The sequence below is a fragment of the Brevundimonas sp. genome (genome assembly GCF_041648115.1).
GTDB lineage: Bacteria > Pseudomonadota > Alphaproteobacteria > Caulobacterales > Caulobacteraceae > Brevundimonas.
In genome coordinates this window covers 1-113,757 of record NZ_JBAZPR010000001.1, presented here as the reverse complement: position 1 = coordinate 113,757, position 113,757 = coordinate 1, and the positions used below count along the sequence as shown (strand labels likewise).

The following is a 113,757-nucleotide window of genomic DNA, read 5'->3' as shown; positions in this document are numbered from 1 at the left end:
TATTTCCGAGGAGGGCGGTCACCAAACGGACGAATGTCGGGCCGCGCAACTAAGCGGTTCGCAAACAGTCGACCGCCTGACAGCCGACGTCCGCGCGGGCGGCGAAGGGTGGGAAGCTGACATATGTTTGCGTTGTCACGCCGACTGGGCGACACGGATGGAACACTAACCAGCAATGTCGCTCCTGTTTGGTCACTACCGTGAATGTTAGCGGATCAGACGTCCCGCTACGGTGTCCAAAGAAATGCTTGAAGCGTCGACCATCCGGTCCCGTCCAGCCGCTCAATACGTCCGTATGTCGACAGACAGGCAGGACTTCTCGATTGAGATGCAGTCGCTTGCCATAGCGGAGTATGCCGAAAAGCACGGCTACGAAGTTGTGCAGACGTACTCCGACGCTGGCATCAGCGGCTTGGACATTTCGAACAGACCAGCACTCCGGTCCCTTCTGGCTGACGTCGTCGGGGGAACCGCTCGGTACGCCACCGTGCTCGTATACGACATCAGCCGCTGGGGGCGCTTCCAGAACCCAGACCAAGCCGCACACTACGAGTTCATCTGCGTCGAGGCTGGTGTACCTGTTCACTACTGCGCAGAGCCATTTGCCAACGACGGAAGCCCGGCCTCTGGATTGCTGAAATCTATGAAGCGCCTGATGGCGGCGGAGTTCAGTCGCGAACTGGCCCACAAAACGAAAGCTGCGAAGGAGGGCCTTCGAGACTTGGGGTATTGGACCAATGGTGCTCCGGGGTATGGCCTGCGCAGACAGGCGGTGACGCGCTCCGGTCGAACACTCCGCGTCTGCCAATATGGCGAGCGAAATCCTCACCGGAAGTCGCGGTGCGTATTGGTGCATGGGCCAGCTGATGAGGTGGCCACCGTGCGGCGCATCTATCGCTTGTATATCCAAGACCAGCTCAGCTTCGCTGAGATCGCAACGCACCTAAACCGCGATGGGCTCAAGGCAGAGAACGGAAGAGATTGGCGCTGGTATACTGTCCGCCAGATCATCACGAACGAGAAGTACGCGGGCACATATGTCGGCGCCCGGTTTCCGCAGCATCTCGGCAAGCCGCTGCCTACCACGCCGGAAGACTGGGTGCGCCTTCCGGGGTTTGTGAAGCCAATCGTAACGAAGGCGACATTTGAGAGTGCGCAACGGGAGTACCTTCGTCGCCGCCGCGTGCCCACTAACGAAGACCTCATGGCCGAGATACACGCGCTTTATCAAAAGCATGGTTTCGTGAGCCAAGCACTGATCAGTGCCTACAGCGGAAGAACCAGCGCATATTACAGGCGGCGGTTGGGCGATCTGCAAACGCATTTCGCCCAGGCGGGCTTCAAGATGACCAAACGCCAGCAGACCTCATTGGTCAACATGCAGGCGATCACCGAGAGGCGTCGCGAAAAAGGGTGTGTGCTGTCCGACGAGCATATAATCAGGAAGCTACGCGGTCTTCTTGCGGTGGAGGGACGGCTCACGATCCCACTCATCCTATCGACCCCGGGTGTGCCGACGCCGGCCACGATCCGCCGGAGATTTGGAAACCTGAAAGCAGCTTATGCAATGGCTGGCTACGTCCCCTCAGCCCGACAGGCGGCTCTCATGCACAACGGGCCCTCGGCAGCTATGGCTGATGTCGGCTAAGGGTCGGAACCGGCGCGTTCACGCAGGCGACGAAGCAGACCTTCGCAGCGCCCCCCGAATGTCGCGTTTTCGGCGGGCTGCCAATGTCTGGTCTGCCGCATCATCAGCAAATGCCTGTGCCTAACTCCTAGCGGAGGTTCGCGAAGTCCGCCTTCTGCCTTTTCTGTCCAGGCACGGCGGTTGGGCGATGGCACCAAAAACACCTTGTAGGCACGCGTCCGCCGCTCGACCAGCGTCTGATCCGCTGGGCCGGTGGCGACTTCTGCCTCGTCGTTGCCTGTCCGAAAAGCATACCTGCCGCGGAGCGCGAGGGGAGGCGCGCCACCAAGGACTGACTGTGGTAATGTCGGATCAGCAGGAGGTTGCGGTGGGCCGGATATCTCAACGGGTGCAACGGCTGTGATTTCGGCGCTCGCGTGTCGGGCCTCGCCAGGCGTGGTGGCAGTTGTGCGCGGTTATCGCGAGCGAACGGGCTTCAGCGCAGGGCCAGGCGTGGTCGTGCCGCTGCCAGGTCGCCCGGCTCAGTTTCTCGAAATCTATCTGGATACGCCCTATCGCGTCAGCATCGATGGCGGTGCATTCGACGCTGCTCCCGAGGCTGTGGTTGTCGGCCCGTCATCGCGACACAGCGCGCGGTTATTGCTCGCCGGCCCTGTCGCCGCCTTCCATGTCGCCTTTCAGCCGACTGGATTTCACCGACTGTTCGGCATTGGCATGGGGCAGTTGAGCGACATTGCGGTGGGAATTTGCGACTTAGGTCTGAAGCCGCTCGACGAGTTTGTCGGTAGCATCCGACAGGCGCCTGATTTTCCTTCGCGCGTGAGGGTCGCCGACAACTGGCTGGCCCATCGGTTGGCGTGGTCGCGCGCCGCTGATCCCTTGGACCACGTCGCGCGGCTCATCCGACATGCCAACGGCGCGCCGCCAGTCGCCAAGATGGCGGCCCGGTTGGACCTTTCACCTCGCCAGCTTCAGCGGCGCTTTACCGATCAAGTGGGTCTGACGCCAAAACTCTACGCGCGGACAGTACGGTTCGACGCCGTGCTAGAGGCGCGCGAGCGAAACCCTGATCTCACCTGGACGACGCTGGCCCACCGCTTTGGTTATTTTGATCAGGCGCATCTACTTCGCGACGCCCACGCTTTCACGGGTATGCCGCCCAGCGCCCTGGTTTCGGAAGCGATGGCCATGTCCGATTCTTCCTAGCGAGCCGGTAGCCGCAGGCGGCATCCTTGGCGTGAACGAGGAGAAGCCGATGAACCGCCGCACCCTTATGACCGTTCTTGGAGGAGCCAGTCTGATGACCGCCATTCCGGCCCTGGGCCAAACACAAGTCGCAGACGCCGACCGGACCGCCGTCCAGGCCTGGCTGGATGAATGCGCCGCCGCCTGGGCGACCAGCGATGCGGAACGAATGTTCCGGTCGTCTGCCGACGATGTTGAATGGGTCAATATTGTCGGCATGCACTGGCGCGGAAAGGCTCAGGTCGTCGGCGTCCACGCTCTGTATCTGAACACCATGTTCAAGGGCGTGCCAATGTCGCTCAAGTCCATCGAGAGCGTGAGGTCTGCCGGTCCCGACGTGGTGATTGCGGTCGTGCGCTGGTCGGTCGGCCAGTTCAGTCCACCTGATGGATCGATCGTTCCTGCCTCAGACGACCGAATGACCTTAGTGTTCCGCCGCTCGCCGGAGGGGCTGCAACTGGTCCACGGCGCGAACGTGCAAATCAACGCCATTGCAGAGCAGTTCGACCCATCGAAAGGACCGCCTCCGACGAGTTGACACGGGCGTTGTGCCTTCATTCGCTTACCTGTTGGGCGGCATCAGAGCAGAAACTCTGAAAACCCGACACGTAGTCAGGCGATAGGCCTTTTCTAACTCAAAGCGGACGCTCGCGAATTCTGTTCGGAGCAATGTTGCGCTAAGGGCTGCCTTGACCCGCTAGTTCCGACCGATGCATTGAAGCGCACTAGGCGGGCGAACCGGGGTGCGTTTCCGCGCCGGATTTCGCTTTCCCCCGAGCCCAGGGCGGCCGGTCTGTTCGCGTCAGCTGGCCCCACCCACCAGCGACGCCAGACTTTCGGCCAGCTCAGAATTACGAAAAGGTTTCGTGAGACGCGCGACACTGGCGTCGACGCCCTCCGCTTCGGCGTAGCCGGATACAATGAGCACCGGCAGCTGGGCGAGTTCCGCCCTCAAGGTCCGCGCCAGCTCGGTACCGCTCATGCCCGGCATCAGGTGGTCGGTGACCACCACAGTCGGGACTAATCCGGTGCGGATGATCGATAGCGCGTCTTCGCCTGAGCTCGCTTCCACGACGTCAAAACCCAGGTCCGCCAGCATATGGGCGGTGCTCAGCCGAACCAACTCCTCGTCCTCGACTAAGAGAGCGACACCGCGGGTCATCATCGCGTGCGTTTCCGATCTTTCCGCTGCGTCTTCGGAGATTGGGCGTGAGCTGACGGGCAGTAAAAGTTCGATCGTCGTGCCACGCCCTGGTGCGCTCTCGATCGCCAGCCCCCCGCCAAGTTGGGCCGCCAGACCGTGGACCATAGACAAACCCAGGCCTGTGCCCTTGCCGACGCCCTTGGTCGAGAAGAACGGCTCGGTCGCCCGTCGGAGGGTCGCGTCGTCCATCCCCACACCCGAGTCACCCACTCTTACCGATACATAGTGCCCGCGCGTCACTCCGGCAGGGTGGAGTGTCTTTACGCTCTTGCGTTGTGCGGAAATGACCAGAGCACCGCCATCTGGCATGGCGTCCCGCGCGTTCACCGCGAGGTTCAGCAGAGCCATCTCAAGCTGGTTTGCGTCGGCCAGGGCCGGCGGCAAGTCGTCCGCAAGATCAACACGGATTTCGATCTTGGGTCCGAGGGTAGAGCCAAGAAGGCCCGTCATGCCTTCAACCACCCGCGTAACATCGACGGCGGTCGGCTGAAGGGGTTGTCGCCGAGCGAAGGCCAGAAGTCTTTGAACCAGGGTCTTGGCCCGCTCAGCCGATTGCAGGGCGCCGTCGATGAGCATCCGCTCGCGGTCATTTCCGACACCCTTGCGCACCAGCATGTCGAGCGAGCCGATGATCGGGGTCAGGAGGTTGTTAAAATCGTGCGCCACCCCGCCCGTCAAATTGCCCATCGCCTCCATCTTCTGGCTCTGCCTCAGAGCCTCCTGGGCCAGCTCCAGCTCAGCCTCACGAGCTTTTGTGGCAGTCAGGTCTCGCCCCACTGCAACAAAGTTCAGGCCGTCTGGCTCAGGCGCGACGGTCCACTCGATCCATTTCCAGCCGCCATTGCTCGTCGCAATCCGGTTCTCGAAGCGGGTCGGAAGGCCGGTTTCGGCCATTTGCCCAATGGCCTCCAGCGTCGGCGGCTCGTCGTCCGGATGCATGAACGAGGCGTAGCCGCGCGAAAGCAACTCCTCCTGGGTCCAACCAAGCACCTGTGTCCACGCGGGGCTGACCGCGGACATCATCCCGCTGTAGTCGGCCCGCGCCATCATATCCTGGGAGAGGGTCCAGAGTCGGTCCCGCTCTGCCGATCGCGCCTCGACCTGGGCCTCCAGCGTTTCGTTGAGGTGGCGAAGGCGCTCTTCGCTGGCCGCCAAGGCCGCCCGTTCTTCCTTAAGCGTTTGCTCCAGCAGGACGCTGACGGTCGTCTCCGGCGTGATGTTGAGCACGGCCGCGACACTTCCGTCGTCGTCTTTCAGCGCCGAAAGAGAATAGTTGAACCAGGCCATTTCGGCCTCGCCGCCTTCGAGGCGAGCCATCAGGAAAGGCGCGTTCTCGAAATAGACTGGCGAGCCGCCCTTTCGCACGCCTTCAAACTGTGGCTGGAGCTCGTTCCAGATTTCCGCCCAAACGACAGAGCCGGGTCGACCGAGCGCTGCAGGATGCTTCGCTGCGAGGATGCGTCGGTATGGATCGTTGTAAACCAGCGCGTATTGGGGACCCGACCACAGACAGATCGGAAAGGGTGAGTCGAAGATCGACCTCGCCATGGTCCGCAGTGCCGCAGACCAATGACGGGTGGAACCCAAGGCAGTCGCGGACCAGTCCAACTCTCGCGCCAAGGCTCGGACCTCGCCTGGACCCGCGAAGAGATTTGCCGCGTCGGCACGACATGCGCGGAGTGGCCGCTGCTCACTGCTGGAACTCACTGCATCAAGCTCTGTCTACCGCATCTACGACGCGAACGATAACGCACGGCGAGCGGATCTTCCACTCGGTGAGACGCATCAGCGGTCTAAGGATGCGAACGCCATGCTCCGCCAAAGCCTTGCGAAGTTCACCGCTCGGCTCACCCCATGTCTCGCCTTCCATATCGACGATTTTGAAGATCGCATCGGCATCGTCGCCCATGGTCTCGAAGTGCTTCACCGCCGCTGCCGAACTCTCGTATTCCTCATAGACAACGGTCTCTTTCTCATCGTCGTTCATGAAGATGTCGTAGCGGACGGCGCCAGGGTCTTTGCGCGCACCAAGTCCATACAGTTGGCCGAGAGTCTCTTATCCTCCTCGGTCTTGCCGGGATGGATTTTGAAACGGGCAATGCTTCGGATGCGGCTCATCGTGTCCTCCATGGCTCAGGGTCTGAATGGGAGCGGGAGGGGTGGAGTTCCGCGCCATCTCACCGTCCGCCTTGTGTCGGAAACTGCCAAAGGCGCCGGATCGAAAAGCGGACTTTCGCAGGCCTAGACGACATGGCTAAACGTCGTGTTTCCGGCGTGCCGCCAATGTCTGATCCTGGCCGTTCCGCTCTCCGCAGGCGGCCACCGAGGGCGCTCCCGTAATCGTCGGGGTCAGCACGAAACGCAAAGACCCCGGCGCAAACCGGGGCCTTTTTCGCTCAAAGCCGGCGAGGCCGGACCCAAGTCAGCGCGTAAGAACGCTGCGCAGGCGGCCAAACGACCATTGCTGGGCGTCGTAGGCGTCGCGGACGACGTCGGCCATCGAGAAGAACTCGTGCACCGAACCGTCCCAGACGCGCCGCTCCGTGGGGACGCCTGCGCGCGTTAGGGCGGATGCGAGGGTCTCGCCGTCTGAGTTCAGCGGGTCGATCTGAGCATTGACGATGGTCACGCCGTGAAGCCCGCGCAGGTTGGCGGCGACGAGGTTGTAGCGGGGGTCCTGCTGATCGGAGGGGCCGCGCAGAGCGTATTGACCAAACCAAGCCAGGGTCGGCGTGCGCAGCGGCAGGCTGGCGGTATTCTCCATCTTTGAAGGCAGGTTCGGATCGGCGTCGGCGATCGGATAGACCGCCAGCACATGCTTGGGCTGTGTCCAGCCGCCGTCCCGCGCAGAGATGGCGACGTTAAGAGCCAGGTTGGCGCCGGCGCTTTCACCCGCAACCGCAATCCTGCTCGGGTCCCCGCCCCAGGCGCGAGCATTGTCCAGCACCCAACGGTAGGCGTTGTTGGCGTCGTCGTGTGCGGCAGGGAACTTGTTCTCAGGACCTTTGCGATATTCGACCGAGATGACGACGGCGTTGAGATTGCGCGCCATCGACCGCGGGGTGGCGTCATACACGTCCAGATCCGCGATGACCCAGCCGCCGCCGTGATAATAGACCACGACCGGGAGGTTGTTCCCGATCGCGCCGGCCGGCTTGTAGATGCGCACCGGCTGTGTTGCGCCGCCGGTCGGATAGGTCAGGTTCATGGCCGTGACGGTTTGATCGGGCGCGGTCGACATGCCGCGCATCGTCTTGACCCGGTTGACGGCGTCGGCGGGGCTCGGCTGGGTGCGGGCCTGTTGAACCGTAAGGGTCTCGATCGGCTTAGCGCCGAGAGCGGCGTGGGCGTCGAGCACGGCCTGCATGTCAGCGTCAGGACGAGCGGTCATGCCCATCGGCGCCATGGGCGAGGCAGGAGCGCTGGTCAGGCCGGGGTCCATCACGGACGGCGTCATGGCACAGGCGGACAGGGCGGCGGCGGAGGCCCCCGCGACGAGGATGGTGGTCAAGCGTTTCATGTCAGATTTCCCGGGGTTCGATCAGCGCATCAGGCGTTGGAGCTCGGCGAGATGGGCCTCGACGATCGGCACCGTGGCGCGGGCGGCGCTGCGAAGTTGCGGGGTCTCGCCGGTTTCGGCGTAGGTCTTCTGCAGGCCCAGGGCTTCCTTGTGCGCCATTTGCTGCTGGACCAGATACAGGCGGTCACGCTCGACGCCGGAATACTGACGTAGGGCCGCGACCATGGCGGCTTTAGGCGCATCCAGCATCGGCGGCGCGGGCGTCAAGCCGGCCGCGCGAGCGGCGGTCACGGCGTCCGCTGTGGTCTTGGTATGATGATCAATCATCATCTGGGCGAACCGGCGGATGGCCGGATTGGCGGTTGTCTCGAGCACCGCTCTGCTCGACTCGATCTCATAAAGGTCACCAGCGCCGGCGAACATCAGAAATTCAGGCGCGGGCGGCGTGGGAGCCAGGGTGCCGGCGGGCGTCCAGGTGTAGGTGAACGATTGCGCCGAGGCGGCGGTGGCGAGCAACGACAGCGTTGCGGTCGCGCACAAGAGGCGTTTCATGGGTCTTCTTCTCGGTTATTTGAGGGGGGCGTCTGTCTGGGCATAGGTCCCGACGAGGCGACCCTCGCCGATGACATGTCCGCGCATGGCGGCGAGCAGGGTGTCGCGGTCAGAACCCGGCAGGATGTCCAGGCGGGTGTCCAGCGCGAAGACCTGCAAGTGGTAGTGGTGCGGCGCATCGCCGACCGGCGGCCGCGGACCGAAATAGCCGACCGAGCCGCGCGAGGTGGCGCCCTGGACGATGCCGTCTGAGAGCTTGATCTCCTCGGACAAGCCCTCCGGCGTCATCGGCTGAGCGATATTCCAGGCGAGCCAGTGCACGAAGGGTTTGGGCGCGGCGGCGTCCGGGTCCTCCATGATGATCACATAGGTTGCGGCGCCATCGACGGGGGTCCAGCTCAGCGCCGGGGCAACCCCGTCATAATATTCGCTCTGTGGCCGGGGAATGGGCGCGCCGTCCGTGAATGCGGTCGAGGTAACGGTGATCGGCGCTGCGCCCTGGAGTCGTTCGATGGCCAGCGGCACGCCGGACCCGCGCCCAGTCTGGGTCCGCATCGCATCAGCGGGCGCGACAGCCATTACGGGGCGACCACGCCCCCGCGGATAGCTGATGCGATAGAGGATGCCGTTTTCGTCGTCGCCCAGCAGAAGTGATCCATCGCCGGCGACAGCCAGCCCTGCGGGGCGCCCTGTGCGGGCTTGGCCGCCGTCAGCGATGAAGCCTGTCAGGAAGGGCTCGATGGAGCGGGCGCGGCCGTTTTCGAAGTCCACGCGTACGACCTCATAGCCGGACGGCGTACTGCGGGCCCAGGAGCCGCGCAAGGCGACGAAAGCGTCGCCTTTGTAGGCGTCCGGGAAAGGCCCGCCAGCATAGAAGGCCATCTGCATGGGCGCCGCGTGGGCGGTGTAGCCCAGAACAGCCGCTTCGCTCATCTCGGCCCAGGTCGCGGCAGTGATGTTCGCCGGCGGCTCATCCTGCGGATTGACGGCTTCCTCGACGCCGTAGACGTAAGGCCAGCCGTAGCGTTTGCCGGCTTGAATGTTGTTCAGCTCTTCCTGCTGCAGGTCATCGCCCAAATTGTCGATGCCGTGGTCCATGCCCCACAGCTGGCCGGTCCGCGGATGCCAGCCGAACCCGATGGTGTTGCGCAGGCCTGAGGCGAAGATGGTGCGGCTCTTACCGTCTAGCGACGCCCGAAGGATCGTAGCGTTCTCCGGATTGCTCTCGGCGCAGGCGTCGCAGGTGGAGCCTACAGAGATGTACAACATCTCGTCTGGACCGACGCTCAGCGTCCGGTTCGGATGCTGGCCCGAGTCCGGAAGATCGCCAATGATCAGGGACAGGGGGGATAGGGTCCCATCAGCCAGGATGTCGCCGACGAAGACCTCCTTGACCGTGGCGAGATAAAGCTTGTCGCTATGGACCGCCACACCGTGCGCTCCGGCCCGACGGGCCACGACGACGGGGTCGCCGTCGGCCTTGCCATCGCCGTCGGCGTCACGCAGCAGGATCACGTCGCCCTCGGCGCGCCGCGTCGCATAGATGTCGCCGTTCGGCGCCACCGCGAGCATGCGCACATTGCCCAGGCGTTCGGCGAACCGGCTGACCGCAAATCCATCAGGGACCTTAAGCGCTGACGTATCCCCCGGCAGCGGAGCCCGCGCTGTGGGCTCGAAGATCGCGGTTGGAATGGCAAGCCGGTCGTTGTCTTCAGGGTGAGCCTGAGCGAAGGCGGATGTGGCGCAGCACAGCGCCGCCGCGGACGCTGCGGCGAGAAGGCGAGGGTTCATTTGAAACTCTGAGGAATGGGTCCGGCAAGGGTCGATTTCGCCATGTTTAAGCCGCAGATGCGTCTCGGGTTCCGTTGTTATTTTTCGGCGACAAGATTGCTTAGCTCGAGCCATTCCCAGCGTTTCCGCTAGGGCGCGGAGCCAACGTCTGAAAGGTTGGAGCCCACCAATGTCTGCCTTGGCGCGTCGTGGATGCGCCGAAGCATAAGGGCAGGGCGCTTTGTGATTCCGCGGCCTTCTGAGGAGGATGGGCCGCAGTTGGGATGTGCCGCCTATCCTGACGTTCACTTGCCCCGGGCTGAAGGAGGGGGTGGAAATCTAACGAAGTGTCCACTGTTTCCGGCGCAACGTCCCGGGAAACGAGGACCGTATGGCCCACCCCAATTCCCGCCGGCTTCTGCGTGTCGCAATGGCGGCGCGCGCCCGCCAGTGGCCGACGCGTCTAGGCCTCGGCGCCGTGATCGCAAGCGCCTTCTTCATGACCACCGGCGGCGCCTTTGCGGCGAGTTGGCTCTTGGTCTACGCCACCCTTCAGCTCTTTGAATGGCGTGTCTTCAGCTTCCGGTCGCGACCTGCGGAGTGGACGCCGACGACGGGATGGTGCCTAGGGGCGCTCGCCCTGGTCGCGGTGAACAATGCGGTCTTCGGCGCCTTCGCCGTGCGCCAAGCGTTCGAGGGCGGCGATCTGAGCCTCGTCTCGGCCGCCCTTCTGATCGCCGGCGCCATCATCAACGGGGTCATCGTCAGCGCAGGTTCCCGTGCCCTGACGTGGGCGTCCATCCTTCCTCTCATGATGTGTTTCGTTGGCATCGCAGGGGCCGCCGTCGCGACCGGTCACACGCCTCTCGCGACACTTCAAATCTCAGGAGCCAGCCTGCTTTTCGTCATCGCCGCCTGCGTGGCTTCGACCCAGCTGGCGCGCAAACTTCGCCTCGCCGAGGAGGCACGATTGGCGGCGGAGCGCGCCAACCGCGCCAAAGGGCAGTTTCTCGCGAATATGAGCCACGAGATCCGCACGCCTCTGAACGGCGTCGTCAGCATGGCTGATCTCCTCGCCAAATCCCCGCTCGCGCAAAGCGATCGCGAGATGGTCGAAATCATCCGCTCCTCGGGGCAGAACCTGACAGGTCTTCTCTCCGATATCCTCGACGTGGCGCGCATCGAAGCTGGAGAAATCGCCCTCGAGTCGGCGCCATTCGAGCTTGGGGACATGCTCAGGTCCGTTTGCGCCCTATTCAGTCTCAAGGCGCGGGAGAAGGGCGTGACGGTCGTTCTGGAGATCGCGCCAGTGGTCGATCGGGCGATACTGGGCGACGGTGCAAGGTTGCGTCAGGTTGTCACCAACCTCGTCGCCAACGCCATTAAATTCACCGATCGAGGCGAGGTGCGTCTGTCGGCTGAACTGGACGATCAAAGCCGTCTTCGGCTTGCTGTCCGTGATACCGGGATCGGTTTTGATCCTGCAGAGACCGGCGATCTGTTTGGACGGTTTCAGCAGGCCGACGGTTCAATCACCCGCCGCTTCGGTGGGTCCGGGCTTGGTTTGGCGATCGCCAAGGACCTAACCCAACTCATGAGGGGCGACATCGGCTACGACAGCCGAGTCGGGACAGGCTCCGTCTTTTGGATTCTACTGCCCTTTACAGCTGCGGAGAGCCCGATTGCGACGCCGCAGCAGACTGACGTCCGGGCGGAAACGCCTGACCGCACGCTCTCGGTGCTCGTGGCCGATGATCACGAGACCAATCTGAAGGTCGTGGTTCTGATTTTGGATCAGGTTGGCGCGCAATGCACCACAGTCGGTGACGGGGCCGCCGCAGTCGCGGTTTTCAGAGCGGGGGCCTTCGACCTCATCCTCATGGACATGCAGATGCCGATCATGGACGGCCTGACGGCGGTTCGTCTCATTCGTGAGATCGAGGCGACAGGCGACCGAGGCCATACCCCCATTGCGATCCTGTCGGCCAATGCTCTCCCCGAGCACATAGCCGTCGCGCTTGCGGCAGGAGCGGATCGCCATGTCGCCAAACCCGTCCGTCCTGACGTGCTGATCGAGCTTGTCCATGAACTCGTCTTTGAGGAGTCACCAGGATAGCGGCGAGCCCGCGAGAGTCTGTTCCACACGAAGGAAGCCTGCGCCCGTTCGACCGCCAGAGCCGAGGTCAGGTTGCGACACCCTCATGCGCCAGGGCGGCCATCAACGCGATCAAACCCAAGCCATCGTCCGCTTCAAGCAGTGTCGCCGTCTCGGGGGCCGCCTTGGCGAGGTCCACGCGCGCCATCGACCAACCCGGCAGCAAGCGCCTCTCAGATGAGCCGCGGAGCAGGATCGTCAGCTGTGTGTGGCGGGCGTCGGCCTCCAGCGTCTTGACCAGTTCGTCGATGGCGCAGGGGGAGCCCTCGAGAAGCTGGATGTAGGTCTGCTCGCAGAAACCCAGCGCTCCAGTGATATTCATACGCGCGTTGTTCGGGACGGAGGACCGGAAAATCCGATCCAGCGCAACTTCAGGCAAGATCGCGACAGCGTGACTGCGGTACACGAGACGGTCGATCACAGTGTGGGGCTCCCTAGGCTAGCGTCGCTGGCGATATTCGCCCGCCGTTCAGTCCACCGCGCGTTGAGATACGTCCAGCGCCAGACCCTCGATAAAGCTCGCGAGTTGGGCCAGCGTGAACGGCTTGGCCAGGCGCGGCAGAGTGGCCACGTCGGGGCCTGGCGACAGGTGAAGGTCGGCATAGCCCGACGCCAAGACCACCGCCGCTGTGGGCCGCAGCGCTTTGACCCGTTCCGCAAGCTGGCTGCCGGAGAGCCCGGGCATGACCTCGTCTGTCAGAACCAGATCGATCTCCGGGTGTCGCTGGAAGATGACCAACGCCTCATCACCGGAGTTTGCGACGAGGACGTTGTGGCCGAGCTCATCCACCATCGCCACCGTGTTGGTCAGCACCAGAGGATCATCATCGACGACCAGCACGACAAGCCGCTCTCCGGCATTGTCGACGGCCTCGGTCACCACCAAGCCTGCCGCAGGAAGGTCGGCGCCTGCGAGGGGCAACCACAAGTCGATGCGGGTGCCGTGGCCTATTTCGCTCTTGATCTCGATCCAGCCCCCGGATTGCCCGGCTAAGCCTTGGACCATCGAAAGCCCGAGGCCGGTGCCCTTGCCTACACCCTTTGTGGTGAAGAACGGCTCGGTCACCTTGGCGGCGATCTCGGGCGGCATCCCTGTGCCATTGTCGCTCACGCTGAGCCTTACATAGTCTCCAGCCCGGCGCTCACCTTGCGTGCGCGCCATCTTCAGCTGTTCGGCGGTGATCGAGATTTCTCCCCCGTTCGGGAGGGCGTCGCGCGCATTGACGACAAGATTGAGCAACGCCGTCTCAAGTTGATAGGGGTCGGTCTGCACTCTCGGCAACACATCGGCGAACCGCATCCGGACGTCGATGTTCGGCCCGATGGAGCGGCGGATGAACTCGCCCATGCCCCTGACCAGCTGGGGTATGTCCACCGCTTCGAGCTTTAGCTCCTGCTTGCGGGCGAAAGCCAACATCCGTTGGGTCAGGATCGCACCACGCTCTGCGCCCTGGATGGCGTTCTCGAGGAGCGGCGTCGTTCTGGGATCGAACGGCAGTCGTTTCCGAAGAAGGTCAAGGCTGCCGGTGATCGCCGCCAGGAGGTTGTTGAAGTCGTGCGCCACGCCCCCGGTCAGTTGCCCGATGGCCTCCAGCTTTTGTGATTGATAGAGCGCCTCGCGCGCGGCCTCGAGCTCGCGCTGAGCCTCGGCACGCTCCGTAACGTCGCGCGTGATTTTCGCAAAGCCGACAATCTCGCCGTCGTCGCCGGTGATCGGATCGATCACCACATGCGCCCAGAAACGCGTTCCGTCCTTGCGAAGACGCCAGCCCTCCTTTTCGAAGCGTCCAGCTTCACGAGCAATGCTGAGGGCGACGGTTGGGGCGCCGGCCTCCACCTCCTCGGGAAGGTAAAACCGCGAGAAGTGGTGGCCGATGATTTCGTCTGGCGTATAGCCTTTGATACGCTCGGCGCCGGCGTTCCAGCTGTTCACCCGGCCGTTGGGGTCGAGCATATAGATGGCGTAGTCTCTCACGCCTCCGACAAGTATCCGAAACTGCTCCTCGCTCTGACGAAGCGCCTGCTCGGCGGCTCTGCGTTCGGTCAGGTCACGCGTGATTTTGGCAAAGCCGATCAGTTCCTCGCCGCGGTGTATGGGATCGATGACCACATGGGCCCAGAATCGGGCCCCATCCTTACGCAGACGCCACCCCTCAGCTTCGAACCGCCCAGACTCGGCGGCTATTTTCAGAGCGTTGCAGGGCAGCCCGGCCTCGCGGTCCTTCGGCGTGTAAAAGCGGGAAAAATGCGCGCCGAGAATCTCATCTGCGGTGTAACCCTTGAAGCGTTCGGCTCCCGGGTTCCAACTTGTCACATGCCCCTCGGCGTCGAGCATATAGATGGCGTAGTCTGTTATGGACTCGACCAAGAGCCGGTATCGGCTGTCGTCCGCCGCATCTTGCAGTGTGGTCAATGCGCTTGCCCTATTCCCCGGAGGCTAACGAGGCGCCACGTGAAACGTTCCTTGTTCTCAATGGTGCGATTTGCGGTGTAGGCGATCACGCTGGCGAGGGCCGCGTTGAGGCTTTCAGCTGCGACGGCGTTGTTGAAATGATCGATCCGAAGTGCAGCGTGCCCGCAGCCACCTGCGTGAGACGTCAGGCGGAACTTCAAACCCGACGGCCTGATCTGCCGGATAAGCTTCAAAACTCCTCGCCTAGCGAGCTTCCGGCTGGCACGGCGGAACCAGACAGAGGATGGGCGACCGTGCCAAATTTCCAAAGGTCCTCGCTCAGGAGCGACCGCCTGCGGGCCACAACCGTGGTTCGGAAACGTTCACCTGAGGCGCCGCGCACGCCCGCCGACTGCCGTCATCCGCGATCGCCCCCGGGCAATCAGGCCACGCCCGCCCCACCGGTGACGCCAAAGACTTCGCCGGTGATGTAGCTGCCCTCCTGTGAGGCAAGAAGGACGTAAACGGGGGCGATCTCGACAGGCTGGCCGGGCCTTCCGAATTCGCTCTGTTCACCGAAGTTTCTGACCTTCTCCTGCGGCTGTCCACCCGACGGCTGCAGCGCGGTCCAGAAGGGACCGGGCGCGACGACATTGGCGCGGATGCCCTTCTTGATGAGCTGTTTCGCGAGGGCTTTGGTGTAGGCCACGATGCCGGCCTTGGTCGTCGCGTAATCCAGCAGTATGGCCGACGGCTCGTAGGCCTGGACCGAGGCTGTGGTGATGACCGCCGCACCAGCGGGAAGGTGCGGGACCGCAGCCTGAACGATCCAGTGCATGGCGTAGAGATTGGTCTTCATCGTTCGGTCGAAATCCTCGGTCGAGACTTCGCCCACGTCTTCGCGGTATTGCTGATGGCCGGCATTGATGACGAGAACATCAAGGCCTCCCAGTTCGGCCACTGTCGTCTCGACCATTTGACGGCACCAGGTCTCGTCCGTGATATCGCCGGGGAGCGCCACGGCCTTGCGACCCTCGGCCTCGATTAAGGCGATGACCTCTCGCGCATCCGCCCCCTCGGAAGGCAGATACGAAATAGCGACATCGGCCCCCTCGCGTGCATAGGCGATGGCGGCGGCGCGGCCGATGCCGGAGTCCCCGCCCGTCACGAGGGCTCTGCGGCCCGCGAGTTTACCGGCGCCGCGATAGCTCGTCTCACCATGGTCAGGCCGGGGCTCCATCCGCGCTGCGAGACCGGGTTCGGGCTGCGGCTGCTCAGGAAAGGGAGGGCGCGGATACTGTTCGCGGGGGTCCTGGCGGACGAGGCGGTCGGTCATGATCGGCAGCTTTCTGGGCGGGAGGTCCTCAGAAAAACACGTGGCCTCGCCTGCTGTTCCGACGCAGGCGTCCATCCGCTTAGTTCCAGACCAACCGGGTCGAACAAAGTCAGCGCCCATGGACACGAAGCGCCTCAACGCTCGGCCGAATGTCAGTTCGATCGAGCCCTCCAGGTCGAAGGGGATCGCGAGAACGCGCTCCGTTGCGTGGCGGGAGCGAACACCCCGTCCAGCTTGACGGGATCACCCTCCGATAATGCCGAGACTGTGAATTGCGGAAGCGACGTCTCGGGAGTTTTTCCCCTCCGGGAGGAAGGCAAATGGACGCCAACACCAACACTGCGTCGCGCTCTGAGTTTGGTCCCGACGACATCGAATTGTTGAACAGACGCCTTGCCGAACGCGGCTTTTATGTTCTCGGATGCTTGTCGCCCGCGAGCAGGACATCGTCGCGCTCAAGCCGCCCGGATTCCGATCGGACGCTGAACAATGGCCGTTAAAGCCGGCTCCGCGACCGGCCTAAGACGTCCGGCGCTGCAGGCGCCCCGGCGTGACCGGAGCGAGTTCAGCCGCCTGGGACTTGGGCGGCGGCGCATCGACCAAGACCGAACCATCATCCTCGATTTGCTCAATGGAGAGGATTGCCTCACCTGGGGCCATACAAGGGCGCGGCGGCGTCCCCGGCCTGCACATCGGTTTCGGACATCACATGGACCTGGCGGGACGGGCCGCCATCCTGTCCGAGCCCGACCTTGTAGAGGCGCCGGCTCATGTGCCGGTCCCAAATCCGTCGGGGCCGCCGGCGCCGGCCGCACCTTCGCCGCCGCTAGCAGAACCTTGGGGCGTGGGGCCCCGCTGATTCGGGTTGACCAGGTCGGGACTTCGAACGCCGGAGCCTTCGTCTTCCTCCGAGCCGTTTGCGTTTGGGCGGGGGATTTCTGTGTCAGTCATGGAGACTCTCCTCTCCTCGGAACAAGCGGGGCGTCCGATGCGAGTTCCAATGTCGGCGAATGGACGAAGAAACTCTCCGGCTGCTTCAGCATTACGGCAACGATCACGGAGAGATCGATGAAACGCTACGCCTACGCCTGGATCACCCTGGGGTTCTTCGCCATCTCGATTCTCGGCCACTGGCTGTTCGGCTGGTTCACCTATGTCGATGAGGCCCGCCAGCACGGACAGGCCGTCGAACTGACGCCTTATCTGATGATCATGGGGCGCGACACCTTCGAGAACTGGCAGTCGGAGTTCCTCCAACTGCTTTGGCAGGTCGTCGGCCTGGCCTACTTCCTCTACGTCGGCTCGCCCGCTTCCAAGGAGAATGACGACCGCACCGAAGCCAAGCTGGACGCCCTTCTGCAGCTGGTCGGCAAGGAGCGCGGCGAGGCCATCATTCGCGAGATCGACGAGACCCACGAGCGTCGGGGCGGCCACGCCAAAATCCATCTGGATCCGCCCGTCAATGCCTAGAACGGCGGAAACCCGGATCACGACGCCCATTAGTCCGCCCGAGGCGCAGGGTCCGCGCAACGGCGACCTGCCGGCCTATGTCGGCAATGGACTGATAGGCCTGCGCGTCCGGGAACAGCCGCTGCAGGCGGGGATGACCATCGTCAGCGGCTTCGCGGGCGAGCATCCCGAACGCCGGGTCGAGGCCGCCGCGCCTGCGCCCTATCCGCTGGCGGGGGATCTCGCGCTGAACAACGTCTGGCTCAGCGACCAGCCGTCCGCAGTGTCCAATCTGGCGCAGGCCTACGACTTCGCGACCGGGGAGTTGACCAGCGGCTTCCGCTATGAGGCCGCCGGCGTGGTCGCCAAGGTGGAGGTCGTCACCTTCGCCAGCCGCTCGGCTCCGTCCATCGTGCTGCAGGAGGTCACGGTTCGGGTCGATCAGCCCTGCGATCTGGCCTTGCGCGCCGTGGTCGAGACCGGGGGTCTGCGCGGGCGCGTCGCCCGGCGCCGGACCGACACCCCCGGCGAGCCGGAACCAGCATGCGACGGCTCATTGCTCTGGGAAGCGGAAGGCGCGCTCAGCACCTGCGGTTTCGCCCTGGCGACGGACCTCATCGGCGGTGATGCGGAGCGGGCGGTGCAGGCCTGGGACGCATCCGGGCCGCTGCGCACCGAATACAGGCTGCGCGCCCGGCCCGACCGGCCCGTCAGGTTGCGCCAGCTGGTCGCCATCCTGCCGTCCGTCCTTCACGACCGGCCCGACGAGGAAGCCCTTCGTCGGGTCGCCCGCGCCCAGGCGAGCGGATTCGACGCCCTGCGCCGGCGCAATCGCGAGGCCTGGGCCGAAATCTGGAAGGGGCGGATCGTCGTGCACGGCGCGAACCGCGAGCATCAGGCCCTGATCGACGCGGCGGTCTTCTACCTGAACTGCTCGACCCATGAAGCCTCGCCGTCGGCGACCTCGATCTTCGGCCTCGCGACCTGGCACGACTACAACTACTATTTCGGCCACGTGATGTGGGATGTGGACGCCTTCTGCGTCCCGCCGTTGCTGTTCTTCCAGCCCGACGCGGCCCGCGCCATCCTCGACTTTCGCACCCGGGGCCTGGACGCCGCCCGATCCAACGCCCGACTGTCGGGACGGGAGGGTCTGCAATTCCCGTGGGAGGCGGCGCCGCTGTCGGGACAGGAGGCTTCGCCCGGGGGCGGCGACGGCGCCGCCCACGAGGATCATGGCTCCCTGCACACGGCGCGGGCTTTCGGCCTCTATGCGGACGTCACGGGCGACGAGATCTTCCTGAAAGAGGACGCCTGGCCGGTCCTGTCGGGGGTGGCGGACTGGATCGTCAGCCGCACGACCAGGACGACGCGCGGGCTGGAGATCCTGCGCGTCACGGGACCGGCCGAGGTGCCTGAGCCGCCGGACAACGACGCCTTCACCATCATGGCCGCGATCCAAGTCCTGCGTCGCGCGATCCGGGCGGCCGAGCAGATCGGACGGACGGCCCCGCCCGAATGGACGACGACAGCCGATGACCTGTACCTGCCGGTTCGGTCCGACGGGGTGATCGCCGCCCATGACGGCTTCCGGGTCTCGGAGCCCAAGGGCGCGACGCCGTCGCCGCTGGCGGGGCTCTTTCCTTACGACCATCCCGCGTCGGATCGGGAGCGACGCAACACCCTCGACTTCTACCTGCAGCATTGGGCCGAATACGTCGGCGCCCCCATGTTCCCGGCGCTGTACACGACCTGGGCGGCCATGACTGGCGACCGCGACTTATCGCTCAAGCTCTTCGAGGAAGGCTACGCGGCCTATGACCAGGGGCGCTTCCACCAGTGCCTCGAATACCGCCCCGACCATCCCGACAGCCAGGTAAAGGCCGGTCCCTTCTTCGCCAATCTCGGCGGAATGCTGCTGGGTCTGATGCTCGGGCTGACCGGGCTCGTCATCGACGACGGCGATCCCCAGACCTGGCCGCGCCGTCCCGTGGTCCTGCCCAAGGGCTGGACCGCGATCGAGATCGGTCGGGTGTGGGTGAGGGGGCGGCCGATGCGACTTCTGGCGCGCCACGGCGCGGACCGGGCCGAACTGACGCCGGAGGTCTGATCGGGAACGGGCTCGACCGGGCAAGGGCTTTCCCCTGCAGGAGACCGAGATGGACCAGAACTCGACATCCCCCGATATCCGTCCCGCCGGCGGGACGTCCTCCGACGTCAACAGACTCCTTTGTCGGATGAGGAGCCGCATCGGCTAAATCTCTGAAGACCGAACGGAAAGCCGGCCGACAGGCCGAGCTCGGCCAGATCGTGCGGGGCGACGGGCCTCAGCCGGGTCTGATCGCCTCCGCCATCGGACATTGGAACACTTTCGCGGCGAACGGTTTTTACGGGTTCACCCTTTAACGTGGAGCGCCCAGATGGCTGAGAAGACCCTCGACAACCTGTTCTACGACACGCTCAAGGACATCTATTACGCCGAGCGCAAGATCGTGAAGTCGCTGCCCAAGATGGCGCGCGGCGCGAACTCGCCCGAGCTCAAGGCGGCCTTCGAGAAACACCGCGAAGAAACCGAAGGCCAGATCGAGCGCTTGCAACAGGTCTTCGAGATTATCGGCAAGCGCGCCATGGGCAAGACCTGCGACGCCATCGAAGGCATCCTCGCCGAAGGCGACGAGATTCTCGAGGAGTATGCGGGAACCGACGCGCTTGACGCCGGCCTGATTGCGGCGGCTCAGGCGGTCGAACACTATGAGATCACCCGCTACGGCACGCTGAAGCGTTGGGCGACCCTGCTCGGCTTCCATGACGCAGCAGCGCTTCTCGACGAGACCCTGCAGCAGGAATCGGCGACGGACGAAAGCCTGACGGCCTTGGCGGACGCCACCGCCAACGCGAAGGCCCAAGGGGCCGCAGCGGCCTGATCCGCCATGACGGACGGGCTGATCCGCGGCGCGATCCCTGAGAACGCCGTCCATCTCTGCATCGACATGCAGCGGATGTTCGCCGAGGACACCCCTTGGCGAACGCCGTGGATGGAGCGGGTGCTTCCAATCGTGCTCGGAATTTGTAAGCGCAAGTCCGAGCGGACGTGGTTCACCCGCTTCATGCCGGCTGCGGAGGTGGGGGAGGGTTGGGGAACCTGGCGCGGCTACTGGGAACGCTGGCCGGAGATGACGATCGAGCGGCTGGGCCCCGAGAGGGTGAGTTTGATCCCAGACCTCGCGGCCTTCACGCCGCCGGCCCGTGTTCTGGACAAGCGGATCTATTCGCCGTGGCCGGGCACCGGGCTCGATGACGCCCTTCGCACCGGCGGCGTGGACACGGTGGTCGTCACCGGTGCAGAGACCGACGTCTGCGTTCTGGCCGCCGTTCTGGGGGCGGTCGATCTCGGGTACCGGGTGATCGTCGTCACGGATGCTTTGTGCAGTTCCTCCGACGAGAGCCATGACGCCCTGCTGGGTCTTTACCGCAATCGCTACGGACAGCAGGTCGAAACGGCGCAGAGCGCGGAGGTCCTCGCCAACTGGGCTTGAGGGAGGTTCCCCCTTAACTCTCCAGCTGCTCCATGCGGCACTGGCCGGGCGTCTTGTCAGGGCGGAAGCGCAACAGCTTCGTGCCGTGGCGGAAACGGTCGTCCGAAACCTGATCGAAGCCGACCTCGACCACGCGCTCGGGCCGCAGCGGTTCCCAGGCCGCCGACCGCTCGGTGGACCATCGGCTCGGCCCCCCGGGGGAACGACCGCTGAAGCCTTCACCGCCACGCAAGTCTTCCAGGTCGCGGGTCAGGGCGATCTTGTCGATGCCCGCGAAACCCGACGTATGGCCGACGTGGTTGAGTTTTCCTGCGTCGTCATAGAGACCAAGGAGAAGCGAGCCGACGACCGGCGCGTTCGACGCATAGCGGAAACCGCCGACGACGCAGTCGGCTGTGCGGGCGCGCTTGACCTTGATCATGGCCCGCTCGCCTTCGAGGTAGGGGCCGGCCTTGGACTTGGCGATCACGCCCTCCAGTTTCCCTTCATCGAGCCAAACCTGGGCCTGATCCCGATCTGTCGCGCCGAGTGTGAGCGTGAGTTCCGCAGACTGATAGCGTCGAAGGAACGTCTCAAGCCGAACATGGCGCTCGGACCAGGGCAGCGACCGCAGGTCCGCGTCATCCACATCAACCAGCATGTCGAAGACGGCGAAGATCGCCGGTGTCTCTTGGGCGAGACGCCGGATTCGGCTCTCGGCGGGGTGCAGACGCGCCTGCAGCACCTCGAAAGAGAAGGCGTCGCCGTCGCGGGCCAGCAGCTCGCCGTCGAGACCGAACCGGGTTTCAGGCAGGGCGGCGAGACGTTCGACGACCTCGGGGAAGAAGCGGTTGAGCGACTTTCCGGACTTGGCGATCAGGTGAACCTGGCCGTCTCGCTTGAAGGCGAGGCAGCGAAACCCGTCCCATTTGGGCTCAAAGATCCATTCCGCCCCCTCGGGCAGATCCGGCCGAGACCGGGCCTCCATGGGGCGGGCGTCCAGATCAGCGCGCATGGGGTCAGGCCTCAGGGCTTCAGCACGACCTTGGTCCACTCATTCTGGTTTTCCTTGAAATTCTTGTAGCCCTCGGCGGCCTGTTCCAGCGGCAGCCGGTGCGAGATCAGATCGGTGGTGTCGATCTTCCCGTCGAGGATCAGTTCGAGAAGCTGCGGCAGATAGTTTTGCACGTGCGTCTGGCCTGTCTTCAGAGTCAGGCCTTTCTCCATAAAAGCGCCGATCGGCCATTTGTCGGCGACGCCGCCATAGACGCCCGGGACCGAAACCGTGCCGCCCTTGCGCACCGCCATGATGGTCTCGCGCAGCACGTGAGGGCGGTCGGTGCCCAAGATCTTGGTCTCCTGCTTGATGGCGTCGACGATGTTGTCAGGCGAGAAGCCGTGCGCCTCCATGCCGACGGCGTCGATACAGCTGTCGGGCCCGATGCCGGCGGTCATCTCCATCAGGGCTTCGCGCACCTTGACCTCATGATAGTTGAGGACCTCGGCGCCGTTTTGCCTGGCCAGTTCAAGACGACGGGGATGGTGGTCGATGGCGATGACCCGGCCGGCGCCCTGAAGCAGCGCGCTCTTGATTGCGAATAGACCGACGGGGCCGCAGCCCCAGATCGCCACCGTGTCGCCGGGCTGAATCTGCGCGTTTTCGGCGGCCATCCATCCGGTGGGGAAGATGTCGGACAGAAACAGGACGCGTTCGTCCTCGATACCGTCCGGGATCTTGATCGGGCCGTAGTCGGAGTAGGGGACCCGGGCGTATTCGGCCTGGCCGCCGGCGTAGCCGCCGGTCAGATGCGAATAGCCGAACAGGCCCGCGACCGAATAGCCGTAGGCGATCTCGGTCGCATCCGCCTTGTCCGCCGGATTGGAGTTGTCGCACGCCGCCGGCATCCGATGATCGCAGAAGAAGCATTTGCCGCAGGCGATGACGAAGGGCACCACGACCCGGTCGCCGACCTTGAGCGTGGTGTTGGCGGGGCCGACTTCCTCGACCACGCCCATGAACTCATGGCCGAGAATGTCGCCGTTGGACATGCCCGGAATCATGCTGTCGTAAAGGTGCAGATCCGAGCCGCAGATGGCGGTGGCGGTGATCTTGATGATGGCGTCACGGGGATTGACGATCTGCGGGTCAGGCACAGTGTCGACCTGAACGTTGTGTTTGCCGTGCCATGTGAGTGCGCGCATGGGACTCTCGCTGTTAAGGGGGTGGGCGGGCGAACCCGGGATCAGAAGTGACGGCTTGCCCGAGGTGCGGCGTCAGGCGCCTTGGAGGTCGAGACCTCGCCGGTTTCCATCAGTTGCTTGAAGCGGCGGAGTTCGCGGCGGGCCTGGATGCGGGGCTCGCGCTGCATCACCTTGGCGACGACCTTGCCGATCGCGCCGGCTGGCGGGTCGTAGCTGATGAAGATGCGCACCTCCGTGCCCCGACCGAAGGCGTTGTCCTTGAACGCAATCCACCCTTCGTGATCGACGTCCGAGCCCTCGCTTGAGCGCCAGGCGATCCGCTCGCCGGGAATGTCCTCGGTGATTTCGGACACTAAATCGATCTCAGCGCCGGCGGGGCCGGCGATCGTCCACTGCGATCGGCCGCCGTCAAGAATCTCGACCGCCTTCACGTTCTCGGCGAAGGACGGCAGGTTCGTGAAGTCGCGCCAAAAGGCATAGAGGTCTTGACGAGGCCGGTTGATCATGGCCGCACGGATGGTTGAAGCCGCGTGATCGCCCTCGACATTGTCATTGTCGATGAAGGCGGGGGAGGCGACATCGGCGTCGGTCGAAATCGGTTCGGATGAGGACATGGGGGTGCTCCGTCTGGTCGGTTATCCAATCCGTCCGACGCGGCTGCGTTCCAGCGTCGCAATACGGAACCGGAGACGCGCGCACTCCCTTGTGCCGACAGAGCCAACCCGGAGACTCGTATGTCCGATGATCAGCTGACGACCGCCGATGCTGTCCGCCCGCTCGCCGTGGTGACCGGCGCATCAACCGGCATCGGTTACGAACTCGCCAAGCTTCTGGCCAGGGACGGGTTCGACCTGGTGGTCGCCGCCGATCGGCCTCTGGCGGAGGCGAAGCCGGCGTTCGAGGCGCACGGCGCCCAGGTCGAAACGCTGCAGGCCGATCTTTCCACGGAAGACGGCGTCCAGTCGCTCTACGATCTTGTCGCGGGCCGCGCGGTCGATGTCCTGGCGGCCAACGCGGGCCATGGCCTGGGCCGAGGGTTTCTGGATCAGGCCTTCGACGACATTCTGCATGTCATCAACACCAACATCACGGGCACGACCCGGCTGCTGCATCTGATCGGCCGCGACATGCGCGCCCGGGGGCGCGGCCAAATCCTGCTGACCGGCTCGATCGCCGGGCTGATGCCGGGTTCCTTCGCCGCCGTCTACAATGCGTCCAAGGCCTATGTGGACAGTTTCTCGTTCGCCCTGCGTAACGAGCTGAAGGATAGCGGGGTCAGCGTCACCGTCCTGATGCCGGGGCCGACGGACACGGAGTTCTTCCACCGCGCCGGACAGGACGATACCGCCGTCGGTCAGTCCAAGTCGAAGATGGATCCTGCCAGGGTCGCCGAGATCGGCTATCAGGCGATGAAGCGCGGAGATGGCGACGTCGTCGCCGGGCTCGGCAACAAGGTCCAGGCCGCGATGGCGGCTGTCACACCCCAGTCCGTTCTCGCTGAAATGCATCGCAAACAGGCAGAGCCGAAGGGCTCGATCAGATAGGCGCGCCCTCTCCAGCAGGGCCTCGGAAGGGATCTCCTCGCCGCATGGACAGGTCTCGATGAGCCCGCTCTCGACGACAAGATCACGGTTTCGAGTCCACGTGACCGCCCTTTCGGCGTGGCCGGGTGAACGGGCCGCGCAGGATCGGATCCGGCTTTCATTCGGAAAACGGGCGACTGAGATAGGGCGAGCCGACTCTGCCAAACCGCCAGGGCGTCTCGACGCCCGGTCGAAGGCCGATCCGTGGGCCGACGAGGACCGGCTCGGGTTGGCCAAGGTCAAGCGCGAACGGGGCGGCGGCGACCGGCAGGGCGTTGAACGCCCCCGTCACCCCGAGCGCCTGACAGAGGCGGCCGGGACCGGCGCAGAGGTCACGGGGGCGAACCGCGCCCCGGCGTTCGGCCATGACGTCCAGGTTCCAGAGAGGCTCGAGGGCGCGAATGAGGACGGCGCTGCCGGGTGTTGAGGCGTCGCAGACGATGTTGAGACACCAGTGCAGGCCGTAGATCCGGTAGACATAAGCCTGGCCGATCGGCCCGAACATCGGTGCGTTGCGCAGCGTCGGTCCCCGGAAACTGTGCGAGGCGGGATCGTGACGATCGTAAGCCTCGGTCTCGACGATGATCCCGCCCACGCCGTCGATTTTCAGACGAGCGCCGATCAGTCTGGCGGCGACCTCCGGCGCCGGACGGGTCAGCAGCGCTCCCAGGCCTGTGGGCGCGATCAGGACGGAGCGCCCGAGGCGGCGCACAGTCGCGCGAGCACCAACGGCAACCGACCCGGAAGGTCTCGCGCCAGGAAGCCCAGCGGTTCGCCGGCGGCGGCGAGGTCCGCCCCGGCTTGGGCATGGAGGACGACGCCCCAGAGGGCGGCGACCATAGGCGGGGCGCCCCTCGCGAGAATCCCCCCGATCGCCCCCGCCAGGACATCGCCAGAACCCGACGTGCCGAGGCCTGCCACGCCCCCGTCATGGCGCCAGGCCGCGCCATCGGGGGATACCACGAAGGTCGTCGCTCCCTTCATGACCACCACGGACCGGAACATGGCCGCCGCTTCACGGGCGGCGCCGAGCGGATCGGCCCGGATGTCGTCCTTGGCCCGATTGAGGATTGCGGCCATCTCGCCGGCGTGAGGCGTCATGACGGTCCGGCCGCCGGCAAGCAGGGCGAAGGCGTCGGCCTCGCTGTAAAGAGGCAAGGCGCCGGCGTCGATCACGGCCGGCACGGCGGGAGCTCCGTCCAGCAACCTCGACGCCAGGCGCCGCCGGGCCTTGCCGGTGTCCATGCCCGGCCCGAGCACGAGAGCCGAGGCCTTGACGGCCTGTTGAATCAAAGGGGAGGCGCTCATCGCTCCCGCAATGACGATCCGGGCCTCCGGCACAGCCACGGCGATCGCGGCGGCCGAGGCGCGGTCGGCCCGGATCTGCAGCTTGCCCGCCCCGACGCTCAGGGCGGCCACGCCGGCGAGGATCGCCGCGCCCGCCATCACGGCTTCGCCGCCGACGACCAAGACCGCGCCGCGGTCTTCCTTGTCGCCGTCCGCAGGAAGCTCGGGGAGGGGATGATGGGACAGGGCCGCGGCGTCGAGGGGCGTCGTCATCGCGCGGCGACCTTGGCGTCCGGCGCCGAGGTCACCGGCGCCCCCTCGTCTTCCAGCGGCGCGACGAAGTTGTAGACCTCGAGCGTCAGACCGCCCTCGCGGTTTCGCGAATAGGTCGTCACCCCGCAGTTGGCGACATCGCCCTCGGCGTCGATGGCGAGGATCTCGGTCTCGGTCAGTCCTTCCAGCAGATAGCGCAGGCACAGGACCACGACCTGGTGGCCGACGATCAGGACGCGTTCGTCGCGATGATGCAGGCTGAGGGTGTCGAGCGCCGCCCGAAGCCGGAGAATCACATCGCACCAGCTCTCCCCGCCCGGTGGTCGATGGTAGAATTTGCCCAGGCGACGGCGGGCATCGGCCTGTTCGGGGTAACGGGATTCGATGCCCTGGCTCGTCAACCGATCCAGCACGCCGAATTCGCGTTCGCGCAGGCGTTCGTCGATACTGAAGGCGAGATCGGCCTTGGCGAGCCCCCCGGCTGCGGCGATCGCGGTCGCGGTCTGCTGCGCTCGCAGATAGGTCGAGGTCAGAACGACAGTGGGGCGGTCGGCCTGGGGAAGGGCCGCGAACCAACGGCCCAGAGCCTCGGACTGCACCTGCCCCAAATCGCTGAGCGGCACATCGACATCTCGGGTATCGAGATCGATCTCCCCGAGGCCGGCGACGTGGGCACGATCGCGGGCGACGTTGCCTGCGCTTTGCCCATGGCGGACGATCCAGAGACGGGTGGGCCACGGAGACGTCACGCCGTCGGCTCTCGGGTCGCCGAAGGGGTCTGGAGGAGTGCGACGACATCCTGGAACAGGTCCGTTGCGGTACGGTCGTCCAGGGCCTCGATGTCCACCTCGCCGATCGCAGCGTCCAGGCGTCGGATCATGTCTCCGCAGTCGGGCGGCGCAGAACCGGTGTCGTCGACCGCCCATCCGGCGATGGCGGCAATTGTCTGGAGCGATTCCTGTTCAGAAATCCGAGCGCCGTCCAGCAGGGCGACGGCGGCGATCTCCCGGATTTCCCTCAGGGCGCGGCGGCAGGCCAAGGCGTCTTTTGCGGTCATGAGAGTGCAACACCTCTGCAAGCCCGCGGTTCACGTCAGGGCCGCACGGCGGAGGACGGTCCGCCCGTTGGAACAGGCGCATACGGTCTTGGCGTCGGGAGCCCTTGATGCCCGGGGGGCGGATAGGCGGGCGCGTGCTTGGCTGCGGCCCGGCCCGCCAGCCTTCGAACCTCGCGGCGCAAGCCTAGCGCCCCCTCCGCCACCTGGTGCTGCCGATCGTCTCGTAGCATTCACAGGTCTGCCGGAGCAGGGCGTCTCGATTGAGGATCCGGAGCCGACCTCGACGACTTTGCACGGCTTCACTTTCCGAAAAAGCGCGAAGGACGCTGTTGATGGTCGTGCGCTGGGCGCCGAGCAAGTCGGCCAGATCTTCCTGCTTCAGGTCGTACTCGTCTCGTCCCGTCCGATCCTGCGTCATGAGCAGCCAGCGCGCCAGGCGGGCGGGCACGGGGTGTAGAGCGTTGCAGACGGCGTTCTGGGCGGCCTCGATCTGGTTGTAGTGGGTGAGGCTGAGAAGAAGCTGTTGAAGGTGAGGGCTTGCATCCGCACGCTCCCGGAAGGCCGCTGTCGGGATCATCAGGGCTAAACCCTCGACCGCGACCAGCAGGTCCCAGCCGATCGGTTCGTCAGCCATGAAGGCCGCCAGTCCGGTCACGCCCTCGCGTCCCACATTGCTCGCCATCGACATCATGCCGTTGGCGAGGTGGATGACGTTGCTGATGTCCGAGTCGATCGGGAGGAAGACACGATCGACCGCATCGCCGCGCTGGAGGAGAACGTCGTCTTTCGGGAGATGGGACAGGACTGCTGTCCGGCCCAGGATGACCTTGTCTTCGTCGTTCATTGCGGCCCACAGGCCGTTGGCTTCCGCCGTTTTCATGCCGCCCCGCTCTCCACGACGTCCACCCCGACCGCTGAGGCGGTATAGGAGTCGCGCCTGGACTTCTGTCGCCTCCACGACATAAGCCTCGCGCGCGGCGAGAGTTGCGAGCGCATGTCGGGTGATAGGCTGCAGAACGACGGACGTCGCGCCAGGAACGCCTTGCGACGTCGGCTTTCACCAACCGTCGCCTGGAATGGACGCCGGAGACAGATAGAACGGATTTGCGGTCAAGGCGGGACGGCAGACGCTTCGCTTGAACACCGATCTAGGACACCATCATTTCTGAAGCGCACGGCGAGCCGAACGGACTGATCGGCATCCAGGCAGTCCAGCCTGTGCCGTTGAGGAGACCGGCGCCCCTGCGCCGGCCCCCCGCTCGGTCAGAGGGCTTTCGCCTGGGCCGCGGCCTCCTGGATGTCTGCCGCCCCCCCGAAATCCTCATCGGTGACTCGCCCCGCGCCGGGGCCGGCCCCCAGATCAACGCCCGTCTCCGCATCCACAGCCGGATCGGACTGGGTTCGCTCTGCGAGTTTATCGACGACCCCTTGCGTCTTCTTGTCGAGGCCAACCGTCGCGCCGCCGTCGCCATCACCGGCCGGCATGACCTGATCCAGGTCGTCGATACGATCCCACTGTTCGCCGCTGTTCCACGGCCCGTCGACGTCGCCTTCGCCCTGGGAGGTGTTGACGTACATGTTGGCGAAACGCTCGATGCCCGGCAGCTTGCCCGGCGGGAAATTGTCCTCGATGGCGTAGAGCGCCTTCTCGAACGATTTCTGGTGCGCGATCTCGCGCGTCATCAAGAAGCCAAGCGCATCCTTGATCCCGGGATCGTCGGTGATGTTGATCAGCCGCTCGTAGACGATCTTCGCGCGGCTTTCCGCAGCGATGTTGGATCGCAGGTCGCAGGTCGGATCGCCGCGGCTGTCCACATAGGCGGCGGTCCAAGGCACCCCGGAAGAGTTGGTCAAGGAAGGGCCCCCGCCGTAGAGCAGCGATTGGGTGTGGCTGTCGCCGCCGGCGTTCAGGGCCATGTAGAGCTCGGCTTCCGCCATCGACGCTTCGGCGAGCTGACCCTTGATGCCGGTGTTCAACATGGCGATGATCGACCCGATCACCTCGAGGTGGCTGAGCTCCTCCGTCGCAATATCGATGAGGAGGTCCTTGCGGCCGGGATCGAGCTCGCCCAGACCTTGGGTGAAGTAGCGCATCGCGGCGGAAAGTTCGCCGTCCGGTCCCCCGAACTGCTCAAGGAGCAGCGATGCCAGCGCCGGATTGGGCTCAGCGACCCGTACCGTATACTGTAGCCTCTTGTTGTGCATGAACATTGAGATCGTCCTTTAGGGATAAGCTATGAATCTCACGCAACAACCCCTTTGGTTCGCCAGTCGTTCCAGTAACCAGGCATGGATTTGTTGGCTTAGCCGCTATTCATGCGAATGTCGGCTCGGCGACATTTGACTGAAGCAGAGGAATGCGGACCGGCGTGGTGATGAATACTCTATGCGAAAGTCGTCCTCACGACTCTGGAACGCCCAACGTCCGAGTTCGTTTGCGCGCACGTTGTGTCGATCCGGCGCGGTCTCGGATCACGCCCCGTGCGCCGCTGTGAGGCCCAGCCGATCCAGCTGACGCGGGGGAGTGTGCCCGAGGCGACGCAGCGTGCTTCACCCCCGGGTTTAGAAAGGCATCACCCTCTGTCCGGTGACATCGATCGGACCGCGTCGGGCGCCATCACAGTGTCGAGGACCGCTTGAGCGGCGTCGCACAGAACGGGTCCTGCAACGGAGGCTGGCGGCGATATCCGCTGCGACGTGTGCCAGGGTCAAGGCCTCGCCCGCGGGTCAAGGCCTCGCCCTCGCCGATAAGGACATCGCGACCGTCGAAGTTTTCGGCTTGAGGCGTTCCTTCCCAGAGTCTGCGCCGAGCAAGATCGGAGCGACGTCCCGCAGGGGAGGGCCGGGTTGAGTGTGTAGGCCTCCCGAACGCTTTTCCGGAGCGCCGGCTACGGGCCCGACCCGCCTCCCTCGCCGAAGCGTCTCGCCATGGCGGAGACTGTCGGGCCCATCCTGTGGGCGGAAGAGAGGGGGATGGATGGCTGTTTCTGTCGCCAAGACGACATTGGAACGCGGCCGATGGGGCCGCATTTGCCCTGTGCCGCAACGACCGCGCTGTCAGGACGTCCCATGCCCCTCATCCCTCTCGTGCGGGCGTTGCTCTCGCTCTTCGGCTTTCTCATTCTCGCCCTTGTCGCCTACCTCCTCTGGACCTGGTGGCGGGGCGACGTCCTGCTGGACCCCTCGGGCGTTCCCCTGCGCGTGCGCGAGGACTGGCGCCTTTGGCTCGCCGTAGGCGTGGTGGGCTGGAGCCTGGGGGGGCGAGCCTTCGCTCTGCTTTTCCTCGCGAAAGCCGATATCGAACCCACGCGGGCGCACCGGGGGGGCGGCGTGATGACGACCAGTCCAACCGGCGCGACGCTCTATGTCGAAAGCGAGGGCGGGGAGGACGGGCCCGTGGTCATCGCCACCCATGGCTGGGGGCTCGACAGCACCATCTGGCAATACCTGAAGCGTCGCCTGGGCGTAGAGCGGAGCCTTGTCCCTCATCGTCTTGTCACCTGGGACCTGCCGGGGCTCGGCCAATCCAAGGCGCCCCCGACGGGCGAGATCGCCGTGGCGAACTTCGCGACCGACCTGGCGCAACTGATCGAGGAGGCGGCGCCTCGGCCCGTCATCCTGATCGGGCACAGCATCGGCGGCATGACGATTCAGACGCTCGCCCGCGATCGCCCTGCTCTGTTCAGTGCGCGCGTGGTCGGTGTCGTGCTCCTCAACACGACCTATACGAATCCTTTGCGGACCATGGTGCTCAGTCCCTTGATGACGGCCCTGCGCCGCCCCCTTCTGGAGCCCATGTTCAAGCTGACGGTGCTGTGTGCGCCTCTGGCCTGGTTGAGCGCCTGGCAATCCTACCTGAACGGAACCGCGCATCTCGCCAACCGTCTGCAGTTTGGCAGGGCCGTGACTCGCAGCCAGCTCGAGCATACGACGCTACTGGGGACGCGCAATTCGCAAGCGGTTCTCGCCAAGGGCAACCTGGCTATGTTCGACTGGGACGCCTCAGGGGCGATCGCGGCCATGGCGTGTCCGGTGTTGATCATCGGCGGGACTCTCGACCTGGTCACGAAGCTGGAGGCCAGCGAAGCGTTGGTCGAAACCGCGTCCGCTGGATCCCTGGACCCGGTCACAGGCGTCAATCACATGGGGTTTCTCGAGCGGGATCATCATTACAACGGACGCATCGCGGCCTTTGTCGCCGAGAGCGCTCAGGATCGGCCGCTTGATCGCGTCGATGCGAGCGCCTCGCTCAATCTCTCCTGATGCCCAGATACACCTTGTCGACCGTTCGGAACGGCCGTTCGGTCTCTGAAGAAAGCCTGCGCGCCATGACGGATGAGCAGGCGCGAGGACAGGCTCAGCTACGACTGGCACGGGTCATCCCCGGGGATGTTCTGGTCCTCACACTCGCCGGAACCGAATGCGGACGGTGGGGGCCGAGACGCGCCGGCTGACGGCGCGGCGACTGAGAACGGCGCGCTTCGAGTCGGGACGCCGACACAGGAACCATCAATCGATCCGTCGCTTAGCCATTGAAGTTGGACGGAGAAAACAATGTCTGTGATCGACAAGCTCATGGCGGCGGTGACGCCCTTGCCGGACGCGGAAAAGCGTGCGGACGCAACGGCGGAGGCGCGCGCTGCTGCGAAGCCCGGCGACTGGCTGACGCTGGTTCTGGACCACCACGATCTCATCCGCGACGCGTTCGCGACGGCGCGGGCCGCGCGGTCGGCGGCGGAGCGCAAGACCGCCTTCAAGGCCCTGGCCCTGGTGTTGAACGGCCATTCGTTGGCGGAAGAAATCGTGCTGTATCCCGCGCTGGGGAAGGCCGACCATAAGGCGCACGCCGCCCAGGCGTACCTCGAGCAGACCGTAGCCAAGACCCAGATGGCGGAGCTGGAGCGCATCCCGGCGTCCAAACCCGAGTGGCTGGACAAGCTTGAACATATCGAGGGGGCGGTCCTGACCCACATGTTCGAAGAGGAGTCCGGCTGGTTTCTCGATCTTCGGAACCAGGCGGGTGATTCCGCTCTGCTGACGGCGCGCTACGCCGAGGAATACGAAAGATACGTCGGATGATGGCGGGAGGATTCAACCGTCATGGCTGCTGACCGGATCCTCGTGACGGGGGGCGCGGGCTATATCGGCTCTCACACGTGCAAGGCCCTGTCACAGGCCGGGTACCAGCCGGTCGTTTACGACGATCTCAGCAACGGACACGAAGGGGCGGTGCTGTGGGGACCGCTGGTCCAGGGCGATGTGCGCGATGCGGAACGCCTCACGAAGGCGATGAGCGACAACAGAATCGTGGGGGTCATCCACTTCGCCGGACTGATCGAGGTGGGCCGATCGATGCATCGTCCGGACCTCTACTGGGATCACAATGTCAACGGCGTGGCCGCCGTGCTGTCCGCCATGCGGCACACGGGCGTGGGACGGCTGATCTTCTCGTCCACGGCCGCCGTCTATGGAACGCCATCGACGTCCGGCCTGCTTCAGGAAACGGACCCGCTCAATCCGATCAACCCTTACGGCGACAGCAAACTGGCGGGAGAGCGGATGATCGCCGCCCACTGCGCCGCCTTCGGACTGGAGTCGGTGGCGCTGCGCTATTTCAACGCGTCAGGCGCGGACGCCGAGGGTCAGATCGGGGAAGCGCACAATCCTGAGACCCATTTGATCCCCCTTGCCATCGAGGCGGCCTTGGCGGGCGGGCGACCGTTGACCGTGTTCGGTGACGACTTCGCCACCTCGGACGGGTTCTGCGTTCGCGATTACATTCATGTGGCGGACCTGGCGCGGGCCCATGTGCTGGCGCTCGGTCTGGACAGGATCGACCGCGGTTTCGAAGCGATGAATCTCGGCCGAGGCGTCGGGGCTTCGGTGGTCGAGGTGATCAAGGCGGTGGGCGCAGCCTGTGGCCGGCCACCTGTCTACGAGGTCGGCCCGCGCCGGGCGGGCGATCCGCCGGTGCTCGTCGCCGATCCGTCGCGGGCGGCGGCGCGGCTGGGTTGGCGACCGGAGTTCGACGATCTCCAGACGATCATCGCCACAGCCGTCGCCTGGCGCAGGAATCGGCGCTTCGGCGCTTCCATCCTGCCGAACGCCGCATGACCGGCTGCGGACCCGTGCTTTGGGGCGGACCCGAATGCACGCTCAACCGGATTGGGGATGTGTGGCGCGATCAGACGCGACTGAGCGGCCATCACGACCGGATCGACGATCTTGACCGGTTCGCCGAACTGGGTCTGGAGGTCCTGCGCTATCCGGTGCTTTGGGAGAGGACCGAAACCGCGCAGGGCGTCTGGGATTGGACGTGGCCAGACCGGCGCCTGTCGCGGCTGAGGTCTCTAGGCGTGCGGCCCATCGTCGGGCTTCTGCATCACGGTTCTGGACCGGCCTGGACCGATCTCCTTGATCCGGGCGTCGCGGAGGGGCTGGCGCGCCATGCGGCCCGCACCGCCGAACGCTATTCATGGGTCCGGGACTGGACGCCGGTGAACGAGCCGCTGACGACCGCGCGGTTCAGCGCCCTCTACGGCCATTGGTATCCGCACCGGACCGACGAACGCGACTTCTGGCTGGCGCTGCTGAACCAGATCGATGCGACGCGACTGTCGATGAAGGCGATCCGGCGCGTCAATCCTGAGGCCAGGCTGGTGCAGACCGAGGACTTCGGCGCGACCTACGGCACAGCGCCCTGCGCGTCCCAGGTCCGGTTCGAGAATGATCGCCGACTGATGACCTGGGACCTTCTGTGCGGCCGGGTGACGGCGGGTCATCCCCTGTTCCCGCGTCTGGTGTCGTTCGGCCTGGGCGACAGGCTCGCCGTCATTTCCGAAGACCCGTGCCCGCCGGACGTGATCGGCATGAACCACTATGTGACGAGCGACCGCTTCCTCGATCACCGGCTTGATCGCTACCCGCCGGCGTCGCACGGCGCGAACGCCGAACTGGCCTATGCCGATGTGGAGGCGGTCAGGGCGATGTCGCCGCGACTTGGCGGCTGGCGCGATCATCTATCGAGGCTTTGGGACCGGTACGGCCTGCCTCTGGCCGTCACGGAATGCCATATCGGGGCGGAGCCCGATGAACAGATCCGCTGGTTCCACCAATGCTGGCGAGCGGCGAGCGACCTGTCGGCCGAGGGCGTGACGATCGAGGCCGTGACGACCTGGTCCCTGCTCGGCGCGATCGACTGGGACAGCCTCCTGACCCGGACGCAGGGTCGATACGAGGCTGGCGCGTTCGACGTCTCCTCCGGCCAACCCGTCGCCGGCGACCTGGCGCGATGGCTCACGGGATTGGCTCGGCGAGAGGCGAGCGATCCTCCCGCAGGCGGGGGGTGGTGGTCGCATGAAGAGCGAAGATGCTTCCATCCCGAGATCGATGACCCGCCGGATGGCGTTCTCGCCGCCTGACCCCCCGACCTTCGGGACCGCCCCGGTCCCGCAAACGCCAACCCGGCCGTAAGGCCACGGCGACCGCCTCGCGGGCGCCAGAACCAAGGATCCCAATGATGATCACCGCCTCCAAAGACCGCGCCCCCGCCGGCGCAGAGGTCATCGACCTCGCCCCCTCGGCCCGCCGCGATCCCATCGTGTGTTTTTCTCATCTGCGCTGGGACTTCGTCTTTCAGCGCCCCCAGCATCTGATGACGCGGTTCGCCCAATCGAGGACGGTCATCTATTTCGAAGAACCGATCCCAGAGGACGGTCCTCAGCCCTGGGTGCAGACGCGCGTCTGTCCGATGAGCGGCGTCGTCATCGCCACGCCCCGGGTGCCGAATGGCCTGTCCGAACCCGCGAGGCAAGAGCGACTCAAGGCCTTGCTCGACGGACTGCTGACCGAGCAAGGCGTCGTCCGGCCGGTGCTCTGGTACTATACGCCGATGATGTTGCCGTTCTCGCGGCATCTGCAGGCTGCGGCGGTCGTTTATGACTGCATGGACGAGCTGGCCAACTTCCGCTTCGCTCCGCCCGGACTGCGTCCGCTGGAGCAGGAGCTGATCGCAACGGCCGATGTGGTCTTTACCGGCGGCTACAGCCTCTACGAAGCCAAGGCCCACCTGCACGCCAATATCCACCCCTTCCCCTCGAGCGTGGATCGGGCCCATTTCGCCCAGGCCCGCGACGTCCCGTCGAACGCGACGCCGACCCTGGGCTTCTACGGCGTCATCGACGAACGGATGGACCTCGACCTGATCGCTGCGGTCGCCGACGCGCGGCCGGACTGGACCTTCGTCATGGTCGGCCCGGTGGTGAAGATCTCGGAGGACGATCTGCCGCGTCGCCCCAACATCGATTATCCTGGCGGACAATCCTACGACGCCTTGCCGGCCGAACTCGGCCGCTGGCACGTCGCCCTGATGCCGTTTGCGGTCAATGACTCGACCCAGTTCATCAGTCCGACGAAAACGCCGGAGTATCTGGCGGGGGGGCGGCCTGTCGTTTCGACCCCGATCCGCGACGTCGTGCGCCACTACGGCGATCTGGACGCCGTCGCCATCGCGGCGACCCCGGAAGCCTTCGTCGCCGCCTGCGAGACCGCCCTGGTCCTGGCCGGCGACAGAACGGGTCAATGGCTGACCGAGGCGGACGCCGCCTTGGCGGATCTGTCATGGGACCAGACCCACATCCGCATGAGCGCCCTTGTCGATCGGGCCGCCACCGCGCGGGGCGCGACGTCGGCGACGCGGGCGACACGCCCCGCGCGTCGCGACCACTACGACGCCCTGGTCGTCGGGGCGGGCTTCGCCGGTTCCGTCCTGGCCGAACGGTTGGCGGCGGACGCAGGCATGAGCGTTCTGATCGTCGATCGACGGCCGCACATCGGCGGCAACGCCTATGACCGCCTCGATGAGGCGGGGGTGCTGATCCACGAATATGGGCCGCATATCTTCCACACCAATTCGGCCGACGTCTTCGCCTATCTGTCGCGTTTCACGCGGTGGCGTCCCTATGAGCATCGGGTGCTTGCGCAGGTCGGCGACAAGCTGGCGCCTATGCCGATCAATCGGACGACGCTGAACATCCTGTATGATCTCGACCTGCAGACGGACGAAGCCGCAGCGCAATTCTTGGCCGCGCGTGCGGAGCCGGTTGAGAAGGTGCGGACCAGCGAGGACGTGGTCGTCTCGGCTGTCGGCCGCGAGCTCTATGAGACCTTCTTCCGAGGCTATACGCGAAAGCAGTGGGGCCTGGACCCCTCGGACCTCGACAAGTCGGTGACGTCACGCGTCCCGACCCGGACCAGCACCGACGACCGCTACTTCACCGACACCTTCCAGGCGATGCCGCTGGAGGGTTACACCCGAATGTTCGAGCGCATGCTCGACCACGAAAACATCCGCGTCGAGACGGGCGTCGACTATCGCGACATCGTCGATGAGGTGACCTTTGATCGCCTGATCTACACCGGACCGATCGACGAGTTCTTCGATCACTGCCATGGACCCTTGCCCTACCGCTCGCTGCGCTTCCAGCATGAGACGCTGGACCGGGAGCAGTTCCAGTCCGTCGCGACCGTCAATGCGCCGGCCGAGGCGACGCCCTACACCCGGGTCACCGAATACAAGCATTTGACGGGCCAGGTGCATCCCAAGACCAGCGTGACCTACGAATATCCGACGGCCGAGGGCGACCCCTATTATCCAATCCCGAGAGCGGAGAACCAGGCTCTTTTCAAGCGATACGAGGCGATGGCCGAAGGGCGCTCTGACGTGGTCTTCGCTGGACGTCTTGCGACCTACCGCTACTACAACATGGACCAGGTCGTGGGTCAGGCGCTGGCGACCTATCGCAAGATGGATAAACGCCGACGGGGCGGCGTTGGCCTTGTGTCCGAGGGGGGCGTTACGGCGCGTGTCTAGATCGCGCCGTAACGCCCAGCTTCGTCCAGCGCGGCTCCCACGCCGTTGCGGCCCGATGTTGGACATCGGGCCGCTCCTCAGCGGTTATAGACGGCGTTGCACGTAGAACCCCGCCTATCGGTATTTGGCGCGTTCGAGTTCGATTTGCTCCGATGTATAGGGCTGGGCCGCGGCATCGAAACCGGACCAGCCGGACTGGCGGTAGGCTTCACCACGCGTCGTGGCGTCGAAGCCGCGACTGCCGTCGAGGATCGTTTGCAAACGTTGGGCGTCGTCGCCGTCAGCCTTGACGCTGACGAGTGTTCCGCCTCGACGCACGCCTTCGGAATAGACATGCGCCTCTTCGTCGCTGTGTCCGGCTTCCTTCAGCGCGCCGAGCAGGCCGCCGGTTGCACCGCCGGCTGCGGCGCCGACTGCGGCGCCGACCGCTGTCGAGGCGAGCCAGCCGGCGGCGACCACGGGCCCGAGTCCGGGAATGGCGAGCATGCCCAATCCTGCCAGGACGCCGGCGCCGGCGCCGAGCACGCCGCCCGTGGCCGCGCCCTTGCCTGCGCCGTCAGCGACATCGTTCTCTCCATCGCCGTTTCGGTCCCCGAGAGGTCCGGCGTTATGATTTCCAGTTCCCGAATGCCATTTGTCGGCATTGTTCGAGACGATGCTGATCTTGTCGTGGGAGACGCCGGCAGCCTCAAGTTTCGAGACGGCGTCCAGGGCTTGGGTGTGGCTGTCGAACAGCCGCGTAACAGTCGCCATGATGTTGGCTCCTTGATGTTGAGAAAACAGTGGAAAGTCAGGGCCGTTACTGGGGCGTTACGACGCCCTTGTAGTCCACCGAGACCGTGGTCGATTCACCGCCTGCGCGAGATGCCTGGCCTTTCCAGATGCCTTGATCGTCCTGCGTCAGGGGGCCGGAAACAACGTAGCCCTGCTTTTCGATGGCGGACTTGGCCTGGCCCTCGGTGAAGGAATTGGCGCCGGGGGTGAGCGCAGCCTGTTCAGACGTGTCCTGGGTGTCGACGGCCGGGTTCATGGGGGCTTCGGCTGACGAGACGGCCGGACCTTCGACGGGCGCATCGGCAGGCTCATTATTCCCACACGCGGTGAGGAGGACAGCGGTCGCCGAGACGGCGAGAGCAGCTTTCAACATTGGGCATTCCTTTCAGGGTTGCCCACTGAAAAAGGCCGCCGAGCATCATTGTTCCAAAGGCTCAGGTTGATGATTTGGATCGACGCGGTCTGGACGGGTGCAGGTCCTGGGCCGATTACGAACTGGGCGCGGGCATCGGCGCAAGGCGTTTCGATGGATAAGGCGACCAGTGGCGCGAAGGCCGAGCCCCGCCTCCGGTTACCGCTCCGTCGTCGCCGCAAGAGGGCGCAGGCTGACGTCGTCCTCCACCCCAAACCTCCCAGAGGGCGTGTCGGCCGAACCGCTTCGAAACGCCGATCTTGATGTTTCCGCGCGGATACGGCCTTAAGCGCCAATGGGGAAGTACGATTCACTCGCTAGATTTCTGAAGCGCCAAAAAGGGGCCGCGGTCGAACTCAGCTTCACGGAGATCGAGCGGCGTCTTGGCGCTCTGCTGCCCAAGGCCGCCAATACGGCCGAATGGTGGCGGGCTGAGGGGGCGCAGACGCGATCATGGGAACCCCTCGGTTTCGTGGCCACCCTGGAGCCCGGTTCCGAGCAGGTGCGGTTCGACAGGGCCTTCCTCTCTGCGCCGAAAACCTAAGGGGGAGGAAGGGCGGGGGAGAGCGCTCCGATTCGAGAGCGTTCTGGCCAGGAGGCCCTCGTGTCCCATCCCGCTGTCGTCCCTGTCGTCCCTGTCGTTCAGGCCGCGCTCAGTGCTCGACCTCGCCGTCAGCCGTCGCCTTATGAGGAGGCGCCCCCGCCCCGGCGGCAGGCTTCAGCCCCGACGCCGGCGTTCCATGACGACGCTGCGCTCCTTCGCGACCTCCTGGCCCGGAGCTTGCGTCCAAAGCGTTGCGCCTCGGCCGTCGTGACGCTGATCGAACGGTTCGGATCGACGGCCGCGGTCCTTGGCGCCGATCCAAGCGAGATCCAGCGCTCAAGCCGCCTGCCGCGCGAAGCGCTTGCCGACCTGATGTTGCTTCGCCGGCTCGCGGTCACCCTCTCGAGGATCCAGGCCTCGCGTGAACCCGTGCTGTCGTCCTGGTCGGCGCTGTTCGCCTATCTGCGGGCGGACCTGGCGTACCGGCCCCGCGAGCAGTTCCGAACCCTGTTCCTGGACAAGAAGAACCGTCTGCTCCGCGACGAGATTTGCAACGACGGCACGGTGGACCATGCGCCGGTGTATCCTCGGGAGATCGTCAGGCGGGCGCTGGAGTTGAACGCCTCCGCCCTGGTGCTCGTCCACAATCATCCCTCTGGCGACCCGGCGCCGTCGCAGGCCGATATCGCCATGACGCGCAAGATCGTAGACGCCTGCCGGGCTCTCGGCCTCGAGGTTCACGATCATGTGGTGGTGGCGCGTGAGGCCGTCGCCAGCTTTCGCGCCCTGGGGTTGATGTGAGGCCCGGGACGCTTGGCGGCGTCGTCCGCGTGGTCGGGGGCGATCTGTACGCGGGCGGCCGCCGGGCGAACATCCCCGCTCCCGGCCACAGCCCCTCCGACCGATCGGTGTCCCTGCTGTTGAGCCAGGGGCGTGTCGTCGCTCATGGCTTCGGCGCCGCCGACTGGCGCGTCGTGCTCGAAGATCTTCGCCGACGCGGCCTCGTCGATGACCGGGGGCGTCTTTGTAATGACGGGGGTATCGACGGCGGACGGGATCCTGCGCCGCGTCCCGACCGCCGCGCGCGGATTCTGGCGGCGACCCGCCTTTGGGATGAGGCCGGTCCGATCTGTATGGGCGGCCCCGCTGCGCGCCATCTCCGCCTTCGCGGTGTAGCGTTCGGCGCGATGCAACCGGATCTGCGCCAGCACGGCGCGGTCCCGATCTCCGTTTATCGACCGGGGAGCCGGCGCCTTCCGGCCCTGATGGCGGGCATACGCGAACCGGCGGGGGCGATCACCGCCGTCGAACTCGTCTATCTGTCTCCCAACGGCCATCGGTCGCCGAATGCGACGCCGGCGCGCAAGACCGTCGGGGTCGTTCCGCCCGGCAGCGCTGTCCGGTTGAGCGTCCCGGAATCGCGTCTTCTGGTGGCGGAGGGGGTGATGACCACGTTGAGCGCCATGGCGCGGTTCGGCCTGCCTGGGTGGGCTTTGCTGTCTGCGGGGAATCTGGCGGCCTGGGCGCCGCCGACCGGCGTCGCTTCGGTCCTGATCGCCGCAGACCGAGACACTGCGGGTCAGGCCGCGGCTGCGAGCCTCGCCGGCCGCCTGAGGCGGGCGGGACTCGTGTGTCGCATCGCCACCCCGCCGCCTCCGTGGGGGGATTGGAACGAGGCGTTCACGTCAGACGGGAAGCGGGAAAGGGAGGGCGGGGAGGGGCGCCGGTAGGGCGGGGGTGGTCCTCGCCGCCGGTCGGAATCCCGCCATGACCCGTTCCCGCTCCAAAGGCCGCGCCGTCACCCCGACGCCGGCAGACGTCGCCGCCGCCCGCGAGCGGCGCCAGTTCGCGCTCGCCGATCTCGACATCGCGCCGGAAAACCTCCGCTATGGCGAGCCCGCCGACGACGACATTCAAGTCCTGGCGGAGACCCTGCTCGCCGCCGGCCAGCTGCAGCCTCTGACCGTGAGGCCGGGTTGCGGGCCCGCCGAACGCCCGGCCATGGCCCTGGACGGCCGCCGACGTCTCCTCGCCCTGCGCCACCTGGCGGCGGAGGGGCGGATCGCGGACAATCATCCGGTGGAGGTCTTCGTCGAGACCGATCCGGCGCGTCAGGCGGCGGCCGCCGTTCTGACCAATACGGCTGCGCCGATCCATGTCGCCGACGTCATCGCCGCGATCGGCCGGATGGTGACGTCGGGGTTGAAGCCGGCTGAGATTTCGCGGGCCCTCGGCTATGCCGAGATCGACATCAAACGTCTGGCGGCGCTTTCCGCCCTGCCGCCTGTCGCGCTCGAAGCCCTTCGTGCCGGACGGATGAACCTGCGTCAGGCGCGCCTGCTGGCGCGGCTCGTCGATCCTTCGGAACAGGCCGCCCTGGCCCAGGACGCCCTCGAGGGTCGCGGGTTTGCGGACTGGCGCGTCACGGAGCGGCTCGATGAGAACCGGGTGACGACCCAAGACCCGCGGTTCGCCCTCGTCGGGGCCGATGGCTATGCCGCATCCGGCGGCCGGGTCGAAGCGGATCTGTTCGGCGAACGGGCGTCGGTCCTGCTCGATCCGGATCGGCTAACCGCCGCCTGGACGGCGCGGGCGCGCAGACTCGCCCTCGTCTTCGAGGCGGAGGGCCTGGCGGTGCACGTCGCCGCAGGTCCTGAGACCGGGCCGATGACGGACATGCCCGACGATCTTGAACGGCTCCACTATGTCTACGGCGGCGATCTCACCGAGCGCCAACTCGACGACTACCGTTCGGCCCGGGATCGCTACGAGGCGGCGGCGGAGGATGCTGCGGCGTGTCTGGAGGAGACGACGGATGCGGAGCGCGTCGAGCCCGCGCTCACCGTCTTGGCGAAGGCCAGCCTGGCCATGGACCAAGCCGCGAGCGGCGGCCGCCTCGCCACGGTCCTCGTCTTTCGTCCGGATCGGCGCACCGGAATCGAGGTGCGTTGTTACGCGCCTCAGAAGCCCGAAATCGAGGCCGACGCCGACCCGGGAGCGGACACGTCTCGCCCGGGGGGGGCGCCAGACGCGACGGGCGCCGCCTATGCTGCGCCCGAGGCGGAAGGGGCCGTCCCCGATACCGAAGGCGTGAGCCACGCCCTGCACGGGGTCAGGACCGAGACGGCGACGCGCGGGTTGATCCGCGCCCTGGCCGACGCACCGGCCGTGGCCCTGACGGCGCTGATCGCGCGCCTGTTCAGCCAGTTGGCGATACCGGTGCGCGGCGCCCGGCCGTCAAGCGCGCTGGCGATCGCGGCCAAGGCCTTCGCACCGACGGGCGGGCGCGTGATCGACGCCTTGGATGGCGTCGTGCGCCGGCGGCTGGATGATCGGCGTGCGGCCTGGGAGGCGTCGGGCGAGACGGTCATCGCCTGGGTGCACGCCCTCTCCGACGACGACCGACAGGGTCTGCTGGCGGATCTGACGGCGCTCACCCTCGACCTCCATGAGGAGCGGACGTCGGCGATCAAAGCCTCGGCCCGCGCCGAGGCGGCGGAGCTGGCCCGGCTCTGCGAGGCCGATATCGCCTGTCACTGGACGCCGGATCTCGTCTTTCTCAAGCCCCATCCCAAGCCCCTCCTGCTGGCGATGCTGGAGGCGATGGACGCGCCGACGCGCGATGCGATCGGCCTGAAGAAGCCGGCGCTGATGGCGCGCGTGGTCGAGACGGCGGTCAGCAAGACCTGGGCGCCGGCATCCCTTTCCTGGATCGCAGCGCCACGAGGCGCCCACGGAGCCGACGTTGCGGAGGGCGGCGAGGCGATCGCCGGTCCCGGCGGCCCCAACGGCTACGACGACCAAGACGATCGCGACGGCCGGATCGAAGCGCAGGCCGATGCCGAAGCGGAGGACGGGCTGGGAACCGCCGAAAAAGGCGAGCCCGAACAGGAACCGACGCCGCCTGAAGCGGACGCAGGGATTCCCGAAAGCGATGGCGAAGGCGTTTTTGTCGTCACGCTGGAAGGCGCCGCCGCGCTGAGGCGGTCGGCGGCTTGAGCGTCCGCTGACGGTCGCCGGCTCCGCCCGCTTTCGGCATCGCCCGGAAGCGGGCGCGCCAAAGGAGAGGGGAAGGGCAGGGAAGGATGAGACGGGATGGGGGAGATCGGCTCCCCGACGCCTCAGAATCCACAGGAGATTGTCATGCAGACCATGGTGTTCACCGGCCGGCTCGCCGCCGACCCCCAGATCAGCCCGGACTACGCCAAGGCGGTGTTCCGGCTGATCGAGAAACGCGGCGTTGACGCCGGCGGCAAGGACCGGCTCGTCGGCGTCAACTGCGTCAGCTGGTCGAAGGGCCTCAATGAGAAGGTCATCTCGCGCGGCCTGGCCCAGGGCTGCGAGGCGGTCGTCGTCGGCGCCTTCATCGACACCGCCTACACCGCCGCAGACGGTACGGAGCGCGCGGCCAAGGAGCTGGTGGTGAACCGGCTGACCGTCCTCGACTGGGCTGAGGCCCGCGAACCCGCCGCCGAACGCGCGGCGGCCTGACCGCCCGCCTCATTCACAGGAGACTGACCATGCAGACCCTCACCCTCGAAGGCTATCTGGCCGCCGATCCCTCCATCCTGTCCGCCCAGGGCTCTGGCCGGAAGCGCGCGAGCTTCCGCGTGCTGGAGACCACCCGGTTCCGCAAGGCGGATGGGACGCCCGGCGAACGGACGACCGGCTTCAACTGCCTCTGCTTCAACGAGACCACGGCCGAGAAATACATCCAGGCCTTCGCCAGGAAAGGCAGCCGGGTCGTGATCCAGGGCCATGTCGAGAACGACAGCTGGACCGGCAAGTCCGGCGTTGAACACTACGATCTGCGCGTGATCGTGTCCGATATCCGGCTGAAGAACCGGCGGAACGCGTTCGGCAAGCCGGCCGACGAAACCCAGGACGGCGGTCAGGTGGGGGAACCCGCCGGCGGCTACGATCTCAACGACGACATCCCCTTCTGAAGACAGGTCGTCCGCAGCACGGTGACCCGGCGCGAACAGCGCCGGGTCATTGTCATGAGGGCGGGGGGAAGGGCGGGGGGAAGGGCGGGGCCGGTCGGGCCGTTTGGGCCTGAACGGAGTTCCGTCATGAGCTATTGGACGAAGGAGAAAACGCACCGGCTGATCGCCCTGTGGGTTGAGGGGCTGCCGGCCGGGCAGATTGCGACCCAGCTTGGAGACGGCGTGTCCCGCTCCGCTGTTTTGGGCAAGGCGCGCCGCTTGGGGTTGAAGCGCGCGCTGGCGGGGCCTCCGGCCCGATCCGCGCGGCCGAAGGCTTGTGAGGGGCCATCGGCGGCGTCGCTCACCGAGCCGACCTGTTCGACTGCGCCGGTTGTCGTTCCGGCTTCGCCTGCAGGACAGACGGCGGTCCGCCGGTCGATCCTGACGATCCGGGCCGGAGAGTGCCGCTGGCCGCTCGGGAGACCCCGGGACGCGACCTTCGGTCTATGCGGAGCGCAGGTCCAGCGCGGCGCCTTCTGCCTGGCGCACGCCGCCCTCGGCTACCAGCGCCGTCCGTTCGTGGCGGAAAGCCTGTTGGACGCCGGTCCGCTGGACTAGGCGCCGATCTGCGGATCGATAGGGGGCGGCGGCGATAGCCGCCGCCCTTCGACATGTTGTCCGGATCATCGACGGCATCGGCGCGCGGCGCCGAACGGGGTCGGCCTCGCGAAGGGCGAGGCCGACATGCCCCCACACAACGCCTTCTGATCTTGTCACGTCACCCCGGAAGTCAACGGCTGCGCCGTTCCCCTTCACGCCGCGAAGAGCGCGTCGCTCCGGTGACTGCCGGGGACCCCGCCGTGCCCAAATCCTCAGTCGTTGCGCATGGGGCGCTCGACCTCATTCAGAGGATGACTAGAATGCAAACCTTCAACACGCCCGCCTTCTTCCAGAAATCCGACTCGGCCTTCGACGATCTCACCGGCGCCCTCGGCGATCCGCGTCCGCACCCCAGCGAGACGGCGCTCGAGCAACTCGGCCGCGCGCTGATGACGGAGCTGCTCGACGTCATCGCCGACACCGCGCTGGAGGACTATCAGACAATTCTTGGAGAGGCGCTGATCGGCGCCTTCCACTCGGCGGCGGGACGGATCGAGCGTGACGCCGACAGGGCGCGCGATGCGATGCGCGCCCTGGATCGAAACTTCGACGGCTCGGAGGCGGCGGATACGGAGCTGCAGGAGGCGACGGCAAAGGCCCGCGCCGGCGATGCGGCGACCCGGGCCTGCGAACTGATCCGCGACGCCGCCTCCCAGACCTGGACGGTCTCGACCGGAGAGGTCTGGACGGCCTGGCGCGGCAGTCGGCGCGGCACCCACCTGACCGCGGCGCAGCTGGAGGCCAAACAGGCGATCCGGGCGATCCGCAGCCGACGGGCCGGAGAGGCGACTCCTGACGGTCCGGTCGTCGCCTTCCGCGGCGCGCCCTCGGCCGATACGGCGGTGGATGCGGGGCGAATCTTCGACGCCCTCAACTGGGCGAAACAGGAATGGCCCGGCATGGCCCTGGCGACGACTGGAGCCAAGGGCGCGGAGAAGCTGGCCATCAAATGGGCTCAGCAGAAGGGGGTGACGTTGATCCTCGCCCGAGCGGACTTCGACGCCCATGGCAAGGCCGCCCCCTTCAGGGCGAACGACGACCTCATCGCCCTCGAGCCGAGCTGTTGCCTCACCCTGGTCCAGTCGGTGGATCGGGAGAGAGCGAGCGATCCGCGTCCGTTCGGTCCCGCCCTCAATCTGGGGCAGAAGGCGTTGGCCCAGGGGCTGCGGCATGTGCCGATCCGCGCCCGATCGACCTGAAACGTCGGCCGTCCCACGACCCGCTCGGCTTCGGCCGGGCGGGTTTTTGTTTGTCGTGTGAAGCCCCCGCAGATCCTCGGCCCGGCGGCGCACCCGGCTGGCGACGCTCATGATCGGTGTTGATGGCGTTTGATCGGTGTTGATGAGGCTGCCCGAGAATCTGCTGATAGGGGCTTAGGGCAAGATAAAAGGCGGCGGCGGGCGCTGCGCTTTTCGGCTATCTTCTCCGTGAGTTGAGCGACCTGTCGCTCGGTCCGGACGACTTGTGGCAAGTCACGGGCGCCGAGGCGGTCGAGGTCGTCCTGGAGGCTCCGCCTATGCTCGTGCGTGACCGGTTCGCCGACCTCGAAGATCGAACCGGCCGCCCTGCGGATGCGGCCGTGCCTGTCCAGCTTCCGACGCGTCTCAAGTGTGACAAGACCGATGTGAGAACCGCCCTGTTCGTTCGGTTGGCGGCGTCGCGCGTCTTCGCTCTGGGTGATCGCGCGGGCGTGTTGCGGGCGGCCCAGAGACGGTCGGGGCGGGCGTTCCGGATCGATGTCCGACAGCGGGTGATCGTCAAGGCGCTGGTGTCTCGCCATGTCGGCAAGGCCGCCGCACGGGCCTCCGCCCTCGCGGCCCACGTCGCCTATCTGGGCCGGGCGGGCGCCGGCGCTGAAGGGGCGCGGCCTGACTTCTTCAACCGTGAACTCGACGGGGTGGACGGGCGGATGGCGACGGAAGGCTGGGGCGCAGACCGGCATCATTTCCGGTTCATCGTCTCTCCGGAGAACGGCGACCGGATCGCCGATCTGCCCGGCTATGTGCGGGATGTGATGGGACGTGTCGCGGCGGACCTGGGCGAGCCGTCGCTGCGCTGGGTCGCGACCTGTCACTACGACACGGACCAGCCGCACGCCCACGTCCTGGTGCGGGGGCGGCGGGCGGACGGCCGGGATCTGGTCATTCCGCGTGACTATGTCGGCTACGGATTCCGGGCCCGGGCGCAGGAGATCGCGCAAGAGCGGCTCGGTGATCTGTCGCGCATCGATGCGGAGCGACGCGTCTGGAAAGAAACCCAGGCGGAGCGGTTCACCGGGCTCGATCGTCGCTTGATCGCTGCGGCCGATGAGGCCGGCGTGGTGGACGACGGCGTCGGCGCGACCGATGTCTGGTCCGCTCTGACGCGAGGGCGGCTCAGGACTCTCGAAGGTCTGGGGTTGGCGGTCCGGACAGGACGGAGATATCGGCTGGACGCCGACCTGGAACCACGATTGCGAGCGCTCCAGACGCGGCGCGACATTATCCGGACGCTCAATCAGCGGCGGCTTGAGGGGGCGAGGGAGGTGCGCGCGCTAGAGGGCGGCCGCGTACAGGGCGTCGTCGTGAAGACGGGGTTCCATGATGAGATGGGCCTGCAGCCCTATGTCGTCGTCAGAGATGCCGGAGGGGTGGAGCACTACGCACGCCTAAGGTCGGAGTCACAGGTTCGAGCGGGTCAGAGCCTGATCCTGACCGCTGGAGGGAATGGGATGGCCCAGGTGGTCAGAGGGCGATCGAGCGGGCTTGAGCGGTGAGGCGATGACCGGGTTGGGACGCGGGGTGACGGGCGCGGAGGTTTGTCGCGCGGCAGGACGTGTGTGACCCATCTGATACGTTCGGATCGTCCGCTATCGGCGTTAGGCGATGAGCTTACGCAGCGGAGGTCCTCAACGTCTGAGCGGGTGGGAACGAAAGTTCGTCTGCGAAGGGGCAGTGTCCGGCAACGTCCTACTCCGCGTGGCTGTCCCGCTTGCACGAACCGATCAAGGTTGGACCACGATAGACCTCAGCATGCGTATAGACGGCGGTTACGAGAAGAACGACCTGCGCCAAGTCGAGCGCATCGGCGTCATGAGAAACGTCGAGCGTCTCGGTAATCGGCGGTGTCGCCGGTCCATCATGCAGATGCAGCAGGTAGCGCGCCATCCCATCCTCCCAGCTCAGTAGGAAAGGGCGCCGAGCGAAATGTCTGTCTAAAACTCTACATTGCGGTTGAGAGGGCGCCTCTCAGCGCGCAACTATGTGCCCTCTGGCGTCAGGTAGCACTCACAAGAGGCGCGCTCCAAGGCGGCCCGGTCCTTGATGGTGACCCTGCCACGGGAGTACGAGATCGCGCCCGCAGCCGCGAGCGATTGGGCGGCATCGTTGACGGTCGTTCTCTGCACACCGAGCATTTTGGCTAGGAACTCCTGCGTCATGAAGAGCGTGTCTCCGTTCGCGCGGTCGTGCGCGCGCAGCAACCATTTCGCAAACCGTTGTGTTGCGGAATGGATCGCATTACACGGCGCGGCCTGTTCAAGTTCCACTTGAAGAGCGGCGCCATAACTCGCGAGAGTGGTCCGCAGACTCTCACTCTGCGAAGCAAGCCCTCGGAGCTTCGCGGCTTTGACGCGAAACGCGTTCCCGGCAAGGTGACAGAAGAAGCGCACTGAAGTTTCGGCGGGAACCTGCCAGGCCGTGACGCCGGTGAACCCCTCGCAGCCGACCATATAGGCTTCGGCAGATTGACCATCCTCCATCGTCGCGACGGCTGAGATGATGCCGTGGTTCACGAAATATATGTGGGAGATATCATCTCCGACTTCGCCGAACTCGTGCCCCGCCTCAAAATCGAAATCGGACATGATGGAAATCAGGTCAGCTTTGTCTTGCGGCTCAAGTTGACTGAGCAAGGCGTTCCGCTGGCTGATGTTGGTCATCGACGCCCCCGACTGTAGATATCAGGGCTATCCGAGTTTGGGCGCTCGCTCAATAGAGCCGGTAAATGACCGGGTGGCGTTGGTTCGTATCAGTGTTCACTATGCGTCGGCTTGCGCCATGGGCGTCAGCGCTGAAACCGGACTTTTCAGGATATGGCCCTGCGGCGGAGTCTCCTGAGTTTCCCAATGGGGGGCTCACCCGCGACGTCGCGCGTGCTCAGCCGCTAGGGTCGCGATGGTCCGCAGGTCCACGGGATTCACGTCGAGGGGTTCGTGAAGCTGCGAGAGGGCGTGAGCGATGTCTTCATCGTTGATCGAAAGGCGCGGTGTAGAAACAGACGTGATGACCCGCGGGTACAGGCGCCCCGAAAAGCGGTGAAACAGCATGGCGACTGCGACGAGCAGGATGGCGTTGAGCGCGACCGGCAGTAAGGGAAAAAGCCACGCGGCTGCTGGCGAGCCGGCGCCTGCAAGCACCGGTATGAGAGCGGTTCCGCCGCCCGGCGGGTGAAGACAGCGAAGAAGAGACATCATCGCGATGGCCGTTCCTACGGCGACGCCACCTCCGAACATCGGATCATCGAAGAGTGTCGCGACCGCCACACCGATAGTCGCCGACACCACATTGCCTCCAACCACGGGCCAGGGTTGCGCTAGCGGACTAGCCGGAACCGCGAAAACCAGAACTGCCGAGGCGCCCATGGAAGCGATCATCAACATGGGTGCTGCAGTGTTCGACCCCAGCGTGAATTGCGCGCCCAGCCCTGTCGCTACGATCCCGACAAACGCTCCCACGCATGCCAAAATCCGATCTCTGGCCGTCGTGCCGGGCACGATCGGACGAAATAACTTCATGGTGAGTTCCCGCGTAATGCCGGGCATTTCACACAGCCGTCCCAGGTCCGCAACGGCCGTCTCGGTCTTGGCGTCTGGCGCGGGTGGCCAGACCTGCCGCTTGATGGCTTGTTAGGGCTGCTTGTCCTTGCGTCGGCTGAACAGCCCTAAGCCGCCGAACACGATGCCGAGGATGATCCAAACCACCCAGTTCTCACCTTGAATGAGCTTGAAAACGCCCAGGGCAAGGAAGAGGACGCCGACAAGCGGAAAACCCTTCTCTAGAAGATGCCGCATTTATTTCCGCCCCTCCAACTGTTTCGTTGACGGTATGGCGCAGCTTTGGCACTGCCAAGGTCAAATCGACCGGCAATGCGCCGAAAGGTGTGTCAAGTGAGGTTGGGGCGAATGTCTACAACGGGTCGGATGATACGCTTGTCTGATCAGGTATCGGCTGTGCGGCTGTCGTCAGCGGTTGCGGATCCGCGCCTGCCGGGTCTGCAAGCCAATCGAAGCTTTGCGATGGAAGCGCCCATCATCTGAAGCAATCATGCGCGCGCCTATCGCGCATTCAGATAGGCGCGCCAGCCGCCCAACCCGACCTGACAAAGTTGGCCCGCCCCGGAGCCACTGAAGGTTCGGAACGGACCTGTCCGGATATTCCCTCCCGGATACCTTTCAGATAACGCGAGTCGATCAATTGCCAAGTATGTTTTTACGTATGACAGGGTCTACGCGAACGTCTGGCTGATCAACTGATCGGTCAGGTCGAGGTGAACCTCCAGGGCGGCAAGGGCTTCGGTGCGCGCTCGCTCGGCCGCTGCTCGGTCGCCTGCCGTCAAGTGCGCCCCGAACTCGGTGATCTTGGCGGCGACCAGCTGCTCCGCCCCCATAGCGCGCCGCTCCAGCGTCCCGTCATCCATCGCAACCCCCATCTCAGCAATGCGGCCCGGCCGAATGTGTCCTCGCCCAGCCGGGCCGCGCGACGCAGTTCGGGCATGAGCCGCGACAGCTCTGCCGTATCGCCTCACTGCACGGCTTGGCAAATTTGGAAGACTGGCCGGGGCATCTGCGGAACCTCCGGCCCTTAGCTCCCCGCTAGAGCGAGCCGAAAGGCTCAGTCTGGACGGTATCGCGCGCACCCATCGCGCGCAACCACCACAATCTGGAGAATGACAATGAACCCCAAGGCCATTCGACGCCGTGCGCTTCGTCATCGGGCGTGGCTTGCAGATAACCACGCCAGCGCGCCGCCCGCCCGATCTGTGAAGTTGCTGCTCAGCTGCCGCTCTTGAAACGCGACCCAGGGCGTTATTCCGGGGCGGCTAAGGCCTGGTTGAAGAGCGACTTGAGCTGTCGCCGCATCGCCTGCCGGACGTCGTAGTCCGCCGAAATGGTGAGCAACTCCGCGCATGAGCCTATGTCGCCGTAACGGCCGACGTTTCGATCGCAACGCTTGATCCATGGCGCGGCGCTCGCCTGCCCCCGCCGGAGGAGGGCGCGGCCTTCATTGCAAACCGTCTCGGCCTCGTCGGTGCACCCCTGTGCGAACGACAGGAAAGCAAGGTAATCGACGTTCGTCTCGCTGCGGACGGATGGGGCCCGCGTCTCGAAAATCACCTGGCCGAGGAAATGGCAGCCTTCCCCGTCGATGAGGATGGCGTCGTTGTGCAGGAAGCAGGCCTTCGATAGCGCGACGAAGGCCTGGGTTAGATCACGCTCGACGCCGGTTCCCGTGAGGTACATCCAGCCGAGGTATTTGCAGGCGTAGGGTCCTTGACCTGAATCGTCGCCGTCGCAGGTGCGCACGAGACTTTGCCTGGCGCGCACGTAGTCGCGCAGCTGGCGGTTCTGGAGATACAGCTTGCCGGCCTCGTAGCAGCCTGCAGTCATGATGCGGGCCGCGCAGGACATGTCGTAGTGTTCTAACGCGGCCTTCAGATCGCCGCCCCGTGCCGCGCTGACGCCGCGGCTCCAGCAGGTGTCAACGTTGTTCTCGACCTCGCAAGGCGCAGATGCCGATGCGGCCGCGAGGTCATGAATAGTATAGTTTGGAAAGCCAACGCCGTCCGACGCCCGCTCCTGCCCGATGTCGCGCATGCGCGCCAGCAGCCGGTCGTGTGCGCGCTCAATCGTGTCGGGACGGCAAGGCAGACGAGCAAGTTCGCTGCCGCTGCGACTGATGGTGAGGTGTCCGAACGGCAGAAGGGCGGAGGGATCGGGCTGCGCGCCGTTGCGAAGGCCTGTCTCAAACTGGTAGGTCGTGTCTCCATTCGCGAAGGTCATGATCTCGTCGACCGTTCCCGCCGGGCCGTTGTGGCGGACATAGTCGAGGTCAGCCAAGGGGCTCGACAGGGTCAGCTCCGGCTTTGACGACGAAGGTCCGTAACGATAGGTTGCGCCGCTATCACTGAGAGATACCGATGCCTGCCGATCGCGCCCTTCGATTCGACAGGTGACGAAGATTTCCTCGCCCGAACGTTCGGTCGCAGCGACGGCGTTCGACGTCCAGACGCCCGCAACGAGCAGCGCGCAAGCCAGAGCGTGCGACACAATCGAGCCGACGGACTTCTGTTTAAACTGTTGCGTCGTTCGCACCATCACATCAACCCTTGCCGCAGTTAGGTCCCGATGCTGCACGCGCTGGCCCAAAATACCAACCGCCGTATAGGCAAACGTCGAAGGGTGTGGTCACCGCCGACCTATGGTTTGATGATCGCGCGCGCATCTGCCCAAGCCGGAAGTGCATGCTCAATGAAAATTCGCCTCCTCAAGATGTCGAGCAGACTGAACGCAGGCGTTTTTCTCAGCTGTGCGGTCTTGTCGGGATGCGTCACGTCTCCGACCCCCGTGGCGTTGGACGGCTCTCGGACGGCTCTCGCGTCTTCCGAGCCCTACGCCGCGCCCTCGCCCTCGGAAGCGGGCGCGGCCTCCGACGACTTCGAGGTTTTAAGGACAGTTTCGGTTGCTGCGTTGAGCCCTAAGCAGGGGGTTGAGGAGCGACACCGTGGCAAGCGCATCCGTTGGGCAGGCGCCGTAGAGCGGATCACCGCAACCGATCAGGGCGTGTGCTTGACCATACTTTATGCCCGCAGCGGTGAGGATGGCGAGCCTCTCTGGACCAACACGCCAACCTATCAACACTTCGAAGCTTGCGCCGCGAGCGCGTACGACCCGAGGCTGGTTCATGAGCTGACCAATGTCACGATCATCGGTCGCATCTCGGGCACGACCGACATAGGTTCCGGCGGCGGAGACAGGAACGGTCCCGTCGTCCAGATCGAAAACCTATTCCGTTGGTCGGACTGTCTTTCGGGCGACGACAGCCCCGAGTGCAAATACGGTTTTCTAAGTCCGCAAACCGGTATGATCGACTGACGGATGGCCGGAGCTGAGGCGTTAAGGGGACGTCCAAAGCCCGCGCAGCCCTTCCAACCCCAATGCGCGGAGCTCACTTCAACTTCCGACGACGAGAGGTGCGTTTGTGTTCAGCCTTGTGATGATTGCCCTTGGAGCTCTCGGGGGAGTCGCGATCGGCCGCGCTCGCACCGTCCCCTTTCGCAGGCGTGCCTTGATAGGCTGGTGCTGCCTGCCCGTGGCTTTTGCATCGGTCGTCGTGGCCTACCTTGGACTGAAATCTGGAGAGGCTTTCGCGACATGGCCGCTGCTTTGGGTGGGCATGCTGATCGGCGTCCCTAGCGGAATATTTGCGCTGGGGGCCGGGCTGGGGTTTTGGGGGGGGCGGCGAGCGCAGTCAGGCCGGGGCGACCAAGGCGGGTGGCTTGCCGGCTAAAGAACGGCCGACGCCCACCGAAAGTTTGCTTTCGAGTCGAAAGCAAATGTCCGTTTTTGGCGGATACCGTTGAAAAAGTCGGCAATTGCCACGGGCTTCAGGGGCTGATTCACTCTGGTCATTGAGGCTGGAGGCAGCGTGATGATGGGTGAGCGGCGGGTCGATCAGGCGGCTCTTTTCTATACATTCTCGCTGGAGGATCACGTCCCGGCGAACCACCTGCTGAGGTCGATCGACTGGTTCGTGGAGTTGGAGGGTCTGCGAGCGCATCTGGCCCCGTTCTACAGCGCCATGGGTCGGCCCTCGATCGATCCGGAACTGCTGATCCGGATGCTGCTGGTCGGCTATTGCTTCGGCATTCGTTCGGAGCGTCGGCTGTGCGAAGAGGTCCATCTGAACCTGGCCTATCGGTGGTTCTGCCGGTTGGGTCTGGACGGCGCCGTGCCGGATCACTCGACCTTCTCCAAGAACCGCCACGGCCGATTCAGGGAGAGCGACCTGCTGCGTCAGTTGTTCGACACGGTCCTGCGTCGGTGCATGTCGGAAGGCCTGGTCGGCGGCGAGGGCTTCGCCGTGGACGCCAGCCTGATCAAGGCCGAGGCGAACCGCGAGCGCAGCGTGCCTGGCGATCCCGGTCTGCCGCCCGAGGCGTCGAGCCGGGCCATCGACGAGTATCTGGCGGTGCTGGACGACGCGGCGTTCGGCGCGGCCACGCCGGTTACGCCCAAGTTCATCTCGCCGGTGGATCCGGCCGCGCGCTGGACCGCCGCCAACAAGGGGCCGGCCTTCTTCGCCTATGCCACCAACTACCTGATCGACCTGAAGCACGCCGTCATCGTCGATGTCGAGGCGTCCACCGCCGTGCGGCCGGCCGAGTTGACTGCGGCCCGCACCATGATCGAGCGGGTTCAGGATAAGCATGATCTCCACCCCGATCGCCTTGCCGCCGACACTGCCTATGGCTCGGCCGAGATGCTGGAATGGCTGGTCAACGACCGAGGGATCGCACCCCACATCCCGATCATCGACAAGTCCGGCCGGACGGACGGGACCTTCTCCCGAGCCGACTTCTCCTACGACCGCGCCGCCGACCTCTATCGCTGCCCAGGAGACAAGGAACTGAAGCAATATCGGCGAGCCTTCCGCGCCGATCACCCCGATACACCGCCGGATGACACCTATCGGTATCGCGCCTCCAAGATCGATTGCGATGCCGGTGCGCTGAAGCCCAACTGCTGCCCCAACGGGCCGGCTCGGAAGGTGACCCGTTCCATCCACGAAGACGCCAGGGACGTCGCCCGAGACATCGCCAGGACCGACGCCTACGTCACCTCCCGGCGCGAGCGAAAGAAGGTCGAGATGTTGTTCGCCCACCTCAAGCGCATCCTCAGGCTGGACCGGCTGCGCCTTCGCGGTCCCTGCGGCGCCCGCGACGAGTTCCTTCTCGCCGCCACCGCCCAGAACCTGCGCAAAATGGCCCGTCTGATCCCGCTACAGCCCGCCCCAGCACCCGCCTGAAGGCCTGAAACGTCACGAACCCCGCCACAGCCTGACCATGCCGCTCTTCAAGCCGATCAGTCAGGCGACTTTTTCAACGGGATCGACTCAAAGCGGCGGTTAAGAAGGTCTGCTTTCCGGTTCTGGCCATCCTAGATCAACTGCAGCGGTCTCAGTGAGGACTCGGGCTTAGAGCCTTCAGTAAACGGCCACGTCCGCGCGGGTTAGATAGAAATCTCCGGAACACCAGCCTGCCCCAGCAGCGCATACAGTTCCGCGACCTTTGTTCGCTGCCCACGTTGTTGGCAGAATGCGAAGATGGCTCGCTGCTTGGCGCGGGAGAGAGCGACGAAGAACGCCGCGAGGCCCTCCTTGTCTCCAGGCTTGTGCGCCCACCACGCTTGATCATCGAGGCCGATAAAGATGATCGTGTCGTACTCAAGACCTTTGCTCTTGTGCACGGTCATCAGCGGTATCTGATCAATGCCCTCGAAGGCATCCAGACACTCGGTCCAAGTGGTTACGCCGGTCGCCGAAGCCATGAGATGCTGCAGGAGACCTTCCACGATGATCTCGAGAAGGTTGCCTGTTCCGTACTCAACATAGGTTCTTTGAACAGCGGCGGGGTCGAGGAACGTCAACACGGCCTCCGCCACGTTGACGGCCGCTACGGCCGACGGCGGAGTTTCAGTCATCTCTTTCCTGAGGCCGACCAAGAAACGGGACAAGGCGGCTTCGGCCCGCGCGTCCGCAGCACTGTCGCCGGGTGGAATGGCTCTCAAGGCCGAGACTGCCGCAGACAGATACTGCCAAGCCGCAGGCGACCGCTGGACGGACCCGAGTCTGAGCGCAGCGACGACGAGCCGGCAAAGGCTGTCGGACAGCAGATCCTGAAGCGCGACTTTGCCGACAAGTGCGCTCTCGTTGCGGATACGTAGCCCGCTCGCGGCCATCGGCGCGCGCAGCTCGGTGTCAAAAACCTCTGCCTTCTGTTTGACGAGGATCGCATAGTCGCGTGGGCGACGTCCTCGACGCGTCATGTCGTCAGCCATCCATGTCGCCAGATGGCCGGTCTCCTGTCCGCGCGTCGGACTGTTCCAAATCTGGGCCACGTCGCCGTCGATAAGTTTGCCTGCCTTGGCCTCAACCTGTGGCGACGCCGGGTCGAGGGCGCGTGCGACGACATGCTGGATGGCGACGAGATCCGGTGAAGAACGAAAATTGAATTGGAGCGGCACCCGTAGAGCGTGGAAGTCCGCTTCCAGTCGGGCGAAGGCGTCGGGCCTCGCGCCGGCCCAGCCCATGATCCTTTGCTTGTCGTCTCCGACGCCGGTGATCACCGAACTGCTGCCTCCGAAAACCGAATGCAGGAAATCATACTGGGCGAAAGTGGTGTCCTGAAACTCGTCGACGAAGATGAAGGGATAGGTGGCGCGGAGCGCGTTCGCGATCTGAGGATTCGATCTCAAAAGCAGTTCGGCCATGCGGTTCAACGTGACGAAAGTCAGGTTGGATGGATCTCCCGCACCCCGTTGCTCTGACCACCACCGTGCGGTCGCAAAGTCTGCCCCGGATTGCGGTTCCGGGTGAGGAACGAGCATTCGTCTGGCCCCGACTGTGCGGCCCTCGAAACTCGACGGGCCGATCTCCTCGATCTCGGCCTTCCATGGATCTGGCGCGGCCAGCCGTGCTCGAGTGAGCCAGTAGTTGGTCGATTTGTAATCCCAGAAGGCAATCTCATAGGGCTTCGTCGGGCGCCATTCTGCAGGAATGGCGGTGTGAAATCTGTCGACCAGGTTCTTGGTAAAGGCATCGAACGTGATCGACGTGAACCGATCCGAAAACTCAGCAGGGCACCGTTGTCTGACGCGATCCGCCAGATTGCCGGCGGCATCGCCCTTGAAGGAGATGGCCAGTATCTGGAAAGGCGGGCGACAAAGGCCCGTTTCCAGTAGATAGGTGGCCTTCTGGGCTAGGAACTCTGTCTTCCCTGCCCCCGGGCCTGCGACCACGGAGGTTGAGGCAGGGTGGCGTAGCGCGGTCCACGCGGCCGGTTCGAGGGCATCGATCCCGCGCGGCCTCCATTCGTCGGGCGCTATGAACCGAAGCGTCATGTCGTCGGCGAAACGGTCAGGGTCATGGGCCCGGGCGGCGGCGGCAGCGGCAGCGGAGGATCGAGCCGGGCCGCGACGGAGCCTAGCAAGGCCTTCAGTTCTCCCGGAGCCGCCGCAGCGAGGGTCTGACTGTCGAGACCGCTGAGAACCCGAACATGGGTGCCTGGTTTGCCTCGCCCCAAGAAGAGGTATCGATACCAACGCAGAAGGGTGTCCTGGCTGGTATCGTAGAGGGCGTGATTGCCGCCGTCGCCTAACACCGCGTCTCGCGGCTCCCCGGCGGCTGAGGGTCTGTAACGCCCGGGCTCTGGCGATGAATACGCGGCCTGGAACGCCATCAGCATCGAGTAGTCCAGATCGAGCGGCTCGCAGAAGAAAACATTGAATCTTCGGAGGTGTCTCGCCCACGCCTGGACGTTCGTCCAGTTGGCGGCGGGGAAGGTGTCGAAGGCCGCCAGATCAGCCGAAGGGCCCGCCGAACTCGGGCTCTGGAACAGTTGGTCAGGCCGGACGCCATTTTCCATCAACTGCGCGCAAGCGGTCTTGATGCGCCCCCAGCCTCCGCCCGCACGGCCGTAATCTAGATCCAGAAGAGTCGCGTGTGGTATGTCCAGATCGACAAGCAGCCGCCACAAGTGGTTGACGTGGCGGCCCCCAAGCGGGACCACCGCCACGAAAGACCGATCGATGTCTAGGCCAAAGGCTTCGGCGAGGCGCGGGAGCACCACCTCTTCGGAGGCCCCTTCGCCGAGGATCACGAAACGGGCGAAATAGAGCTCGGGGTAGGCGCGTACGGCCTCACGAACAAACTTCGAAGCCTCTTCCGCGATCGGCGGCAATCTGATCCCCCTCACGCGGCAGGCGCGAGTCTTCGGCTCGATGCGGAAATGACGGACCTGCTCGGGCTTTACCCGCGCCAGAATGCTCGGCGAGTGGCTCGAGAGCATCGCTTGTGCCTGCGAGCCTGCGGTCAGTTCCTGAATCTGTCGGACGATACGGGAGAGGTAGAACGGCGCCAGGTTGTTCTCCGGCTCTTCGACGGCGATCAGGGTCAGTGCGGGAACGCTGACACCACCGGGCTGAAATCCATCGGAACGAGGATTCCTCGCGAGGTTGGCCTCGACATCGAGCGTCGCCGCAGTCATGGCGAGATGAAACAGAGATCGCTGGCCGTCGCTCAACTCATCGAGGCCACGCTCGCGTCCTGCCTCGTCGGGGCGGAACAGAACCTCAGCCTTGCGGATGAACTGTTCAAACCGAAGGTCGATAGGCCGAAACACCGGTGTGGTGTCCGTGCCTGCGGTGTGAACCTGCTGCCAACGTTTCGTGACGGCTGCCACGACGGCGTCTACCGCAGGCTCGCCGGAGAACGCGTTGTTCAGAGCCGAGCCCGCCGAAGCGAACGTAGTCCGCGTGCCTTCCGACCAGTTGATCGCCCGCCATAAGCGTCCACGCAAGAAAGCCGTCACCTGCGAAATGCCGTCGCGTGACGCCGGCACATAGATCAGTTGAATTCTGGCCCGATCCTTGGGTTTTAGGTCCGAACACTCAGCGTCCGTGAACGGACCCATGGTCCGAACGGCGCGATAAGTGTGATCAATCGCCCCATCAATGGACCCGTCATCTGTCCAAACCGCCTCCATCCTCAAGCGGCATTTCATTTTTCCGCTGTCGTCCGTCGCCATCTGGGAGAAGAACTCAGGAACGGCGGACGCGTCCGCGAGCAGATCGTCGAGCTCCGGAAAGGCCAAAACCGCCTCGATAGCGAACCGGCGCTCGTTAGGCGGATTCACTTCCGCAGCCGGGACGTGAAAGTCTTGTCGCCGGAGCTTCCGTTGGTCCGCGGTGACGCCGAAGAGCCGCTGAAGCCCGAGCATAACCGCGGTCTTTCCTGCGCCGTTCACGCCGACGAAGGCGGTCAAACCTTCGTCGAGAGAGATCGGAATCGGGCTCGGCCCGAAGCATCGGAAGCCGGATATTTCGAGACGTTCGATGTGCAAGACGCCGCTCCCTTGGGCGCGACACGTGAAGACGTCGCAACCTTTACTTGCGGCCCTTTTTGGCAACCCTTGGAGGGCTCGACAAGAGGCAGCGACAAACCGCTGGCAGACCATCCGCTGGGCGTCGGCTTACTCGCGCTCAGACTCCGGGTCCTCAGCTTCCGAAGCGACACCGCCTTCAATCCAGTGCGCCGGAATCAAGAAATCTTCGGCGCCCCGCCAGTTGGCGACCTCTGTGATCCCTTCGATGTCTCCCCATGCGTGACGATCTGCGTGGTCCAACACGATGATCTGGAGGCGGGACCCGAAGGCGCTGCGCGCCCGCGCCAAGTTCGAGAAAATCTTGCGCGTGCTCTCTAAATCGCTGAGGCGACGTTTTCGACGCTGATCGGCATCGGTCGAGACCTGGACTGGAGCCCCTTGGTCGCCTTCCGATATGATCTGCTCGAAGGTGTCGCTTGGGAAATAGACTTGGCTGGGCTGGTCGATGACAAGGAAGGTTGGGACCGGATTGTGCTGTCCTCGGTTGAGGAAGATCCCGTGGAGCGCTAGCAAGGCGGCCAGATGATAGGCCATCCAGTTCTCGCCGCTTCCGATCTCCCACAGGAAATCGGACGTCTTGGCGCCCTCGCGTTCAAAGCGAAGGTTCAGCTCGCGTTCGTCGAGCATCGGCTTACCTTCGGCGCCTTCGATCCCGAGCTGCTCGATGAATCGTGTGATGTACCCAGAAATTCGTTCATGCACTTCGAGCGCCCGACGGCGCCGCTCGTCGTCGTTGGCTTGGCGTTCAATCTCACGGATGTCCCCGCGGATCTTGGCGACCTGAGCCTCAAGCCCTTCGTCGCCCTGGATGTCTCCCAGCATCCGAAGAGCCTGTTCGGTGGAGCCAATGAAACGATAAATGTTTTCGAGGCTCTGTGATTGGCCCCGCTCCCGATCGACAGTGATCTCGAACTCTCGCCGGGTGCGTTGAAGCGTCAGCAGTTCGCTCTCAATCTGAAGAAGCCTGGCCTGGACTGCGATTAGATCGCGATCGACCATGGGCCGAGCCGAGGTCGCTCCGGTCGCAAGACTTTCGAGCTCGGCGATCGGCTCGGCGAGTTCCTCCAACGCATACTTCGCGGCCTCCGTATCAGAGCCGCAGAGAACGCAGGACTCTCCAGAAAGGTGTGCTTTGAACCACCCGACCCCCTTCACACTCGCGGATTGCTCAGAGAGAACATCGGCGTAATCGACGACGGAACGGGAAAGGCTCCGCAGCTTGCGAAGCCGACGCCGCTCGGCGTTCATCTGTTGATCGAGAAGCTGCTCATGGCGGCGGATCTCGTCGAGTCGGGTAACTGCTGCCGAGACTCGACCAGGTGTGGCAACGGACTGACCGCCGGCGGCCACCACATCGCCAAGCACCACCAACAGTCCACGAAGGTCGCCGGGCGGATCTCCCGCGGGCAGAAGACTCAGTTCTTGCGCCCGGAAGAAGGCCCCACGTGCGTTGGCGCTCCAGTTGTCGATGGCGTTCCGACGGGTCCGAAGTTCGGTTTCGAGCTTGCGCAGCTCGTCCCGCAGCAATCGCAGGCGATGCAGCCTTACGAGATCCTCATTCGTCACGACGCCCATCGCCAGAGGCAAGACGTGGCGCAGCGTCTCACGGTGTTCTGACGAGTCAGCTTTGAAAAAGAGCGTGTAGGGGTTGGCGACCACGTGCTGCGGCAAAAGGTTGAAGGCCGCAAGATCTCGAAAACTGGCGCGGCCTCCGAAGCCTCGATCTTTCTCGGGGTCGAGCGCCAGATTGGACAGACCGGAGTAAAGATCCAGAAGCGCCTTCAGGCGCGCTACGTTTGAGTTCGCATGCGGGCGGGTGGGCAAGTCTCCCTCAACTTCCGGCCCCTGCTGAAGCCAGATGTCCTCCGAGACCTGGCGAGCTGCCGGCTTCGGCCTGGCGATCCTCATCAGACCGGCGTTCGTCTCGATCGTCAGTCCGAACCAGGAGACCGTATTTCGAATGACCCCCACGGCGATGGAGCAGGTGCTGGAGCCCAGGACGTAATCGATGATGTTGACGATCGACGACTTTCCTGTGCCGCTCCATCCCGTGACCACAGAGACCGCCTCCGGATCAAACGACAGCACCCGAGGCTCGTGGCGAATGTCCTCAGGCCAGATGATGATCTCGCGGATGAACAGCTTCATGCGTCAGAACTCGATGTTCAGTTGGCGTTGCACAGCCTCGAACCCGTCCGCTGCGAACCAAGTCCCAAGCCGTTTCGCGGCTCCGAGGACGTAGGAAACCGGAGCATCGAGATCGCGGATAGGCTGCGGCAGATCATTTCCACTCGTCGCTCGAAAGCGAGGAAATCCTTCTCCGCCCTCGCGAATGAGCAAACCGGAAGAGACGCCGACCTGAAGCGCCCGTAAGGCGGTATCGGCGTGCGCCTCGACGCGCCCCTGAAGGCCGGCCAGCAGGTCCGGTCTTTCGACGACAGCCTTCAGCATTCCGCTCTCGAAATTCATCGCGTGAATCTTGTTGACCGTCGCGCGGTGCAGGAGGAGCGCGGCGCTGACTACAAACACCGGGAGCGTCGGCGGCTCCCCTCGAGCCGAGCTCGCATGGCGATGCGCAAGGTGCCAGAAGGCGCTCGCGACGAGAGCGGGGTTCCTGGCAAGCAGCTCTTCGTGATCAATTTTCACCGGTGACCTCCGGGGTATAGGTCGGATCCCACCAGACTTCGTTCTCGTCAGCGAGGCGGTGGTAGTGCCCGGACGTCATGTAGAGCTCGCCACAAGGCTGATTGTCGAGCGGCTCGAGGTGGTCGTAGGTGGCGTCCGCCAGAATAACCTGGCCAATTTCCGCTGAAGGCTTCGGATATAGCGCACGGCTGTGCCTCCGCATGAGCGTCCTCCAGCGGGTGCGAAGGCGGTCGCCCCGGTCACGCCATTCCCGATCGGCCACTTCGCCCTCGACGACCAGACGATGCTTCTCGACATTGAACTTCAGGAAATGGTCGACGGCATCGACGACATCGTCGTCTGCGGCCTCGATGCGGCCCAGATGCTCCACGAACGTCCGTGACAGTGCTCCGGCACGGTCGGCTTCGGAGACAAGGACATCTGACGCAGCCTTAGGGAGAAGGCGGCTGCGGGCTTGGCGAGCCTGCAAGGCATCCTTCTGCAATAGCACCGCCGCACGCGTGACGATGCCTGGACGGCCGGCGGCCCACTCTTCGCGGAGCAATCGGGTCAGCCAACCAAGCAAGCCGTCGAGAATGTCGTCAGTATTCGCCCTCGGACTTAAGCCAAGGCCATTGCCCATAGCGCCACGGTCCTCCGCAGCGCCGACGGCTTCCACAATCTCGATGCGATCAATCAAATCGAGGAGATTGTCATCCGACCGCTCCAGAACGCGATCGATCAACGCCTGCGCCAATGTCGGCTTTTTGGCCTTGCCTTTCAGAGTGGAGCCTTCAGCGCGAAACGCAGCGAGCACTTCAGCCGAAGTCGCCTCTCCTCGAGTCCGCCGCTTCAGAAGCGTAGCGATCGCCGTCTCAACCGGCCGATTGACGAAGAACATGTGACGTTCGCAGGGTAGGGAGCCGGTGCTCTCCCTCTGCAACAGCCATATTTCGAGGGTGCGCCAGATTGCCTTGCTGCGATCGGCCAGCAATCTTGCACCCGCGTTCGCGGTGCTCTTGTCTTGCTCCTGCAGAACCGCCCTGCCGTCCTTCAGGACAACAACATCGTCGAGGTGCTCGACCGCGACCGCTGCGCCTACGCCTGCGTGGGCGAGATGGTGCAGCGCGCGTTCGAGTTGCAAGATGTAGCCGGCCGCCTGTGCGGCCGCCGTGTTGTTGATCCCCGCCAATCGCCAGTCCCACCCTCAGCAGCGCAACGCGCCGCCAGATCATCCCAGTAGTATCGATTAATGCATGAACGCCAATAGCTGAGAGCAGTCATGACAGCTCGGTTGGTTCCGGATAGCGTTGATCGACGGTGCGCGCGTAGATTGAAAGCGTGTTTTGAAACTTACAGGTGATTCGACGTGCAGGAATTCACCCATCGTGTTCGGGAGAGTATCCTGCCCCTCTCCATGGCATCGACCCTGCCGGGCGCGTTTCGCGAGTGGCGTTTCACGGAGCGGACTGAAGACCATGGCCGTCCCTGCGAGACATGCCAGCTCTGCGGGCAGGAATGCCTGCGGTATCATTTCGAGATCGGCAACGAGCTGACAGACGAAACTCTGTGGGTGGGATCGCACTGCATTCTGAAGTTCGACGTTGCCGTCCTGAAGGACGGCATGCGGCTTTCACTCAAGGACGCCAAGCGTCGGCTGATCGAACTGACGAATGCTATGCAGCTGAAATCATGCATCTCCGCGTTGGAGACCCTTGCCGCTAAGGAAGACAACCGGATCCTGGATGGCGCGCTTGATTACTACAAACGCCACTCCAAGCTCACACCGAAGTACGCCAACGTGGTTTTCTGGCGCCTGAAGACGAACGGGATCGATTACCAGCCAAGCTTCTTCAAGATTGAACTTCAGCGCCAACAACACATCGATGACTTGGAGGCCATGCCAACGGGGCGAGTCCATAGGTTTTGGTCGGCGCTCACTGCCGCACAGCGGCGGAAAGCGATCGAGCTGGGTCACGCCGCGCCAACGGAAGTATGAGGGCGGCGACTTTGATACCCAGAACTGCGCGCGCGTGAGGCAGAGCGGCGGCAAGGTCTGGAGAAGCAGCGGCGATCACCCGGTGGCAAACACCCGAGAATGGCCGGCGCAAGACTTTCTCTCAAGTCGTCGTCCGTTACCTCCAGGTCGAGTTTGGTCTCCCCTGAAATCTGCCAGCTGTGGTGGCCCGCGAACTTGGACGACGGGTGTCTGCTTCACGGCGCATTCGCAATCGCCACGGTTGGCGCGTTTTGGCGGCCGAGAGAGTAGAGTGGGGAGGGGCGCTAGTCACAGGAGGTGGCGATGAGCCAGCTCGATCTCTTCCGTGCGCCACACAGACGCTTGATGCCCACAGCCGCTCCTGACTCAATGCGGTCCTTGGCGACGTCCGCTTTGAGGCAGGAGAGACAGTCAACGGTCGAATGCGCAGGGTCTGACTCAAAGCGGTGCTTCAGAGCTGCAGCTCTGGCCAAAATCGTCGGTCATTCTCGGAGGCAACTCGGCTTGGATGAAATGGGCATCGGGCAATGATCGATCGGAACATCCGTTCCTAGAGCAGGAATGCTCTGCGGTTTCCGCACAGGGGCGAAGCTAGGCAAAGACGAGTTGGCTGGCATCACAGGATTTACGCCACCTAATGGGCATGATACCCATTCCGTGGACCAAGGGGCTGCCCCGGATTTATGTAGGCTGCCATGAGACTCGTTGGATCCCGAGAAGCTACGATCGTGACTGATCTGTCCGCGGACCGGCTGCGCGAGTGGACGGGGCGGCGGGGTTTAGTGTCGCCAGACATCCCCGCTCACGGGAAGGGCACGCAAGCACGATTCTCCTGGCAGACCTTGCTAGTGCTGAGATTGGCCGCCACTCTCCGCGACCGGTTGCATGTGGAGCTCTCGGCCTACAAGTCCACTTTGCGACTCCTTCAAGTGCGTCTGGCTGGAGAACCATTCCATGGCTTGACCGGCTGTTTCGTGATGCTCGACGTCGAACAGGCTATGCTGTTGCGATCACCTGACGCGTCTTACGTGGCGACACCGGAAGGGTTCTGCGTGCTGAGTCTCCAGCCGCATCTGGATGCCATTGCAAGCGCGATCGGCGTCACGGAGAAGTCAGTGCAGAGAAGCCTCTTCGCGGCCATGGCGGTGCGATGATGCCTCCTGAAGTGAACGACCTTCGCCTTCGCGGGCTGCTCGCGAATTTAGGCTATGTCCGAGGTTCGGGTTGGATCGCCTGTTCAGAGTTCGACCGATTGAGAGCGCACCGTTTTGCGCTCCAACAGGCGCGTGACGAGATGGATGTCATCGGCGCTTTCTGTCTAGTGCGGCAAGGCGTCAAGGAGGCCGTGATCTCGACGCCGCTAGTGTACGTCGCGGTCGGTGCCGATCTGGCTCAGGCTCAGGAGATCCACCGGCGGGTCTGGAGCCAGGGACTAACGCCCTTCCTCATCATAGCTACCCCTGACCATCTCGTTATCTGCCAAGGCTTCTCCTACAGCCAGACCGACTGGGCTAAGGTGGCTCGTCTCTTCACGTGGGACGAGCTCGGCGCGCTGCCTGCCTCGCAGTTGGACACGATCCCCTTCCAAACACCTGCGGCTGAGGTCTGGGATTTGAGGGCTATCCGTCTCAGGACATCGCTCTTCTGGCGCGACCACTCGATCGACGTGGACGGACGGGTGGATCGCAAGCTTCTTGAGAGCCTCAATGCCTTGAGCGCCGTGCTGATCGGCGGGAAGGGGGTTTCGGCTTCCCTGTCTCCCGCAGCGGCGAACGGGCTCATTGGCCGGTTTCTCTATGTTTACTTCCTCGCGGACAGAGGGATTATCGGCCAGAGTTGGCTAGAGGACCGAGGACATGCCGATATTCGTCTATCGGATCAGTTCGTCGACTGGAGCTGCGCCGCCACTTGGCGGATGTTTGACGACCTAGACTCCATCTTCAACGGTAGCATCTTCCCGTTGGCGTCGGACGAACGTGCAGAGATCGACGCCACGCATATTAACTTGGTACGCCGGGTAATGAAGCATGGTGCCGAGCCGCTGCGCTCGGGCGGTGTGCAGCTCAGCTTTCTAGATTTCTACCTCGGGGCGCTTCGGACCGAGACGCTGTCCGCAGTCTATGAGCAATTCCTCGAAAACCTGAAGGCTGGCGAGCGTCGCCGAGCTGGAGCCTTCTACACACCGCCCTACCTCGTCGATTTTATGCTGGATCGTTTGGAAGAGAGCACCGCACTTTCTGATGGCGTCTCAGTACTCGATCCGGCGGCTGGCTCGGGCGTTTTCTTGGTGGGAGCATATCGCCGCATCATCGAGCGCGCCCGGTGGACGACGCCCGACCTTCGTCTGGGAGTGGCCGACCTCAGAGGATTGCTCGTCCGCAATATCTTCGGCGTCGAACGCAATAGAGACGCCTGCCATGTCGCCGCGTTCAGTCTTTACCTGACGCTGCTCGACTACGTGGATCCGAGGGACCTCACCCGCGTCGCGGCGGGCAGGGATCCCGAGAAGCTGTTCCCCGCTTTGATCGGACGGAATCTGGTCGCGGCGGACTTCTTCGCGAAAGCAGCGGAGGTGGGTACTATACCGCCCAGGGTCGATTGCATTGTGGGCAATCCGCCTTGGCAGATGCTGTCCAAGCTGGATTCCGAGGCCGCCATCGAATGGCGGGACGCTCACGCGAAGACAGCTCCGATTGGAAACGACCAGGCGGCCGAACTCTTCGTCTGGAAATGCCTGCAGGACCGCCTGACCGACACTGGGATGCTGGCCGTTCTCCTTCCGGCGAAGTCGTTTATCAATCCGACATCTTGGTCCTTCAGACGAGAACTCACGAAGCGGTACACGGTGGTCGGGGCGGCGAACTTCGCGCACCTTCGGTATCGGCTTTTCGCCAGCGCCCGTCAGGCTGTTGTCGCCGCATTCGTGCGCGCAACGCCGCCGACGACCCGCGACAAGACGTGGATCTACTCGCCGCTTTCGGTCAGCCAGCCCTTGGCGCGTAAGGAATGGCCGTGGACCGTCTTGTTGGATCGCGCGGATGTCCAGATAATCCGGCACGACACGGTGGCCCGCAATCCCCGAGGTTGGTTCGAAGCCTTCATGCTGCGGCCGGTCGATCGCCAGATTCACGGATATCTCGAGGACGGAGTTTACACGGGCAAGCAGGCGACCCTGCAAATTCTCGGCGCGGCGATAGGCGCGCGCGTGAGTCGCGGGGGGAATCCTGCAGAGACTGGGGTCGATAGGGCCTATCTGGTCGATGCTCCGCTCGCCGACGATTCCAGCAAGCCATCCAAATTCGCTCTAATGAATGGCGCAGGCCTTGGCGAGGCGACGCTTGTGGATATGTTGCCGGAATCGCAGTTATCGAATGTGCGTTCATCATACCGGAACCGGTTCGGGGGAAACGTTCTCTTGATCCCGCGGAACATGAAGAACATCCGCGTCGTAGAGTACCCGCTCGGGTTCACATCCAGCACGACCGCACTGTTTTTCGACAGGCCCGCTTCGACCATCACTACGCGGGAACTGGAGTTGTTGAAAGCGGTCGGCCGGTTCCTGCGTTCCGACATCGGTCTCTACCTCATCGCCACCACCGGACGGCGGTGGTTGATGGATCGTCGCAATCTAGAGCCCGAAGACCTGAATGCTCTGGTCGTCCCCATCACTGGGCTGGATGATCCTCGCATCGACGGCATCAACAAATGTCGGGCTGACGCCTTAGAAGACTATCTGCTCAGATGCCTCGGGCTGGAGGAGGACTTGAAGAGCGCGGTCGCGGAGTTTCTCGGCTTCAGGATGGGGTTCAAGGACGGCGACGTGCCGCGCATGGCCTTGGTCGAGCCCGACGATGAGTTCGTGCAGGCCTACGCGGGCGTCTTGAGGAGAAACCTGGCGGCCCTATTGGGTCGAAACGACGCGTTCGAGCTCGAAGTTCAGACGGATCATCGCCTTGGCGTCGGCGCCATTGTCGCTGGCTTCAGTCGCGAGGATCAAATGCGCCAGGTACCCGCGCATCGCCTCGCTGAGCAAGCGCTCCAGCACTACGCGATCTCTGCCGAGAACAGCTTCACCAATAGCTTGGCGACGCAATACGATGTCGAAACCGAGAGCGTCACGGTCGTCAAACCTCTCGAGCTCTTCCGCTGGACGATTGACAGCGCCTTCTCGGACAGCCGGCAAATCCTCAACGCTTTCATGACGGGCCGTCCGTGAGCGAGGCTGGGACGGCTGACCCGACGAGGCCATTGGCGGACGCGCTCGTCGCGTACGGCTTCACCCCCGTGGGGGCTGAGCTCTGGTCACGGTTTGTGGATGAAGTCTGCCTCATCCTCGACGGAGCCGCTGCGGAGTTGCGGTCGCCCGAAGCGTGGGCCGCCTTCAGCAGCAAGCGCGGTGCCCTGAGTGTTCCGAAGGTGCGGGGCCGACGCAAGGCCACGGTTCAGACGCCGCTCGAGGATGCGATAACCGCAGAACTGGGGCATATCGCGCGCCGCCTACGCGCGGCGGTGCCGGCGGGCCATTTCCTTCGGCAACACGAGGTTGCCTTCGCCACCGAACATCTCGTCGAAAGCGCCACCCGCACCGGCCGTCACTCCCGAAAAGTCGACTTCTTCATCTATGCCCAAACCGATGAGATCGCTCCGGAACTCGCCATCGAGGCAAAGCCTCTGCTGACGACCGGCGACATCGCGTCCAGATATCTCGCGGAGGAGGGGATCGGCTGCTTTTTCGCGATGGACACCGCCTATACCGATCAACCCCTTGCAGGCATGCTTGCCTACACCATCGATGCGTTAAGCGGATCCAGAGGAGCTGGTATTCGGTCCGGCGTAGAAGCTATGACGCCGACGCCGTTGACGTCGGAATTGGTCGCCATCGCCGGGTCGGTCCAAGGCAGACTGTGTTCCCGCCACGACCGCTCAGCGCTCAGCCTAGGGCCGGTTGCGATCATTCATCTAGAGATGACCTTTGCGCCTGTCGAGGAGCCGGTCGCCGGAGCTTGAAGGCTCTGCTCATTTGAACGTCGGCTTTCTGCCGGCTCAGCGATGTCTCCTTCTGGCGCAAAAAAGCCGTTGAGTCTGTTTCAGATCGCCCGCGCCATTCGGTAGTTTTTGAAGGTCTGGCCACGGAGCTGAACGTCTTGTTCCTGAACCACATGGAAACCACTGCGCTCGAAGAACGGCCTCGCTGTGATGCTCGCGTCCGTCGTGAGCGCCGAATGGTTCTGCTCGCGGGCTTTTAGCAGGATATGGTTTAGAAGACGCCGAGCGATCCCCAGGCCTTGATACTCGCTGTGCACGAAAAGCATGTCGATTTGGCCCGTCGGCTCAAGGTCACTGAACCCGGCGATATGAGAGCCATACTCCGCGATGAACGTGGGTTTGCGCTCAAGCCGTTCAGACCATTGGGCCGTGTTGACCGCTATCGGTGCCCAGGCATCGATCTGCGCAGGGCTATAGTGGCGACTGGCGACCTGGCGAACCGAGTCATTGAAGACTTCAATGATCGCGTTCAGATCGTCACGATTATAGGGACGGATTTGGATGGGGCTCATTCGACGGCATCTGCCACGCCCCGATTCCGCGGCCAAGCCGGCAAAGGGATTAGATACCCATCGTCGGCTTTCTGGACGTCGAACATGTCCGGTATTGAAGCCGAAGCAGTCCGATGTTGAGGAGGCAGTCATTGCGGCAGGCCGGCCGTCACGGTTGTAGGAGCGGCCTCACTTATCCCTTGGTGTCGAACAAGCGCGCAGGATCGGTGCCGAGTGCAGTCGAAATAGCAACGATCGTCTCAAGACTCGGGTTCTCTTCGCCGCGCTCGATCCCGGCGAGGTATCGAAGCGATAGGTTAGCCTCCCCTGCGAGGGTCTGCTGTGACCAATCGCGACGGCGACGAAGTCGTAAGATGTTCTGCCCAAGGCAGCGCTTCCAATCCATAAGGTTTGGGTGAGCGATCAGGCAGTAATGATAAAGGTGATATGCTGCTAGCAGTATATTGCTAGTCTGCCTTGGGTTTCAGCAATATCCAGATTGGAACATCAAGCGCGACTGCGATCTGGAAAGTCGTCTCCAGGCTAGGATTTTCCTCGCCTCGTTCGATGCCGGAAACAAACCGAACAGATAAGTCGGCCTCGCTTGCGAGATCCTGCTGCGTCCAACCCCGATCGGTTCTGCAGCGAAGAATGTTCTGTCCCAAGGTGTCCTTCCAATCCATCGAAGAGGGATCGCCGGTCACAGGCAGATGTTAAAGGAGCTAAACTGCTAGCAATATACTGCTAGTTGAATTACGCTTTGCCCTGAGACCATGAGCACCTCAGACGCACATCCGCCAAGAGATCCAAGGGGCCGGCTTGACCTTCTCTACCGACGCCATGCTGCGTGGTTAGCGCGGCGGCTCGCGGGCGTCGGTGTCCGTGCAGCCGAGGATGTCGTTCAAGAAACATACCTCCGCACGGCCCTCTACGGTGGTGGGGAGGAAATCGAAAATCCAAGAGCATTTTTGTTCAGAGTTGCGACGAACATCGCGCGGGACCAGGCTGCCCGCACCTTAAAACGGGGGCAAGCCGAAGGTGCTGTCGGTTTCGGACGCCACAACGATACTTCATCTTCGGAGAACGCGCTCCTTCTCCAACAAATCATCCTGGGGTTGCCAGAGCCGCTGCGGGATGTCTTTGTGATGTCGCGGGTCGGGGGGCTGAGCAACGCCCAGATCGCCGAGCGGCTCGGCATCAGCCCGAAGACGGTGGAGTGGCGGATGACGAAGGCTCTGGCGCATTGCGCCGCTCAGCTCCGCTAGAATGGGGCGCGACATGAACGGCCCGACGGTGCGGGTTGCGAAGGAAGAGACCGAGGCGGCGTCCTGGCACGCCCGTCTTGGCGCGTCCGAGGTCGATCCGCAGACCCTCAAGGCGTTTTTTGAGTGGCGCGCGAAGCCGGGCCATGCCGCCGCCTATCGGCGTGTCGAACAGGTCTGGCGACAGGCGGAGGGCCTGAAGACCTCGCCCGAGGTTCAGACCGCTCTGGCGGCGGCCATGCAACGCAGGAGCGCGCGGGAGGCCAAGGGTCCGTCCGGCCTGGCGCTGGGCGGGCTGGCCGCCATCGGCGCGGTGCTCGCGCTCGGCGTCGGAGGATGGTGGTGGACCGAGGTCCGCAACGTCTACAGCACCGCCGTGGGTGAACAGCAGGTCGTGCAACTCTCGGACGGCTCGTCGGTGCGGCTGGACACCGACAGCCGAGTGCGGGTGCGCTACACGGGCGACCGCCGGACCATCGCGCTGGAAAAGGGGCAGGCCCTGTTCGAAGTGGCCAAGGATGCAGGACGCCCGTTCGTCGTCGATGTCGATGGGGCCCAGGTGACGGCGGTCGGCACGGTGTTCGACGTCCGGCGCGAAGTCTCAGGCCTTCGAGTGACGCTGGTGGAAGGCGTCGTCGATGTGGCGGACAGGGGCGGGCGGGAACGTCTGACCGCGGGCCGCCAGGCCCGTGTCCGCGCCGGTCGCGTAGAGAGCCGTCCTGTCGATGCCCGGGCCGCCACAAGCTGGACCGAGGGGCGGATCGTCCTGGTGGACGCCAGGCTTCAGGACGCCGTCATGGAGGTGAACCGCTATCTGACGGAGCCCGTGATCCTCGCGTCGGATGCGCCGGTGTCCACGCCTGTTAACGGCTCGTTCCGGGTCGGCGATCGGGACGCCTTCGTCGCCGCAGCCTCCGGGGCGCTGGGCCTGAAAGCTCGGTCCCGGTCGGATGGTGCGGTGGTCCTGTCACAAAGCGGGTGACGGCGCCGCGCGCTCGGCCTGATCCGATCGCGGATAAATATTTTCCCGGGCCTCCGGGGTAGGCCGGGGTTCGAACGGTCTCTTTCACTGACGCGAGGGGCGTCCGGGAGAGAAACGAATGCATCAGTGGGGTTTATGGACGAGCGGCGCGATCGGCGCCCTCGCGTTGGCGGCGGCCGCACCCGCGTCGGCCCAGTCGCCGCAGTCGGCGCGCAACTACGAGATTCCAGCCGGCGCTTTGCGCGATGTGCTGAACGCCTTTGCGGCGGCCTCGGATCAGCAACTGTTCTTCGAGAGCCGGCTGGTCGAGGGCAAGAGCTCGCCGGGCCTGAGCGGCGCCTATACGCCCGCGCAGGCGCTGAGCCGCTTGCTGGAAGGGTCCGGACTGCAATGGAGCGAACCGCGACCGGGGGTCATCTATATCCGGGCGATCGCCGCTGTGAGCCTGTCGGCGGCGCCCGCCGCCGAGCTTGAGGAGGTCGTGGTCACCGGCAGCCTGCTTCGGGATCCGGGACCTGCCGTGTCTCCGGTGGTCACGCTCGGCCGCGACGAACTGGACCGGCGGGGGCGGGCCACGGTCGCCGAGGTGCTCGTCGAACTGCCCCAGAACTATGCGGGATCCTCGACGCCGCTGGTGCAAGGCGCGGGCTCTGACCGCTCGGGGTCCAACTCGGTCTATGCCACGGGCGTCAATCTGCGCGGCCTGGGTCCGTCCTCGACCCTCACCCTCATCAACGGCCGACGACTGGCCGGGTCGGGCTTCCGGGGCGAGTTCGCCGACATCTCCGCCCTTCCGTCGGCGGCCGTGGAGCGTGCGGACGTGCTTTTGGATGGCGCCTCCGCGATTTACGGCACCGACGCCGTAGCGGGAGTGGTCAATGTCATCCTGCGTCGGACGTACGACGGCCAGGAAAGTGGCGTCCGGGCCTCGGCCGCCCAGGGCGGCGCGGAGGATGTGGTCGTCTCGCACCTGATCGGTCGGACGTGGTCGGGAGGCGGCGCCTATCTTTCCGCTGAGTACCAGACCACCAACGCCTTCAGCACGCTCGATCGGGCCTATACGGCGGACGGCGACCTTCGGCCGTACGGCGGGACGGATCGACGGACGCTCTATAGTTCTCCAGGAAATATTCTCGCCTTCGATCCCGCAGCGGGCGGCTACGTCTCCCGCTACGCCATCCGCCCGAACGCCACGGGGTCTGCGACGTCCTTGGCGGATTTCGTGGCGGGCGGCGCCAATCTCCAGAGCCTGGAACGGGGAGGGGACATCGCGCCGGCGGTCGAGCGGTACAGCGCCTATGCGCGGTGGTCGCAAACGGTCTGGGGGCGTCTCGACCTGTCGGCGGACCTGCGATTCAGTCAACGCGACTATGCGTTGCTGCGCGGCGCCTCGGCCGGCATCTTCAACGTCACCGCCGCCAATCCGCATTTCTTTTCGCCGGTCGGCGCCGCCTCGCATCTGATCGGTTATTCGTTTCTGAACGACGTGGGGCTGGCCCGGGCTGCCGGCCAGTCGAGAAGCTTGGGCGGCACGCTTGCGGCGCGCTACGATTTCGCGTCTGGCTGGAGCCTGGACGCCTATGCCGCCCTCGCCGCTGAGCGCGGGGAGGTGGGACAGCGCAATCGGGTCAACTCCCGCTTCGTGAACGAGGCGCTCGGCGCCTTGGCGGACGATCCGGCGACGTCCTATTCGGCCGCCCGGGACGGCTACCTCAACCTCTTCGGCGCGGGCGAGGCGAACAGCGAGGCCGTGCTCGCCTTCATCAGCCAGGGCTATTCCGCCGGATGGGACCGAAGCCGCGCCGGCTCCGTCAACCTGCTCGCGGAAGGCCCCCTGTGGTCCCTGCCGGGCGGTGAGGCGCGGCTCGCTCTGGGCGCCCAGTGGCGCTCGGATCATTTCGATACGGAAGCGACCAGCTTCCTCTCCTCGGCCGCGCCGATCGTCTATGAAACCCCGGCGCGAAGCCGGGAGGTCGCCGCCGTCTTCGCCGAGGCCCGTTTCCCGCTCGTGGGGGAGGGCAACGGCCGTCCGGGGCTTCGTCGGCTGGACCTGTCTGTGGCGGGCCGGCTTGAGCGGTATGACGACTTCGGCGAGACCGCCAATCCCCGACTGGGGCTGGCCTGGGGACCGGTGGATGACCTCCTGTTGAGAGCGACCTGGGGGACCTCCTTCCGCGCGCCCTCCCTGCCGCAGATCTATGATGCGGCGGCCGTCAACGGCCTGTTCCTGTCGCGACCCGGCGGCGCTCAGGTCCTCTCACTTCTGCTCGTGGGGGGGAACCCGGACCTCGAGCCGGAAACGGCCGAGACCTTCACCGCAGGTTTCAGCTGGCGGCCGCGCGGACGCCTGCACCTGGATGTCAGCTATTTCGACACCCGGTTCACGGATCGGATCGCCCAGCCCGTCGCGGCCAACCCCGCCGGCGCCTTGAGCGATCCTGCGCTCGCGCCCTTCGTCACGGTGATCGCGCCGGCTGCGAACCCGTCCGATCTCGCCCGTGTTCAGGACCTCGCCGGACTGCCAGGGTTTCCCTCCCTCTATCCGCTGACGACCTACGGGGCGATCGTCGACGCCCGCTGGGTCAATACCGGGGCGGTCCAGATCCGGGGCGTGGACCTGGAGGCCCGTTATCCGATCGCCGTCGCGGGCGGCGCCCTGACGCTCGAGGGAACGGGGTCCTGGGTGCTGGAGTACGACAACCGACCGACGCCTGCGTCAGCCGTCCAGGACGTCATCGGCCTGACGGGCTATCCCTCCCGGTTGCGCGCGCGGATCGGCGCAAGCTGGACGCACGGCGCTTTTGGGGGCGGGCTTCACTGGAGCCATTCGGCGGCCGGACACGACCGGCTCGGCGCCCGGGTCGGCGCCTGGGACACGCTCGACGGGCGCGTGAGCTGGACGCCGGGCGGCGGAAGCGGGCAGGGGCTGCGCCTCGCCTTGACCGTCCAGAACCTCCTCGATGGCGATCCCCCCTTCTTCGACGGCGCGAACGGGTATGGGTTCGATCCGGGTCAGGGCAACCCCTATGGACGTGTCGTCGCGCTCCAGCTGATCAAGCGCTGGTAGGGGGCCGCCATGAACACGGTATTCAGGCGTCTTGCGGGCGCCTTGGCGATCTGCGCCTGCCTGGCGGCCTCGGTCCATGCCGAGCCGGGCGCGAAGCGGGAACTTACGGTCGACGACATCGTCGGGCTCGAGGGGTTTGGGAGGGCCTCGATCGCCCCGGGCGGCCGGTGGGCGGTCTATGAAAGGCGCGGGGCCTACGACACCCTTCGCGCCGTCGACTATGTCCAGAGGTCCGTCTGGACCATCACGGATCTCTGGCGGATCGATCTGACGGCGGTCTCACCGCGGCCCGAGCGTCTTCTTCCGGACGAAGGTCTCGGTCTCCTGCGCGGAGAGTGGTCGCCCGACGGCGCCCGGATGGCGGTGTTCCGTCTCCGGGGCGGCCGTTACGAGTTGGGGATCGCGGAGGTCGGGGCGCGACAGGTGCGATGGACCGGCCTCACCCCGGACTTTCTGCCCAAGGGCGCCCCGGTCGTCTGGGCGTCGCCGAACCGGCTCCTGGTCGTGACCCGGCCGGACGGAAGCCTCCCGCCCCTGCTGGCCGCGGCGAGCAATGCTCAGGCCCGTGTCGCCGCAGCCTGGCGCGTCACCTCGGAGGGCCGCGCCCCAAGTCGGACGGTCATCGACACCGACGCGGGCGTGCAGACCCCCGAGACGGCCACGCCTGTTCAGCATCTGGTCGAACTGGACGCCGTGACCGGCGCGGTGATCCGGGTTCTGTTCGCCGGCGTCGTGACCGATCAGGTGCTGTCGCCGGATGGTCGAATGCTAGCGGTGCTGCTGGGAGCCGAACGGCTCAAGCTCGCCGACCCGCCCCTGTCCTTCGACGATCCTTTCCGCCAGCGCCTGTTGATGGTCCGGATGGCGGATGGACGGCGGACGGCGCCGTCGGACCGGCTGGACGTGGCGACGCAGATGCTGCGCTGGTCGCCTGACTCGCGCGAGGTGCTGTTCTGGGCGCGTCGCGATGACCAGCGCTGGTCCGAGGGCGGGCTTCGATCCATGGCGCAGGATGGGACCCTTCGCCGGTGGCCGACGACCCTCGATCTCGGGGGAGACATCAACATCCTTCGCGGCGTGCGCGCCGATTGGCTGCAAGGCGCGCCGGTGATCTACGGGCGACCTTCACCTGGCGCGCGCGCGGACTGGTTCCGTCTGGACGGCGCCGGTCAGACCGTCCTTACGGCAGGGCTGACCCGCCCGCCCGCCAGCCTCGCGGCGGCGCCGGAATCGGGCGCCCTTCGCCTTTTCGCCGAGGGTGGTTACTGGCGCATGGACGCGAAAGGCGTGCAGCGGCTGACCTCGGCCGGGCTCACGGTCCAGCCCATGCCCGCCTATGATCCGGAGCGGCCCCGTCGGATTGTTCTGGATGCGCCGCGGCAAGACTGGACCGCGGCGGTGCAGGGCGCGGGTCAGGCCGTGGTGGTGACGGACGACACTATTCGTACGATCGGTCCGGCGACGGACACCGGAGAAACCCAGATTCTCGCCGCATCGTCCGACGCCCTGCTTGTGCTGGTGCGCGACGAACTGGTGGAGCGTCTTCGCCTGCGACGGGGGCGCGACGACATTCTGCTGGACCAGGTCAACGCGGATTTGGCCGACGTGCGGTTGATCGATCCCGAGTTCATTGCGCACGCCAATGCGCTCGGCGAGGCTGATCGGTCGGCCCTGTTTCTACCGCCGGGGCCTGCCCGAGGCGTCGTGGTCTCTGTCTATCCGGGCTTTGTGGACGAAGGACGTTGGGCAGGTCCGCTGATTCTGACCTACAATATCCGGGCGCAGGTCCTGGCGGCGGCCGGCTATGCCGTGATCAATCCGGCCATGCCTATCGATAGGCCGGGCACGCGCAGTTTCGCGCACTACCGCGACAGCGTCGATCGGGCGGTGGACGCCGTCTTCGCCGCCCATCCCGAGTTGCCTCGGGATCGGACGGCGGTCTTCGGCCACAGTATGGGCGGATACGCCGGTCTGGCCATCGCCACACAGACGACGCGCTACCAGAGTTACATCCTGTCTTCGCCCCCCGCCGACATGTTCGCCATGTGGGGCGAGTTCAACGCCTCGAGCCGTAGCACGCCTGAGTATGGGGTTCCGTTCGGCCATCAACAGGGCTGGGTCGAGAACGGCCAGGGCGAGCTCGGCGCGACGCCTTGGACCGATCCCGTCGCCTATGTTCGCGAAAGCCCGTGGCTGCGGGCCGACCGGATCTCGGCGCCCGTGCTGCTGTTGACGGCGGACATGGACTATGTGGGCCTCACCAATGCCGAACGCGTCTTCAGCGCCCTGTCGCGCCTGGGCGGCCGATCCCGCATCGTCACCTACTGGGGCGAGCACCATGCGCGATGGAGTCCGGCGAACATCCGCGACCAGTATGATCAGATCTTCCGCTGGCTCGAAGAGACCTTGCCGCCCTCCGGAACCGTCACCGCGACGGCGCGGAAGCGAGACGGCGCTCCCATGCCCTTATCCAACCCTCGAACGCCGCCGCCGTGAGCAGGGCGGCGTAGCGGCCTCGCCAGATCAGGGTCTCTCGCTGAAGAAGCTGGTCCACGCCGGCGGGGTCGATCACCCCAAGATCGACCAGCCGGCCATGGATCAGCCATTCCCGAAGGCGCTCGATATTGTCGAGAATGATCTTGCCATAGAGGCGGCTCATATCGCCCTTCGAGCGACGGTGCAGAATCTCCGGCGGCAACCGGTCTCGAAAAGCATGCCGGGCCAGACCCCGGTCGCGCCCGTTCAGGACGAGAAGCGCGGACGGCGTCGAGAGACAGGCTTCCACCACGGGCTGGGCGCACAGCGGGTGACGGACGTCGACGCCCTCGGTCAGAAGGGAAGGACCGTGCCGGGTGACGTTGTCGATGACCCCGCTGATCTGCCCGGCCTTCGCGGGGCCGAAGGCGGCGCTGTTGTGTCGCCAGGCCGCCATGGCGGGGGTGTCTTCGAGATGGAGGAGAAAGCTGTCGTCCCGCGTGGGCGGCGCGGCCCCCTCGCGGACGAAACGGCGGGCTTCGCGGGCCAGCGTCCAGAGGGATTTTTCGACGGCGATCGCCTGGTCGCGGCCCTCCCGAGACAGGAGGATGCCCCAGCCGCGCCGCATCCACAGATCCGTAAAGACGTCGCCGCCGGTGTTCTGCATCAGGACGGAGTCCCCGCCCTTGCCGGTCATCAGCGCGTCCGCCCCGACGCCTTCGATCTGACGGCGCCATTCGCGGTCGTGCGCGGCGTCCAGCGCCGCCAACCCCGGCCGGAAGCCTCTGTTGGTGCGGTCGAGCGTCTCCCCGGACAGAGGCGCGGAGGCGTGGGCGATGCGCAACGGCGTGATGTTCAGCCGTTGCGCGAGCGCCTCCACCCAGAAGCGCTCGTCGGATTCCGGCGTGGCGCCGTAGGCGTTGAGCCAGGTCTGGACCTCGAGGCCAGGCGCGGCGACGAGGGCGGCGCCCACGATGCTCGAATCCAGCCCTCCCGACACCTCGGCGGCGAGGACGCCCGGAAGGCCGCCAAGACCCTCGACGGCTTCCTCTATGGCGGCGCGCAGCTGCTGCGCGGCCGGTTCGACACGCAATGGGGCGTCGAGACTGGCGCGGGCGAAGGTCGCCGCCTTCCAGAGCCGGACCGCCGGACGGTCCAACGGCATCGGTTGAACCTCTCCGGGGGCCACGGCGCGCGGCCCGTCAAGCAGGAGGTCTCCCGGCACGAGCTGCGGGCTGCGCAGGGCGGCGGCGACCCTGCCGACGTTGATCGACCAGTTCGGCCGCAGGGCGTCGATCAGCCAGTCCGGCGGCGCCGAAGCCACGAAGGTCAGTCCGTCCTGGGTCCAGGCGACGCAATCCATGGCGCCGGACGGATCCCGCAGCAGGGCGTCGAGACGGTCGTGCGGACCGAAGCGGATGCCGATGAAACGGCCCCAAAGGCGCGCGAACATCTTGCGTTCGTACCCCCAGTCCGTATCGGGCTCTCCGTCCGGAAGGACGGGGTTTCGACGATCGAGGACGTCCCCAATCAAAACCCAGCCGCCGATCCGCCGGACCTGGGGCGGATGGGCTCCTGCCGTGGCGATCGCGGTGGTCGCGTTCAAAGGCGCGACCGTCATGCCCCGATCCTGAGCGAGATCGATGATTTGGCGAGCGCGTCGGCGCGCGGCCTCGTCGTCCGGGGCGGTGCGCGAGACAATCAGAACGTCGCCCACGTCAGACCGCCCGGATCGGGGTGTAATGGCGAACGCGGTCCAGGGTGTCGCCAACGACAAGCGCATTGATCTGGAGCCAGCAGTGGGCGGCGAAGGGCCAGGTGCGGACACCGAACACCCACATCGGCCGATAGCCCTCGTGGTGGAGCCAGCGCCGCAGGACATAGGCGCGGTGAAGACATTCGCCTTCGAACGGGATGAAGGGCGCCGCCGCCCGCACCGCCCCGACCAGAGCGCTCAGGCGCTCCTCATCGTCGGCGCCGCAGGCGGGCGAGGCCGGCAATGGCGCCACGAGCGCGGACAGTCGCCGATTGTGAAAACTGGCGGTCGCCGCCGCCGCGACCAGACCCGCCCGAACGGTGGCAAGGCGCGAGCCGGGCGGGCGCGGCTCAAGGGCGCGGGCGGCCGGCGGGCAGACTGGACGGGGCGGAGAGGGGCGCCGCATGGCGAGGCCCGCCTGGATCAGGTCGTCTGCAAGGGCGGGGTCGGAGACCGCCAGGCTGCCGTCCGGCGCCGGGGTCAACCAGGATGCGGCGTCGACGAGACACTCATAGCGATCCTCCGAGATGTCCAGCACCACGACATCCTCATGCAGGGCGACCATCGACACGCCGCCTGCGGACCAGAGGGTGATCGTCATGACGCGCTTTCAACCGGGTTGTGAGCCTCAGACGGCGGGGGCGCGGCCTGGTGTCCGGGATGGGGGAAGCGGCTGTCGTAGAGTTGGATCTCGGTGTAGGGCCCGTCGCCGTCGCGGGTGCGTTCAAGGACCCGGCCTAGGGAAATCTGAAAGAACAAAGGGGCGGCCATCACGGCTCCTGTGGGAAAGGGGCGGCAGGGACGCCGCCGCCGACGCGCTCAGCCGCCCGGGGAGCCCGGCAGGCCTGACGAGCGTCTCGATGTGGGTTCGGTCGCGATCGCGCGTCTCCTGACGTGCGCGGCCGAGGGCGACGCGGGATCGTGGTTGAGGCCTTGGATCTCGGCGGTTTGGTCGCCGCGGATGTGACCGGATCAGTCAGCGCGTGGCGGGTGCGATACGAAGGGTCAAGCGAACGCATGGGTAGGCTTCGGCGTCGCTCGCGCAAAGACAGGCGACGCCATCGCGTCGCCCGTCTCGCCGTTCACGCGACCAGGGTCTTGCTGTCGAAGGCCTGGATCTCGGTGTACGGGCCGCCTTCGCGATCGCGGGTCAGGTCGCGGGCGCCGCCGAGCGTGAGGCGATTGAGGGTTGGACGGGTCATTGGTCTTCTCCATGAGCCGTAGGATTACGGCCCGACCACGGAGCGCTCGTGCGGCGGCGATACGAAGCGATATCTGGCGAATATCTGGGGTCGCCGCCTATCGCCCCGGCGGGGGCCGAGAGGCGTCGAGGCGCGCGGACGCGGCGTCGATCTCGACCTGAAGCGCCCGCATTTCCCGCGCCTTGGCGGCGAGCGCCTCGAACATGGGGGTAACGATCTCGAGGATGTCGCGTGTGCTCAGGGCGGCGAGATCGGCGCCGGCGTCGCGCGCCAGATCATGCAGGCCGTTCGTCAGGATGCTGGCGAACTGGTTGCCTGCGCTGTACAGCGCGAAATCCGCCTTGCCGATGATGAGGGCGACGACAATGGCGTAGTAGTCGGTCTTCGTCACCCTGGCGAAGCGATGGACGTACTCGAGGTTGAGCTTGGTCTCGCCGTTCTCGAACCGCTCATAGGCGCTGGGGCTGATGTTCATCAGGGTCGCCGTCTCGGCCGCCGTCAGCCGACGGAGCCTGCGGATGGATTTCAGCGCGACGCCCAAGACAGGTTCTCCAACGACGGCGTCCGGGAAGGCCTCAGTCATCACGCGTCCTCTACTCCAAGCTTGACCTTGGCAACGTCCGGCTGTGCGACGCAAGATTTACGGCGGGTGATCCCTCGCATTTTGAGGGGGCGAACAGCGAAAATCGACGGACGATACAGCGATAGCCGACGATATGCGCCTGCACAGCTTGTGCGCGAGCGCGAAATCCGTCCGTCTGCCGATCAGTTGCGCCCCGGGGAATTACGCGCCCATGACCCGTGCTCGAGATCCGTTTCAACACGCGTTGGACTCCCTGCGGTCGAGACTGACGGCCGGGCGCTATAGAGCCGGTCGACCGATCGTCATCGCCGACGAGGCGCGACGCTTGAGTCTGTCGACGACACCCGTACGTGAAGCGCTCTGCTGGCTCGGCGGCGAGGGCTTGGTCGAGCGCGGCGGCGCTGGGGGTTTCTTCGCCCCGCGCCTGGAGGCCGCCCTCGTCGCCAGGCGATACGAGTTGCGGCGTCTCTACCTCCTGTGTGCCCATGATCGTCCCGTCGATCCCCCTGAGGGTCTGATCGACGCCGATACGGCCGTCGTTAGGCTGCAGGCTGTGTGGGCCTGGCGCCTTGGAGCGCTCGGCGACGCCGCCCTGTTTGACGCCTTCCTTCGGCTACAGGGCCAGCTCGCCCGCTTTCGCGCGGCCGAGGCGCGGCTCTTTCCTGACCTGGAGGGCGAGGCGGAGACCCTGCTCAACGCCAGCGCCGAGACCGAATCGAGCCTGCTGGCGCGCTATCACGCGCGCCGCGTGGCGGCCGCACCGCTTCTGGTGCTGAGCGCGGAAGGCGCGGAGATCGATGAGGACGAGGCATGAATATGCGGGGTCTTTTTCTCGCCGCGGGCCTCGTCGCGGGCTTGCAGGCCGCCAGCCAGATGTTCGCGTGGACCTATGGCCACGCCGCTGTGCTCGGACCCGGCATACGGATGAGCGCCGGCGTTGTCATCTACGCGCCATGGTCCGTCCTGGTGTGGGGGCGCCGTTTCGGATCCGAGGCGCAACCCGTCCTGTCGCGGTCGGCCTCGCTCGTTCTGCTCGGCGTCTGCTGCGGAATCGGGACCGGCATGCTTGTGGGGAACGGTCGTGTGCGGCGGCGTCGCGGATGGGGCGGCCTCGCGGACGCGCGCGCCGGCGGTCTCCTGAACGGGAATGGAACCGTGATCGGCCGGTTCGGCGGTCGGCTTCTGACCAGCGCCGATCTGAGGCCGACCCTGGTGACGGGCGGGACCCGCAGCGGCAAGGGGCGTGGTCATGTCCTGCCGACGCTCCTGGGCTGGACGCACAGCGTCATGGTCCATGACCCCAAGCGCGAGCTCTGGGACCTGACGGCCGGCTGGAGGGCGGAGTTCTCTCACGTGCTGCGGCTCGATCCCCGCGACGCCGGATCGGTCCGATGGAACCCCCTTGCGGAAATCCGGCCTGGTCCCGGGGAGCTGGCGCAGGTGCAGCGGCTGGTCGCCATCCTGTCCGACACGGGCGGGGCGCGGGACGATGAGGCAATCTGGGACAAGGCGGCGTCCGAAATCCTTGAAGCCTTGATCCTGCACGTCCTCCATGTCGCGCCGGACGAAGACAAGACCCTATTGAAGGTGCGCGACCTTCTCGCCGATCTCGATCGATCGGCGGAGGTGATGCGACGAACCCTGCACCGTCGGGGGCCGGAGGGGCCCGAAACCCATCCCTTCATCCGCATGGCCGTGATCGGCTACGCCGCGATGCACGACCGGTTCCGGACATCGGTGCAAGGCACGGCGCGGTCCTACCTCAAATGGCTGGCGGGCGATGACCTTGAGGTCGTGCTGTCGCAGTCGGACTTCAGCCTGGGAGATCTCATGTGCGCGGCGGCGCCGGTCAGCCTCTATGTCCAGGTCGCTCCGGCCGACTCCGTCGCTCTGCGGCCTTACGTCAGGCTGCTGTTCTATGCGGCCAGCCAGGCGCTCACGGCCGAAGAGAAGCGGGACGCTGAGGGGCGTGATAAGCGACGGCCGCTTTTGATGCTGATGGACGAGTTTCCGCTCCTCGGCCGGTTGGCGTTTTTCGAAAAGGCGCTGCGTCTGCTCAGCGGCTACGGGATCAAGACGATGTTCGTGGCTCAGTCGCTGAACGACATCGTCGAAACCTATGGGACTCACAACACCCTGCTCGACAATTGCGCGATCTACACCGCCTTCTCGGCGCTGGACCCTGTGACCCAGGACAAGGTCTCGAAGCTGACCGGCACGGTTACGGAAACGCGAACCAGCCGCTCCGGCCCCGCCGGACTGGGGGCGGGTCACGCCTCGATCTCGCGCGGCGAGATCGAGCGGCCGTTGCTCGAGCCGGGCGAGGTTCGGGCGCTGCCCGACGATATCCAGCTGGTCTTCATGGCGGGCCAACGGCCGCTACGCGCCGCCAAGCTCCAATATGACAAGGTGCGGCCATTCCGCCGTCGGGCGGCCTGTGTTGCGCCGGCTTCCGCCCGGGCGGACGCGCCGCCGCGGCGACCCCATCCCTGGTCGGGTCGGCGCGGGCTCGGCGAGGATGAGAGCGCGAGCCTGCCGCTTTTCAAGGAGGTGGCCGGCGCCATCGACGAGCGGAAAGCTGCGGCCCTGGCGGCGCAGCGCTACGCCGACACCCGCGCCGATCTCGCGGCGCAGGAGGCGGTGCTGGATCATTTTCAGGGGGGACGTTCATGACCCGTCGCGCCGCCTCAGCCTGCCGCGTGCAGGTCTATCTCACCGATCCCAAGGTCGTCACCGGGCTGAACCGCGAGGCCAAGGCCGGCCGGATGGCGCTGAGCCAAGCGGCCGGGCGCGCCATCGCCAGAGGTCTGCAGGGCAACCCCAGAGCCGATCCGGAGGACCGTATGGATCGGCTCGAACGCTCTCTGCGCGATCACATGCGGGCGACCGCACGGGACATGCAGATCGTGCAGGAACTTCTGGTCGAGGTTGCGCGCGCCTTCTTCCTCAGGCTGCCGGACGCGGTCGTCGATGACGATCCGACGGTCCAGGCGGCCGTCGAGCGGCGTATCGAGCGCCTCCTGGACTCGACCGCCGCCCGGATCGTCGCGGGCCGGACGCCACGGCCTGACGCCGGGAAGACCGGACGGGATGACGAGGCCCATGCCTGATCCCGCCTTGAGCGCGGATCGTCGTCTCGACGCCCTGCGACATGCGCTCGGCGAGGCGGTCCTCGCCGCGCTCGCCGATCCCGAGGTGGTCGAGGTGCTCGCTAATCCAGACGGACGCCTGATCGTGGACCGACACGGCGAAGGTCGTCTGGATACCGGCATCCGGCTGTCTGCAGACGCGCGGGAGCGGACCATCCGTTTGATCGCCGATCACGTCGGCGAAACGGCCAATCGCGAGACGCCGAGATTGTCCGGCGTCTTGCCGGGCGGAGGCGAACGGTTTCAGGCGCTTCTCCCTCCGCTGGCGCGCGAACCGGCCTGGGCCATTCGGAAGCGGCCTGCCCGTATCTGGTCGCTGGAAGACTATGTGGCGGAGGGCGCCATGACCGCGGCTCAGGCTGCAGAACTGCGCGCGGCGGTCGAGGCGAGATGCAATATCCTGATCTCCGGCGGGACGGGCTCGGGCAAGACGACGCTGGCGAATGCTGTCCTTGCTGACCCCGCCTTCGCCGGGGACCGGGTTTTTCTCATCGAGGACACCCCTGAACTGCAATGCGCGGCCTGGGACTGCGTCGCGGCGCTCACGCGGCGGTCGGGCCCTGCCGTTGGAGTGGCGGATCTCGTCAGAGACGCGCTGCGCATGCGGCCAGATCGGATCGTCGTCGGCGAGATGCGAGACGGCGCGGCCGCGCTCGAAACCTTGAAGAGCTGGAATACCGGACACCCCGGCGGTCTTTCTACCTTACATGCCAACTCGGCCGAAGATGTGCTTCGGCGTCTCGAGGACCTGATCGGTGAGGTGATGGTCGCCTCTCCGCGTCGCCTAATCGCACGGACGGTCGATCGCCTTGTCCACGTAAGACGAACAGCTGACGGGCGGCGCATCGACGCGGTTCTGGCGGTCGACCGCGACGACCGGGACGGCGTCCGGCTGCGGCCCCTGGCCTAGGCGCGCCGTTGGGCTCGCGCTCCAGCACCTGACGACGTCGCGGAAGCGGCCTACGGGGATTGAAGACCGATTCGAGCCGATCGGGCGACTACGTTCCTTCGGTGGGATAATAGTCCCGCGGCTCGATTTTGACGTCCAGCTGCAAGCGTTCCGCCAGCTCTTCCATTTCTCTGCCGAGGACATCATTGAAGGGTTTGAGGCCGGAGGACCGCAAGCGTGGAGAGGCAGCTTCGAGGGACTCGATGATTGGTCGGATCTCGTCTTGCAACAGACGGTCGAGATGTTCCGGAGGCGCCCCGAGCGTCTCGAAGAAGTCGATCAAATCCTCGCCCGTGATGTCGTCGAAGGTTTTGGCAGCCCCGATCTGGAAGGCGAGCTCGTGGGTGTACTCCTTACTGAGTCGGATCGGCAGCAGGTCATAAAGCGGCGCGAACCGCGGGGCGCCAGGCCCGTCGTAGAGCACCGCGTGATTCTTCGCGTGATTGTCGGTATTGCCGATACACAGATTGAAGACGGTGGCGCGGAGGAACGCGAGCCGCGCCGCCTGAGGGTCTCTCGTCCGGTCCAGGACAGTGAGGGCGGCTTCGACGTCGAACCAACGGCCGGGCTTTCCGCGGCGTTGGTATTTGAGTTCTGACGGCAGGCCCAGCGCCTGGGCGAAGTCCTCCTGATGAATTCTTGTCACGACGCCGTTGCGGACTTGGCGGTCAAATCGCGCGATCAGAAGCGCATCGACCTCGCCGATCTTGATGGCTGTCGGTATCGAGACGTCGAGCCCAGCGGCCGAAGCCAGGATAGCGGCGGCTTCCTCGTTTCGGGTGTCACGGGCGTCGCGTCGTCCGGGCACCTTCAAAATATGGGTCGTAGGCACGCGAGTTCCCTCGCGAGGCAGCGCGAATGCGCCGCCAGGAAGCACAGTCAGCGCGATCTTGCTCTGAACGCCGGCAACAGGAGACGGATCCGCGACCTCTACGGGAAGGCGGCGCTCGTCGCGCAGGGATTTGGCGATGCGTAAAAGGGCGCGATCTTCAAGCGGCTCGTAATCCTCAGTCAGGACTCCGGGACTTTTGATGGGCGCGGCGCCAGTCGGCACACAAGAGACGCTGCCGGCGCAGTCCGCGCCCAGATGTTTGAGAAGGCCGACCACGTCGTCTCGCGCCAAGCCTTCACGCTCCATCACCCGCTGGAGTTGGGCATTCTCCGGCAGCAGATTGGCGAAGAAGGCGCGAGTTTCGATGTCGCCGAAGGCTTCCATGTCGACAGGAAGCGATAGTGAAAGAGACGGTCCCCCGGCGCTGGCGTAGTCCGCATTGTAAAGAAAGGCGGTGTCGCCATGTGACGTTCGAGCCAGTCGGCCGGCGGGACGGGGAAATCCGTCCATCCACACATCCAGGACTTCATCCGCCATCGTTCATCTCGGCAGTCAGTACTATCCGAAGGGCTTGGCAGACGGCGAGCGCCTTGCCGAGTTCCGCGGTGGTTTTCCCTGCCTCAAGATCGCTGACGAAACGGCGGCCAACATGCGCCCTCGCCGCAAGCTCCTGCTGACTGAGCCGCAAAATCTGTCGGCGAATCCGAACGACTTCGCCCAGCGCGGCGACGTCACTGATCCGAGCTGCAGCAAGCTTGGGTAGCGAGGGATCAGCAAGTCCGCTGGCGGGCGATTCGGCTGCGTTGATCGTAAGCGCCGGCTGGGCCTGCAAAAGGCGGAGCGCAGCCGTAGAGGGCTTTGATCGCTCTGAGGGCGACGGCTTCTCGCCAGCGCGGGGCGCTGGGACGCTTCTGCCGCGTGATCCGGTCAACAAATAGGGGGCGCTAGGGGTGTCTTGTGGACCGGCGAGCGCTCTGAGGGCGTTTAAGGTGGACGAGTATTTGACCAGACGACTCTTGCCCGTACCCTTCTCAGGCTTGAGCGCTGTTCCGTAGTGCATCCCCGCGATCGAGCGCGGCGGCGTTTTCACGGGGGGGGACTTGCTCATGACTCAACGCTCCGGATCAGTCTTATCGACGATCGTGTGCCAGACTGCAACCTCTTTGTTCCTGTACGGGATCATATTGTGCTCGCTGCGTCGGCAGAGGCGGTTTTTGGCTTCGTTCTTAATGCCCCATGGGCCAGGCCAATCGCCGTCTGCGCGCCCTTTATTCGAAGGGGCCCCAGCCGCAGTCCGTTCCTGTCGAGCTGTGCGTCTATCGGCGCCAACTACAATCCTGCTGTCGTGGCGCCGGCGACCCCGAGGATGACAGAAGCCGGGATTGCACGCATGAAGCCGGGGACGGGCGCACTGAACTTGAAGGCGAGCCCATCCCGTTGATGTGGTTACATCCTGTCGGACCGGAATCCCGAGGTTTGCCCAAGCCCCCGCTCCTCGCCTGATAGAAATCGCAACGTGTTGTCGGCGCAGGCGATCGGCTCTTTTTGAAGCCCCGCCAGGCTCTCGCAACTTACGGTGACTTGGCAGGCCAAAATCCTCTTGCCGTTGAACGCTTTCAAGTCTGGGGGCGGAGACTTCGGACGACTTGCAGCTAACTCTTGCGCAAGTCGTTGAAAAACATCAGAAAAAATGTTTGACGTCTGTGGATAAGTCTGTTTGCAATGAGGTGGGACGGGGTGAAAAGCCCTGACATTTCAGGAAGCAGACGATGCGTGGACATCTTTCACGCCGCCTCGGCGGCGCAGCGATAACCTGTGCCTTGCTGGCGGCGGGACCGGCCTTCGCCGGCGGATCCGGCATGCCTTGGGAAGGCCCCCTCCAGCAGGTGGTCCAGTCGATCACGGGACCTGTGGTCCAGGCCGCCGCAGTCGTGGCCGTGGTCGTTTTCGGGGCCGGGGTCGCCATGAGTGAAAACGGGTCGTCGATGAGACGCGGCCTGGGCATCATGTTCGGCCTTTGCATCGCCTTCGCCGCCTCCACCTTCTTCCTCGACTTCTTCGGCTTCGCCGGCGGGATGGAGATCGCGTGATGGCGGCCGCCGGCGATCCCCGACCTGAAGGCTGGGACCTTCCCGTGGCCCAGGCGCTCGCGGCGCCGGTGCTGATGGCGGGCATGCCCCGCGAATACGCCATCGCCATGGGGACCATCGCCCTGGTCTTGGGCCTGGCCCTGCGCATCTGGTGGCTGGGTCTCCTGTGGTGGGCGGCCGCCCACGCGATCGGACTGTGGGCCGCCCGGTCCGATCCTCGCTTCTTCGACGTGCTGAGGCGACATCTCGCCCTGCCCGGTCACTTGGACGCGTGAGGGCGGGATGCGGTTTCTAGACGACCATCAACGGCGTCCCGCCAGTCTGGCGGACCATCTGCCCTGGGCGGCGATGATCGCGCCGGGCGTGGTTCTCAACAAGGACGGTTCCTTCACCTGCGGCTTTCGCTTCCGCGGTCCGGATCTCGACTCCTCGACGGAGGAGGAGCTGATGGCGGTGCGGGCGCGACTGAACAATGCGCTGCGTCGTCTGGGAACGGGATGGTGCCTCCATGTCGAAGCGCGCCGCAGACCCGCGGCCGCCTATCCCGAGAGCGACTTCGACCTCGATGTCGCCTGGCTGATCGACGCCGAACGGCGCAGCCGCTTCGACGAGGCCGATCCCGCCTTCGAGACCGACTACCGCCTCGCCCTGACCTGGCTTCCGCCGGTCGATAACAGCCGGCGAATGGAACGGTGGCTGTTCGATGGGCTCGCGGCGCGCTCCGGCGACTGGCGACTGGCGCTCGAACAGTTTCGTCGCGAAGCCGCCGCCACCTTCGACCTGCTGACGGATGCGCTCGACGAGATCGAACGGCTGGATGACGCCGCCCTGTTGTCGTGGCTTCATGACGGCGTGTCGGATCGAACGCTCACCCTGACGCCGACCGATCCGCCCATGTTCCTCGATGCCTGGCTGGCGGATACGCCCCTGACGGGCGGGGTGGCGCCCCGCTTAGGCGACCTCTGGCTCAAGGTGGTCTCCGTCCGCAGCCTGCCGTCGATGACCCGGCCGGGCCTCCTGGATGCGCTGGGCGCGCTGCCCTTCGCCTATCGCTGGACCGCCCGCTGGATCGCGCTCGACAAATCGGCCGCAGAGTTGGAGATCGTCAAGCTGCGCAAGCGCTGGTTTGCGAAACGCAAAGGCGTGGGCGTTCTGCTGCGCGAGGCCATCACCAAGGAGGAGACGCCCCTTCTCGATACCGACTCGGTGTCCAAGACCGAGGAATGCGACGGCGCCTTGGCGGCCCTTGGGTCCGGCGCCTGCGCCTACGGGTATCTGACCGTGACGGTCACCGTCCTCGACGACACCGAAGCGGGGGCCGCGAACAAGGCCAGGGCGGTGGAGGCGGCCCTGAACGCTCAGGGCCTGGTGGCGCGGATCGAGGACCTCAACGCCGTGGAGGCGTGGCTGGGCTCACAGCCGGGCGAGCCCTATGCCGATGTGCGTCGGCCTCTCGTTTCGACGCTGAACCTGGCGGACCTCCTGCCCGTTTCCGCCGTCTGGGCCGGTCCGCTGGACGACACCGCGCTGGCGGGGCCTCCGCTGGCGACGGCGCGAACCACGGGCTCCACCCCCTTCCGGCTCGTTCTCCATGTCGGGGATGTCGGTCACGCCATGATCGTCGGCCCCACCGGGGCCGGAAAAAGCGCCTTGCTGGCCTTTCTGGCGCTGCAGTGGTTTCGCTACCCGAACGCCAGGGTGGTCTTCTTCGACAAGGGCCGGTCCGCACGGGCGGCGACGCTCGCCGCCGGCGGATGCTGGCGCGCCCTGGAGCCGGGCGGTGCGGTGTCCCTGCAGCCGCTGGCCGCCATCGACGACCCGGCCGAACGCGCCTGGGCGGCGGAATGGCTCGGGGAGGCGATCCGGTTCGCCGGCCTGGAGCCCGTGCCGGAACTGCGCGAGGAAATCTGGTCGGCTCTCAACGCCCTTGGCGAGGCGCCGCGCGATCAGCGCACCCTCACGGTCTTCTGCGCCCTGGTGCAGCACCGCGCCATCGTCGCCGCGCTGGAGCCGCTGACCCTGAAGGGACCCCACGGCAGTCTGCTCGACGGCGCCGACAGCGGTCTCCGCGTCAGCCCGTTCGACACGTTCGAACTCGAAACCCTGATGGCGACGCCATCGGTCACGGCCCCCGTCCTGTCCGCCCTGTTCCACCAGCTTGAGGCCGGATTCGACGGGCGGCCGACCCTGCTGGTTCTGGACGAGGCCTGGCTGTTCCTGGGTCAGGGGGCCTTCGCCGCCAAAATCCGGGAGTGGTTGAAGACCCTGCGCAAGAAACGTGTGGCGGTCGTGTTCGCCACCCAGAGTCTGGACGACGTCGCGGCGTCCTCCATCGCCGCCACCCTCATCGAAAGCTGCCCCACCCAGGTCTTCCTGCCCAATCCCCGGGCGCTCGAGCCCGCCTCGGCCGCGCTCTACCGCGCCTTCGGCCTGACCCGGCGGCAGCTCGAGCTGATCGCCTTCGCCCCGCCCAAGCGCGCCTATTACTGGCGTCAGCCCAAGGGGCGGCGCCTGTTCGATCTGCGCCTGACGGGCGTGGCCCTGGCCCTCTGCGGCGCAGGCTCTCCCGAGGACCAGCGACTGATCGACACGGTCCTGGACACGGTCGGCCCGTCCGGTTTCGCGCGGGGGTTTCTCAATGCCAAAGGAGTGCGCAATGTCGACGCCGTTCTCGACGCCTACGCCCGACCGCTCGCCGCGGACTAGGCGCCTGATCCTCACCGCCGCCGTGGCGACCCTGGCCACCGTCTTCTGCGGACGGCCGGTCGCCGCCCAGATGGTGGTCTATGACCCGCGCAACCATCTTGAAAACGCGCTTCATGCGGCCCGCCAGCTTGAAAGTCTCGCCAACGAGGCGCGCAGCCTGGCGGCGTCGCCTTACAGCCACCTGACCCAGAACAGTCAGACGCTTCAGGACATGGCGGCCTTGGCGCGCAGCGCCCAAGGCCTGGCCACGACGGTCTCGGGCCTCGAGCGTCAGTTCGACAGCCTCTACCCCGACGATCCGTCCGCCTCCGGCGTCTTGGATCTGATCGCGCAGGGACAGGCGCGAAGCGACGCCGCCCGGCGCACGGCCGGCGATCTGGCGCGTCACGCCGCCGAGCTGGAGCGGCTGGGCGACGGCCGATCAACCCGTCTGAGCGGCGCCCTGTCCGCCAGCCAGTCGGCCCAAGGTCAGACGGCGGCGGTGCAGTCCTCCAACCAGATCCTTGCGGTGCTGGCGGAGGATCTGGCTGCGCTTCGAGGCATCATGTTGGCCCAGTCACGGCTGATGGCGGAACAGGCGGTTCGGGCGGAGGCCGATCGCGCGGCCGGCGATGCCGCGCGACGCCAGGCGTGGGGCGGACCGACCGCTGTCCCGGCGCCGCCCCGGTTCGATCCTCTGGCTCGCGCGCGGGACTGATCCGATGGCCGTCGGCATGGACACGCCCAACGAACTGATGGTGGTGTTCTCGAACACCGTCTCGGCCGGGTTCGCCGCCCTGGAAGGATCGGTCGCGGGCGTCTTCGGCCTGATGATCGGTCTGGTCGTGGCCCTGACCGGCATCCAGTGGGCGCTGTCTCCCAATCGCGACGTCTTGGCGGCAGGCTTCGGCAAGGTGCTTCTCGTCGGCGCCTTCGCCTGGCTGATCAACGACTGGCAGCAGTTGGCGGAGACGCTCTACGCCGGCTTCATCGAACTGGGCCTGACGGCGGGCGGGGGCTCCCTGTCCCGCGATGACTTCCTCAATCCCGGAGCCGTGCTCGCGCAGGGCTGGGCGATCGTCAAGGCGATCGGGGAGACGCCGAGGGCGGTGGACAATCCCCTCGATGTCGTCGGCAATCTGGCTGACGCCCTGATCCTGAGCGTGGCCATGATCGGCGTCATGCTGGCCTTCGCCGTGCTGGCGCTCCAGATCATCGTCGCGCTTTTGGAGTTCAAGATCGTCACCCTCGGCGGCTTCGTCCTTCTGCCGTTCGGGATTTGGAGCCGCACCGCCTTCCTCGCCGAGCGGCCGCTTGGGTACGTCGTCTCGTCCGGCCTCAAGGTCCTGGCCCTGGCGATCGTCGTGTCGGGCGCAAGGACCGTCTTCGATCAGCTTCAGCCCTCGACCCAGCCCGACATCTACGAGGCGCTCAGCCTCCTGGTGGCGGCCATTCTTCTGGCCATGCTGGCGATCTTCATCCCAAACCTTGCGTCCGCTCTCGTTACCGGCGGACCTGCACTCGGCGCCGGGGCGGCCATGACCGGCGGTCTCGCCGTCGGGGGCGCCGGGCTCGTCGCCGCCGCAGGTCTCGCCGGGTTGGGAGCCGCAGCAAGCGGGGGCGCCGGGCGTATCGCCGGGTCCTCCCAGGCGGCTGCAGGGGCGGGTGCGAACCGGTCGGCAAGCCCGCCCGCAGCGCCGCCACGGGGCGGTGGTCCATCCGGATTTCCATCTTCGGGATCGGGCAAGCCGGGACCCGTCGACGGCGCTGCGCCGCGTGGGGGGACGCGCACGGATGCGAAGGGTCCAGACAAGGCGGCGACGTCGAGCGAGGGCGCCGATCCCTCCGCTGGCGCTCAGCGGCCGCAGCCCCGCCGCGACCGCGAAGCGGCGGCGGCGAACACCGCCTTCCACAAGGCGGCCGCCGCAGAGGGCGAGGGGGGGCGAGCCCCTTCACAGACCCGGCGCGGCCGCGCCCTTCAAGCCTTCTTCGTCGCCAACGCCGGTCGCAGTCTGATGCCGTCCAGCGAAACGAGCGGCGTCCTCTCCCCCCGTCTGAACACCGAGGAGACGTGAGATGCATCCCTTCTTTCGATCACGGCGGCCTTTGACCTCCGCGCCGGACTCCACGCCCTATCAACGGGCGGGCCAGGTGTGGGACGATCGAATGGGCCTGTCCCTGGCCCACGCCCGGAACTGGCGCCGGTTTGCGGCGGCCAACCTCGCCCTGGCTGGGTTTCTCGGCGCGGGCTGGTGGGTCCAGGCCGATCGGGCCGTCGTCAAACCCTATGTGGTCGAGGTCTCGGACTGGGGCGAGACCCAGCGGATCACCGCCGTCGGCGGACGCTACGAGCCCACCGACGCCCAGATCGGCTACGCCCTCTCCGGATGGATTCGCGATGTCCGGTCCAAGAGCATTGATCCGATCGTGCTGCGACAGAACTGGCTGCGCGCCTACGATCTGCTGACGCCCAAGGCCGCCGGCTTTCTCAATGGCTGGGCTCAGGCGCACGACCCGTTCGCGGACGTGGGACGCGAGGCGGTCAATGTGCAGGTGCTGAACGTGGTGCGTCGGTCCGGACGCACGTTCGATCTGCAGTGGCGTGAAACCCGCTTCGTCAACGGCCAGCCGGCGGGCGGCGCCCGCTGGCGCGCCCTGATCACGACCACCCTCCAGCCGCCCCGCACCGAGGCGGAGCTGATGAAGAATCCCTTGGGCCTGAAAATCGAGGATGTGTCATGGACACCCGACGCGTCGTAATCGCGACCGCCGCTGCAGCGAGCATGATCGGGGCGCCGACCGCCCTGGCGTCCCCCGCGGGCAACCCTGCCGAGCCGCGACCCTACCTGTCCGTGTCCGCCGAGACGCCGCGACTCGGGCGACGCGCCATCGCCGAGGCCAATCAGGAGGCGCGCACCGCCTCGCGCTCCGACCGTTTTGAAGGCGGAGTGCAGGTGTTCGGCTGGGCGCCGGGACGTATCTATGAGGTCTGGACCGCGCCGCTGAGGGTGACGTCGCTCACCCTGGCGCCGGGCGAGGCGCTTCTGTCCAAGGCCGCCGGCGATACGGTGCGCTGGCAATTGGGGGAGGTGCGTTCCGGCGGCGCGGCCGACGGGCGGGTGCACGTTCTCATCAAACCCCTGCAACGCGGTCTCGAGACCAATCTCATGCTGATGACCGATCAGCGAGTGTATCTGATCGCCCTGCGCAGCGGACCCGTCGAGACCTTCAATCCGGCGGTCGCCTGGGATGTCCCCCGTGTTGAGCCTGCGCCCGAGCCCGCGGCGGAGGCGCCGGCCGTGCAGGGCCCCGTCACGCCGTCAGGACCGCTGAACGCGCGCTACCGAATCGAGCCTGTGGGACGTCGACCCGCGTGGACGCCGACGGCCGTCTTCGACGACGGCCGCCGCACCTTCATCGCCTTCGCGCCGGACCTGGCCCTTTCCGAAGCGCCGGCCCTGTTCGGCCTGGGATCGAGCGGTGACGCGCAGTTTCTCAACTATCGCCAGGCCGAAGGCGTGTTCATCGTCGACCGGCTTCTGGATCAGGCCGAGCTTCGCCTGGGCGACCGACGGCCTCAGGTGGTGCGGATTCGACGGCTGGGCGCGCGGCCATGACCCTGCCCCCACCGCATAACGCCTCCGCTTCCGTCAAGGCGCCGGCGCGCGGTCTGAACGGTCGCGCGCCGCGACCTCCGGTCGTGCGCCTGCGTCGGTCCGTGGTTCAGATCGTGGTCGGCGCCGGCTGCATCCTGCTGGCCGGCTCCCTCGCCTGGGCCTTCGTCATCCAGCCGGAACTGCGCGACGCGGCCCGGTCCCGGGCTGTCCAGGAGCGGGACGATCCCCATCAGGGCGCCGTCAGGCCCGCCGATGTCGTGGTGGAACAGCCCGCCAGCTACGATCGGTTGCCGGAGCCTCGCGGAGCCGGGGAACGGCCCGAGGCCGAGGCCGACCCGCCGGGGCCGACCCTCCCGGCGAGACCCGCCTATGCAAACGCGGCGCGCCCAGGGGCGATTTCGAGCGGCGGCCCCGATCCCCGCCAGCTGGCGGTCCGGTCTGCGATCGTCTTCGGGGATGACGCCCGTCGAACCGATACGGCGCAACCGGCGCCGGTCGCGCTCCGATCTTCCGGAGGCTCTGTGCGCCATCCGCCCGGCGCGACGTCGGAAGGAGAGGCGGTCTACAACCGCCACGTCCTCACCGCGCCGCGTTCGCCTTATGAGATCAAGGCGGGCGCCCTGATCCCAGCCGTTCTGCTCACCGCCGTGGACACGAGCCGGCCGGGCCCGGTCATCGGGACGGTGACGCAGAATATCTACGACACCGTGACGGGGCGTCATCTCCTGCTGCCTCAGGGGACGCGTCTGATCGGGCGTCATGAAGGCGACAGCGCCTATGGCGACCGCCGCGCCTTCCTCAGCTGGGAGCGGTTGCTCCTGCCGAACGGCAAGAGCCTGGTGCTCGACGCCGAACCCGGGGTCGACGCCCAGGGCGCGACGGGGGTCGCGGGGCGGGTCGACCGGCGTCTCGGCGACCTGGCGATCTCGACTCTTTTCGCCGGCGCCGTCACCACCCTGGGACAGGCGGCGCGGGATGAAAGCGGGCGGGGCGGCGGGTCCTTCCTGGGCGATGCCGGCGACGCCGCCGCGATCGAAGGCGCCCGTGTCGGCGGCCGCCTGATCGATCGGGAGCTCGACGTCCGTCCGGCGATCCGCGTCAGGGCCGGCGGCGCGGCGCGGGTGCTGATCACCCGCGATCTTATATTGGAGCCTTATGCGCCATGATGCAGATCCTGACCTTGAAAGGCTGGGGCGTTTTGGCGGGGACGGGCGCCCTCGCCGGGCTGCTCGCCTGCGCCGCCGCCGTTTGCCCGGACGTCGCCCTTGTCAACGAAAGCGCGAGCCTGCCGCGCGGCCTCTACGTGCGGCAGCCCGGCGCCCGCCTCGAACGGGGCGCCGTCACGGCTGTGGAACAGCCACAGGCGGCGCGGGCCTATCTGGCCGAACTGGGCGCGCCCCCGGACATGTTGCTCATCAAACGGGTCGCGGCGCAGGGTGGTGATCGGGTTTGCCGGGATCGCGACCGGATCCGCCTGCCGGCGCAGGTGGCGGCGGTGGCGCTGAACGACCGGCGGGGCGCGACTCTGCCGGTCTGGTCAGCGTGCCGGCGCCTGTCGGCCGACGAGGTGTTTCTGCTCGGGGACACCGACACGAGCTTCGATAGCCGGTATTTCGGGCCGGTCCGACGCTCAGACCTGCGCGGCGCCTACCGTCTGGTGCTGACATGGTGAGGCGGCATCTCGACGTCCTAGGCCTTGCGGCGGTTTCGGCGCTGATGTTTGCGCCATGGCCGGTCGGGGCGCAGACGGCGGACTGGCGTGCGGCCGGCGGCGATCTGTTCGGCGACCACACCCTGATCGAGCGCCCGGCGGATCACGGGAACGAGGCGGTTCGCCTGCCCGAACTCGACCCGCCCTTCCGGGAGGCGATGAGGCAGGCGGCGGCGCGGCACAATATCGACCCGAAGCTGCTTCAGGCCCTGGTGCTGACGGAAAGCGGGTTTCGACCCGACGCGGTCTCGCCGGCCGGCGCGGCGGGCCTGACCCAACTCATGCCCGGCACAGCCCACGACCTGGGGGTCGCAGATCGATTCGATCCCACCGACAATCTTCTGGGCGGCGCGAACTATCTGGCGCAGCAGCTGACCCAATTCCAGGATCTCAGGCTGGCTTTGGCGGCGTATAATTCAGGGCCGGCGCGCGTCGCGCGTCTGGGACGGGTGCCGCGGATTCCGGAGACGGAGCAGTATGTCGCCACCGTGATTGAGTGTTTTCTCGCCTTGACGGCCGGCCGGGACGTGCGTTCGTCGCGGGCCTGCAGTCGACCGGAGGGGCGGCCATGATCCCCGAACCCATCGACGCGGCAGGCCTGGACGATGGCGCGAACGACCTGCTGACCCGCAAGGAGGCGTCCGCCTTCCTCGCGGCGTTCGGCATCCGGCTCAAGCCCGCCAGTCTGGCGCGGCTCTGGTCGGTCGGCGCGGGCGGTCCCCCATGCCGGCATGTGCGCGCGAAACCCTATTATCCACGCGGGCTTCTGCGGGCTTGGGCGCTGTCTCAGGTGTCCGAGCTCAGAACCGGCGCCCCGGCCGCTGCGAGAGGGCGCCGCCATGGATGACGCAAAGGACGTGGACATCGGCGGCCCGGGCGACCGGATGCTGAACTGGCGCGAGGTCCAGGCCATTACCGGCATCAGTCGCACGACAGTCTGGCGGCTTCAACAGATCGACGCCTTCCCCAAGCCCGTCTCCCTGTCACCCGGCCGAGTCTGCTGGTGGGAAACGGAGGTGATGGCCTGGAGGCGGTCGCGCCCGACAGCGGCCTTCCGACCGCCGGAACGCCCGCGTCTGCCCGGCATGCCGAGACGGCCGAAGTCCGGCCCGGTGGCGCAGGCGGCGGATCGGAAATCCGAGCCCGCGCCGCCAGAGCCTGAGGCGAGGGCGCGATCCAGAGGGCGCGGCCGTTCAGTCGCGCCCAATCAGATCGACTTCGGCTTCTGAACCGAAGTCAGTCTCACTGATCATCGACTGCCGTCAGGTGAGGTGGGCTTTTCCAGCGCAGCGCTGGCTGTAAGCCCTTCGCCGGCCCAAGAGCGCTTGGAAACCGGACGGCCGGCGGTAGAGGCGCCGCTGAAGCGACGTAGGGACGAAGAGGTCGGATGGCGAAGTCATCCCGGACGCGGCTCTAGGGCCTATTTCATCCCCTTCGAAGGGTCGTCACCCGGTGTATTGGGATCGATCTCTTTGTCTCGCTTTGCGCCGCGTAGGTAGCCGTAAACGATGACGCAAAGCAGGATCGCGGGTCCGCCGATGACGACGAACCCCCAGGGGAAGGTTTCCATCAGGCGTTCCTCCGCTGTGCGGTTGTCGAGATGACAGATGCGGCAGCGCCGCCGTCCCCATGCGGACGCGTCGGACTGGCCGTACCGGGGGAACCGGAGATGGGTCCCTCGTGGCCTGGCGTTTCGTCAGTCGCGTAAGTCCGGCCTTCCTGAAGTCGGCGGGTGGTTGGATCCGGACCGACCTGACCGCCGGGGCCAATGCCGCCGGCTTGAAGCTGTTGCTCTTCCGGGGTCGTATCCAGACGACGGCCCTTCGCGACACCTGGCGGCAGGGCGGCTTCGGCTTGCTGATCGGTTTTCATCGGCCCCGCAGCTCCTGTTCGACAGCATCGGCCTGATCGCCGACCTTGTCGACGGCTTGGCGTAGGCGTTCCTCGCTCACGCCGAACTTGGCCGCCCAATCTCGAACTTCGTAATCTTCGGTCAAACTGATGCGCCGGCGATCCGCGCCGCCGCTTTTGGATTTGTCGTCCGTCACGATTTTCTCCTTCTTTGACCGAGGAAAAACTCAGCAATCCACCACCTGTTCCTGTGTCGGGTGTCGGTCAATCGATATGCCCGCGCTGCAGACCGTCGAGGATGATGGGATCCGTCGGGGAGGCGACGGTCTTCAAGGCGAAGGCGTTTTCGATGCACTCCAGCTCCACGCCCGCGCGCGAGTTGAAGAGGGTCGTCCGTCTTCCCAGGGTCAGGTCAGTCCTCTGCACAGAAACCCCGCACGGCGGTTTTAAGACGTGGCGTGGAGTGTTGGCGACGCCACTCTCCTTGGCGTGAGAGCCCGGGCCGTCAGCGCTCAGAAGCGGGCGGCTCTCTCGCTTCGCGGGCGCTATACCAGGCCGGGAACCAAATGAGCCCAAGTCCGTAAGCGGACCATGATATTTCGATTTGAGAGCGACGCCGGGGTTCACGGACGCCAGAGCTGGGACGCTGACCTGGGTAGCGTTCGAGAGGCGCAGGTTCAGGCGATCCAAACGCTGGGAGAGCTGCTGAGTGAAGACGGCTCACAGTTCTGGATGTCTGAAGACGTGACGATGACAGTCTCGGACGAGACAGGCCTTATGCTATTTTGCCTGGATCTGAGCGCGGTGAAGGCGCCGGCGTTGCACAATCCCCATCCCAAGGGGACCTAGTTCACCGCGCGGCCGCCGGGAGCATTCGCGGCCAGCTCCATTGCGAGCGTGTCGGCCATGACCGCGAGGGCTTTGTTGATCGTCCATCGATCTACATCCGGGTAGGCCTCGGGCGCCGCTTCCATAAATGCCGAGACAAAGGCGTCAGCCACCTGATTATCGGTAAGATCGTCCCACGACGTACCACGATCGCGCATCCGGCGTTCCAGGATGACGCCCGTTTTTCGAAGCGCCTCACCCAAAGGCCCCTGGAGCCTTTGGTGGAAGGCCTCCAACTCATCCTCGGTGATGCTTTCCGTTCCCATCGACGATGCTCCTGGTTCCTTCAGAACCTGACACGGCGTCACGCGATTGTGGAGTCTGTCCATGTGAGAGGGGCGGTCAACTTCGGCTCCCGGGTTGGGCTGCTTCGTCAGGCGGCTTTTGTCGTTGGCCCAGCGGCCCTGCCAGACGTTCAGCGATACGAGGGAGGACGCGTTCATCTGGAGTCTGCTGTGCTGGGCGTGAGATGCCCAATGTCGTTGCAACTGATCGAAATCGACGGCGTAGCGGCGACGCGCCGGGAAGGTGAGAGGCCGAACGCGCCCACCGCCCCATAGCGAGAGAGCGGCTATCGGGCGTCGACCCCGCCTACTCTGCAGGCGACCGGCTTTGGCGATGACGACTGTACGGGCCATGCCGGCCAGGTCTTGTCGACCTGGGATCTTCCTCCAGGGGTTTTACCTTCGCAGGACCAGTACACGATCCGGGTGACCGCGAGCCTCTGACGCCTCGAACCACCCGGCGGGAACGACTCCTCTGGCCGAGAATTGTCGAGAAGCCCAGGGACAGGATCAGCGATGAGAAAGACGCCGGTGCGCCGCCTCAAGGTCTTCCAGGCGCCGTTTGGATTCTATGACACCATTGTCGCTGTTCCGAGCCGGGCCGCCGCCTTGCGGGCGTGGGAAACACGACAGAATCTGTTCGCCTTCGGTCAGGCGCATGAGGTCGAGGATCCGGAGGCGATCGCGGCTGCCCTCTCCCAGCCTGGCGTCGTGCTGAAGCGCGCGGTCGGCTCGAACGCGCCGTTCGCCAAAGAAGCGACGAGTCTGCCCATCCTGCCCGACGCGCCCGAGCGCCCGGCCCTCAAGCCGGCGGCAAAACCGGTCGCTCCGTCACGACCCCGAGCCCAGCCCGCGGATCGCAGCGCCCTGACAAAGGCTGAGGCGTCGCTCAGCGCGATCGACAGGGCGCGAAGGGCGGAGGAGGCCGCGTTCCGGCGACAACAGGAGGAACTTGACGCCGCCCGCAGCGCGGCACAGGCCTTTTACGTCCAGAGACGCAGGGCCGCGACGACGGCCGTGGTCGAGGCGCGCAGTGTCTACCGAAAGGCCGGCGGGACGGATTAGGCGCTCTTCTTGGCTCTTGGTTTTGCGGCCGCCTTTTCGGCTGGCTTCGCCTTCGCCTTTGCCTTCGGGCTCTTGGCGGCGGGTTTGGACTTGCCGCCAAGGCTCGCGCGCAGCGCCGACATGAGATCGATGACATTGGTGTCTTCGGGCTCGGCGACCCTGGCCGGTTTGTGGCCCTTTTGCTTCTCTTCGATGAGCGCTTTCAGCGCCTCCTCGTAGCGGTCGACGAACAGACTGGGGTCGAACGGCCCTTCCCGTTGCTCGATGATGCGCTGGGCGATCGAGATCATGTCCGCATCGGGCTCGGCGTCGCTGATGCCGGCGAAGATCGCATCTGGCTTGCGAACCTCGGCGTCCGTGCGGATCGTGTAGGCGAGGATGCCCTTGCCGCGCGGTTCGAGAGCCAGGATCCGTTCCCGCGTCGAGATGACGACCCGGGCGAGGGCGATCTGGCCGGAGCGCTCCAGAGCGGTGCGGATGACCCCGAAGGCTTCCTGAGCCATCTTGCCGTCCGGCGCGAGGTAGTAGGGGTTGTCCCAATACAGGCGGTCAATGTCGTCGCCGGGGACGAATCGCTCGATGTCGATCGTCTTGGTGCTCTCCAGCCTGACCGACTTGATCTCCTCATCCGTCAGAAGAATGTACTCGCCCTTGGAGACCTCATAACCCTTGACCAGGTCCGACCGCTCGATCGGCCCGGTGTCCGGATCCGTCGTGATCATTTTGATCCGGTTGTTGGTCTTGGGATTGATCAGGTTGAAATGGACGTCTCCGCCCGAGCTGGTCGCGGTGTAAAGCGCCACCGGGCAGGTGACGAGGGACAGCTTCAGATGTCCTTGCCAGCTTGGGCGTGACGCCATCAGAGATTCCTTTGCGTGCATATGGGCCGTTCGGAACCACAACGACTCCGGGGAACGAATCGCTCCCTATCCGCAGGGCGCGGTGTCCCCCGTCTCCAGGTCGATTCTGAAGCAGTGTTCGTGTCCCGAGGCGACATCGCGCACGATGACGCTGATGTCCGGGCTGTCGGTCACGGGCGGATGGAAATCCTCGACATAGGCGACAGCGGCCGCCTCGAACGAGGCCTCCTCGACCACCCGGGCCAGGTGGGCGTCGACATGGCGGGCGTGGACCCGAAAGCTGCGGGTGTCGTGAGGGGGCATGGCGATCTCCTGCCGATCAAACGCCTGTGTCTGGAAAAGGATTCATTCGGACGGGTGATCCTGCATGGATCGTGTGTGGACCGTGTTCGTTGAGCGAGTAGGACGGACAGGATCGGAACCATGGCGCCTTCCAAACTCTCGACCTACCAGCGGATGCGCGACTTTGCGCAGACAGCCGAACCTTCAGGTGAGGCCGCCCGTGTCCTGCCGTCCGAGGCCCTGCGCTTCGTGATTCAGAAGCATGCCGCCAGCCATCTGCATTTCGACCTGCGCCTCGAGTACGAAGGAACCTTCCGCTCTTGGGCCGTGCCCAGGGACCGTCGCTCGACCCGAAGGACCGTCGCCTGGCCATGGAAGTCGAGGATCATCCGCTCGACTACGGCGATTTCGAGGGGACCATTCCCAAGGGTCAGTACGGCGGCGGCTCCGTCATGCTGTGGGACCGCGGTTACTGGGCCCCCGAAAAGGGATTCGAGGACATCGGCGCAGCCTTGGCCAAGGGCGAGCTCAAGTTCGTCATGGAGGGCGAGCGAATGCACGGGTCCTGGGTCCTTGTCCGGTTCAAGGCCGACAAAGTCTCCAAGTCCAAGCCGGGGTGGATGCTGATCAAACACCGCGACGAGGCGGCGGTCGATGGCGATGTCGGCGGCCCGACCGATGCAGACCGGTCGATCGCCTCGAAGCGCACCATGACCGAGATCGCCGAGGGAAAGCGCCGGAAGGTCAAACCCTTCATGACGGCCGCAGGACCTGACGCCGGGGCCGTCTGGCAAAGCAATCGCGAGCGGGAAAGCTCCGCTCCGCAGCCTTCGGGCAAAAGGGCGAAGTCGCCGGCCGGGCAAGCGCTGTCCGGATCGAAAGCCAAGGGTCAGACGGTCTCAACCCTGCCGACCTTCGTCGAGCCGCAGCTGACCAAATCGTCCGAGAAGCCGCCCAAGGGCGAGGCCTGGGCTCATGAGATCAAGTTCGACGGCTACCGGATGCAGCTGCGCGCGGTCGGCGGCAAGGCCACCCTCCTGACCCGCAAAGGGCTCGACTGGTCGGCGAAATTTCCGGAGATCGTCGCCGCCGGGGCGAAGCTCAAGGACGGGATCTACGACGGGGAGGTCGTCGCCCTGGATGCGACCGGCGCTCCGGATTTCGCGGCGTTGCAGGCGGCGATTTCCGAGGGGAAGACGAAGAACCTGGTCTTTTTCGTCTTCGACCTGCTGTTCGAGGGGCGCGAGGACTTACGGTCCCTGCCTCTGTCCGCACGCAAGGCCAGACTCGAGGTCGCCGTCGCCAAGGCCCCCGCCACACTTCGCTATGTCGATCATTTCGTGACGGCCGGGGATGCGGTGCTCCTGTCGGCTTGCCGCATGGACCTCGAAGGCATCGTGTCCAAACGCCTGGATGCGCCTTACCACTCCGGCCGCAGCGATACCTGGACCAAGTCCAAATGCCGCCAGGGCCATGAGGTGGTCATCGCGGGCTGGACCACGACGGGCGACGCCTTCCGGTCCCTGGTCGCGGGGGTGTACCGCGACGGCGCCCTGGTCCACGTCGGCCGGATCGGCACCGGCTTTGGGCGGGAAACCGTCGCGCGCATCATGCCCCGGCTCAAGGCGCTCGAGACGCCGGAGAGTCCGTTCACGGGTAAGGGCGCCCCCAAGAAGGCCGCCGGCGTTCACTGGGTCGAACCCCAGTTGGTGGCGGAGATCGAATACGCAGGCTTCACCGGCGACGGTTCAATCCGGCAGGCTGCCTTCAAGGGCCTGCGCGAGGATAAACCAGCGTCGGAGGTCGAGGCGGAGGTCCCGGCCGAAGCCGCCGTAATCGAGCTGGCCGAACCCCTTCCGGCCAAGGTGAAACCCACCGCCACGGTCCAGACCCCCACCGTGAGACCCAAGGGCTCGGCGGTCGTCAAGGGGATCACCATATCCCACGCGGAGAAGGTTCTGTGGCCGGACGCCGGCGACGACCGTCCGGTGACCAAGATCGACCTGGCCCATTACTACGAGGCCATCGGGGAGTGGATGCTGCGCCATGTGAAAGGCCGCCCCTGCTCGGTGATCCGCATGCCCGACGGGATCAACGGGGATCAAAAGTTCTTTCAGCGTCATTCGGGCAAGGGCCAGTCGTCCTTGATCACCGAGGTCACGGTCTGGGGCGATCGCCAGCCCTATCTGCAGTTCGATCGGGTGGAGGCTTTGATCGCGGCCGGCCAGACCGGCGCGCTGGAGCTTCACCCTTGGAACAGCGAGCCTTTCGCGCCCGAACAGCCTGGCCGCCTCGTGTTCGACCTCGACCCGGCGCCGGACGTCGCGTTCGAGGAAGTCATCCGCAGCGCCAAGGAGGTTCGCGACCGGCTGACCGATCTGGGCCTCGTCAGCTTCTGCAAGACGACCGGCGGCAAGGGGCTGCATGTGGTCACCCCGCTGACGGCCAAGGGGATCGACTGGCCCACGGCCAAGGCCTTCGCGCGAGACGTCTGCAAAGCCATGGCCCAGGATGCTCCCGACCGCTTCCTGATCACCATGGCCAAAAAGGACCGCACGGGGCGAATTTTCCTCGACTATCTCCGCAACGATCGCATGGCCACTGCTGTCGCGCCGCTCTCGCCCCGCGGCCGCCCGGGGGCCCCGGTCTCCATGCCCTTGACCTGGTCGCAGGTGAAGAAGGGCCTGGATCCGATGAAATATACTGTCCGGACCGTCCCCGGTCTGGTTCGGAAACTCACCGCCTGGGACGACTATTGCGAGGGCGAACGGCCTCTCGGTCCCGCGATCAAGCGGCTCGGCAAGGTGTAGCTCGGCTTACCGGCCGGCGTTCCGATTAACGGTGTCTAGACTGTCGAGTCGGTCGTTACTGATTGCAGGACTGTAAAGTCATGGCGGATTGCGCCGTCTCCTGGCAAGTGTCGAGCCCGCGTTCGGCCGAAGACCAGGACCCCCTCGCGCCAGACCTCGACGGCGTGGCGGCTCGGCATCCCAAGCAATTCTCGGACGGCGCGGACCGCCGCCTGGGCGTCATCGGTCAGGTCCGCGTGTTCGATCGCCGGATCGGGCGAGGCGCCGTAGTGATAGCGAAATTCGTAGATGCGAGGCATGGCAGGCCAACGGCGCGTGCCCCTGCGCGTTCCTGTGTCGGCTTGGCGACGGCCGGCCGAAAACGCGCGCCAAACTCCGCCGCGCTAGACCTGTTCGACACGGTATACCAGTCAATCCGCTGACAGAATTGTTGGCCAAAACCCGCTCTGCGGACTAAGGCAAATGCCTGCTTGCCGCCCATAGTGGAAGTGGAAGGTGTGCGTTTTGGCCTGACGGCCAAGGTCTGTGTTCGGCGCCGAAGCCCGGGTGGGACGCCCCGACGTGGGGGACGATACAGGGCGTCCCTGCGGTCGACCAATCTGCACTAGCTTTCCGCCAGCGCGTCATTGCACATTTTCAAGGAACACGGCACCCGAACGTGGCGGCTCAGCCGGTGTTTTCACCTGACCAAGCCGCCGGGCGCGGCCTGAGCCAATCCGCGCCGTCGGTCTGCACACCTTCACACTCTTCGAAATGCTGGTTGCTTCAAACGATTGGCGGCCTGGGCGACGTTTTTCCGCCCTCCAGACCGCCGGCCGCCGTTCCAGCACGAACCGAGACGACTGCGGCTTAGCCGCGAAATCCAATCCTCACAATCTGGAGACTGACCCTGGCCGTCTTGGTGGCGGTAGCAGTGAAAGGCTTAAATCTATCGCATTCCAGTGGCGTCTCAGCGGCTACGGCCGCGAGGTCGTCTTCGACCAAGGGCGCTAGGAGCACTCTTACTGGACGATCGAAGCACGCCGCCTACTGTAGATTTCCGGATATTGCGACCGTTCACGCCTCCAGCAAAAGCTTTGAGCGCAGCCGATCGGGAATCTTTACCTTTGCGCGATCGGCTCAGAACGCGCTGTGTGGCCTGTTCGATAAGGACGTCCGGCGAGGCGATGCGGCCATATTCGTGCCGTGTGGGTACGCGGACGTTTAAGGCTGTCGCGGAACGATGGCGGTATCGGCGCGAGTTGCAGCGCTATGGCGAGTGAAATGACCGCCAATATAGGATCAGTGGAATATGCCGACCGCGCCCTCAGCCCAGATCAGCGCGACACTGGCGATGATCGTCGAAGCGATAACCAGTCTCGGCAAGGGCTTCATCGTCTTTGAAATCAAAACCTCGAAGGCGAGACCGACGCCGATCAATAGGCCCGCCATGGCGGCGAAGTCGGAAGCCGTCCATGCGACCGACGGGGTAAACCGCATAGCGATCCAGGGGATGACGAGAAGACCGGCTCCGCCCAACCAGACGCCGACCCTCCAATGCCCGCTTCGCGCTCGTGTGTGATCGAGAAATCTGATCATTTGGCTCTCCGTTGAAAGGAGAAGTGCGCCACATATTCCGGGTCAGCAAGAGTGGCCTTTTCCAGGGCTGCGAGGCGGTTTAGTCGATCACTGCCCGCCGCTGCATGTCTGATGACGGGATTGGTCAACCCCGCCGATCACCACATGCCGGATGCGTCTTCCGCTACGGTCATCTCTTCGATGGGCAGGCTTGATTTTGTCGCATCGTCGAGGGCTGCCACAAGGACTGTGCGACCGGTTTGCACGCGAGGCGCTGGCTGCGCTGGAGCCGGGCGCCGGCGCGATCGGATGAGGCTTCTTTTTGTCGCCATGTCCGCAATCCCGGATTGGAACCTGACAGATCTGATGACGGTTGTGAAATCGGGACCGGTTGCGAAGAACCGTCTCGTTCCGTTTCGACCTGACCGCCGCCCTAACCCAGGGCGGCGGTCTTCTTATTCAGTCGAAGGCTCTCAGTTCATCGCATCCAGCAACGCCTTCGCGCGATCGCGGTGCATGGTGACCGGCGCGATCAGTTCGCGAGCCAGGCTCGCCAGCCCGGGCGCTTCGCTGTTGTCGGCAAACCCGTTCAGAAGGGTCAGGGTCTCATTATGCGCGGCGACCTGTTGTTCCAGATAAACCTTGTCGAAGTCGCCTGGCGTCGCGGCGTTGAGATTGTCGATCATGCCCTTCCGACGCTCGTCAAGCGCCGTCGGGATAACGACATTGGGTCCAGCAGCAGCGGCTGCGGTTTCGAGCTTCTTGCCGGCATCGGTGTGGTCTTTGGTGATCATCGCAGCCAGCGCCTTGACGTCGGCGTTGGTCGATTTGGCCTCGGCGACCTTGGCGGCTTCCAGCTCGTACATGTTGCCGGTGCCAAGGCCGGTGACGAAGCCGTCGACGGTGTTGGCCCCCATGGTCATGGCCGAGGTCTGACCGACGACGCCGGAGGTGGCGTCTTGGGTGGCGTTGACGGCCTCGCCGGTGTTCTGGGCGGCGCTGTCGCCACCCTGGTTGCAGGCGGCGAGGAGGGCCAACGATGCGACGCTGGCGAGGGTGAGATATTTCATGGAAGGGTCTCCCTATAAAACTGGGAAACCCGTCACGCGCACTTGAGGTTCCGACCCTCGGATAACGCCCATACGCCGGAGCGGCCGACATCATTGTTGGTGAGGCGGCCTTGGCGCAAAGAGGCGCATCCTCGATGACGCCGAATCTCTTGGCCGTCAGCGGACATCAGCCCTAGGAGGGACGGATGCGGCCCGCCACTCCGGTCAGCACTTTTGGAACACAGTGAACCTCACGTCGTTGTCTCGACGGAGCCGGCCTGAGAGGGTGGCGGTCCGGTAGCACACGCCACTCCGTGCGGCGGGCGGCCTTTCCTCTCCTAGGTTCAGGCCGCTCGCCGCGTTCCGTTGAAATCTGCTTCAAAACCGAGATCCCTCGCGATAATAAATCGCTCATGAAACGACGGCGCAATCGCAGCTGGCTTGTGATGACTGGCCTTCTCCTGCTCGGCATCGGTTTAACGGGCTGCGTGGTGCTCATGAACCTGCGGATATTGGGCTGAACTGACGAAATCGGCGCTCAACGATCAACTCGTCGTTCGGTTTCCCCTTGTTCAGTACGCCTTTGAGCGCTGCTCCAGACACCATGGTCATGACCGTTCAGGCCGCCGTTTAGTCCGGTCCGGGGGGGACGATGAAGATTTCAGGGCCTGCATCTGCGAGACCATGGTGGCGGGCTTTCGACAGCCAGGTCCGGTTTGTCCGTCATCCCACGATCCTTTAGATGGCGGCCGTACCGCGATGGCCGAAGAGGAAGATGTGCGGGCGTTGGTCGTACGATCGTAAATGGCGGGCGCCTAAGGATCGCCGGTCCTCGGAAGCAGCGCGCGGGGCTGCAAAGCCATGGTTCGGGCGCGCCGTGCGGGAAGGCGGCTGGCGCTGACGGCCATATCTCCAAGCCGATAGAGGCGACGCGTCTCCTGGAACAGGTTCGCCACGCTGTCGCTGCAGGTTGGCCAACTCAGCTTGCCGCCGTCGCTTAACCAGCCGTTGCTTTTGTCGTCCAGGCGAAGGACCTAAATCGACCCCTTGCAGCCCTGTCGCCCGTCTTCGATCCCGGGCAAGCGGCGGCGAAACGCTGTCGAATGGCTCTTTTCCCGTTCGACCACGTCCACGCCCTGTATTCAGGACGGCGCCCCCATTGGCTTTGCTGTGTGAACCAGCGAGCGTCACGAGAGTTTCAAGGCGTCACAGCTAAGTTCACGGCAGATGAAGCCCATGAGCCCGCCCACTGCAGACGGATCCCCCAAAGCCGAACGGGATGCCGAACGGATCGCCAGTGAAGTCCTGGGACTCGAGAGTTCCAATGACCCGTTTGTGGCCGCGGTAAGGGCGACCCGGATGCCGATGATCATCACCGATCCGCGGCAATCCGATAACCCTGTCGTATTCGCCAATGACTCCTTCTGTCGGCTCACGGGGTATACGCGAGCGGAAATTCTCGGGCGGAACTGCCGTTTCCTTCAAGGCCCGGAGACAGATCCGGAAACGATCAGACGGATCCATGACGCGGTCGCATCGGTGCAGCCGATGGAAATCGACATCCGGAACCATCGCAAGGACGGTCAGCCGTTCTGGAACCGATTGCTGCTCGCGCCCGTGTTCGATGCCGACGGCAAGCTGGCTTACTTCTTCGCAAGTCAGGTCGATGTCACGCTCGAACGCGAGCGGCTTGACGATCTGCAGTCCGACAATGCCGCGCTGAGCGCAAAGCTTACCGCCCGTCTGCATGTCGATCGCGAGCGCGAGCGCGAGCTGGACCTTGCGATGCGGGCGGGGGGACTAGGCGCCTGGAGCGTCGATGTCCGCACTCGCACGCTCGTCGCTTCCGACGGCTACAAGACCCTGATGGGCTGGCCTGCCGACACGGTGTTCACCTACGAAGACCGACAGAGCCTCATCCACCCGGATGATCGAGACGCTGTCCGGGCTCAGAGCGACGCGACGATCGACCAGGGCGCTGATTATCACGTCAATCACCGCGTCGTCACGCCAGACGGCTCGATCCGATGGATGGAGGCCCGCGGAATCCTCATTCATGACGCCGACGGAAGACCGCTCCGGATCGCCGGCGTGACCACGGACATTACAGAACGCGTGCGCGCCGAGCGTTTGCGCTCGGCGCTGATGGCGTTGGCGGACGCGGTTCGCGACACCCCCGACCCTGACGAGCTGACACACGCGGCCTGCGAAATCGCCGGCACGACTCTCGAGGTTGATCGCGTCGGCTTCGGCGTCGTCGACCGGCCGACGGAAACCATCACCATCCAGCGAGACTGGAACGCCCCGGGGATTCGGAGCCTGGCAGGCACCCTCAACTTCCGGGACTACGGGAGCTACATCGAGGACCTGAAGCGCGGCGAGACCGTCGTCCTCGACGATGCGCGTCTCGACTCGCGCACGAAGGACACGGCTGCGGCCCTGGAGGCGATTTCGGCGCTCGCGGTTGTCAACATGCCCTTGCGCGACCAAGGGGAAACCGTCGCCCTGTTCTACGCGAACAACGCTGCGCCCCGCGTCTGGTTGGATGACGAGTTGCAGTTCATGCGCGACGTGGGAGAACGCACCCTTGCCGCACGCGAAAGGCGGCGGGCGGAACGCCACCTTGCAAAGCTCGCTGCGTCGCTCGAGCGCACGGTCGAGCAGAGAACAACCGAGTTGATGGCCAGCGAGGCCGCGCTGCGGCAGGCCCAGAAGATGGAAGCCGTAGGGCAGTTGACCGGCGGCATCGCGCACGATTTCAACAATCTTCTCACCGCGATTTCCGGCAGCCTGGAGATGGTGGCCAAGCGGATCGCAGAGGGACGGATTGAGGACACCAAACGGTTCGTGGGCGTGGCCCAGACCGCAGCCGAGAGGGCCAGTTCATTGACCCACCGACTGCTGGCGTTCTCTCGCCGGCAAACCCTAGAGCCGAAGGCGACGGACGTGCTCTCTCTCACACGCGGGATGGAGGATCTGATCCAGCGGACCGTGGGCCCCGCCATCAAGCTGGAAACGGTCGCGATGGAAGAGCCATGGCCGGTTCTCGTCGACGCCAGTCAGCTCGAAAACGCCCTATTGAATTTGTGCATCAACGCCAGGGACGCGATGCCCGACGGCGGCGACCTGACGCTGTCGATCGCTAACGTAACCATCGCCGACGAAACGGTGCTGGGCCCTGAGTGCGCGCTCGGAGACTATGTCCGGCTCAGTGTCGCTGACAAGGGAGTCGGTATGTCGGAGGAGACGATCGCGCGGGCTTTCGATCCATTCTTCACCACCAAACCTCTCGGCCACGGTACGGGTCTCGGACTATCGATGATCTACGGGTTCGTGAGGCAATCGAGCGGTCAAATCAACATCGCGTCCCGCCCCGGCGAGGGCACGAACGTCTCTATTCACCTTCCCCGGTTCCGGGGCGTCGTCGCGCCGGAGACGGCAAATGACGCGGATGAGCAACCACAGCAACAAGCGCGGAGAGCCATGGTCGTCATTGTCGACGACGAAGCGCCGATCCGCATGCTGGCGGCCGAAGCTCTCGCTGACGCGGGCTTCGACTTCGTTGCGGCGGAGGATGGGCGGTCGGGACTCGCCCTTTTGAACGCCACGCCTTCGGCGGAACTTCTAATTACGGATGTGGGGCTACCCGGCGGCATGAATGGCCGGCAGCTGGCTGATGCCGCCAGGACCAGGAGGCCCGACCTGAAGGTGCTGTTCATCACCGGCTACGCTGAGAGCGCCGTGCTCACGGGAGGCAATCTCGAGGACGGCATGCACATCATGACAAAGCCGTTCGAACTGAAGGCGCTGGCTCGGCGGGTAAGGTCTATACTGGAGGGGGATTCTGGATGACCGAGGCGGCTGGTCGGCCCGGGTCAACAGCCTGCAAAAATTCTTGCAAAACACGCATCGACTGATCGGCGCAGGCGTGCGGTGGTGCGGCTTGCGATGTTTCAGGCCGTGAGGCGGGCGCCGGGGTACGCTCTCGCGCATTGGAACATGGGTTCGGCCAGCGCCGTTGCGGAGGCATGAACGACCTCGTAGCGAATATTGTCGGATCAGCTGCCGCCATCTGCTCCATAACCAGCTTTGCGCCGCAAGGCGTCAAAATCTGGAGGGAGCGAGACGCCTCGTCAGTCAGCCTCAAAACATATTCGCTGACCGTAACCTGCTTCATTCTGTGGGTCGTGTACGGCGTGATGACCCAGGCTTGGCCGGTGACCGTGTCCAACAGTTTCGCGCTCGTGATGGCGTCGGGAGTGCTCTTCATGAAATGGCGCTTCCGAGACGGCGACCCGAAAACACAAGACCTGTGAACGCAGAAGAAGGCCGCTCTCCGGAGGGAGGGGCCTCGAAAACGGAGCCTGGAGGATTACCAATCGTTATGGTGACTGGATCTCTCTAGTGGCGGCATGGTGTCTTTGAATGAATTTGCTGGCCACCCTACTGATCGGCGCTGACGTCCTGCTCAAGCTGCTGACGGGCCGCTCGCGGTTCCTCTAGGGCCGCTGCGACGATGCTGGCGCCATCGCCGCCAGATCGATCCTGACCAACACCATCCCCTCTAGGTTCGACACCGTCATCTGAACGGCAGGGCGGCTCCAAAAGTCAGCGCCATCATGAAGCAGCAGGTGCGCAAATGTTTCTATCGCCTGCCTCTTCGCGACGTTGATGTCCGGTAGATCACAGGACCAGGATAAGGAGGTCTCAGCCCCGGCATTGCTGTCGAAGACGAATGTGTGCATCCAATTCGAATCCGCTTGGAGCCCCGACGTTCGCCTGTGTCGGAAGGTGGACAGACGACAGCTTCCCCCACCTTTTCCACGGCGGATCGGCGACATCTACGCCGCCCGCTCGATCCGGGGACACACGACCTTCAAAATGTACACGGCCCTCTCGACAGCTTTCCAGTCCTAGGCGTGTTGACGGTAGATAGACGGAATGCAGCGTCTTAGAGTGACGCTATGTACTGGATGCGCATCATTGAACCTGGCCAAAATATTACGAAGATGCGTTTGCCGAGCTTCGACATTGACGACGCCACGTGCCTCGCCACCGACTACTTTTATGCACACCAGGGCATCCAGCAGCTGGATGTGTTGGACGGCGACGATTTGGTTCTGTCGCTATTCAAACGCTGATCTTGGCGTCGATAGCGGAGCCTGAAGGCTCGCGCCTATTAGTCGATGGAGTTTGCAGGAATCTAGCCCGGCCCAGGTGGCCCGGGAGGCACGCTAAAAGGCCCGCCACCCTTTCCGGATGACGGGCTGGGTTCCGTGAACAAATTTATCGGTCGGAAGAAGGGACTGCGGAACCCGCGGCGTCGCCAACATTGTCCGCTGCATTGCCAACGCTCTCGGCCGCGCCAGCGATCGCGTTGGATTCCACTGCTTCGTTGTTGCTCATGTTCATCAGGAAGTACCCGATTACAAGAACCGCCAGCAGGCCGATGATCAGCGCAACGATGGGGCCCATGCCGCTGCCGCGACGCGTCTCGACAGCCGTCCCATTGGTGGTTGTCCTTTCAACCGTGCCGTCAGTCCGACGCACTTCATGTTCAGTAGCCATAACGTAGATCCTCCCTATGAAGCCGATTGAACCGACAACGATCGGTAGGGTTCCTCGTTGTTCGGCTCAGACGACTTATCGGAGGCGTCTCACCCAGGTTTTGAAGCACGCTCATCGACGAAGGGCCCGCCCTCCGAAAGAGCGAGCCGGAATAAGCGGCGCAATCCGGTACGCGATTAAGTCTCGCTGGATGCAGCTGGTAGCGCGTCGCCCAGGCGCTATCCGCGACGTTCGGTCCGGAAAGCCGGCTGGCGGAACCTTGCACAACCTGGCGCCTTGAGGAGGTCAGGGGGCGAGTGTGAGTGAGCGCGTGGCGCTAGTTTCGATCGCTGCCGAATCTCGAGGAAAGACGATGACCCCACTGCGAGCGGGCAACACCCTACTGATCGTTGAGGACGATGTACTCATCGCGACTGCCCTCAAGGGAGAACTGGAAGATGCCGGATACCAAGTCCTCGACTTGACGGACCGCATCGCCGACGCGCTTGAAGTCGCGCAAGGCAGCCCGCCCAATCTGGCGCTGGTGAACATTCAGCTTGCTCATGGAGACGACGGCGTCGAACTGGCCGAAGCTCTTAAGATCCTGGATATACCCGTCCTGCTGATTAGCGGCCAGGTGAGCCGCGCACGATCCGCGAGCACGGTTGCGATCGCCTCGCTGCCGAAGCCCTACGACGCCGCCGACATGGTGCTTGCCGTGGACTACCTCCTGGCTCGCCTTCAGGGGCACATTGCACCGCCGAAGCCTAATGGCCTCGAAGTGTTTGACGAAGTTGGTTCCGAGTTCGCGACGGCAACCTAGGCGGGGGGCGATACGAGAGAACGGGCGATGGGTTTCGCCATGAAAAGCGTCAACCTCGTGCAAAAAATCGGCGCCAGCGCTCAAACCCGGGCGCCGGCTTGCGGTGAATAATCCCGGCGCCCTCTTCGGGGTGATGCGGTCTACTCGGCAGAGCAGGTTGGTGGCGCTGCCTTGATTGACGGCTGACCGGCTCAGGGCCACAGCGACTGAAACTGCCACGCGGAAACGGCAGCGTTGGCTTGGACGTCAACTTAGACCTCGGAATACATGCGCGGCAACTAATGACGCCGCTCAGACTTCTATCCGGGTGCGACTGACGCACGCATAGCGTGGCAGAGTGTGGCGCTTGGTCTTGCATGGAAGGACCGGGATGCCGAAGTCGCTCACGAGGCTGGTGTACAGGAGCCGGTCGCTTGTGGCGCCGGACGATACAACGGCCGTGAAGGCCATCTTCGAAGTCTCACGGCGAAACAATAAACGCGACCGCATTACCGGCTGCCTTGCCCAACCCGATGGTCATTTCACCCAGGTGGTTGAAGGTCCCGGAGTGGCGATCGACGCCTTGATGGCCCGAGTTGCCGCAGACCCCCGTCACGACAATATCGTCATCCTCGGCAGGTGGCCCGCTCCCGGGCGCTTGTTCGAGTCCTGGGTGATGGCGCTCCCCGATCACACGCCTCTGAAAGAGCAGTCGTTTCGTATCATAAACGAAACAGGGACTGGGGCTCAGGTCGTCAGCGCCCTCTTGGAACTCACCAAGCGGCCCGAGAGCCTCTACGGAATTCTATAGACCCAAGGGCTACCTATTTCCCAAAACCACCCGCCATTTCGCAGCCTCAACCATAAGCGCAAACTCAGATGGCCTTTGGACGCTGTGGCGCAAGTCGGCCGATCGCTGTACCGGGCGAGATGAAGCAGACGCCCATTACGCCCTGCCCCTAGTGTTCCTGCGCCAAGACCACCGGCTCGACGTCGTTGGCGGCCATCAGGCCGAACATTGAGCTCCGGATGATGCCGACGTGAGTGGAAGGTTTCGCGGCGCTGGGCCCGTGTTCGACAATCCGCAGAAGCAGCGCTTCCCACGCACGCAGAGCGGCGCGCTTGTCCACCATATACTCGTTTGCATCGTAGTGGGTGCTGGAGACTTGAGCACCGCCGCCCGCGTCGGTGCCGTGCCCCAAGACCTTCGAGCGGATGAAAGGACTGACACGTAGTCTTTCGCTGGTTAGCGCGGTCGAACCAGTGCGCCGCAGATCGTGGACCGTCGCGTCTTCCACACCGATGCAATCCCTCAGCCGGTCCATTGCTCTGGTCATCGCGTCGGCGCGCATGGGTTCGGTGTAGTCCCGTTGATGTGGGAAAACGGGCCCCTTCAATCGGTCTGATGGAAGCTTGGTCAGGGCTATTGCCTCGCGAATGAGCGTGACCGCGTACGGCGGCAGCGGCACTTGATGAGGACGGTCCGACTTCATCCGCTCAGCAGGGATCAGCCAGGCCGCCTGGTCGAGATCCAGTTCGGCCAGGTCCATGCCTGCGATTTCGGTCCGGCGCTGCAAGAGCAGGAGCGCAAGCTGCAAGGCGATGCGGACGGGTCTGCTTACATAGACGCTGTCGCCTCGGGGTGTACGCAATGGAGTGTGGCCAGCT

Annotated in this window: 105 protein-coding genes and 1 pseudogene; 56 read left to right on the top strand and 50 right to left on the bottom strand. The window is 65.1% G+C overall.

Annotated features, from left to right (window positions below; translation table 11 throughout):
• Positions 1-244 precede the first annotated feature (244 nt).
• From WC597_RS00530 to WC597_RS00520, 3 genes are all read left to right on the top strand, one after another.
• Positions 245-1,648, top strand: coding sequence for a recombinase family protein (locus WC597_RS00530; protein WP_372691444.1), 1,404 nt, complete (start codon positions 245-247; stop codon positions 1,646-1,648).
• Between the two features lie 492 nt (positions 1,649-2,140).
• Positions 2,141-2,854, top strand: a complete 714-nt coding sequence (locus WC597_RS00525) for a helix-turn-helix domain-containing protein (protein ID WP_372691271.1) — start codon at positions 2,141-2,143, stop codon at positions 2,852-2,854.
• 49 nt (positions 2,855-2,903) lie between these two features.
• Positions 2,904-3,431, top strand: a complete 528-nt coding sequence (locus WC597_RS00520; protein ID WP_372691270.1) for an SgcJ/EcaC family oxidoreductase — start codon at positions 2,904-2,906, stop codon at positions 3,429-3,431.
• Positions 3,432-3,695: 264 nt separating this feature from the next.
• On the opposite strand, the gene WC597_RS00515 is transcribed toward WC597_RS00520, so the two are convergent.
• The 5 genes from WC597_RS00515 to WC597_RS00495 form a co-directional block, all read right to left on the bottom strand.
• Positions 3,696-5,645 (bottom strand): ATP-binding protein, encoded by a 1,950-nt coding sequence (locus tag WC597_RS00515; protein WP_372691269.1) that lies wholly within the window; start codon positions 5,643-5,645, stop codon positions 3,696-3,698.
• Positions 5,646-5,808: 163 nt separating this feature from the next.
• The gene (locus tag WC597_RS00510) at positions 5,809-6,084 is read right to left on the bottom strand and encodes a hypothetical protein (RefSeq protein ID WP_372691268.1); all 276 of its coding nucleotides are present in this window, start codon (positions 6,082-6,084) and stop codon (positions 5,809-5,811) included.
• A gap of 435 nt (positions 6,085-6,519) precedes the next feature.
• On the bottom strand, positions 6,520-7,617 hold the full coding sequence (locus WC597_RS00505) for an alpha/beta hydrolase fold domain-containing protein (protein WP_372691267.1): 1,098 nt from the start codon (positions 7,615-7,617) through the stop codon (positions 6,520-6,522).
• Between the two features lie 21 nt (positions 7,618-7,638).
• Entirely contained in the window at positions 7,639-8,169 is a 531-nt protein-coding gene (locus tag WC597_RS00500) for a DUF4142 domain-containing protein (RefSeq protein ID WP_372691266.1), read from the bottom strand.
• 15 nt (positions 8,170-8,184) lie between these two features.
• Complete coding sequence (locus tag WC597_RS00495) at positions 8,185-9,960, bottom strand: YbhB/YbcL family Raf kinase inhibitor-like protein (protein ID WP_372691265.1); 1,776 nt, start codon at positions 9,958-9,960, stop codon at positions 8,185-8,187.
• A 370-nt stretch (positions 9,961-10,330) separates the two neighbouring features.
• Between WC597_RS00495 and WC597_RS00490 the strand changes: the two genes are divergently transcribed.
• Positions 10,331-12,055, top strand: coding sequence for an ATP-binding protein (locus WC597_RS00490; protein WP_372691264.1), 1,725 nt, complete (start codon positions 10,331-10,333; stop codon positions 12,053-12,055).
• 67 nt (positions 12,056-12,122) lie between these two features.
• Here WC597_RS00490 and WC597_RS00485 read toward each other — a convergent pair whose 3' ends face one another.
• The 3 genes from WC597_RS00485 to WC597_RS00475 form a co-directional block, all read right to left on the bottom strand.
• Positions 12,123-12,515: a BLUF domain-containing protein gene (locus WC597_RS00485; protein ID WP_372691263.1), complete on the bottom strand. Its 393-nt coding sequence runs from the start codon at positions 12,513-12,515 to the stop codon at positions 12,123-12,125.
• Between the two features lie 48 nt (positions 12,516-12,563).
• On the bottom strand, positions 12,564-14,507 hold the full coding sequence (locus WC597_RS00480) for a PAS domain S-box protein (protein WP_372691262.1): 1,944 nt from the start codon (positions 14,505-14,507) through the stop codon (positions 12,564-12,566).
• A 421-nt stretch (positions 14,508-14,928) separates the two neighbouring features.
• Complete coding sequence (locus WC597_RS00475; protein ID WP_372691261.1) at positions 14,929-15,822, bottom strand: SDR family oxidoreductase; 894 nt, start codon at positions 15,820-15,822, stop codon at positions 14,929-14,931.
• Between the two features lie 1,068 nt (positions 15,823-16,890).
• On the opposite strand from WC597_RS00475, the gene WC597_RS00470 reads away from it, so the two are divergent.
• The 4 genes from WC597_RS00470 to WC597_RS00455 all read left to right on the top strand — a co-directional run bounded on the left by WC597_RS00470 (position 16,891) and on the right by WC597_RS00455 (position 20,807).
• Complete coding sequence (locus tag WC597_RS00470) at positions 16,891-17,292, top strand: DUF6766 family protein (RefSeq protein ID WP_372691260.1); 402 nt, start codon at positions 16,891-16,893, stop codon at positions 17,290-17,292.
• A complete protein-coding gene (locus WC597_RS00465; RefSeq protein WP_372691259.1) occupies positions 17,285-19,381 on the top strand; it encodes a glycoside hydrolase family 65 protein in 2,097 nt (698 codons plus the stop codon). Before WC597_RS00470 ends, WC597_RS00465 begins: the two co-directional genes overlap by 8 nt.
• Positions 19,382-19,691: 310 nt before the next feature.
• Complete coding sequence (locus WC597_RS00460) at positions 19,692-20,195, top strand: ferritin-like domain-containing protein (protein ID WP_372691258.1); 504 nt, start codon at positions 19,692-19,694, stop codon at positions 20,193-20,195.
• Between the two features lie 6 nt (positions 20,196-20,201).
• Positions 20,202-20,807 carry a cysteine hydrolase family protein gene (locus WC597_RS00455; RefSeq protein ID WP_372691257.1) on the top strand — a complete coding sequence of 202 codons (606 nt, stop codon included), beginning with the start codon at positions 20,202-20,204 and terminating at the stop codon, positions 20,805-20,807.
• 13 nt (positions 20,808-20,820) lie between these two features.
• On the opposite strand, the gene WC597_RS00450 is transcribed toward WC597_RS00455, so the two are convergent.
• Genes WC597_RS00450 through WC597_RS00440 form a run of 3 tightly spaced genes read right to left on the bottom strand, consistent with a single transcriptional unit; the run spans position 20,821 to position 23,602 of the window.
• A complete protein-coding gene (locus WC597_RS00450; protein ID WP_372691256.1) occupies positions 20,821-21,801 on the bottom strand; it encodes an ATP-dependent DNA ligase in 981 nt (326 codons plus the stop codon).
• Between the two features lie 11 nt (positions 21,802-21,812).
• Positions 21,813-22,988, bottom strand: coding sequence for a zinc-dependent alcohol dehydrogenase (locus WC597_RS00445; protein ID WP_372691255.1), 1,176 nt, complete (start codon positions 22,986-22,988; stop codon positions 21,813-21,815).
• Positions 22,989-23,029: 41 nt separating this feature from the next.
• The gene (locus WC597_RS00440) at positions 23,030-23,602 is read right to left on the bottom strand and encodes an SRPBCC family protein (protein ID WP_372691254.1); all 573 of its coding nucleotides are present in this window, start codon (positions 23,600-23,602) and stop codon (positions 23,030-23,032) included.
• Between the two features lie 120 nt (positions 23,603-23,722).
• On the opposite strand from WC597_RS00440, the gene WC597_RS00435 reads away from it, so the two are divergent.
• Positions 23,723-24,532, top strand: coding sequence for an SDR family NAD(P)-dependent oxidoreductase (locus WC597_RS00435; protein WP_372691253.1), 810 nt, complete (start codon positions 23,723-23,725; stop codon positions 24,530-24,532).
• Between the two features lie 157 nt (positions 24,533-24,689).
• Here WC597_RS00435 and WC597_RS00430 read toward each other — a convergent pair whose 3' ends face one another.
• The 6 genes from WC597_RS00430 to WC597_RS00405 all read right to left on the bottom strand — a co-directional run bounded on the left by WC597_RS00430 (position 24,690) and on the right by WC597_RS00405 (position 29,399).
• The gene (locus tag WC597_RS00430; protein WP_372691252.1) at positions 24,690-25,283 is read right to left on the bottom strand and encodes a DNA-3-methyladenine glycosylase; all 594 of its coding nucleotides are present in this window, start codon (positions 25,281-25,283) and stop codon (positions 24,690-24,692) included.
• Positions 25,256-26,131: an NAD(P)H-hydrate dehydratase gene (locus WC597_RS00425; protein WP_372691251.1), complete on the bottom strand. Its 876-nt coding sequence runs from the start codon at positions 26,129-26,131 to the stop codon at positions 25,256-25,258. Before WC597_RS00425 ends, WC597_RS00430 begins: the two co-directional genes overlap by 28 nt.
• Entirely contained in the window at positions 26,128-26,880 is a 753-nt protein-coding gene (locus tag WC597_RS00420) for a histidine phosphatase family protein (protein ID WP_372691250.1), read from the bottom strand. The genes WC597_RS00425 and WC597_RS00420 overlap by 4 nt, the downstream gene beginning before the upstream one ends.
• The gene (locus WC597_RS00415) at positions 26,877-27,188 is read right to left on the bottom strand and encodes a hypothetical protein (protein ID WP_372691249.1); all 312 of its coding nucleotides are present in this window, start codon (positions 27,186-27,188) and stop codon (positions 26,877-26,879) included. The genes WC597_RS00420 and WC597_RS00415 overlap by 4 nt, the downstream gene beginning before the upstream one ends.
• Positions 27,189-27,372: 184 nt before the next feature.
• Entirely contained in the window at positions 27,373-28,068 is a 696-nt protein-coding gene (locus WC597_RS00410; protein ID WP_372691248.1) for a Crp/Fnr family transcriptional regulator, read from the bottom strand.
• A 383-nt stretch (positions 28,069-28,451) separates the two neighbouring features.
• The gene (locus tag WC597_RS00405; protein ID WP_372691247.1) at positions 28,452-29,399 is read right to left on the bottom strand and encodes a manganese catalase family protein; all 948 of its coding nucleotides are present in this window, start codon (positions 29,397-29,399) and stop codon (positions 28,452-28,454) included.
• Positions 29,400-30,257: 858 nt separating this feature from the next.
• Between WC597_RS00405 and WC597_RS00400 the strand changes: the two genes are divergently transcribed.
• The 5 genes from WC597_RS00400 (at position 30,258) to glf (ending at position 37,059) form a co-directional block, all read left to right on the top strand.
• The gene (locus tag WC597_RS00400) at positions 30,258-31,451 is read left to right on the top strand and encodes an alpha/beta fold hydrolase (protein WP_372691246.1); all 1,194 of its coding nucleotides are present in this window, start codon (positions 30,258-30,260) and stop codon (positions 31,449-31,451) included.
• A gap of 291 nt (positions 31,452-31,742) precedes the next feature.
• Positions 31,743-32,267 (top strand): hemerythrin domain-containing protein, encoded by a 525-nt coding sequence (locus WC597_RS00395; RefSeq protein WP_372691245.1) that lies wholly within the window; start codon positions 31,743-31,745, stop codon positions 32,265-32,267.
• Positions 32,268-32,288: 21 nt separating this feature from the next.
• Positions 32,289-33,302: a UDP-glucose 4-epimerase GalE gene (gene galE / locus WC597_RS00390; RefSeq protein ID WP_372691244.1), complete on the top strand. Its 1,014-nt coding sequence runs from the start codon at positions 32,289-32,291 to the stop codon at positions 33,300-33,302.
• A 59-nt stretch (positions 33,303-33,361) separates the two neighbouring features.
• A complete protein-coding gene (locus tag WC597_RS00385) occupies positions 33,362-34,609 on the top strand; it encodes a family 1 glycosylhydrolase (protein WP_372691243.1) in 1,248 nt (415 codons plus the stop codon).
• Positions 34,610-34,707: 98 nt separating this feature from the next.
• Complete coding sequence (gene glf, locus WC597_RS00380) at positions 34,708-37,059, top strand: UDP-galactopyranose mutase (RefSeq protein ID WP_372691242.1); 2,352 nt, start codon at positions 34,708-34,710, stop codon at positions 37,057-37,059.
• A gap of 114 nt (positions 37,060-37,173) precedes the next feature.
• On the opposite strand, the gene WC597_RS00375 is transcribed toward glf, so the two are convergent.
• Both WC597_RS00375 and WC597_RS00370 read right to left on the bottom strand, forming a co-directional pair.
• The gene (locus tag WC597_RS00375) at positions 37,174-37,812 is read right to left on the bottom strand and encodes a hypothetical protein (RefSeq protein WP_372691241.1); all 639 of its coding nucleotides are present in this window, start codon (positions 37,810-37,812) and stop codon (positions 37,174-37,176) included.
• Between the two features lie 46 nt (positions 37,813-37,858).
• Positions 37,859-38,206 carry a hypothetical protein gene (locus WC597_RS00370; RefSeq protein ID WP_372691240.1) on the bottom strand — a complete coding sequence of 116 codons (348 nt, stop codon included), beginning with the start codon at positions 38,204-38,206 and terminating at the stop codon, positions 37,859-37,861.
• 643 nt (positions 38,207-38,849) lie between these two features.
• Here WC597_RS00370 and WC597_RS00365 point away from each other — a divergent pair.
• From WC597_RS00365 to WC597_RS00330, 8 genes are all read left to right on the top strand, one after another.
• Complete coding sequence (locus WC597_RS00365) at positions 38,850-39,590, top strand: RadC family protein (RefSeq protein WP_372691239.1); 741 nt, start codon at positions 38,850-38,852, stop codon at positions 39,588-39,590.
• Positions 39,587-40,519: a toprim domain-containing protein gene (locus WC597_RS00360; protein WP_372691238.1), complete on the top strand. Its 933-nt coding sequence runs from the start codon at positions 39,587-39,589 to the stop codon at positions 40,517-40,519. The genes WC597_RS00365 and WC597_RS00360 overlap by 4 nt, the downstream gene beginning before the upstream one ends.
• A gap of 37 nt (positions 40,520-40,556) precedes the next feature.
• Positions 40,557-42,788, top strand: coding sequence for a ParB/RepB/Spo0J family partition protein (locus WC597_RS00355; RefSeq protein ID WP_372691237.1), 2,232 nt, complete (start codon positions 40,557-40,559; stop codon positions 42,786-42,788).
• A 144-nt stretch (positions 42,789-42,932) separates the two neighbouring features.
• Positions 42,933-43,280 carry a hypothetical protein gene (locus tag WC597_RS00350; RefSeq protein WP_372691236.1) on the top strand — a complete coding sequence of 116 codons (348 nt, stop codon included), beginning with the start codon at positions 42,933-42,935 and terminating at the stop codon, positions 43,278-43,280.
• Between the two features lie 29 nt (positions 43,281-43,309).
• Positions 43,310-43,735, top strand: coding sequence for a single-stranded DNA-binding protein (locus WC597_RS00345; protein WP_372691235.1), 426 nt, complete (start codon positions 43,310-43,312; stop codon positions 43,733-43,735).
• A 126-nt stretch (positions 43,736-43,861) separates the two neighbouring features.
• The gene (locus tag WC597_RS00340) at positions 43,862-44,332 is read left to right on the top strand and encodes a GcrA family cell cycle regulator (protein ID WP_372691234.1); all 471 of its coding nucleotides are present in this window, start codon (positions 43,862-43,864) and stop codon (positions 44,330-44,332) included.
• A 302-nt stretch (positions 44,333-44,634) separates the two neighbouring features.
• Positions 44,635-45,573 carry a DUF2493 domain-containing protein gene (locus tag WC597_RS00335; RefSeq protein ID WP_372691233.1) on the top strand — a complete coding sequence of 313 codons (939 nt, stop codon included), beginning with the start codon at positions 44,635-44,637 and terminating at the stop codon, positions 45,571-45,573.
• 263 nt (positions 45,574-45,836) lie between these two features.
• The gene (locus WC597_RS00330; protein WP_372691232.1) at positions 45,837-47,129 is read left to right on the top strand and encodes a DUF3363 domain-containing protein; all 1,293 of its coding nucleotides are present in this window, start codon (positions 45,837-45,839) and stop codon (positions 47,127-47,129) included.
• 193 nt (positions 47,130-47,322) lie between these two features.
• Here the strand turns inward: WC597_RS00330 and WC597_RS00325 are convergent, their stop codons facing one another.
• The 6 genes from WC597_RS00325 to WC597_RS00300 form a co-directional block, all read right to left on the bottom strand.
• A complete protein-coding gene (locus WC597_RS00325) occupies positions 47,323-47,520 on the bottom strand; it encodes a hypothetical protein (protein ID WP_372691231.1) in 198 nt (65 codons plus the stop codon).
• Positions 47,521-47,612: 92 nt separating this feature from the next.
• Positions 47,613-48,293, bottom strand: coding sequence for a Crp/Fnr family transcriptional regulator (locus tag WC597_RS00320; RefSeq protein ID WP_372691230.1), 681 nt, complete (start codon positions 48,291-48,293; stop codon positions 47,613-47,615).
• A gap of 195 nt (positions 48,294-48,488) precedes the next feature.
• On the bottom strand, positions 48,489-49,148 hold the full coding sequence (locus tag WC597_RS00315; RefSeq protein ID WP_372691229.1) for an HPP family protein: 660 nt from the start codon (positions 49,146-49,148) through the stop codon (positions 48,489-48,491).
• A 111-nt stretch (positions 49,149-49,259) separates the two neighbouring features.
• Positions 49,260-49,424, bottom strand: a complete 165-nt coding sequence (locus WC597_RS00310) for a hypothetical protein (RefSeq protein ID WP_372691228.1) — start codon at positions 49,422-49,424, stop codon at positions 49,260-49,262.
• 434 nt (positions 49,425-49,858) lie between these two features.
• Positions 49,859-50,050, bottom strand: a complete 192-nt coding sequence (locus WC597_RS00305) for a hypothetical protein (RefSeq protein ID WP_312599465.1) — start codon at positions 50,048-50,050, stop codon at positions 49,859-49,861.
• 388 nt (positions 50,051-50,438) lie between these two features.
• Complete coding sequence (locus WC597_RS00300; protein WP_372691227.1) at positions 50,439-51,728, bottom strand: tetratricopeptide repeat protein; 1,290 nt, start codon at positions 51,726-51,728, stop codon at positions 50,439-50,441.
• Positions 51,729-51,758: 30 nt separating this feature from the next.
• Between WC597_RS00300 and WC597_RS00295 the strand changes: the two genes are divergently transcribed.
• Together WC597_RS00295 and WC597_RS00290 are read left to right on the top strand one after the other, a co-directional pair.
• Positions 51,759-52,505 (top strand): Slp family lipoprotein, encoded by a 747-nt coding sequence (locus WC597_RS00295; RefSeq protein ID WP_372691226.1) that lies wholly within the window; start codon positions 51,759-51,761, stop codon positions 52,503-52,505.
• 556 nt (positions 52,506-53,061) lie between these two features.
• Complete coding sequence (locus tag WC597_RS00290; protein WP_372691225.1) at positions 53,062-54,438, top strand: transposase; 1,377 nt, start codon at positions 53,062-53,064, stop codon at positions 54,436-54,438.
• A 203-nt stretch (positions 54,439-54,641) separates the two neighbouring features.
• On the opposite strand, the gene WC597_RS00285 is transcribed toward WC597_RS00290, so the two are convergent.
• From WC597_RS00285 to WC597_RS00265, 5 genes are all read right to left on the bottom strand, one after another.
• Positions 54,642-56,531 (bottom strand): UvrD-helicase domain-containing protein, encoded by a 1,890-nt coding sequence (locus WC597_RS00285; RefSeq protein WP_372691224.1) that lies wholly within the window; start codon positions 56,529-56,531, stop codon positions 54,642-54,644.
• Complete coding sequence (locus WC597_RS00280; protein WP_372691223.1) at positions 56,528-58,531, bottom strand: ATP-dependent endonuclease; 2,004 nt, start codon at positions 58,529-58,531, stop codon at positions 56,528-56,530. Before WC597_RS00280 ends, WC597_RS00285 begins: the two co-directional genes overlap by 4 nt.
• 129 nt (positions 58,532-58,660) lie before the next feature.
• Positions 58,661-60,721: a DUF3732 domain-containing protein gene (locus WC597_RS00275; protein WP_372691222.1), complete on the bottom strand. Its 2,061-nt coding sequence runs from the start codon at positions 60,719-60,721 to the stop codon at positions 58,661-58,663.
• 3 nt (positions 60,722-60,724) lie between these two features.
• The gene (locus WC597_RS00270; RefSeq protein ID WP_372691221.1) at positions 60,725-61,219 is read right to left on the bottom strand and encodes a three component ABC system middle component; all 495 of its coding nucleotides are present in this window, start codon (positions 61,217-61,219) and stop codon (positions 60,725-60,727) included.
• A complete protein-coding gene (locus tag WC597_RS00265; protein WP_372691220.1) occupies positions 61,209-62,390 on the bottom strand; it encodes an ABC-three component system protein in 1,182 nt (393 codons plus the stop codon). Before WC597_RS00265 ends, WC597_RS00270 begins: the two co-directional genes overlap by 11 nt.
• Positions 62,391-62,567: 177 nt before the next feature.
• Between WC597_RS00265 and WC597_RS00260 the strand changes: the two genes are divergently transcribed.
• From WC597_RS00260 to WC597_RS00245, 4 genes are all read left to right on the top strand, one after another.
• The gene (locus WC597_RS00260) at positions 62,568-63,197 is read left to right on the top strand and encodes a hypothetical protein (protein ID WP_372691219.1); all 630 of its coding nucleotides are present in this window, start codon (positions 62,568-62,570) and stop codon (positions 63,195-63,197) included.
• Positions 63,198-63,925: 728 nt separating this feature from the next.
• Positions 63,926-64,351 (top strand): hypothetical protein, encoded by a 426-nt coding sequence (locus tag WC597_RS00255; RefSeq protein WP_372691218.1) that lies wholly within the window; start codon positions 63,926-63,928, stop codon positions 64,349-64,351.
• Positions 64,348-67,413, top strand: a complete 3,066-nt coding sequence (locus tag WC597_RS00250; RefSeq protein WP_372691217.1) for a class I SAM-dependent DNA methyltransferase — start codon at positions 64,348-64,350, stop codon at positions 67,411-67,413. The genes WC597_RS00255 and WC597_RS00250 overlap by 4 nt, the downstream gene beginning before the upstream one ends.
• Positions 67,414-67,445: 32 nt before the next feature.
• Complete coding sequence (locus WC597_RS00245) at positions 67,446-68,204, top strand: hypothetical protein (protein WP_372691216.1); 759 nt, start codon at positions 67,446-67,448, stop codon at positions 68,202-68,204.
• An 80-nt stretch (positions 68,205-68,284) separates the two neighbouring features.
• On the opposite strand, the gene WC597_RS00240 is transcribed toward WC597_RS00245, so the two are convergent.
• From WC597_RS00240 to WC597_RS00230, 3 genes are all read right to left on the bottom strand, one after another.
• Positions 68,285-68,755: a GNAT family N-acetyltransferase gene (locus WC597_RS00240; protein WP_372691215.1), complete on the bottom strand. Its 471-nt coding sequence runs from the start codon at positions 68,753-68,755 to the stop codon at positions 68,285-68,287.
• 172 nt (positions 68,756-68,927) lie between these two features.
• On the bottom strand, positions 68,928-69,140 hold the full coding sequence (locus WC597_RS00235) for a helix-turn-helix domain-containing protein (RefSeq protein WP_372691214.1): 213 nt from the start codon (positions 69,138-69,140) through the stop codon (positions 68,928-68,930).
• 61 nt (positions 69,141-69,201) lie between these two features.
• Positions 69,202-69,417, bottom strand: a complete 216-nt coding sequence (locus tag WC597_RS00230; RefSeq protein WP_372691443.1) for a helix-turn-helix domain-containing protein — start codon at positions 69,415-69,417, stop codon at positions 69,202-69,204.
• 90 nt (positions 69,418-69,507) lie between these two features.
• Between WC597_RS00230 and WC597_RS00225 the strand changes: the two genes are divergently transcribed.
• The 4 genes from WC597_RS00225 (at position 69,508) to WC597_RS00210 (ending at position 76,541) form a co-directional block, all read left to right on the top strand.
• Entirely contained in the window at positions 69,508-69,999 is a 492-nt protein-coding gene (locus WC597_RS00225; protein ID WP_372691213.1) for an RNA polymerase sigma factor, read from the top strand.
• 13 nt (positions 70,000-70,012) lie between these two features.
• Entirely contained in the window at positions 70,013-70,978 is a 966-nt protein-coding gene (locus tag WC597_RS00220) for a FecR domain-containing protein (RefSeq protein ID WP_372691212.1), read from the top strand.
• A 118-nt stretch (positions 70,979-71,096) separates the two neighbouring features.
• Positions 71,097-74,045 (top strand): TonB-dependent receptor domain-containing protein, encoded by a 2,949-nt coding sequence (locus tag WC597_RS00215; protein ID WP_372691211.1) that lies wholly within the window; start codon positions 71,097-71,099, stop codon positions 74,043-74,045.
• A 9-nt stretch (positions 74,046-74,054) separates the two neighbouring features.
• Entirely contained in the window at positions 74,055-76,541 is a 2,487-nt protein-coding gene (locus tag WC597_RS00210; protein WP_372691210.1) for a prolyl oligopeptidase family serine peptidase, read from the top strand.
• Here the strand turns inward: WC597_RS00210 and WC597_RS00205 are convergent.
• From WC597_RS00205 to WC597_RS00195, 3 genes are all read right to left on the bottom strand, one after another.
• Positions 76,471-78,141, bottom strand: a complete 1,671-nt coding sequence (locus WC597_RS00205; protein ID WP_372691209.1) for an asparagine synthase-related protein — start codon at positions 78,139-78,141, stop codon at positions 76,471-76,473. The two genes, WC597_RS00210 and WC597_RS00205, sit on opposite strands and share 71 nt — an antisense overlap.
• A 97-nt stretch (positions 78,142-78,238) precedes the next feature.
• Complete coding sequence (locus WC597_RS00200; RefSeq protein WP_372691208.1) at positions 78,239-78,877, bottom strand: lasso peptide biosynthesis B2 protein; 639 nt, start codon at positions 78,875-78,877, stop codon at positions 78,239-78,241.
• A gap of 698 nt (positions 78,878-79,575) precedes the next feature.
• The gene (locus tag WC597_RS00195) at positions 79,576-80,061 is read right to left on the bottom strand and encodes a helix-turn-helix domain-containing protein (RefSeq protein ID WP_372691207.1); all 486 of its coding nucleotides are present in this window, start codon (positions 80,059-80,061) and stop codon (positions 79,576-79,578) included.
• A gap of 133 nt (positions 80,062-80,194) precedes the next feature.
• Here WC597_RS00195 and WC597_RS00190 point away from each other — a divergent pair, with 133 nt between their 5' ends.
• From WC597_RS00190 to trbB, 4 genes are read left to right on the top strand one after another with little or no spacing between them, the layout of a single operon-like run.
• A complete protein-coding gene (locus tag WC597_RS00190) occupies positions 80,195-80,875 on the top strand; it encodes a GntR family transcriptional regulator (protein ID WP_372691206.1) in 681 nt (226 codons plus the stop codon).
• Positions 80,872-82,734, top strand: a complete 1,863-nt coding sequence (locus WC597_RS00185; protein ID WP_372691205.1) for a type IV secretory system conjugative DNA transfer family protein — start codon at positions 80,872-80,874, stop codon at positions 82,732-82,734. Before WC597_RS00190 ends, WC597_RS00185 begins: the two co-directional genes overlap by 4 nt.
• Entirely contained in the window at positions 82,731-83,171 is a 441-nt protein-coding gene (locus WC597_RS00180; RefSeq protein WP_372691204.1) for a hypothetical protein, read from the top strand. The genes WC597_RS00185 and WC597_RS00180 overlap by 4 nt, the downstream gene beginning before the upstream one ends.
• A complete protein-coding gene (gene trbB, locus WC597_RS00175) occupies positions 83,164-84,120 on the top strand; it encodes a P-type conjugative transfer ATPase TrbB (protein WP_372691203.1) in 957 nt (318 codons plus the stop codon). The genes WC597_RS00180 and trbB overlap by 8 nt, the downstream gene beginning before the upstream one ends.
• Before the next feature lie 88 nt (positions 84,121-84,208).
• Here the strand turns inward: trbB and WC597_RS00170 are convergent, their stop codons facing one another.
• Together WC597_RS00170 and WC597_RS00165 are read right to left on the bottom strand one after the other, a co-directional pair.
• Positions 84,209-85,528: a HipA domain-containing protein gene (locus WC597_RS00170; protein WP_372691202.1), complete on the bottom strand. Its 1,320-nt coding sequence runs from the start codon at positions 85,526-85,528 to the stop codon at positions 84,209-84,211.
• On the bottom strand, positions 85,518-86,099 hold the full coding sequence (locus WC597_RS00165; protein ID WP_372691201.1) for a helix-turn-helix domain-containing protein: 582 nt from the start codon (positions 86,097-86,099) through the stop codon (positions 85,518-85,520). The genes WC597_RS00170 and WC597_RS00165 overlap by 11 nt, the downstream gene beginning before the upstream one ends.
• A gap of 661 nt (positions 86,100-86,760) precedes the next feature.
• On the opposite strand from WC597_RS00165, the gene WC597_RS00160 reads away from it, so the two are divergent.
• The 12 genes from WC597_RS00160 (at position 86,761) to WC597_RS00105 (ending at position 96,323) form a co-directional block, all read left to right on the top strand.
• Positions 86,761-87,081, top strand: a complete 321-nt coding sequence (locus WC597_RS00160; protein ID WP_372691200.1) for a TrbC/VirB2 family protein — start codon at positions 86,761-86,763, stop codon at positions 87,079-87,081.
• Positions 87,081-87,356: a VirB3 family type IV secretion system protein gene (locus WC597_RS00155; protein ID WP_372691199.1), complete on the top strand. Its 276-nt coding sequence runs from the start codon at positions 87,081-87,083 to the stop codon at positions 87,354-87,356. Before WC597_RS00160 ends, WC597_RS00155 begins: the two co-directional genes overlap by 1 nt.
• A gap of 7 nt (positions 87,357-87,363) precedes the next feature.
• Positions 87,364-89,787 carry a conjugal transfer protein TrbE gene (gene trbE / locus WC597_RS00150; protein WP_372691198.1) on the top strand — a complete coding sequence of 808 codons (2,424 nt, stop codon included), beginning with the start codon at positions 87,364-87,366 and terminating at the stop codon, positions 89,785-89,787.
• Positions 89,738-90,484 (top strand): conjugal transfer protein TrbJ, encoded by a 747-nt coding sequence (locus WC597_RS00145; RefSeq protein ID WP_372691197.1) that lies wholly within the window; start codon positions 89,738-89,740, stop codon positions 90,482-90,484. The genes trbE and WC597_RS00145 overlap by 50 nt, the downstream gene beginning before the upstream one ends.
• A gap of 4 nt (positions 90,485-90,488) precedes the next feature.
• Positions 90,489-91,841, top strand: coding sequence for a type IV secretion system protein (locus WC597_RS00140; protein ID WP_372691196.1), 1,353 nt, complete (start codon positions 90,489-90,491; stop codon positions 91,839-91,841).
• Positions 91,842-91,932: 91 nt separating this feature from the next.
• On the top strand, positions 91,933-92,526 hold the full coding sequence (gene trbF / locus WC597_RS00135) for a conjugal transfer protein TrbF (protein ID WP_372691195.1): 594 nt from the start codon (positions 91,933-91,935) through the stop codon (positions 92,524-92,526).
• Complete coding sequence (locus WC597_RS00130) at positions 92,505-93,383, top strand: TrbG/VirB9 family P-type conjugative transfer protein (protein WP_372691194.1); 879 nt, start codon at positions 92,505-92,507, stop codon at positions 93,381-93,383. Before trbF ends, WC597_RS00130 begins: the two co-directional genes overlap by 22 nt.
• On the top strand, positions 93,380-94,549 hold the full coding sequence (locus tag WC597_RS00125) for a TrbI/VirB10 family protein (protein ID WP_372691193.1): 1,170 nt from the start codon (positions 93,380-93,382) through the stop codon (positions 94,547-94,549). The genes WC597_RS00130 and WC597_RS00125 overlap by 4 nt, the downstream gene beginning before the upstream one ends.
• On the top strand, positions 94,546-95,055 hold the full coding sequence (locus WC597_RS00120; protein WP_372691192.1) for a S26 family signal peptidase: 510 nt from the start codon (positions 94,546-94,548) through the stop codon (positions 95,053-95,055). The genes WC597_RS00125 and WC597_RS00120 overlap by 4 nt, the downstream gene beginning before the upstream one ends.
• Positions 95,056-95,099: 44 nt before the next feature.
• Complete coding sequence (locus WC597_RS00115) at positions 95,100-95,666, top strand: lytic transglycosylase domain-containing protein (protein WP_372691191.1); 567 nt, start codon at positions 95,100-95,102, stop codon at positions 95,664-95,666.
• Positions 95,663-95,941: a hypothetical protein gene (locus WC597_RS00110; RefSeq protein ID WP_372691190.1), complete on the top strand. Its 279-nt coding sequence runs from the start codon at positions 95,663-95,665 to the stop codon at positions 95,939-95,941. The genes WC597_RS00115 and WC597_RS00110 overlap by 4 nt, the downstream gene beginning before the upstream one ends.
• Positions 95,934-96,323, top strand: a complete 390-nt coding sequence (locus WC597_RS00105; RefSeq protein ID WP_372691189.1) for an AlpA family phage regulatory protein — start codon at positions 95,934-95,936, stop codon at positions 96,321-96,323. Before WC597_RS00110 ends, WC597_RS00105 begins: the two co-directional genes overlap by 8 nt.
• Before the next feature lie 191 nt (positions 96,324-96,514).
• Here the strand turns inward: WC597_RS00105 and WC597_RS00100 are convergent, their stop codons facing one another.
• The 3 genes from WC597_RS00100 to WC597_RS00090 form a co-directional block, all read right to left on the bottom strand.
• A complete protein-coding gene (locus WC597_RS00100; protein WP_372691188.1) occupies positions 96,515-96,664 on the bottom strand; it encodes a hypothetical protein in 150 nt (49 codons plus the stop codon).
• 298 nt (positions 96,665-96,962) lie between these two features.
• Positions 96,963-97,142 (bottom strand): DUF3606 domain-containing protein, encoded by a 180-nt coding sequence (locus WC597_RS00095; protein WP_372691187.1) that lies wholly within the window; start codon positions 97,140-97,142, stop codon positions 96,963-96,965.
• 67 nt (positions 97,143-97,209) lie between these two features.
• On the bottom strand, positions 97,210-97,371 hold the full coding sequence (locus WC597_RS00090; protein WP_372691186.1) for a hypothetical protein: 162 nt from the start codon (positions 97,369-97,371) through the stop codon (positions 97,210-97,212).
• 165 nt (positions 97,372-97,536) lie between these two features.
• Here WC597_RS00090 and WC597_RS00085 point away from each other — a divergent pair, with 165 nt between their 5' ends.
• Entirely contained in the window at positions 97,537-97,794 is a 258-nt protein-coding gene (locus WC597_RS00085) for a hypothetical protein (protein ID WP_372691185.1), read from the top strand.
• Here WC597_RS00085 and WC597_RS00080 read toward each other — a convergent pair.
• Positions 97,791-98,276 carry a hypothetical protein gene (locus WC597_RS00080; RefSeq protein ID WP_372691184.1) on the bottom strand — a complete coding sequence of 162 codons (486 nt, stop codon included), beginning with the start codon at positions 98,274-98,276 and terminating at the stop codon, positions 97,791-97,793. The two genes, WC597_RS00085 and WC597_RS00080, sit on opposite strands and share 4 nt — an antisense overlap.
• A gap of 357 nt (positions 98,277-98,633) precedes the next feature.
• Here WC597_RS00080 and WC597_RS00075 point away from each other — a divergent pair, with 357 nt between their 5' ends.
• Positions 98,634-99,182 (top strand): hypothetical protein, encoded by a 549-nt coding sequence (locus WC597_RS00075; RefSeq protein WP_372691183.1) that lies wholly within the window; start codon positions 98,634-98,636, stop codon positions 99,180-99,182.
• Here the strand turns inward: WC597_RS00075 and WC597_RS00070 are convergent.
• Both WC597_RS00070 and WC597_RS00065 read right to left on the bottom strand, forming a co-directional pair.
• Positions 99,179-100,042, bottom strand: a complete 864-nt coding sequence (locus WC597_RS00070) for a Ku protein (protein WP_372691182.1) — start codon at positions 100,040-100,042, stop codon at positions 99,179-99,181. The genes WC597_RS00075 and WC597_RS00070 overlap by 4 nt on opposite strands.
• Before the next feature lie 66 nt (positions 100,043-100,108).
• Positions 100,109-100,345 carry a DUF5961 family protein gene (locus tag WC597_RS00065; RefSeq protein WP_372691181.1) on the bottom strand — a complete coding sequence of 79 codons (237 nt, stop codon included), beginning with the start codon at positions 100,343-100,345 and terminating at the stop codon, positions 100,109-100,111.
• A 120-nt stretch (positions 100,346-100,465) separates the two neighbouring features.
• Between WC597_RS00065 and ligD the strand changes: the two are divergent.
• Positions 100,466-103,134, top strand: a pseudogene (ligD, locus tag WC597_RS00060) (DNA ligase D).
• Between the two features lie 35 nt (positions 103,135-103,169).
• Here the strand turns inward: ligD and WC597_RS00055 are convergent.
• From WC597_RS00055 to WC597_RS00045, 3 genes are all read right to left on the bottom strand, one after another.
• Positions 103,170-103,433, bottom strand: a complete 264-nt coding sequence (locus WC597_RS00055) for a hypothetical protein (protein WP_372691180.1) — start codon at positions 103,431-103,433, stop codon at positions 103,170-103,172.
• Between the two features lie 982 nt (positions 103,434-104,415).
• Complete coding sequence (locus tag WC597_RS00050) at positions 104,416-104,652, bottom strand: hypothetical protein (RefSeq protein ID WP_372691179.1); 237 nt, start codon at positions 104,650-104,652, stop codon at positions 104,416-104,418.
• A gap of 512 nt (positions 104,653-105,164) precedes the next feature.
• Positions 105,165-105,761, bottom strand: a complete 597-nt coding sequence (locus WC597_RS00045; protein ID WP_372691178.1) for a DUF4142 domain-containing protein — start codon at positions 105,759-105,761, stop codon at positions 105,165-105,167.
• 1,215 nt (positions 105,762-106,976) lie between these two features.
• Here WC597_RS00045 and WC597_RS00040 point away from each other — a divergent pair.
• Together WC597_RS00040 and WC597_RS00035 are read left to right on the top strand one after the other, a co-directional pair.
• Complete coding sequence (locus WC597_RS00040) at positions 106,977-109,592, top strand: PAS domain-containing protein (RefSeq protein ID WP_372691177.1); 2,616 nt, start codon at positions 106,977-106,979, stop codon at positions 109,590-109,592.
• 176 nt (positions 109,593-109,768) lie between these two features.
• Positions 109,769-110,056, top strand: a complete 288-nt coding sequence (locus WC597_RS00035; protein WP_372691176.1) for a SemiSWEET family sugar transporter — start codon at positions 109,769-109,771, stop codon at positions 110,054-110,056.
• A 183-nt stretch (positions 110,057-110,239) separates the two neighbouring features.
• Here WC597_RS00035 and WC597_RS00030 read toward each other — a convergent pair whose 3' ends face one another.
• A complete protein-coding gene (locus WC597_RS00030; protein ID WP_372691175.1) occupies positions 110,240-110,485 on the bottom strand; it encodes a hypothetical protein in 246 nt (81 codons plus the stop codon).
• A gap of 219 nt (positions 110,486-110,704) precedes the next feature.
• Here WC597_RS00030 and WC597_RS00025 point away from each other — a divergent pair, with 219 nt between their 5' ends.
• Positions 110,705-110,881: a hypothetical protein gene (locus WC597_RS00025; protein WP_372691174.1), complete on the top strand. Its 177-nt coding sequence runs from the start codon at positions 110,705-110,707 to the stop codon at positions 110,879-110,881.
• Positions 110,882-111,026: 145 nt separating this feature from the next.
• On the opposite strand, the gene WC597_RS00020 is transcribed toward WC597_RS00025, so the two are convergent.
• Positions 111,027-111,308, bottom strand: coding sequence for a hypothetical protein (locus WC597_RS00020; RefSeq protein WP_372691173.1), 282 nt, complete (start codon positions 111,306-111,308; stop codon positions 111,027-111,029).
• A 352-nt stretch (positions 111,309-111,660) separates the two neighbouring features.
• On the opposite strand from WC597_RS00020, the gene WC597_RS00015 reads away from it, so the two are divergent.
• Positions 111,661-112,110 carry a response regulator gene (locus tag WC597_RS00015; RefSeq protein WP_372691172.1) on the top strand — a complete coding sequence of 150 codons (450 nt, stop codon included), beginning with the start codon at positions 111,661-111,663 and terminating at the stop codon, positions 112,108-112,110.
• A gap of 370 nt (positions 112,111-112,480) precedes the next feature.
• Entirely contained in the window at positions 112,481-112,900 is a 420-nt protein-coding gene (locus WC597_RS00010; protein ID WP_372691171.1) for a BLUF domain-containing protein, read from the top strand.
• A gap of 148 nt (positions 112,901-113,048) precedes the next feature.
• On the opposite strand, the gene WC597_RS00005 is transcribed toward WC597_RS00010, so the two are convergent.
• A partial coding sequence (locus tag WC597_RS00005) for a tyrosine-type recombinase/integrase (protein WP_372691170.1) occupies positions 113,049-113,757 on the bottom strand: 709 nt, incomplete at its 5' end.

Excerpts from the sequence above, each read along its gene's own strand:
- WC597_RS00465 (WP_372691259.1), top strand. The coding sequence starts at position 17,285 with ATGCCTAGAACGGCGGAAACCCGGATCACGACGCCCATTAGTCCGCCC.
- WC597_RS00205 (WP_372691209.1), bottom strand. The coding sequence starts at position 78,141 with ATGACGGTCGCGCCTTTGAACGCGACCACCGCGATCGCCACGGCAGGA.
- WC597_RS00315 (WP_372691229.1), bottom strand. The coding sequence starts at position 49,148 with ATGAAGTTATTTCGTCCGATCGTGCCCGGCACGACGGCCAGAGATCGG.
- WC597_RS00305 (WP_312599465.1), bottom strand. The coding sequence starts at position 50,050 with ATGGATGACGGGACGCTGGAGCGGCGCGCTATGGGGGCGGAGCAGCTG.
- WC597_RS00100 (WP_372691188.1), bottom strand. The coding sequence starts at position 96,664 with ATGGAAACCTTCCCCTGGGGGTTCGTCGTCATCGGCGGACCCGCGATC.
- WC597_RS00240 (WP_372691215.1), bottom strand. The coding sequence starts at position 68,755 with ATGAGCCCCATCCAAATCCGTCCCTATAATCGTGACGATCTGAACGCG.
- WC597_RS00085 (WP_372691185.1), top strand. The coding sequence starts at position 97,537 with ATGATATTTCGATTTGAGAGCGACGCCGGGGTTCACGGACGCCAGAGC.
- WC597_RS00355 (WP_372691237.1), top strand. The coding sequence starts at position 40,557 with ATGACCCGTTCCCGCTCCAAAGGCCGCGCCGTCACCCCGACGCCGGCA.
- WC597_RS00495 (WP_372691265.1), bottom strand. The coding sequence starts at position 9,960 with ATGAACCCTCGCCTTCTCGCCGCAGCGTCCGCGGCGGCGCTGTGCTGC.
- WC597_RS00340 (WP_372691234.1), top strand. The coding sequence starts at position 43,862 with ATGAGCTATTGGACGAAGGAGAAAACGCACCGGCTGATCGCCCTGTGG.
- WC597_RS00225 (WP_372691213.1), top strand. The coding sequence starts at position 69,508 with ATGAGCACCTCAGACGCACATCCGCCAAGAGATCCAAGGGGCCGGCTT.
- WC597_RS00400 (WP_372691246.1), top strand. The coding sequence starts at position 30,258 with ATGCCCCTCATCCCTCTCGTGCGGGCGTTGCTCTCGCTCTTCGGCTTT.
- WC597_RS00520 (WP_372691270.1), top strand. The coding sequence starts at position 2,904 with ATGAACCGCCGCACCCTTATGACCGTTCTTGGAGGAGCCAGTCTGATG.
- WC597_RS00405 (WP_372691247.1), bottom strand. The coding sequence starts at position 29,399 with ATGTTCATGCACAACAAGAGGCTACAGTATACGGTACGGGTCGCTGAG.
- WC597_RS00010 (WP_372691171.1), top strand. The coding sequence starts at position 112,481 with ATGCCGAAGTCGCTCACGAGGCTGGTGTACAGGAGCCGGTCGCTTGTG.
- WC597_RS00505 (WP_372691267.1), bottom strand. The coding sequence starts at position 7,617 with ATGAAACGCTTGACCACCATCCTCGTCGCGGGGGCCTCCGCCGCCGCC.
- WC597_RS00450 (WP_372691256.1), bottom strand. The coding sequence starts at position 21,801 with ATGCGCGCTGATCTGGACGCCCGCCCCATGGAGGCCCGGTCTCGGCCG.
- WC597_RS00070 (WP_372691182.1), bottom strand. The coding sequence starts at position 100,042 with ATGGCGTCACGCCCAAGCTGGCAAGGACATCTGAAGCTGTCCCTCGTC.
- WC597_RS00160 (WP_372691200.1), top strand. The coding sequence starts at position 86,761 with ATGCGTGGACATCTTTCACGCCGCCTCGGCGGCGCAGCGATAACCTGT.
- WC597_RS00455 (WP_372691257.1), top strand. The coding sequence starts at position 20,202 with ATGACGGACGGGCTGATCCGCGGCGCGATCCCTGAGAACGCCGTCCAT.
- WC597_RS00230 (WP_372691443.1), bottom strand. The coding sequence starts at position 69,417 with ATGGATTGGAAGGACACCTTGGGACAGAACATTCTTCGCTGCAGAACC.
- WC597_RS00115 (WP_372691191.1), top strand. The coding sequence starts at position 95,100 with ATGTTTGCGCCATGGCCGGTCGGGGCGCAGACGGCGGACTGGCGTGCG.
- WC597_RS00190 (WP_372691206.1), top strand. The coding sequence starts at position 80,195 with ATGCGCCTGCACAGCTTGTGCGCGAGCGCGAAATCCGTCCGTCTGCCG.
- WC597_RS00235 (WP_372691214.1), bottom strand. The coding sequence starts at position 69,140 with ATGGATTGGAAGCGCTGCCTTGGGCAGAACATCTTACGACTTCGTCGC.
- WC597_RS00290 (WP_372691225.1), top strand. The coding sequence starts at position 53,062 with ATGATGGGTGAGCGGCGGGTCGATCAGGCGGCTCTTTTCTATACATTC.
- WC597_RS00035 (WP_372691176.1), top strand. The coding sequence starts at position 109,769 with ATGAACGACCTCGTAGCGAATATTGTCGGATCAGCTGCCGCCATCTGC.
- WC597_RS00470 (WP_372691260.1), top strand. The coding sequence starts at position 16,891 with ATGAAACGCTACGCCTACGCCTGGATCACCCTGGGGTTCTTCGCCATC.
- WC597_RS00210 (WP_372691210.1), top strand. The coding sequence starts at position 74,055 with ATGAACACGGTATTCAGGCGTCTTGCGGGCGCCTTGGCGATCTGCGCC.
- WC597_RS00030 (WP_372691175.1), bottom strand. The coding sequence starts at position 110,485 with ATGCACACATTCGTCTTCGACAGCAATGCCGGGGCTGAGACCTCCTTA.
- WC597_RS00215 (WP_372691211.1), top strand. The coding sequence starts at position 71,097 with ATGCATCAGTGGGGTTTATGGACGAGCGGCGCGATCGGCGCCCTCGCG.
- WC597_RS00415 (WP_372691249.1), bottom strand. The coding sequence starts at position 27,188 with ATGACCGCAAAAGACGCCTTGGCCTGCCGCCGCGCCCTGAGGGAAATC.
- WC597_RS00410 (WP_372691248.1), bottom strand. The coding sequence starts at position 28,068 with ATGAAAACGGCGGAAGCCAACGGCCTGTGGGCCGCAATGAACGACGAA.
- WC597_RS00310 (WP_372691228.1), bottom strand. The coding sequence starts at position 49,424 with ATGCGGCATCTTCTAGAGAAGGGTTTTCCGCTTGTCGGCGTCCTCTTC.
- WC597_RS00395 (WP_372691245.1), top strand. The coding sequence starts at position 31,743 with ATGTCTGTGATCGACAAGCTCATGGCGGCGGTGACGCCCTTGCCGGAC.
- WC597_RS00510 (WP_372691268.1), bottom strand. The coding sequence starts at position 6,084 with ATGAACGACGATGAGAAAGAGACCGTTGTCTATGAGGAATACGAGAGT.
- WC597_RS00250 (WP_372691217.1), top strand. The coding sequence starts at position 64,348 with ATGATGCCTCCTGAAGTGAACGACCTTCGCCTTCGCGGGCTGCTCGCG.
- WC597_RS00350 (WP_372691236.1), top strand. The coding sequence starts at position 42,933 with ATGCAGACCATGGTGTTCACCGGCCGGCTCGCCGCCGACCCCCAGATC.
- trbF (WP_372691195.1), top strand. The coding sequence starts at position 91,933 with ATGGGCCTGTCCCTGGCCCACGCCCGGAACTGGCGCCGGTTTGCGGCG.
- WC597_RS00045 (WP_372691178.1), bottom strand. The coding sequence starts at position 105,761 with ATGAAATATCTCACCCTCGCCAGCGTCGCATCGTTGGCCCTCCTCGCC.
- WC597_RS00375 (WP_372691241.1), bottom strand. The coding sequence starts at position 37,812 with ATGGCGACTGTTACGCGGCTGTTCGACAGCCACACCCAAGCCCTGGAC.
- WC597_RS00335 (WP_372691233.1), top strand. The coding sequence starts at position 44,635 with ATGCAAACCTTCAACACGCCCGCCTTCTTCCAGAAATCCGACTCGGCC.
- WC597_RS00475 (WP_372691261.1), bottom strand. The coding sequence starts at position 15,822 with ATGACCGACCGCCTCGTCCGCCAGGACCCCCGCGAACAGTATCCGCGC.
- glf (WP_372691242.1), top strand. The coding sequence starts at position 34,708 with ATGATCACCGCCTCCAAAGACCGCGCCCCCGCCGGCGCAGAGGTCATC.
- WC597_RS00435 (WP_372691253.1), top strand. The coding sequence starts at position 23,723 with ATGTCCGATGATCAGCTGACGACCGCCGATGCTGTCCGCCCGCTCGCC.
- WC597_RS00515 (WP_372691269.1), bottom strand. The coding sequence starts at position 5,645 with ATGGCGAGGTCGATCTTCGACTCACCCTTTCCGATCTGTCTGTGGTCG.
- WC597_RS00370 (WP_372691240.1), bottom strand. The coding sequence starts at position 38,206 with ATGTTGAAAGCTGCTCTCGCCGTCTCGGCGACCGCTGTCCTCCTCACC.
- WC597_RS00445 (WP_372691255.1), bottom strand. The coding sequence starts at position 22,988 with ATGCGCGCACTCACATGGCACGGCAAACACAACGTTCAGGTCGACACT.
- WC597_RS00460 (WP_372691258.1), top strand. The coding sequence starts at position 19,692 with ATGGCTGAGAAGACCCTCGACAACCTGTTCTACGACACGCTCAAGGAC.
- WC597_RS00165 (WP_372691201.1), bottom strand. The coding sequence starts at position 86,099 with ATGAGCAAGTCCCCCCCCGTGAAAACGCCGCCGCGCTCGATCGCGGGG.
- galE (WP_372691244.1), top strand. The coding sequence starts at position 32,289 with ATGGCTGCTGACCGGATCCTCGTGACGGGGGGCGCGGGCTATATCGGC.
- WC597_RS00120 (WP_372691192.1), top strand. The coding sequence starts at position 94,546 with ATGATGCAGATCCTGACCTTGAAAGGCTGGGGCGTTTTGGCGGGGACG.
- WC597_RS00220 (WP_372691212.1), top strand. The coding sequence starts at position 70,013 with ATGAACGGCCCGACGGTGCGGGTTGCGAAGGAAGAGACCGAGGCGGCG.
- WC597_RS00145 (WP_372691197.1), top strand. The coding sequence starts at position 89,738 with ATGTCGACGCCGTTCTCGACGCCTACGCCCGACCGCTCGCCGCGGACT.
- WC597_RS00275 (WP_372691222.1), bottom strand. The coding sequence starts at position 60,721 with ATGAAGCTGTTCATCCGCGAGATCATCATCTGGCCTGAGGACATTCGC.
- WC597_RS00185 (WP_372691205.1), top strand. The coding sequence starts at position 80,872 with ATGAATATGCGGGGTCTTTTTCTCGCCGCGGGCCTCGTCGCGGGCTTG.
- WC597_RS00490 (WP_372691264.1), top strand. The coding sequence starts at position 10,331 with ATGGCCCACCCCAATTCCCGCCGGCTTCTGCGTGTCGCAATGGCGGCG.
- trbB (WP_372691203.1), top strand. The coding sequence starts at position 83,164 with ATGCCTGATCCCGCCTTGAGCGCGGATCGTCGTCTCGACGCCCTGCGA.
- WC597_RS00055 (WP_372691180.1), bottom strand. The coding sequence starts at position 103,433 with ATGCCTCGCATCTACGAATTTCGCTATCACTACGGCGCCTCGCCCGAT.
- WC597_RS00195 (WP_372691207.1), bottom strand. The coding sequence starts at position 80,061 with ATGACTGAGGCCTTCCCGGACGCCGTCGTTGGAGAACCTGTCTTGGGC.
- WC597_RS00080 (WP_372691184.1), bottom strand. The coding sequence starts at position 98,276 with ATGAACGCGTCCTCCCTCGTATCGCTGAACGTCTGGCAGGGCCGCTGG.
- WC597_RS00425 (WP_372691251.1), bottom strand. The coding sequence starts at position 26,131 with ATGACGACGCCCCTCGACGCCGCGGCCCTGTCCCATCATCCCCTCCCC.
- WC597_RS00140 (WP_372691196.1), top strand. The coding sequence starts at position 90,489 with ATGGCCGTCGGCATGGACACGCCCAACGAACTGATGGTGGTGTTCTCG.
- WC597_RS00155 (WP_372691199.1), top strand. The coding sequence starts at position 87,081 with ATGGCGGCCGCCGGCGATCCCCGACCTGAAGGCTGGGACCTTCCCGTG.
- trbE (WP_372691198.1), top strand. The coding sequence starts at position 87,364 with ATGCGGTTTCTAGACGACCATCAACGGCGTCCCGCCAGTCTGGCGGAC.
- WC597_RS00170 (WP_372691202.1), bottom strand. The coding sequence starts at position 85,528 with ATGGCGGATGAAGTCCTGGATGTGTGGATGGACGGATTTCCCCGTCCC.
- WC597_RS00325 (WP_372691231.1), bottom strand. The coding sequence starts at position 47,520 with ATGGCGCGCTACCTGCTGCATCTGCATGATGGACCGGCGACACCGCCG.
- WC597_RS00065 (WP_372691181.1), bottom strand. The coding sequence starts at position 100,345 with ATGCCCCCTCACGACACCCGCAGCTTTCGGGTCCACGCCCGCCATGTC.
- WC597_RS00110 (WP_372691190.1), top strand. The coding sequence starts at position 95,663 with ATGATCCCCGAACCCATCGACGCGGCAGGCCTGGACGATGGCGCGAAC.
- WC597_RS00075 (WP_372691183.1), top strand. The coding sequence starts at position 98,634 with ATGAGAAAGACGCCGGTGCGCCGCCTCAAGGTCTTCCAGGCGCCGTTT.
- WC597_RS00295 (WP_372691226.1), top strand. The coding sequence starts at position 51,759 with ATGCTGCACGCGCTGGCCCAAAATACCAACCGCCGTATAGGCAAACGT.
- WC597_RS00025 (WP_372691174.1), top strand. The coding sequence starts at position 110,705 with ATGTACTGGATGCGCATCATTGAACCTGGCCAAAATATTACGAAGATG.
- WC597_RS00200 (WP_372691208.1), bottom strand. The coding sequence starts at position 78,877 with ATGACGATCACCCTCTGGTCCGCAGGCGGCGTGTCGATGGTCGCCCTG.
- WC597_RS00125 (WP_372691193.1), top strand. The coding sequence starts at position 93,380 with ATGACCCTGCCCCCACCGCATAACGCCTCCGCTTCCGTCAAGGCGCCG.
- WC597_RS00440 (WP_372691254.1), bottom strand. The coding sequence starts at position 23,602 with ATGTCCTCATCCGAACCGATTTCGACCGACGCCGATGTCGCCTCCCCC.
- WC597_RS00105 (WP_372691189.1), top strand. The coding sequence starts at position 95,934 with ATGGATGACGCAAAGGACGTGGACATCGGCGGCCCGGGCGACCGGATG.
- WC597_RS00020 (WP_372691173.1), bottom strand. The coding sequence starts at position 111,308 with ATGGCTACTGAACATGAAGTGCGTCGGACTGACGGCACGGTTGAAAGG.
- WC597_RS00300 (WP_372691227.1), bottom strand. The coding sequence starts at position 51,728 with ATGGTGCGAACGACGCAACAGTTTAAACAGAAGTCCGTCGGCTCGATT.
- WC597_RS00180 (WP_372691204.1), top strand. The coding sequence starts at position 82,731 with ATGACCCGTCGCGCCGCCTCAGCCTGCCGCGTGCAGGTCTATCTCACC.
- WC597_RS00345 (WP_372691235.1), top strand. The coding sequence starts at position 43,310 with ATGCAGACCCTCACCCTCGAAGGCTATCTGGCCGCCGATCCCTCCATC.
- WC597_RS00500 (WP_372691266.1), bottom strand. The coding sequence starts at position 8,169 with ATGAAACGCCTCTTGTGCGCGACCGCAACGCTGTCGTTGCTCGCCACC.
- WC597_RS00130 (WP_372691194.1), top strand. The coding sequence starts at position 92,505 with ATGGACACCCGACGCGTCGTAATCGCGACCGCCGCTGCAGCGAGCATG.
- WC597_RS00040 (WP_372691177.1), top strand. The coding sequence starts at position 106,977 with ATGAGCCCGCCCACTGCAGACGGATCCCCCAAAGCCGAACGGGATGCC.
- WC597_RS00530 (WP_372691444.1), top strand. The coding sequence starts at position 245 with ATGCTTGAAGCGTCGACCATCCGGTCCCGTCCAGCCGCTCAATACGTC.
- WC597_RS00285 (WP_372691224.1), bottom strand. The coding sequence starts at position 56,531 with ATGACGCTTCGGTTCATAGCGCCCGACGAATGGAGGCCGCGCGGGATC.
- WC597_RS00015 (WP_372691172.1), top strand. The coding sequence starts at position 111,661 with ATGACCCCACTGCGAGCGGGCAACACCCTACTGATCGTTGAGGACGAT.
- WC597_RS00320 (WP_372691230.1), bottom strand. The coding sequence starts at position 48,293 with ATGACCAACATCAGCCAGCGGAACGCCTTGCTCAGTCAACTTGAGCCG.